Annotated in this window: 107 protein-coding genes, 1 tRNA gene, 1 pseudogene and 1 riboswitch (1 of these 110 only partly in view); of the genes and pseudogenes, 52 read left to right on the top strand and 57 right to left on the bottom strand. The window is 65.9% G+C overall.

Features of this window, described 5'->3' with window-relative positions; all coding sequences use genetic code 11:
* On the bottom strand, positions 1-864 hold the 5' portion of the coding sequence (locus tag QX124_RS18700; RefSeq protein WP_315797925.1) for a hypothetical protein. It extends 438 nt beyond the left edge of the window; only the first 864 of its 1,302 coding nucleotides appear in the window; the start codon lies at positions 862-864; its stop codon lies off the left edge, out of view.
* A 50-nt stretch (positions 865-914) separates the two neighbouring features.
* Entirely contained in the window at positions 915-1,643 is a 729-nt protein-coding gene (locus QX124_RS18695) for a uroporphyrinogen-III synthase (protein ID WP_315797924.1), read from the bottom strand.
* A gap of 140 nt (positions 1,644-1,783) precedes the next feature.
* Between QX124_RS18695 and tsaD the strand changes: the two genes are divergently transcribed.
* From tsaD to QX124_RS18675, 4 genes are all read left to right on the top strand, one after another.
* Positions 1,784-2,851, top strand: coding sequence for a tRNA (adenosine(37)-N6)-threonylcarbamoyltransferase complex transferase subunit TsaD (gene tsaD / locus QX124_RS18690; RefSeq protein ID WP_315777336.1), 1,068 nt, complete (start codon positions 1,784-1,786; stop codon positions 2,849-2,851).
* Between the two features lie 214 nt (positions 2,852-3,065).
* On the top strand, positions 3,066-4,046 hold the full coding sequence (locus QX124_RS18685; protein WP_315797923.1) for an NAD(P)H-dependent glycerol-3-phosphate dehydrogenase: 981 nt from the start codon (positions 3,066-3,068) through the stop codon (positions 4,044-4,046).
* Positions 4,047-4,358: 312 nt separating this feature from the next.
* On the top strand, positions 4,359-4,772 hold the full coding sequence (locus QX124_RS18680) for an EVE domain-containing protein (protein ID WP_315797922.1): 414 nt from the start codon (positions 4,359-4,361) through the stop codon (positions 4,770-4,772).
* Positions 4,773-4,939: 167 nt separating this feature from the next.
* On the top strand, positions 4,940-5,155 hold the full coding sequence (locus QX124_RS18675) for a dodecin family protein (protein WP_315777333.1): 216 nt from the start codon (positions 4,940-4,942) through the stop codon (positions 5,153-5,155).
* 226 nt (positions 5,156-5,381) lie between these two features.
* On the opposite strand, the gene QX124_RS18670 is transcribed toward QX124_RS18675, so the two are convergent.
* The 5 genes from QX124_RS18670 to QX124_RS18650 form a co-directional block, all read right to left on the bottom strand.
* A complete protein-coding gene (locus QX124_RS18670) occupies positions 5,382-5,885 on the bottom strand; it encodes a DUF2059 domain-containing protein (RefSeq protein ID WP_315797921.1) in 504 nt (167 codons plus the stop codon).
* 1,037 nt (positions 5,886-6,922) lie between these two features.
* Positions 6,923-8,425 carry an ammonium transporter gene (locus QX124_RS18665; protein ID WP_315777331.1) on the bottom strand — a complete coding sequence of 501 codons (1,503 nt, stop codon included), beginning with the start codon at positions 8,423-8,425 and terminating at the stop codon, positions 6,923-6,925.
* A gap of 39 nt (positions 8,426-8,464) precedes the next feature.
* Positions 8,465-8,803, bottom strand: a complete 339-nt coding sequence (locus QX124_RS18660) for a P-II family nitrogen regulator (protein ID WP_006611147.1) — start codon at positions 8,801-8,803, stop codon at positions 8,465-8,467.
* Between the two features lie 332 nt (positions 8,804-9,135).
* Entirely contained in the window at positions 9,136-10,446 is a 1,311-nt protein-coding gene (locus QX124_RS18655) for an ammonium transporter (RefSeq protein WP_315797920.1), read from the bottom strand.
* A gap of 90 nt (positions 10,447-10,536) precedes the next feature.
* On the bottom strand, positions 10,537-10,875 hold the full coding sequence (locus QX124_RS18650) for a P-II family nitrogen regulator (protein ID WP_172112996.1): 339 nt from the start codon (positions 10,873-10,875) through the stop codon (positions 10,537-10,539).
* Between the two features lie 247 nt (positions 10,876-11,122).
* Between QX124_RS18650 and QX124_RS18645 the strand changes: the two genes are divergently transcribed.
* Positions 11,123-11,728, top strand: coding sequence for a GYF domain-containing protein (locus tag QX124_RS18645; protein ID WP_315797919.1), 606 nt, complete (start codon positions 11,123-11,125; stop codon positions 11,726-11,728).
* The gene (locus QX124_RS18640; RefSeq protein WP_315781738.1) at positions 11,725-12,195 is read left to right on the top strand and encodes a zinc ribbon domain-containing protein; all 471 of its coding nucleotides are present in this window, start codon (positions 11,725-11,727) and stop codon (positions 12,193-12,195) included. Before QX124_RS18645 ends, QX124_RS18640 begins: the two co-directional genes overlap by 4 nt.
* Before the next feature lie 25 nt (positions 12,196-12,220).
* Here the strand turns inward: QX124_RS18640 and tesB are convergent, their stop codons facing one another.
* Positions 12,221-13,093 carry an acyl-CoA thioesterase II gene (tesB, locus tag QX124_RS18635; RefSeq protein ID WP_315770610.1) on the bottom strand — a complete coding sequence of 291 codons (873 nt, stop codon included), beginning with the start codon at positions 13,091-13,093 and terminating at the stop codon, positions 12,221-12,223.
* Positions 13,094-13,248: 155 nt separating this feature from the next.
* On the opposite strand from tesB, the gene QX124_RS18630 reads away from it, so the two are divergent.
* Positions 13,249-14,469 carry a ubiquinone biosynthesis hydroxylase gene (locus QX124_RS18630; RefSeq protein WP_315797918.1) on the top strand — a complete coding sequence of 407 codons (1,221 nt, stop codon included), beginning with the start codon at positions 13,249-13,251 and terminating at the stop codon, positions 14,467-14,469.
* A 3-nt stretch (positions 14,470-14,472) separates the two neighbouring features.
* Here QX124_RS18630 and QX124_RS18625 read toward each other — a convergent pair whose 3' ends face one another.
* Genes QX124_RS18625 through QX124_RS18615 form a run of 3 tightly spaced genes read right to left on the bottom strand, consistent with a single transcriptional unit; the run spans position 14,473 to position 16,202 of the window.
* Positions 14,473-15,402, bottom strand: a complete 930-nt coding sequence (locus QX124_RS18625; RefSeq protein WP_315797917.1) for an alpha/beta hydrolase — start codon at positions 15,400-15,402, stop codon at positions 14,473-14,475.
* A 3-nt stretch (positions 15,403-15,405) separates the two neighbouring features.
* Entirely contained in the window at positions 15,406-15,603 is a 198-nt protein-coding gene (locus tag QX124_RS18620) for a Trm112 family protein (RefSeq protein ID WP_006613415.1), read from the bottom strand.
* Between the two features lie 56 nt (positions 15,604-15,659).
* On the bottom strand, positions 15,660-16,202 hold the full coding sequence (locus QX124_RS18615; protein ID WP_315740638.1) for a TetR/AcrR family transcriptional regulator: 543 nt from the start codon (positions 16,200-16,202) through the stop codon (positions 15,660-15,662).
* Between the two features lie 93 nt (positions 16,203-16,295).
* Here QX124_RS18615 and QX124_RS18610 point away from each other — a divergent pair, with 93 nt between their 5' ends.
* From QX124_RS18610 to QX124_RS18600, 3 genes are all read left to right on the top strand, one after another.
* Entirely contained in the window at positions 16,296-16,646 is a 351-nt protein-coding gene (locus tag QX124_RS18610; protein ID WP_315797916.1) for a hypothetical protein, read from the top strand.
* A 346-nt stretch (positions 16,647-16,992) separates the two neighbouring features.
* Entirely contained in the window at positions 16,993-17,289 is a 297-nt protein-coding gene (locus tag QX124_RS18605; protein ID WP_315740640.1) for a cupredoxin domain-containing protein, read from the top strand.
* 11 nt (positions 17,290-17,300) lie between these two features.
* Entirely contained in the window at positions 17,301-18,131 is an 831-nt protein-coding gene (locus tag QX124_RS18600) for an FTR1 family protein (protein WP_315740641.1), read from the top strand.
* On the opposite strand, the gene QX124_RS18595 is transcribed toward QX124_RS18600, so the two are convergent.
* Positions 18,132-18,806 carry an LON peptidase substrate-binding domain-containing protein gene (locus QX124_RS18595; protein ID WP_315715855.1) on the bottom strand — a complete coding sequence of 225 codons (675 nt, stop codon included), beginning with the start codon at positions 18,804-18,806 and terminating at the stop codon, positions 18,132-18,134.
* Between the two features lie 46 nt (positions 18,807-18,852).
* On the bottom strand, positions 18,853-19,773 hold the full coding sequence (trxA, locus tag QX124_RS18590; RefSeq protein ID WP_315797915.1) for a thioredoxin: 921 nt from the start codon (positions 19,771-19,773) through the stop codon (positions 18,853-18,855).
* A 288-nt stretch (positions 19,774-20,061) separates the two neighbouring features.
* Here trxA and QX124_RS18585 point away from each other — a divergent pair.
* Positions 20,062-20,136 (top strand) — tRNA-Gly (locus QX124_RS18585).
* Between the two features lie 37 nt (positions 20,137-20,173).
* On the opposite strand, the gene QX124_RS18580 is transcribed toward QX124_RS18585, so the two are convergent.
* The 3 genes from QX124_RS18580 to QX124_RS18570 all read right to left on the bottom strand — a co-directional run bounded on the left by QX124_RS18580 (position 20,174) and on the right by QX124_RS18570 (position 24,472).
* Positions 20,174-21,607, bottom strand: coding sequence for a caspase domain-containing protein (locus QX124_RS18580; RefSeq protein WP_315797914.1), 1,434 nt, complete (start codon positions 21,605-21,607; stop codon positions 20,174-20,176).
* 117 nt (positions 21,608-21,724) lie between these two features.
* Entirely contained in the window at positions 21,725-23,029 is a 1,305-nt protein-coding gene (pncB, locus tag QX124_RS18575; protein WP_315758706.1) for a nicotinate phosphoribosyltransferase, read from the bottom strand.
* 96 nt (positions 23,030-23,125) lie between these two features.
* Positions 23,126-24,472, bottom strand: coding sequence for an amidase (locus QX124_RS18570; protein WP_315797913.1), 1,347 nt, complete (start codon positions 24,470-24,472; stop codon positions 23,126-23,128).
* Positions 24,473-24,856: 384 nt separating this feature from the next.
* On the opposite strand from QX124_RS18570, the gene QX124_RS18565 reads away from it, so the two are divergent.
* Positions 24,857-26,134 carry a PQQ-dependent sugar dehydrogenase gene (locus QX124_RS18565; RefSeq protein WP_315777324.1) on the top strand — a complete coding sequence of 426 codons (1,278 nt, stop codon included), beginning with the start codon at positions 24,857-24,859 and terminating at the stop codon, positions 26,132-26,134.
* Between the two features lie 179 nt (positions 26,135-26,313).
* Positions 26,314-26,889, top strand: a complete 576-nt coding sequence (locus QX124_RS18560; RefSeq protein WP_315797912.1) for a c-type cytochrome — start codon at positions 26,314-26,316, stop codon at positions 26,887-26,889.
* 206 nt (positions 26,890-27,095) lie between these two features.
* Here the strand turns inward: QX124_RS18560 and panE are convergent, their stop codons facing one another.
* The 5 genes from panE to QX124_RS18535 form a co-directional block, all read right to left on the bottom strand.
* Complete coding sequence (gene panE / locus QX124_RS18555) at positions 27,096-28,019, bottom strand: 2-dehydropantoate 2-reductase (protein ID WP_315797911.1); 924 nt, start codon at positions 28,017-28,019, stop codon at positions 27,096-27,098.
* 116 nt (positions 28,020-28,135) lie between these two features.
* Positions 28,136-28,873, bottom strand: coding sequence for an SDR family oxidoreductase (locus QX124_RS18550; RefSeq protein ID WP_315777321.1), 738 nt, complete (start codon positions 28,871-28,873; stop codon positions 28,136-28,138).
* Positions 28,874-28,981: 108 nt separating this feature from the next.
* On the bottom strand, positions 28,982-29,590 hold the full coding sequence (locus tag QX124_RS18545; RefSeq protein WP_315797910.1) for a 2-hydroxychromene-2-carboxylate isomerase: 609 nt from the start codon (positions 29,588-29,590) through the stop codon (positions 28,982-28,984).
* Between the two features lie 104 nt (positions 29,591-29,694).
* On the bottom strand, positions 29,695-31,008 hold the full coding sequence (locus tag QX124_RS18540; RefSeq protein ID WP_315797956.1) for an MATE family efflux transporter: 1,314 nt from the start codon (positions 31,006-31,008) through the stop codon (positions 29,695-29,697).
* 151 nt (positions 31,009-31,159) lie between these two features.
* Positions 31,160-31,732 (bottom strand): DUF2239 family protein, encoded by a 573-nt coding sequence (locus tag QX124_RS18535; protein WP_315797909.1) that lies wholly within the window; start codon positions 31,730-31,732, stop codon positions 31,160-31,162.
* A gap of 164 nt (positions 31,733-31,896) precedes the next feature.
* Here QX124_RS18535 and QX124_RS18530 point away from each other — a divergent pair, with 164 nt between their 5' ends.
* Positions 31,897-32,562, top strand: a complete 666-nt coding sequence (locus QX124_RS18530) for a glutathione S-transferase (RefSeq protein WP_315740652.1) — start codon at positions 31,897-31,899, stop codon at positions 32,560-32,562.
* Positions 32,563-32,565: 3 nt separating this feature from the next.
* On the opposite strand, the gene QX124_RS18525 is transcribed toward QX124_RS18530, so the two are convergent.
* The gene (locus QX124_RS18525) at positions 32,566-33,972 is read right to left on the bottom strand and encodes a serine hydrolase (RefSeq protein WP_315770597.1); all 1,407 of its coding nucleotides are present in this window, start codon (positions 33,970-33,972) and stop codon (positions 32,566-32,568) included.
* A 167-nt stretch (positions 33,973-34,139) separates the two neighbouring features.
* Positions 34,140-35,846 carry a gamma-glutamyltransferase gene (ggt, locus tag QX124_RS18520; protein WP_315740737.1) on the bottom strand — a complete coding sequence of 569 codons (1,707 nt, stop codon included), beginning with the start codon at positions 35,844-35,846 and terminating at the stop codon, positions 34,140-34,142.
* A gap of 169 nt (positions 35,847-36,015) precedes the next feature.
* Here ggt and QX124_RS18515 point away from each other — a divergent pair, with 169 nt between their 5' ends.
* Complete coding sequence (locus QX124_RS18515) at positions 36,016-37,425, top strand: MFS transporter (protein WP_315797908.1); 1,410 nt, start codon at positions 36,016-36,018, stop codon at positions 37,423-37,425.
* 130 nt (positions 37,426-37,555) lie between these two features.
* Here the strand turns inward: QX124_RS18515 and purH are convergent, their stop codons facing one another.
* The 3 genes from purH to QX124_RS18500 form a co-directional block, all read right to left on the bottom strand.
* A complete protein-coding gene (gene purH / locus QX124_RS18510; protein ID WP_315740655.1) occupies positions 37,556-39,148 on the bottom strand; it encodes a bifunctional phosphoribosylaminoimidazolecarboxamide formyltransferase/IMP cyclohydrolase in 1,593 nt (530 codons plus the stop codon).
* A gap of 23 nt (positions 39,149-39,171) precedes the next feature.
* A riboswitch (ZMP/ZTP riboswitch) is annotated at positions 39,172-39,252 on the bottom strand.
* A 172-nt stretch (positions 39,253-39,424) separates the two neighbouring features.
* The gene (locus QX124_RS18505) at positions 39,425-41,140 is read right to left on the bottom strand and encodes a heparinase II/III family protein (RefSeq protein ID WP_315758723.1); all 1,716 of its coding nucleotides are present in this window, start codon (positions 41,138-41,140) and stop codon (positions 39,425-39,427) included.
* A 244-nt stretch (positions 41,141-41,384) separates the two neighbouring features.
* Positions 41,385-42,737, bottom strand: coding sequence for an RsmB/NOP family class I SAM-dependent RNA methyltransferase (locus QX124_RS18500; RefSeq protein ID WP_315797907.1), 1,353 nt, complete (start codon positions 42,735-42,737; stop codon positions 41,385-41,387).
* A gap of 195 nt (positions 42,738-42,932) precedes the next feature.
* Here QX124_RS18500 and QX124_RS18495 point away from each other — a divergent pair, with 195 nt between their 5' ends.
* Entirely contained in the window at positions 42,933-43,187 is a 255-nt protein-coding gene (locus QX124_RS18495) for a DUF1674 domain-containing protein (RefSeq protein ID WP_315740657.1), read from the top strand.
* 84 nt (positions 43,188-43,271) lie between these two features.
* Here QX124_RS18495 and QX124_RS18490 read toward each other — a convergent pair whose 3' ends face one another.
* A complete protein-coding gene (locus QX124_RS18490) occupies positions 43,272-43,778 on the bottom strand; it encodes a L,D-transpeptidase (protein ID WP_409997711.1) in 507 nt (168 codons plus the stop codon).
* Positions 43,779-43,994: 216 nt separating this feature from the next.
* Positions 43,995-45,947 (bottom strand): acetate--CoA ligase, encoded by a 1,953-nt coding sequence (acs, locus tag QX124_RS18485; RefSeq protein ID WP_315797906.1) that lies wholly within the window; start codon positions 45,945-45,947, stop codon positions 43,995-43,997.
* 377 nt (positions 45,948-46,324) lie between these two features.
* On the opposite strand from acs, the gene QX124_RS18480 reads away from it, so the two are divergent.
* A complete protein-coding gene (locus QX124_RS18480; RefSeq protein ID WP_315797905.1) occupies positions 46,325-47,512 on the top strand; it encodes a DNA topoisomerase IB in 1,188 nt (395 codons plus the stop codon).
* Positions 47,513-47,524: 12 nt separating this feature from the next.
* Here QX124_RS18480 and QX124_RS18475 read toward each other — a convergent pair whose 3' ends face one another.
* Complete coding sequence (locus tag QX124_RS18475) at positions 47,525-47,893, bottom strand: hypothetical protein (protein WP_315758731.1); 369 nt, start codon at positions 47,891-47,893, stop codon at positions 47,525-47,527.
* A 481-nt stretch (positions 47,894-48,374) separates the two neighbouring features.
* On the opposite strand from QX124_RS18475, the gene QX124_RS18470 reads away from it, so the two are divergent.
* The 4 genes from QX124_RS18470 (at position 48,375) to QX124_RS18455 (ending at position 51,404) form a co-directional block, all read left to right on the top strand.
* Positions 48,375-48,929 (top strand): fasciclin domain-containing protein, encoded by a 555-nt coding sequence (locus QX124_RS18470; protein WP_315797904.1) that lies wholly within the window; start codon positions 48,375-48,377, stop codon positions 48,927-48,929.
* 215 nt (positions 48,930-49,144) lie between these two features.
* On the top strand, positions 49,145-49,798 hold the full coding sequence (locus tag QX124_RS18465) for a cytochrome b/b6 domain-containing protein (RefSeq protein ID WP_315781706.1): 654 nt from the start codon (positions 49,145-49,147) through the stop codon (positions 49,796-49,798).
* A 14-nt stretch (positions 49,799-49,812) separates the two neighbouring features.
* Complete coding sequence (locus QX124_RS18460; RefSeq protein ID WP_315797903.1) at positions 49,813-50,595, top strand: molybdopterin-dependent oxidoreductase; 783 nt, start codon at positions 49,813-49,815, stop codon at positions 50,593-50,595.
* A 302-nt stretch (positions 50,596-50,897) separates the two neighbouring features.
* Entirely contained in the window at positions 50,898-51,404 is a 507-nt protein-coding gene (locus QX124_RS18455; RefSeq protein ID WP_315797902.1) for an ImmA/IrrE family metallo-endopeptidase, read from the top strand.
* 372 nt (positions 51,405-51,776) lie between these two features.
* Here QX124_RS18455 and QX124_RS18450 read toward each other — a convergent pair.
* A pseudogene (locus QX124_RS18450) lies at positions 51,777-53,055 on the bottom strand (YbfB/YjiJ family MFS transporter).
* A gap of 214 nt (positions 53,056-53,269) precedes the next feature.
* Between QX124_RS18450 and leuB the strand changes: the two are divergent.
* The 4 genes from leuB (at position 53,270) to QX124_RS18430 (ending at position 58,616) form a co-directional block, all read left to right on the top strand.
* Positions 53,270-54,382, top strand: coding sequence for a 3-isopropylmalate dehydrogenase (gene leuB, locus QX124_RS18445; protein WP_315797901.1), 1,113 nt, complete (start codon positions 53,270-53,272; stop codon positions 54,380-54,382).
* A 597-nt stretch (positions 54,383-54,979) separates the two neighbouring features.
* Positions 54,980-56,491, top strand: a complete 1,512-nt coding sequence (locus tag QX124_RS18440) for a sugar ABC transporter ATP-binding protein (RefSeq protein ID WP_315797900.1) — start codon at positions 54,980-54,982, stop codon at positions 56,489-56,491.
* Positions 56,492-56,495: 4 nt separating this feature from the next.
* Positions 56,496-57,539, top strand: a complete 1,044-nt coding sequence (locus tag QX124_RS18435; RefSeq protein ID WP_315797899.1) for an ABC transporter permease — start codon at positions 56,496-56,498, stop codon at positions 57,537-57,539.
* Between the two features lie 135 nt (positions 57,540-57,674).
* Positions 57,675-58,616 (top strand): ABC transporter substrate-binding protein, encoded by a 942-nt coding sequence (locus tag QX124_RS18430; RefSeq protein WP_315797898.1) that lies wholly within the window; start codon positions 57,675-57,677, stop codon positions 58,614-58,616.
* 1,136 nt (positions 58,617-59,752) lie between these two features.
* Here the strand turns inward: QX124_RS18430 and QX124_RS18425 are convergent.
* Complete coding sequence (locus QX124_RS18425) at positions 59,753-60,136, bottom strand: hypothetical protein (RefSeq protein ID WP_315740669.1); 384 nt, start codon at positions 60,134-60,136, stop codon at positions 59,753-59,755.
* A gap of 228 nt (positions 60,137-60,364) precedes the next feature.
* Positions 60,365-61,168: a hypothetical protein gene (locus QX124_RS18420; protein WP_315797897.1), complete on the bottom strand. Its 804-nt coding sequence runs from the start codon at positions 61,166-61,168 to the stop codon at positions 60,365-60,367.
* 114 nt (positions 61,169-61,282) lie between these two features.
* Between QX124_RS18420 and QX124_RS18415 the strand changes: the two genes are divergently transcribed.
* Positions 61,283-62,317: an aspartate-semialdehyde dehydrogenase gene (locus QX124_RS18415; RefSeq protein WP_315740740.1), complete on the top strand. Its 1,035-nt coding sequence runs from the start codon at positions 61,283-61,285 to the stop codon at positions 62,315-62,317.
* Between the two features lie 34 nt (positions 62,318-62,351).
* Entirely contained in the window at positions 62,352-62,894 is a 543-nt protein-coding gene (locus QX124_RS18410) for a TIGR00645 family protein (RefSeq protein ID WP_315770572.1), read from the top strand.
* A gap of 66 nt (positions 62,895-62,960) precedes the next feature.
* On the opposite strand, the gene QX124_RS18405 is transcribed toward QX124_RS18410, so the two are convergent.
* The gene (locus QX124_RS18405; protein WP_315797896.1) at positions 62,961-63,605 is read right to left on the bottom strand and encodes a carbonic anhydrase; all 645 of its coding nucleotides are present in this window, start codon (positions 63,603-63,605) and stop codon (positions 62,961-62,963) included.
* A gap of 101 nt (positions 63,606-63,706) precedes the next feature.
* Between QX124_RS18405 and QX124_RS18400 the strand changes: the two genes are divergently transcribed.
* Positions 63,707-64,585, top strand: coding sequence for a CoA ester lyase (locus QX124_RS18400; RefSeq protein ID WP_315797895.1), 879 nt, complete (start codon positions 63,707-63,709; stop codon positions 64,583-64,585).
* A gap of 4 nt (positions 64,586-64,589) precedes the next feature.
* Here the strand turns inward: QX124_RS18400 and QX124_RS18395 are convergent, their stop codons facing one another.
* The 5 genes from QX124_RS18395 to QX124_RS18375 all read right to left on the bottom strand — a co-directional run bounded on the left by QX124_RS18395 (position 64,590) and on the right by QX124_RS18375 (position 67,497).
* Complete coding sequence (locus tag QX124_RS18395; protein WP_315781693.1) at positions 64,590-64,961, bottom strand: cytochrome c; 372 nt, start codon at positions 64,959-64,961, stop codon at positions 64,590-64,592.
* A 34-nt stretch (positions 64,962-64,995) separates the two neighbouring features.
* On the bottom strand, positions 64,996-65,412 hold the full coding sequence (locus QX124_RS18390; protein ID WP_315740675.1) for a DUF6455 family protein: 417 nt from the start codon (positions 65,410-65,412) through the stop codon (positions 64,996-64,998).
* 111 nt (positions 65,413-65,523) lie between these two features.
* A complete protein-coding gene (locus tag QX124_RS18385; protein WP_315740676.1) occupies positions 65,524-66,324 on the bottom strand; it encodes a hypothetical protein in 801 nt (266 codons plus the stop codon).
* Between the two features lie 81 nt (positions 66,325-66,405).
* Positions 66,406-67,008 carry a 3-isopropylmalate dehydratase small subunit gene (gene leuD / locus QX124_RS18380; RefSeq protein ID WP_315770564.1) on the bottom strand — a complete coding sequence of 201 codons (603 nt, stop codon included), beginning with the start codon at positions 67,006-67,008 and terminating at the stop codon, positions 66,406-66,408.
* A gap of 90 nt (positions 67,009-67,098) precedes the next feature.
* A complete protein-coding gene (locus tag QX124_RS18375) occupies positions 67,099-67,497 on the bottom strand; it encodes a metallopeptidase family protein (protein ID WP_315740677.1) in 399 nt (132 codons plus the stop codon).
* 143 nt (positions 67,498-67,640) lie between these two features.
* On the opposite strand from QX124_RS18375, the gene QX124_RS18370 reads away from it, so the two are divergent.
* From QX124_RS18370 to QX124_RS18355, 4 genes are all read left to right on the top strand, one after another.
* Positions 67,641-67,949 (top strand): hypothetical protein, encoded by a 309-nt coding sequence (locus QX124_RS18370; protein ID WP_409997714.1) that lies wholly within the window; start codon positions 67,641-67,643, stop codon positions 67,947-67,949.
* A 275-nt stretch (positions 67,950-68,224) separates the two neighbouring features.
* Complete coding sequence (locus QX124_RS18365; protein WP_315770562.1) at positions 68,225-68,494, top strand: hypothetical protein; 270 nt, start codon at positions 68,225-68,227, stop codon at positions 68,492-68,494.
* A gap of 94 nt (positions 68,495-68,588) precedes the next feature.
* Positions 68,589-68,864 (top strand): hypothetical protein, encoded by a 276-nt coding sequence (locus QX124_RS18360; protein WP_315740680.1) that lies wholly within the window; start codon positions 68,589-68,591, stop codon positions 68,862-68,864.
* Positions 68,865-69,186: 322 nt separating this feature from the next.
* Positions 69,187-69,831: a hypothetical protein gene (locus QX124_RS18355; RefSeq protein ID WP_315740681.1), complete on the top strand. Its 645-nt coding sequence runs from the start codon at positions 69,187-69,189 to the stop codon at positions 69,829-69,831.
* Between the two features lie 84 nt (positions 69,832-69,915).
* On the opposite strand, the gene QX124_RS18350 is transcribed toward QX124_RS18355, so the two are convergent.
* From QX124_RS18350 to ffh, 7 genes are all read right to left on the bottom strand, one after another.
* A complete protein-coding gene (locus tag QX124_RS18350) occupies positions 69,916-70,131 on the bottom strand; it encodes a hypothetical protein (protein ID WP_315715897.1) in 216 nt (71 codons plus the stop codon).
* Between the two features lie 191 nt (positions 70,132-70,322).
* The gene (gene leuC, locus QX124_RS18345; protein WP_315797894.1) at positions 70,323-71,729 is read right to left on the bottom strand and encodes a 3-isopropylmalate dehydratase large subunit; all 1,407 of its coding nucleotides are present in this window, start codon (positions 71,727-71,729) and stop codon (positions 70,323-70,325) included.
* A gap of 448 nt (positions 71,730-72,177) precedes the next feature.
* Entirely contained in the window at positions 72,178-72,561 is a 384-nt protein-coding gene (rplS, locus tag QX124_RS18340; protein WP_015663536.1) for a 50S ribosomal protein L19, read from the bottom strand.
* Between the two features lie 109 nt (positions 72,562-72,670).
* Complete coding sequence (trmD, locus tag QX124_RS18335; RefSeq protein WP_315797893.1) at positions 72,671-73,447, bottom strand: tRNA (guanosine(37)-N1)-methyltransferase TrmD; 777 nt, start codon at positions 73,445-73,447, stop codon at positions 72,671-72,673.
* Positions 73,448-73,649: 202 nt separating this feature from the next.
* Positions 73,650-74,243 (bottom strand): ribosome maturation factor RimM, encoded by a 594-nt coding sequence (gene rimM, locus QX124_RS18330; RefSeq protein WP_315797892.1) that lies wholly within the window; start codon positions 74,241-74,243, stop codon positions 73,650-73,652.
* Between the two features lie 127 nt (positions 74,244-74,370).
* Complete coding sequence (gene rpsP, locus QX124_RS18325; protein WP_008964221.1) at positions 74,371-74,703, bottom strand: 30S ribosomal protein S16; 333 nt, start codon at positions 74,701-74,703, stop codon at positions 74,371-74,373.
* Positions 74,704-74,843: 140 nt separating this feature from the next.
* Positions 74,844-76,394 carry a signal recognition particle protein gene (gene ffh, locus QX124_RS18320; RefSeq protein ID WP_315797891.1) on the bottom strand — a complete coding sequence of 517 codons (1,551 nt, stop codon included), beginning with the start codon at positions 76,392-76,394 and terminating at the stop codon, positions 74,844-74,846.
* 405 nt (positions 76,395-76,799) lie between these two features.
* Here ffh and QX124_RS18315 point away from each other — a divergent pair, with 405 nt between their 5' ends.
* On the top strand, positions 76,800-77,792 hold the full coding sequence (locus tag QX124_RS18315) for an MBL fold metallo-hydrolase (protein ID WP_315797890.1): 993 nt from the start codon (positions 76,800-76,802) through the stop codon (positions 77,790-77,792).
* A gap of 214 nt (positions 77,793-78,006) precedes the next feature.
* On the opposite strand, the gene QX124_RS18310 is transcribed toward QX124_RS18315, so the two are convergent.
* Positions 78,007-78,717 carry an SIMPL domain-containing protein gene (locus QX124_RS18310; RefSeq protein ID WP_315797889.1) on the bottom strand — a complete coding sequence of 237 codons (711 nt, stop codon included), beginning with the start codon at positions 78,715-78,717 and terminating at the stop codon, positions 78,007-78,009.
* Positions 78,718-78,722: 5 nt separating this feature from the next.
* Complete coding sequence (locus tag QX124_RS18305) at positions 78,723-79,481, bottom strand: GyrI-like domain-containing protein (RefSeq protein ID WP_315797888.1); 759 nt, start codon at positions 79,479-79,481, stop codon at positions 78,723-78,725.
* A 170-nt stretch (positions 79,482-79,651) separates the two neighbouring features.
* On the opposite strand from QX124_RS18305, the gene dapF reads away from it, so the two are divergent.
* Together dapF and mtaB are read left to right on the top strand one after the other, a co-directional pair.
* A complete protein-coding gene (gene dapF / locus QX124_RS18300; RefSeq protein WP_315757130.1) occupies positions 79,652-80,518 on the top strand; it encodes a diaminopimelate epimerase in 867 nt (288 codons plus the stop codon).
* The gene (mtaB, locus tag QX124_RS18295) at positions 80,515-81,807 is read left to right on the top strand and encodes a tRNA (N(6)-L-threonylcarbamoyladenosine(37)-C(2))-methylthiotransferase MtaB (protein WP_315797887.1); all 1,293 of its coding nucleotides are present in this window, start codon (positions 80,515-80,517) and stop codon (positions 81,805-81,807) included. Before dapF ends, mtaB begins: the two co-directional genes overlap by 4 nt.
* Before the next feature lie 64 nt (positions 81,808-81,871).
* Here mtaB and QX124_RS18290 read toward each other — a convergent pair whose 3' ends face one another.
* On the bottom strand, positions 81,872-82,768 hold the full coding sequence (locus QX124_RS18290) for an RNA pseudouridine synthase (protein ID WP_315797886.1): 897 nt from the start codon (positions 82,766-82,768) through the stop codon (positions 81,872-81,874).
* A 59-nt stretch (positions 82,769-82,827) separates the two neighbouring features.
* Here QX124_RS18290 and ftsY point away from each other — a divergent pair, with 59 nt between their 5' ends.
* Positions 82,828-83,775, top strand: a complete 948-nt coding sequence (ftsY, locus tag QX124_RS18285) for a signal recognition particle-docking protein FtsY (RefSeq protein WP_315757133.1) — start codon at positions 82,828-82,830, stop codon at positions 83,773-83,775.
* Between the two features lie 119 nt (positions 83,776-83,894).
* Positions 83,895-84,497: a septation protein A gene (locus QX124_RS18280; RefSeq protein WP_315740693.1), complete on the top strand. Its 603-nt coding sequence runs from the start codon at positions 83,895-83,897 to the stop codon at positions 84,495-84,497.
* Between the two features lie 105 nt (positions 84,498-84,602).
* Here the strand turns inward: QX124_RS18280 and QX124_RS18275 are convergent, their stop codons facing one another.
* The 5 genes from QX124_RS18275 to ccmA all read right to left on the bottom strand — a co-directional run bounded on the left by QX124_RS18275 (position 84,603) and on the right by ccmA (position 87,867).
* Positions 84,603-85,199, bottom strand: coding sequence for a DsbE family thiol:disulfide interchange protein (locus QX124_RS18275; RefSeq protein WP_315797885.1), 597 nt, complete (start codon positions 85,197-85,199; stop codon positions 84,603-84,605).
* Positions 85,196-85,375, bottom strand: a complete 180-nt coding sequence (gene ccmD / locus QX124_RS18270) for a heme exporter protein CcmD (protein WP_315740695.1) — start codon at positions 85,373-85,375, stop codon at positions 85,196-85,198. The genes QX124_RS18275 and ccmD overlap by 4 nt, the downstream gene beginning before the upstream one ends.
* Position 85,376: 1 nt before the next feature.
* Positions 85,377-86,153 (bottom strand): heme ABC transporter permease, encoded by a 777-nt coding sequence (locus tag QX124_RS18265; protein WP_315740696.1) that lies wholly within the window; start codon positions 86,151-86,153, stop codon positions 85,377-85,379.
* Between the two features lie 93 nt (positions 86,154-86,246).
* A complete protein-coding gene (gene ccmB / locus QX124_RS18260) occupies positions 86,247-86,915 on the bottom strand; it encodes a heme exporter protein CcmB (protein ID WP_315740697.1) in 669 nt (222 codons plus the stop codon).
* Between the two features lie 322 nt (positions 86,916-87,237).
* Positions 87,238-87,867, bottom strand: a complete 630-nt coding sequence (gene ccmA / locus QX124_RS18255; RefSeq protein WP_315797884.1) for a heme ABC exporter ATP-binding protein CcmA — start codon at positions 87,865-87,867, stop codon at positions 87,238-87,240.
* A gap of 223 nt (positions 87,868-88,090) precedes the next feature.
* Here ccmA and acnA point away from each other — a divergent pair, with 223 nt between their 5' ends.
* The 3 genes from acnA (at position 88,091) to QX124_RS18240 (ending at position 92,569) form a co-directional block, all read left to right on the top strand.
* Positions 88,091-90,808, top strand: a complete 2,718-nt coding sequence (acnA, locus tag QX124_RS18250) for an aconitate hydratase AcnA (RefSeq protein ID WP_315740699.1) — start codon at positions 88,091-88,093, stop codon at positions 90,806-90,808.
* 188 nt (positions 90,809-90,996) lie between these two features.
* Entirely contained in the window at positions 90,997-91,779 is a 783-nt protein-coding gene (locus QX124_RS18245) for a DUF1223 domain-containing protein (RefSeq protein WP_315777347.1), read from the top strand.
* Positions 91,780-92,203: 424 nt separating this feature from the next.
* Positions 92,204-92,569, top strand: coding sequence for a DUF2794 domain-containing protein (locus tag QX124_RS18240; RefSeq protein WP_315757137.1), 366 nt, complete (start codon positions 92,204-92,206; stop codon positions 92,567-92,569).
* 43 nt (positions 92,570-92,612) lie between these two features.
* On the opposite strand, the gene QX124_RS18235 is transcribed toward QX124_RS18240, so the two are convergent.
* From QX124_RS18235 to QX124_RS18220, 4 genes are all read right to left on the bottom strand, one after another.
* Positions 92,613-93,140 (bottom strand): GNAT family N-acetyltransferase, encoded by a 528-nt coding sequence (locus QX124_RS18235; RefSeq protein WP_315797883.1) that lies wholly within the window; start codon positions 93,138-93,140, stop codon positions 92,613-92,615.
* Between the two features lie 152 nt (positions 93,141-93,292).
* Positions 93,293-94,084: a Bax inhibitor-1/YccA family protein gene (locus tag QX124_RS18230; protein WP_315740702.1), complete on the bottom strand. Its 792-nt coding sequence runs from the start codon at positions 94,082-94,084 to the stop codon at positions 93,293-93,295.
* A gap of 264 nt (positions 94,085-94,348) precedes the next feature.
* A complete protein-coding gene (locus QX124_RS18225) occupies positions 94,349-96,919 on the bottom strand; it encodes an ABC transporter permease (RefSeq protein WP_315797882.1) in 2,571 nt (856 codons plus the stop codon).
* The gene (locus QX124_RS18220; protein WP_315757140.1) at positions 96,916-97,653 is read right to left on the bottom strand and encodes an ABC transporter ATP-binding protein; all 738 of its coding nucleotides are present in this window, start codon (positions 97,651-97,653) and stop codon (positions 96,916-96,918) included. Before QX124_RS18220 ends, QX124_RS18225 begins: the two co-directional genes overlap by 4 nt.
* Before the next feature lie 55 nt (positions 97,654-97,708).
* Between QX124_RS18220 and QX124_RS18215 the strand changes: the two genes are divergently transcribed.
* The 12 genes from QX124_RS18215 to QX124_RS18160 all read left to right on the top strand — a co-directional run bounded on the left by QX124_RS18215 (position 97,709) and on the right by QX124_RS18160 (position 111,541).
* A complete protein-coding gene (locus QX124_RS18215) occupies positions 97,709-98,341 on the top strand; it encodes an arylesterase (protein WP_315797955.1) in 633 nt (210 codons plus the stop codon).
* A 205-nt stretch (positions 98,342-98,546) separates the two neighbouring features.
* Positions 98,547-99,086, top strand: coding sequence for an RNA 2',3'-cyclic phosphodiesterase (gene thpR, locus QX124_RS18210; protein WP_315740705.1), 540 nt, complete (start codon positions 98,547-98,549; stop codon positions 99,084-99,086).
* Between the two features lie 191 nt (positions 99,087-99,277).
* Positions 99,278-100,459, top strand: coding sequence for a cell division protein ZapE (gene zapE / locus QX124_RS18205; protein WP_315740706.1), 1,182 nt, complete (start codon positions 99,278-99,280; stop codon positions 100,457-100,459).
* 226 nt (positions 100,460-100,685) lie between these two features.
* Positions 100,686-101,654 (top strand): malate dehydrogenase, encoded by a 969-nt coding sequence (mdh, locus tag QX124_RS18200; protein ID WP_009031546.1) that lies wholly within the window; start codon positions 100,686-100,688, stop codon positions 101,652-101,654.
* A 127-nt stretch (positions 101,655-101,781) separates the two neighbouring features.
* Positions 101,782-102,978, top strand: a complete 1,197-nt coding sequence (gene sucC / locus QX124_RS18195; RefSeq protein ID WP_315777283.1) for an ADP-forming succinate--CoA ligase subunit beta — start codon at positions 101,782-101,784, stop codon at positions 102,976-102,978.
* 55 nt (positions 102,979-103,033) lie between these two features.
* A complete protein-coding gene (sucD, locus tag QX124_RS18190) occupies positions 103,034-103,918 on the top strand; it encodes a succinate--CoA ligase subunit alpha (protein ID WP_172184319.1) in 885 nt (294 codons plus the stop codon).
* A gap of 139 nt (positions 103,919-104,057) precedes the next feature.
* Positions 104,058-107,015, top strand: coding sequence for a 2-oxoglutarate dehydrogenase E1 component (locus tag QX124_RS18185; RefSeq protein ID WP_315770551.1), 2,958 nt, complete (start codon positions 104,058-104,060; stop codon positions 107,013-107,015).
* A 138-nt stretch (positions 107,016-107,153) separates the two neighbouring features.
* Positions 107,154-108,392: a 2-oxoglutarate dehydrogenase complex dihydrolipoyllysine-residue succinyltransferase gene (odhB, locus tag QX124_RS18180; RefSeq protein WP_315740710.1), complete on the top strand. Its 1,239-nt coding sequence runs from the start codon at positions 107,154-107,156 to the stop codon at positions 108,390-108,392.
* A gap of 12 nt (positions 108,393-108,404) precedes the next feature.
* A complete protein-coding gene (locus QX124_RS18175; protein ID WP_315740711.1) occupies positions 108,405-108,629 on the top strand; it encodes a hypothetical protein in 225 nt (74 codons plus the stop codon).
* 57 nt (positions 108,630-108,686) lie between these two features.
* Positions 108,687-109,433, top strand: a complete 747-nt coding sequence (locus QX124_RS18170) for an SDR family oxidoreductase (RefSeq protein ID WP_315770549.1) — start codon at positions 108,687-108,689, stop codon at positions 109,431-109,433.
* Between the two features lie 44 nt (positions 109,434-109,477).
* Positions 109,478-110,881: a dihydrolipoyl dehydrogenase gene (gene lpdA, locus QX124_RS18165; RefSeq protein ID WP_315770548.1), complete on the top strand. Its 1,404-nt coding sequence runs from the start codon at positions 109,478-109,480 to the stop codon at positions 110,879-110,881.
* Between the two features lie 129 nt (positions 110,882-111,010).
* Positions 111,011-111,541 (top strand): hypothetical protein, encoded by a 531-nt coding sequence (locus QX124_RS18160; protein WP_315740714.1) that lies wholly within the window; start codon positions 111,011-111,013, stop codon positions 111,539-111,541.
* The last annotated feature ends 37 nt before the right edge of the window (positions 111,542-111,578 follow it).

The following is a 111,578-nucleotide window of genomic DNA, read 5'->3' as shown; positions in this document are numbered from 1 at the left end:
CAGCGCCGCTCCATAGGGATCGCCGTGACGGACGGCGACGTCGAGCAGGGTCGCGGCGACCACGCGGCGCAGCGGCGCGTCGTCGGCCGGCTTGGCCGCCTCTGCCGCCTCGGAGATCCTGGCGCGCTCCTGTGCCAGCGCCGCGCTCTGGCTCTTGCTCGCCCGCTCCAGCGCGTCGATGCGTGCGGTCAGGCCGGAGAGATCGACCGGCTCGGGTGCGGGCGCCGGCGCGGAGCCGTCGCGCGGCTGCGCCCGGACGTCGTTGAGGGCGGCCACGGTCTTGTCGGCCTGCGCGCGCAGGCCGGCGATGTCGTTACGCAGCGCTGCCATCGCCTTGTCGGCGGCATCGAGCCGGCCGGTCACGGCGCCATCCGGCTTGCCGATGCGCTGCTCCAGCCCGGCGACGCGGGAGGTGAGCTCGTCGACCGCCGTGGCTTGCGGCGAGATCGCCGAGGGCGGTGCGACCTGCGGCCAGCCCAGCATCCAGCCGACGCCGATGACCAGCGCGGCCGCGGCCGCGCCGGAGAACGGCGCGATGATCCAGGGCGAGATCGGGCGGGGTGGCGGCGTCATGCGCGGCGGCTCGGCCGCAGCAATGGTCTCCTCGGCCCTGTCATCGGCGGCAGCAGCCGCTTCGGCGTCCGGCGCCATATGCGGGTGCGATTCGGCGGCGGTCTCCGACGATCCTTCGGCCATCGCCGCCGCAGGAGCGGACCATGGCGAGGCGGTCGGCCGCTCGGCCGCGCTCTCGCTGGCCGACGGGCGCTCCTCGCGTGAGGTCGGCTCCAGGTCGATGGTCGGCGGTGGCCGTTTCGGCCGCCCGGTGTCGGAGGCCGGTGCAGCGGTGTCGGGTTCATCGACCATGGTGGAAGTTCCCTGGCTGAGGCAAGATTGAGCAGGCCCTCTTACGCCATTCACGACCGTAGCGCACGGGTCAGGCCCTCCAGCATGTCGTTTTCATCCGGATGCGCCGCGATTGTGACCTGGGTGGCGCCGGCCTCGCGCAGCACCTCGGCGACATTGGCCGACAGGCAGCCATGGGGCACCGCCAGCGCCGAGATTTCGACGCCATCGGCCCGGATGGCGGCCACGAATGCCGCGGCACTCCGCCGCGAATAATGCAGCACCGCCTCGATCCGGTTGGCTGCGAAGGCCGCGCAGACGTCGCGCGGCAGCGCCGCGACCGGCGCCATCCGATAGACGGTCTGGGTGACCACATCGAAGCCGCGCTCGGCGAGCTCGGAAGCGAGGTCGCGCGAGATGTCGGCGCCGGCGAGATAGAGCAGGGTGGCCTTGGCGTCGACGACGCCGCTGTCTGCGATCAGGTCGCGCAACGCCGCCGCATCGGCCGCGGCCGAGATCACCTGCGTGAAGCCGGCCTCGCGTGCGGCTGCGGCGGTCCGGTCGCCGACCGCGAACAGCGGCAGGCGCAGCAAGGCGGACGCCCTGAGCTGCGGCGCCGCCGCGCGCAGCGCGTTCGATGACGTTACGATGAGTCCGGCGGCATCGCCGCCGACGTCCGGCGGCATCGCGACCGGCTCGAAGCGCAGCATCGGCGCCAGCAGCACCTCGAAGCCGCGCGCGCGCAGGGCGCTCGCGGTGTGTTCATTGTCCGGGGCGGGACGGGTCACCAGCACGGCCATGTGCTATGCTCCCGTCGAACACGGATCGGCCGGGCTGCAACGGACGGACGATTGCACCTGGCGACCTCGTGGTGTTAGGCGGTTCTGCGCACTCATAATGACCAAAAGGGTTGAGATTGGGTAACGAATCGCAAACGCTCGTGCTGGGCATCGAAACCACCTGCGACGAGACCGCCGCGGCCGTGGTGGCGCGTGATTCGGACGGCAAGGGGCAGATCCTCTCCAACGTGGTGCGCTCGCAGACCGACGAGCACGCCATCTATGGCGGTGTGGTTCCAGAGATCGCGGCGCGCGCCCATGTCGACATGCTCGACCATCTCATCGACGCGGCGATGCGCGAGGCCGGCATCGACTATGCCGCGCTCGGCGGCGTCGCGGCGGCCGCCGGCCCCGGCCTGATCGGTGGCGTCATCGTCGGCCTCACCACCGCCAAGGCGATCGCGATGGTGCACGACACGCCGCTGATCGCGGTCAACCATCTCGAGGCGCATGCGCTGACGCCGCGCCTCACCGATGCAATCGACTTCCCCTATTGCCTGTTCCTGGCCTCCGGCGGCCACACCCAGATCGTCGCAGTCGCCGGCGTCGGCGACTACGTCCGGCTCGGCACCACCGTCGACGACGCGATGGGCGAGGCGTTCGACAAGGTCGCGAAGATGCTGGGCCTGCCCTATCCGGGCGGACCGCAGGTCGAGCAGGCCGCGCGCAATGGCGACGCCGCGCGCTTTGCCTTCCCGCGTCCGATGCTGGGCCGCAGCGATGCCAATTTCTCGCTGTCCGGGCTGAAGACGGCCGTGCGCAACGAGATCGGCCGGCTCGACAAGGTGAGCGAGCAGGACATCGCCGACCTCTGCGCCAGCTTCCAGGCGGCGGTGCTGGACTCGACGGCCGATCGCCTGCGCGTCGGCCTCGACCTGTTCAAGCAGCGCTTCGGCGCGCCGACTGCCTTGGTCGCCGCCGGCGGCGTCGCCGCCAACCAGGCCATTCGTGGCGCGCTCGACGACGTCGCGCAGCAGGCTGGCACGCGGCTGATCATGCCGCCGCCCGCGCTCTGCACCGACAATGGCGCCATGATCGCCTGGGCCGGACTGGAGCGCCTCGCGCTCGGCCTCGTCGATGGCATGGACGCCGCCCCGCGGGCGCGCTGGCTGCTGGATGCGAATGCCAGCGTGCCCGGCAAGTTCGCGAATACGCGCGCGGGGTTTTGAGGGTGATGGAATTGCTTTTTCATTCTGCACCAAGCGGCTGGATCGCCCTCGGCTGTGATGTGGCAAGCTCCTGCACCACACGCGGTGCGCTCCCCTCCCCCTTGCGGGGAGGGGTCGGGGGTGGGGGTGGCTCCATAAAGATTCTCGCTCGTGGCACCCCCCTCCCCAACCCTCCCCCGCAAGGGGGGAGGGAGCGCAGCCGAATCCGCGGCGAATGACTCGTTTCCAAACGATCTCCGTCATCGGCGCCGGTGCTTGGGGCACCGCGCTCGCCGCTGTCGCGGCGCGCGCCGGGCGTGACGTCACGCTCTATGCCCGCGATGCCGACCACGCCGCGCGCATCGGCGCTGCCCGTGAGAACCCGCGCCTTCCCGGCATTCCCCTCGCGTCGCGCATCGCCGTCACCGCCGATCTCGCCGAGGCCGCGCGTGCCGATGCCATCCTCATCGTCGTCCCCGCGCAGCATCTGCGCGGCGCCGTCATGCATCTCGCCCCGCTGCTTGCACCCGCCACGCCGCTCGTCGCCTGCGCCAAGGGCATCGAGCACGGCACCCATAAATTCATGACCGAGGTGATCGCGGAGGCCGCGCCGAACGCAGTCCCGGTGATCCTGTCCGGCCCGAGCTTCGCCGACGACGTCGCGCGCGGGCTCCCGACCGCGGTGACGCTCGCCGCGCCCGACGAGGCGCTCGCGGCTGATCTCGTCCATGCGCTGGGCTCGCCGACCTTCCGGCCCTATCACTCCACCGACGTGCGTGGCGTCGAAATCGGCGGCGCCGCCAAGAATGTGCTGGCGATCGCTGCCGGCATCGTTTCCGGCCGCAAGCTCGGCGCCTCGGCGCTGGCGGCGCTGACCACGCGCGGCTTCGCCGAGCTGGTGCGGCTCGGCCGCGCCTATGGCGCCCGCAGCGAAACGCTCACCGGCCTGTCCGGCCTCGGCGACCTCATCCTGACCTGCGCCGGCCCGCAATCGCGCAACTTCGCCGCCGGCCTCGCGCTCGGCCGCGGCGAGCCGCTCCCTGCTGGCAAGCTCGCCGAGGGACAATACACCGCGCCGGTGCTGGTCGAGCTCGCCGCGTCGCGCGGCGTCGAGATGCCGGTGGCGCAGGCGGTGGCCGCCATTCTCGCCGGCACCGTGACGATCGATGCCGCGATCGAGGCGCTGATGATGCGCCCGTTCAAGGCGGAGGAGTGAGCGTTCTGGCTGCGCACCACATTCACCCCTCACCCTGAGGAGCCCGCCGCAGGCGGGCGTCTCGAAGGGGGAGGCCCTGATCCGGCCTCATGGTTCTCGGGGCGATGCGAGAGCATCGCCTGAACGCGCCTGCGGCGCTCCTCACCATGAGGGTTGAGCGCAGAGACCGGCGCCGCGTCATCGCTGGGCAAAAGCGCAGCGCCCCGGCTCTAAGGTGTTGACCCGGCCGTTGTCGTCTTCTTTGATCCGGCCGCCGAGCGAGGCCGTATTCCGCTCGAGACTGGCGCGACGTGATCTGAGGATCTTGCACATATGAACTACTGGCTGGTGAAATCCGAACCCTCGGTATGGTCGTGGGACCAGCAGGTGGCGAAGGGGGCCAAGGGCGAAGCCTGGACCGGCGTGCGCAACTACACGGCGCGGCAGAACCTGGTGGCGATGAAGAAGGGCGACCTCGCCTTCTACTACCATTCCAACGAGGGCAAGGAGATCGTCGGCATCGCCGAGATCATCAAGGAAGCCTATCCCGACCCGACCGACAAGACGGGCAAGTTCGTCTGCGTCGACATCAAGGCGCACAAGCCCTTCAAGACCCCGGTGACGCTCGCCGCGATTAAAACTGACAAGAAGCTGTCGGAGATGGCGCTGGTGAAGCAGTCGCGGCTCTCGGTGCAGCCGGTGACGGCGGAGGAGTGGAAGCACATATGCAAGCTGGGCGGCGTGTAGGGCGCAAGGGCTTGTGAGACACGCAAGGCGTTAGCGCCATTCGTGGTAGCTCCGGACCTGCGGCTGCCATGGGCAGGCTGCGTCCTTTCAGGCGCCGCGCTATGATGCTACGTTCAGTTGTAGCAGGGAGCACCTGCTTCCTGCTCCATACCGAACAGGAGACCGACATGTCTGACAGCGTCTACAAAGTCATCGAGCTGATCGGTACCAGCAGCGAATCTTGGGAAAAGGCGGCCGCGAACGCGGTCGAACAAGCTGCGAAAACACTCCGGGACCTGCGCGTTGCAGAAGTCGTCAAGCTCGACATGCAACTCGATGCGAAGGGGAAAGTCGAAGCCTATCGGGCCAAGCTCAACGTGTCGTTCAAGTTCGAAGGCGCATGAGCTGACCATCGACCTGCGTTGTCGTTCGCCGGCGTATCGGCCGCGGCAAGGTTTGAGCCTGCAATCCGGTGTCGTGCCCGCCATCGGGGGCATGACCGTGGACGTCTCGGTTCGGCTTCCCGGGGGATGGCGAGGCGGGACGGACCACAAGCCTGTCATACGGAAATTGCCCGTCGCGCCGGTTATGTCGCAGGGCGCGCCGCTGCACGACGATCGGGAGTTCGGATCAGAGATCGAGACCTTTCTTCCTCAGTTCATCGACCATCTGCTTCCTGATCTCTTCGCCGAGAGCTTGACCAAATTTCTGCCCGGCAATGCTCGACTCCTGGGTGACGGACGGCAGCTTCTGCAGGACTCTTTGACCTGTCGGGGTCCTGTAGAACTCAGCCATGGTCCGGAGGTCGTCCGCCGAGAAGTTCCTGGCATAGACGACCGCGATCGCATCCGAGAATTCGGAAACCCTGCCCTGAAAGGCCTGGGTGAACTTCGGGATCAACGCATCATATTGCAGAGCGACCTCGGCGCGCCCCTGGACGATCGTCGGTCTCAGGTTCTTCAGAACGATCGGCAACAGGGCTGTCGCCTGGTCATTCAGATGCATCACGGAGACCAGCTCTTTCGCGGCCGCCAAGGACTCCTGTGATGTCGCTTGGGCTCTTGCCGATGGCGGGGTTGCGGCGGTGAGCCAAATGGCGGAGGCGACGACGACGTACCGACAGCGATGCTTCATCCTGATCCCCCATGTGCCGGCTGCAGCGGCGATCGCTGTTACGGCCGGGTTCCAATTCTTAAGATCAGCCGGAGCCAGCGAACAGTATTGCTAAGCTGTGTTTTCTGCCGCTGCAACCGGATTGGCATCCCCCGCGCTATTGTGCGGATCAAAGCCTGCTCGGTTGCCCGTCGGGCAGTTTCCGCATTCCCGGCATGCGCCAATTGCCCGTCGAGTTAGTTTGCCGCAGTCGCGCCGGCTTGTGTCGTCGGGCAAATCACCGTCACATTTCCGCGCATCCTGTTGCCGCATGAGGGGCGTTTCGCGACCGTCACGGACCGTTGGCAGTGGGAGGCGATGGGCGTGTGTTGCCGCAGCGTAGTTCAGTCTGCGCGGACGAACGGCGATGTACGCACGGTCAAGTCGCGCGGTCCTGATATCCCGATGCTGATATCAAGCGGGTGCTGATGCTAACGTGTCGCGCTCGTGATGGTGGCCAACAAGCCCGGCGCGCCAAGGAGAACGCGAAGCAGCCGTTAAAACCGTTGCGCAGGGAGGGCCGGGTGTGTTCGGCCAGACCTGTGGTACCTGCCGCCAGCATTTTCTTTCGCTGGCGGGCCACGGGCGCGGCCAGCGCCCGGCCTTCCCTGCGCCCTCATGATTCGAGGGCGGTGAGTTTCAGCACAGCTCGGGCGCATCGTGTCGCGAGAACGAGATTGTTCGCCTTCGAGCTGCTTCTCGGAGGCAACGCCGGGCGCGCCAACCACAGCTGTCGTCCCGGGCAAGCGCGAAGCGCGCCGACCCGGGATCCATAACCACAGGGTTCAGTTGTCTTGCACGGGACTCGCAGCCTGCCTCTTACAAACATCGCGCGGTATGGGTACCTGCGTTCGCAGGGACGACACCGGTTATTTGGCGCGCGCTCGGCCCTCACGATCCAAACAAAAAGAAAGGGGCCCCAGCTTGCGCTGGAGCCCCTCAACGGTCAGGGCATTGCCGGGTATTTGCCCGAACCGAAGTTGCGGACCTGGTCGCGTACGACCAAGTCCCGGGAGAACTCAGTAGTTGTAGGCGCGCTCGCCGTGGTCGGTGATGTCCAGACCCTCGCGCTCCTGCTCCACGGTCGGGCGCAGGCCGATGACCACGTCGACGACCTTGTAGAGGATCGCCGAGCCGACACCCGACCACACCAGCGTGGCGACGACAGCCTTGAGCTGCGCCAGCATCTGCGTGGCGAAGTCGTAGGTGCCGGCGTTGTTGCCGGTGATGTTGGTGTAGTCGGTGATGCCGACGCCGCCCAGCGCCGGGTTGACCAGGATGCCGGTGGCCAGAGCGCCGATGATGCCGCCGATGCAGTGCACGCCGAACACGTCGAGCGCGTCGTCATAGCCGAGCGCGTTCTTCACGGTGGAGACGAAGAACAGGCAGACCGGCGAGACGATCAGGCCGAGCACCAGCGCGCCGATCGGGCCGGCATAGCCGGAGGCCGGGGTGACGGCGACGAGGCCTGCGACCGCACCCGAGCAGATGCCGAGCAGCGAGGGCTTGCCCTTGACCGCCCATTCGCAGAGCAGCCAGGACAGCGCCGCACCGGCGGTGGCGACCATGGTGTTGACGAAGGCCAGCGCGGTGACGCCGTTCGACTCCAGGTTCGAGCCGGCATTGAAGCCGAACCAGCCGACCCACAGCAGCGCGGCGCCGATCATGGTCATGGTCAGCGAGTGCGGAGCCATCAGCTCCTTGCCGTAGCCGGTGCGCTTGCCGATCAGAACCGCGCCCACCAGACCGGCGATGCCGGCGTTGATGTGAACGACGGTGCCGCCCGCGAAGTCGAGGGCGCCAGCGCCGGCGAGCCAGCCGACAGCGCCGGTGACTTCGTCGAGCTTGGCCTGGGCAGCGGTCTTGGCGGCAGCGTCGCCAGCGGCAGCGAGAGCCTTGGCAGCAGCAGCGATGTCATCGGGAGCTGCGATGAACCAGACCCAGTGCGCGATCGGGAAGTAGATGAAGGTCACCCAGAGCAGGATGAACAGCATCACCGCCGAGAACTTGATGCGTTCGGCGAAGGCGCCGACGATCAGGGCCGGGGTGATCATCGCGAAGGTCATCTGGAACACGAAGTAGGCCAGCTCCGGGATCACCACGCCGTTCGAGAAGGTCGGAACGGTCGAGTTGGCGTCGACGCCGTGCAGGAAGGCCTTGGAGAAGCCGCCGACCCACGAGGTCATGCTGCCGCCGTCGGTGAAGGCGAGCGAGTAGCCGTAGAGCGTCCAGATCACGCCGACCATCGCAACGATGGCGAACACCTGCGTGAGGACCGAGGCCATGTTCTTGGTGCGGACGAGGCCGCCATAGAACAGCGCGAGGCCGGGGATGGACATCATCAGGACGAGCGCGCTGGACACGAGCATCCAGGCGACGTCGCCCTTGTTGGGAACGGGGGCGGCTGCGGCAGCGGCGGCAGGCGCGTCCTCGGCGAACGCCACATCGGCGAGGCCTGCGACGCAGAGCCCTGCAATTGCGAGCGTAACCCATCCCGCGCTGGTTGGACGCTTGAACGTCATTTTATTGTACTCCGTAAGTGTTCTGGTTTGAGCGCGAAATCAAAGGGCCGCAGCGTCCGCTTCGCCGGTGCGGATGCGCACGGCGTGGTCGAGGCTGATGACGAAGATCTTGCCGTCGCCGATCTGACCGGTCTTGGCGGCCGAGCTGATCGCATCGATGGTCTTGTCGACCTGGTCGGAGGGGATCGCGACCTCGATCTTGATCTTGGGCAGGAAGCTCACCGCATATTCGGCGCCGCGGTAGATTTCCGTATGACCTTTCTGACGGCCGTACCCCTTCACTTCCGTCACCGTGAGACCATGAACGCCGATGGCGGTCAGGGCGTCCCGGACTTCTTCGAGCTTGAATGGCTTAATGATCGCCATAACAATTTTCATGGGTCCTATCCCCGCTTGGGCCCGGCACGGACGTTACCGAGCGCTTCCTGTCGACTGAGGTTCACCACGCGGAGAAATCTTCACGACGCGGGCACAGCCGGGAGCGATAGAATCAAATGCCGTGCCAGACGGCTGGTCAGGGCTAACGAGCGGTGAATCCTGACCTTTTCACCCCTCACCGGGGGCATCAAAGGCTGCGCTATTCCGTCGCGCTCAAGGAATGGGCATGTATGCGCAAAAGTTGCGCATGTCAGGCTCAAGACACAATGCTGCTCACCGCGCGGGCAGAATCCCGCGACGCCGAACAGGTCAATTGGCGCCAATTGCTGCAGCTATTGCAGCGCCTCGCCATGCTGGGAGATGTCGAGTCCTTCCAGCTCGTGCTCGCGCGACACCCGCAGCGGCACGAAGGCGCTGACCAGCTTCAGGAGCCCCCAGGTGACGCCGCCCGACCACACCAGGGTGACGGCGACGCCGTAGAGCTGGGCCGCAAGCTGCTTCGGGTTGCCCTCGATCAGCCCGGCTGTGCCGCCGATCGCGGCGGTCGCGAACACGCCGGCCAGCAGCGTGCCGGTGAGGCCGCCGACGCCGTGGACGCCGAACACGTCGAGCGAATCGTCATAGTTGAAGCGGTGCTTCAGCGAGGTGCAGGCCCAGTAGCAGATGATACCGGCGAGCGCGCCGATCACCAGGCCATGCCAGGGGGCGACGAAGCCGGACGCGGGCGTGATGGTGCCGAGGCCGGCCACCGCGCCGGAGATCATGCCGAGCACCGACGGCTTGCGCCGCGTCGACCATTCCAGCGCGCCCCAGGTGACGGCGCCGGCGCAGGCGGCGAGATGCGTCGTGAGGATCGCCATCACGGCATGCGCATTCGCCCCGAGCGCCGAGCCGCCATTGAAGCCGAACCAGCCGACCCAGAGCAGGCCAGTGCCGACCACCGCGAGCGACAGATCGAACGGCGAAAGGTTCTCGCTGCCATAGCCCTGGCGGCGTCCCATCACCAGCGCCGCGACCAAGCCCGCGGTGCCCGCGGAGAGATGCACGACGAGACCGCCGGCGAAGTCGACCACGCCGGCCTGCGCGAGAAAGCCGCCGCCCCAGATCCAATGCGCCAGCGGCACATAGACGAAGATGAACCATGCGATGCTGAACAGGAGGTAGGCCGAGAAGCGCATGCGGTCGGCGACCGAGCCCGCCACCAGCGCCACCGTGATGATCGCGAACGTCATCTGGTACAGCATGAACAGCGACTCGGGGATCGTCTTGGCGCTGGGATGGACGCTGTCCATGCCCATGCCGGCGAGGAAGGCGCGGTCGAGCGAGCCGATCCAGGTGCCGTCGCCGACGAAGGCCAGCGAGTAGCCGAATGCGACCCACAGGATCGAGATCAGCATCACGGCTGCGAGGCTCTGCGCCATCGTCGCCAGCACGTTCTTCTTGCGCACCATGCCCGAGTAGAACAGCGCCAGACCGGGAATGGTCATCATCAGCACCAGAGCGGTGGCGACGATCATCCAGGCGGTGTCGGCCGGTTCGATCGTGGACGGCGCTGCGGCCGCTGCTGGCGTGGTGAAGGCAATCGCGCCCGCTGCAGCCAATGCTGCAGACGCGCGCAGGCAACGAGACGCGCAGGTCTCCATGACAGTCCCCCCGGCATGTCAGATGTTAGGATCTTGCAGTTCGCCGCGCCGTTGCGGCGGGCGTGCAGCCGTTGCGGCTGCTTGACGGGCTTAGAGTGCGTCGGTGTCGGTCTCGCCGGTGCGGATGCGGCGGGCATGATCGATTGGCGTCACGAAGATCTTGCCGTCGCCGATCTGGCCGGTGCGTGCGTGCGTCGTGATCACCTCGACCGCCTTCTCGGCGATGTCGGAGTTGACCGCGATCTCGATGCGCAGCTTGGGCAGGAAGTTCACGATATACTCGGCGCCGCGGTAGATCTCGGTATGGCCCTTCTGGCGGCCGTAGCCCTTGACCTCGGTGACGGTCATGCCGTGGACGCCGATCGCGGTGAGGGCCTGGCGCACCTCGTCGAGCTTGAAGGGTTTGATGATCGCGACGACGAGCTTCATGGGCGGGCCTTGGTTTCCTCGGGTCTGGGCAGCCTGCTTCTGAGGCAGGCGTCGAACGGCTGTTGTGGCCTGTTCCTAGGCAAATGGCACAAAAAGAGCGCAGCGTTAAGCGATATTTGATCGCCTATTGCTTGGATATCGTTCGGACAGCTAGTCTGAGCGCGACTCATTGCAGCGACCCCGCGCGCAGATTGAACGACGCTTTGCGGCTCATGTGCCACGAAAAACATTATTTTGGAGAGAAACCGTGGGCAATATTCCCGAGATCAATCCCCTTCCTTCCAGCACAAGTCCCGTTTCCGCAGTGCCACTGGATGCCCCGCCCCATCCGCTGGATGCGGAGTGGCACGTCCATATCAATGGACAGACCTACGGCCCTTACACCGGCCACCGCCTGGGTGAGTTCGTCAAGGAAGGCCGCATCGACAAGTCGACCCAAGTTCTCGCGGTCGGTAGCGAGGCTTGGTCCTTGGCTGGGCAAGACCTTCGTCTCGCCTCGCTGTTCAACCGGGCTCCGCCGCAAGCTCCGCCGATCTCCGCTGCAGCCGGCTCGACCGTTGTCCAGATAACCAACCAGATGGCGCCGACAGCCGTCCTTCTCGACGACACCGGAGTCTTCGGCGCGAAATCGCCGGGCGTCGCTCTGTTCCTTTCATTTCTCCTCTGCGGTGCGGGTCAAATGTACTGCGGCAGAGTCGGGAAAGGAATCCTGATGCTGATTGGGTGTATAGCTCTGTGGTTCATCTTTTTGGGATGGACAGTCTGGATTTGGTCGATGATCGATGCCTACGCGACGGCGAAGGACATGAACCTGCGATACCTGCGTCGCCTGCAGTCGGGCCAGCCAGTATGACGAAAGCTGCGCCCAATATTTCCTTTCAGAGCTGCCCGTCCTGCGGCTCCGCTTTGAGCGAAGGCGCGCTGACATGTGGCTATTGCGGCAGCGTCACTGCCGTCGAAAATATTTCGAGCCGCGTGAGATCTGAGTTCCGGTATTGGGTTGGACGGGCCGGGGCCTATCTGCAGGACCCCGCGGTTCTGATCTGGGTGCTTGCGACCGTTCCCGTACTGATCTTGCCACCATTACTGGCATTGATGATGTGTTTCAGAGGGAGCTGGAATAGCAGACGCGGCGATGCCGCTAGACAAGCTTACTTCTCTGTCTTCTCTGTTTCAGTCGTCGCCATCGTCAATATCGCGCTGAGCTTGATCTTTTGGCGCTGGCTGAGCGAGATATCGATGTCAGCAGGGCTGTCCTTTGGACTCTTTCTCAAGTCGCTGGGAATTGTTTCTCCAAGGGCGTCACTGCAGGCCATCTAACGTGTTCATTTACAACGGGCGCAGCTTACCGGCGCTCGCGGATCGAGCCCTCCTGCGCGACGGAGGCGACCAGCGTGCCGTCGGGCTTGAAGATCGAGCCGCGGGTCAGCCCGCGGCCGCCCTGCGCGCTCGGCGAATCCTGCGCATAAAGCAGCCATTCGTCGGCGCGGAACGGCCGGTGAAACCACATCGCGTGATCCAGCGAGGCCGGCATCATGCGCTTGTCGAACAAGGTGCGGCCATAGCGCGCCATGACCGCGTCGAGCAGCGAGAAGTCCGACGCATAGGCCAGCGCGCACATGTGCAGCGCCGGATCATCGGGCAGCTTCGCCGCCGTCTTGATCCAGACGTTGATGCGGCCATCCTCGATCTTCTGGCCGAAGTACCGGTTCAGTTCGACGGGGCGCAGCTCGATCGGCCGGTCGGATTCGTAGTAGCGGCGGATGAAGTCCGGCATCCTTTGGAAGACTTCCTGAAACATCGGCTGCTTGGAGATCTCCTCCGCCGTCAGCTTCTCCGGCGGCGGCACGTCCGGCATCTTGTCCTGGTGGTTGAATGCGCTGTCCTCGTCGCTGTGGAAGGACACCATGATCGAGAAAATCGCATTGCCGTGCTGGATCGCGGTGACGCGCCGGGTCGCATAGCTCTTGCCGTCGCGCAGGCGCTCGACCTGGTAGATGATCGGCACCTGCGGGTCACCGGGCAGGATGAAGTAGCAGTGCAGCGAATGCGGCAGCCGGCCCTCGACAGTGCGGCACGCCGCCATCATCGCCTGGCCGATCACTTGGCCGCCGAACACGCGCTGCCAGCTCGTCTTCGGGCTGTTGCCGCGGAACAGGTTCACCTCGATCGGCTCGAGATCGAGGATCGAGATCAGGTCGATCAGTCCCTTGGACATGGCGTGGTGCTTTCGCTGGCTCGGCCGTCAGCTCCGGCCCCGTTCCAGCGGGATCAGGCATCCGGAAATGACGGTCTCGGAGGGCAGACCTTGTTTCACGCCCCTGTTTCGCCCAGCTATACTCCACTCGCAAGAGTAACCGTGAGCAGGGCGGCATGACGACACAGCGAAGCATTGTCATTTGTGGCGGGGCGTTTGCCGGCCTGGCGCTGGCGTTGGCGCTCCGTCAGGGGCTTGGGCCCGAGGTGCCGGTGATCGTGGCCGATCCGGCGCTGGCGAACCGGCCGAGCCGTGATCCGCGCGCCAGCGCCATCGTCGCGGCCTGCCGCAAGCTGTTTGACGCGATCGGGGTCTGGGCCGATGTCGCGCCCGAGGCGCAGCCGATCCTCGACATGGTCATCACCGACTCCAAGCCCGAGGATGCGATCCGCCCGGCGTTCCTGACCTTTGCGGGCCAGGTCGAGGCCGGCGAGCCGTTCGCGCACATGGTCGAGAACCGGCTCTTGATCGACGCGCTGGTCCGGCATGCGGAGGCCGCAGGCGTCGAGCTCAAGGCGATGCCGGTGACCGGCTTTGCGACGCGGGCCGACGGTATTGCGGTGACTCTGGGCGACGGCAGCCAGCTCGAGGCGAGCCTGCTGGTTGCCGCTGACGGCGCGCGCTCGAAGCTGCGCGAGCGCGCGGGCATCCAGACCCATGGCTGGGACTATGACCAGTCCGGCATCGTCGTGACTATCGGTCACGAGCGCGACCATGGCGGCCGCGCCGAGGAGCATTTCCTTCCGCCCGGACCATTCGCGATCCTGCCGCTGACCGGCAAGCGCTCCTCGCTGGTGTGGACCGAGCGGCGCGCCGAGGCGAAGCGCCTCGTCGCGCTCAGCGCGGATGAATTCCAGGCCGAGCTGGAGAAGCGCGCCGGCCTGCATCTCGGCGAGTTGAAGGTGCTCGACCAGCCGCGCGCGTTTCCGCTGTCCTACTTCGTCGCCCGCTCGTTCATCGCGCCGCGGCTGGCGCTGGTCGGCGACGCCGCCCATGTGATCCACCCCATCGCGGGGCAGGGGCTCAACATGGGGCTGAAGGACGTCGCCGCACTGGCCGAGGTCGTGGTCGATGCGGCAAGAGTGGGAATCGACCCGGGGCAGGTCGATGTCCTCGAGCGCTATCAGCGCTGGCGCCGCTTCGACACGATGGCGATGGGCGTCGCCACCAACTCGCTGAACTTCCTGTTCTCCAATAAATCGACGCTGTTGCGGGCCGTGCGCGACATCGGCCTTGGGATCGTCGATCGCGCGCCGCCGTTGAAGGAGCTGTTCATCAAGCAGGCCGCGGGGCTCACCGGCGAGATGCCGCGGCTGCTGAAGGGCGAGGCGCTTTGAGGTTCAGCGCGGGCCTGCGGCGGCGATGAAACCGGCGACGGCGTCGATCATGTCGGGGTCGAGCGGGCGGTCTGGATCGTTGTAGGAGGCGAGGTTCTCGTCCTCGTTGGCGACGTCGACCAGAACGTGGTTCATCTCCGGCAGCCACAGCGACTTGGCGGCCGGTGCGGCGGCGGCGAGCGCGACCATGTCGAGGCGTGCGATCTGGTGGTCGCGAGCGCCGCCGACGATCAGGATCGGGATCGTGAGCTGCTTGAGCGGATCGATCGGATCCTCGGCGAAGGCGGAGCCGGTGCTGGGCTGCATGCTCGGGGCGATCGGCAGCTCGGGCGGTGACGGGTCCACGATCTGCCCGGCCATGATGGCATCGATCGCCTTGGCGACCGGCTCCATCTTCGCGGCCGGCAGCTTCTTCTCGAGTTGCGCCTTGAGCAGATCGCCCTGCCGCCGCGCCGACGACGCGAGCAGGACGAGACGGTCGACCGGGGTGCGACGGGCGGTGAGGATGGCGACCAGGCCGCCCTCGCTGTGGCCGACCAGGACGATCCGGGCGAACTTGCCGCGCAGGAAGTCGACCAGCGCGGCGGCGTCCCCGACATAATCCTTGAAGCGGAAGTCTTCCGGGCGGCCGAACTCCGCCTTCCAGCCGCGCGCGCCGCGCTTGTCGTAACGCAGGCTGGCGATGCCGCGGGCGGCGAGCTGCTCGGCGAGCTTCTTCAAGGTCGCCGGCTTGAGCTGCGGCCCATTGCCGTCCCGGTCCGTCGACCCGGAGCCGGCGATCAGCAGCGCCACCGGAGGGCGCTCGACGCCCGCTGGCGTGGTCAAGACGGCGTCGAGTGCGCCAATGCGGACGGCGCTCTCCTCGGCAGAGACCACCGAGGTGAGGGCCATCAGCGCCACGGCGAGTGCGCAGCGGATCACGACGGGCCGCATCGGTCAGTCGATCTTCCGCGCTTCCTCCGGCAGCATGATCGGGATGCCGTCGCGGATCGGGTAGGCGAGCTTCGCCGACCGCGAGACCAGCTCCTGCTTCGCCGCGTCGTATTCCAGCGGGCCCTTGGTCATCGGGCAGACCAGGATCTCGAGCAGTTTGGGATCGACGGAATTGGCGGGGCGTTCGAGCGGGGCGTTCATGGCAAGGGTCTCCGGCGGGCGCCTCTGTAGCATATCGTCCGCCTGGTTGTCGTCCTTCAAGGCTTGTGCAGGGCGATCCGGATCAGCTCGTCGATGACCGTGTCCAGTTGCTGGGCCGGCAACGGCCGATCCGACAGCGCGTGGCCGAGGAAGGCCCAGTACAGCACCTGGGCGCGTGCGTGCGCGATCGCCGGCATCAGTCCTTCGGCTGAAAGCAGGCTCTCGACATAGCCCAGCCGGCGTCTGTCGATGGCCTGGACGGCCTGGCGCGCGGCGGGGTCGGATCCGGCCCAGCTGCGCACGGCGCGCTCCAGGGTGAGTCTGACGGTGAACGCGCGCCGGAGGAGCACGGCAATCGCCGGCTGGTCGCCGGCGCTCGCCTCCACCCCGGTGATGATCTGCTCGGCCGCAATCTCCCGCCACTTTTTGAGGAGGGCGGCGTGAAACGCGGCCACATCGGCGAAATGCCAGTAGAAGCTGCCGCGCGACACGCCCATGGCTTTCGCCAGCGGCTCCGCCTTCAGCGCGGTGAAGCCCCGGGTGGCCAGCACCTTCAATCCCTGTGTCAGCCAATCGTCGGCGGAGAGCTGATCGGTCATGTCGTCACCATCAGGGCGACCATACATAACTGTATTGACGGCCGCCAGGGCTTCGTGCAACCTCTCCATACATAACTGTATGGAGGTTGTGCCATGCGCGATGCGCTGCTCGTAACCGCGGGGCTGATGGCGATCACCGTCGCCGTGATCCATGGCGTGCTCGGCGAGACGATGGTGTTCGCGCGTGCCACCATCTCGCCGGAGCGGTTGCGAACCCTGCTGCGGCTGGTCTGGCAAACGGGCACGGTGGCGTGGATCGGCTGTGGCGTGCTGCTCGCGGCCGCCCCGCGAATGGCGTCGGAATCGGCGCGGCATTGGACGGTGGTCACCGTCATCGTCGTGTTCACCTTCGCTGCAGGCGCCAATGCGCTGGCGACGCGCGCGCTGCATTTCGGCTGGATCATGCTCGCCGGCGTGGTCCTCCTCGCCATCGCCGGCTACTGATGCTGCGAATCCGGTCGACATAGCCGCGGCACAAACTCGGCGAGATGACGGCATTGCGACGCTTTGCAACCGCTGCATCGCCTTAACTGCCGTTCGGCCGCACTCCGTTCACCGCGAGGCCACTGCCACGACACATTCGCCAAGAATGGTTCTAACTTAGAAGGAGTCTCTTTGCAGACACGGCGGCGAGCCGCTTAGTTGTTCGTCGTCGCGAACGGGTGCCCGGCGTCGACATCGATCCGGGCGCGCAACCGTTCTCCGATTTGCTTGTCGGGATAGGAGAGGGGACGGATCGATGTTGGTCGACGTGGTGCGGAAGTTGGTCGTCGTAGGTGGAAGCGTCGGCATGCTGCTGATGGCAGCGCAGGCGCACGCCGGGGAATCGAACGAGATCTGCCTCACCTATGCCAATGGTCAATTCGAGCCCAAGGAGCCGACCGTTCCTGCCGACGCGCCGCTGACGATCCGCGTCAAGAACATGGAGAGCAAGGCCATCGAGTTCGAGAGCGAGACCCTGAAGGTCGAGAAGGTGATCGCGGCCAACAGCGAGGCGGTGCTCAACGTCCGCGCCATGAAGTCCGGGCGGTACGAGTTCTATAACGACTTCAATGAAAAGGCCCGCGGCTTCGTCAACGTCCAATAGGTCCAGATCCCATGCTCGCCGCCCTGATCATCGTCTTCCGCGAAGTGTTCGAAGCCGGCCTGATCGTCGGCATCGTGCTTGCCGTCACCAGCGCGGTCCCGCATCGCCTGCGCTGGATCGGCGCGGGGCTGTTTGCCGGCCTGGTCGGCGCATGCATCGTCGCGGCGTTCGCGGGCACGCTGACTCAGCTATTCGAAGGCATGGGACAGGAATTGTTCAATGCAGGGGTCCTGTCGGCTGCCGTGATCATGCTGACCTGGCACAATGTCTGGATGGCCCGGCACGGCCGCGAGATGAGCAACGAGTTGCGGACGATGGGCCAAGCGGTGGCCGAAGGCGCCAAGCCGCTGGTCGCGCTGGCGACCGTGATCGCCATCGCCGTGTTGCGCGAGGGCAGCGAGGTCGCGCTGTTTCTCTATGGCGTGGCGGCCTCCGGTGACGGCGGCGGGCGGGCGCTGCTCGGTGGCGGCGTCCTCGGCCTGCTGCTCGGCGTTGCCGTCTGTCTCGCGACCTATCTCGGCCTGATGCGCATCCCGCCGCGCGCCCTGTTCAAGACCACCACCGTGCTGATCACCCTGCTGTCGGCGGGAATGGCCGCGCAGGCGGTGTTCTTTCTCGCCCGCGCCAACTGGCTGACAACGTTCGACCAGGTGGTGTGGGATTCGAGCGCGGTTCTGCCCGAGCGTGGCGTCGCCGGACGGACCCTCAAGGCCCTGATCGGCTATACGGATCAGCCCACCGCGATGCAGCTCGCGGTTTACATCGGGGTGATCCTCGCCACCATCGCGCTGATGCGTCTCACGGCGGCGCCGCCAGCGCCGCGTGCGGCCGCCGCCGAATGATCATTGCAGCGGCGGATCACCCGAGGTCCGCTTCTTGGCGAGATCCATCTCGGTCACGGCGATGAGGATTTCGGCGCGGGTCTTGAGGTCCGGCGCCTCGAGCATCGCCTGCTTCTCCGCCGGGCCGTAGGGCGACATCATCGCCAGCGCGTTCACGAGCGCTTCGTTCGGCGCCGCTTCGATGCCGGCCCAATCGACCTTGAGATTGTTGGCCTTGAGGAAGTCGGTGAGCACCGCGAGCAGCGCCTCGCGGTCGACCGCGTCCTCACCCTTGCGTGCCGTGAAATCATCGACGAACGGGAAATAATCGACCTTGCACTGCCGATAGGGCGTAAGCACCGTCATTTCCTCGACCACCTTGAAGCGGGACACGCCGGTGAGCTCAAGGATGTAGCGGCCATCGCCGGACTCGGCGAGCTGCGTGATCCGGCCGACGCAGCCGACCTTGAACAGCACCGGCCGCTCCTCGCTGGAGGAATGCGTGACGTCGGGTTGGATCATGCCAATGAGCCGATGGCCATCGCGAAGCGCATCGTCGACCATCGCGAGATAGCGCGGCTCGAAAATGTTGAGCGGCATTTGGCCGCGCGGCAGCAGCAAGGCTCCCGCCAATGGAAACACCGGAACGATCTCCGGCAGCTCGGCGGGACCGCGATATTCGGCATTGATCGGCATGCGATACCTCGTGTCCGCTGGAACGAGCGCGTCCCGTCCAGCCGGGTTACGAAAACAGGATCGTCGACAGCCGCTTGCGGCCCTCGATGGTGGCCTCGTCTGCGCCGCCCCAGGCTTCGAAGAACTGCACGAGCTGCTTGCGCGCGCCGTCGTCGTTCCATTTGCGGTCGCGCTTCACGATCTCGAGCAGCTGGTCGGTGGCTTCCTTCCGCTTGCCCGCGGCGTTCAGCGCCGTCGCCAGGTCAAAACGCGCCTGGTGGTCGAGCGGATTGGCGGCGACCTTCTGTTCGAGCTCGCCGACTGGCCCGAGCGACTGGGCTTGCTCGGCCAGATCGATCGCGGCCTGCACGGCGGAGACCGCCGAATCGCTACGCTTGGCGTCCGGGACCATCGCAAGCGTCTGCTTGGCCTCGTCGATCGCGCCGAGCTCGACCTGGCACTTCGCAAGCCCGGCGATCGCCGGGATGTTGGCGGCATCGACCGCGAGCACCTCGGCATAGATCTCGGCCGCGCCGGCCGCATCGCCCTCGGCGAGTGCGGCTTCGGCTTCCTTGAGGATTTCGGCGATGTCGGGCTCGCCGACGCCCGGAACGCCCTTGGTGATCTTTTCGATGAAGGCGGCGACCTGGCTCTCGGGCACGGCACCCATGAAGCCATCGGCGGGCCGTCCGCCGACGAACGCGATCACGGCCGGGATCGACTGGATCCCCATCTGGCCGGGAATGGCCGGATGCTCGTCGATGTTCATCTTGACCAGCTTGACCTTGCCGTTGGCGGCCTTGACGGCCTTTTCCAGGATGGGCGTCAGCTGCTTGCACGGTCCGCACCACGGCGCCCAGAAGTCGATGAGGACCGGCTGCCGCTTCGATTCCTCGATGACGTCCTTCACGAAGCTCTGCGTCGTGGTGTCCTTGATCAGATCCGGCACCTGCGGCGCCGCTCTGCCGCCCTGCTCAACAATGGTCACGGGGTCCCTCGTCCGAAAAATTCCGATGGACGGCGACCGGGAACCGGCCGCCGCCGCGCCTCAATACACGTTTTCTCTCGCTTTAAGTGGCGGTCCAGCTGGAAATTTCAATCAGCGCCCATCGCGGCCCGGTGATGGGCAGGTTTGGGCCCGGTTCGGCCGGCCCCGACCGCAAAAATTTGAACGTCGTCGGCGTACGAAACCTGTCGCAGACCTGTTGCATTCGTCCGCGGCATTTGGCATAGGTCTGCCCGTCGCTGGCGGCCACGCCGCCAAGGCGTCACGGATGCGGGTGTAGCTCAGTGGTAGAGCACGACCTTGCCAAGGTCGGGGTCGAGGGTTCGAACCCCTTCGCCCGCTCCAAAAATTCCGCTCCGTTTCCCTCTCGCCTTATGCCTCATCATTTCGTCGGCGGGGATTTGTCCCAGGCCGCGAGTGCGTCGGCGAATACCCGATCTCCACTGGGACCTTTGCCGATGGCGAGGATGCCCCGGCGCTGGTTCGCATAGACGACCGGGATGTCGAACCATTCGCGCCGTGCGAGGAGTTCCTCGTTGCGCGCGCGATCGGCCTCGACGTTGGACAAGCCCACCAGGAATGAACCTTCGGTGATCTTGACGGAAAGCCCGGCAAGCGGCGTCCCGCGCGACTTCTCATCCGTCTTCATCAGCATTCCCGGGACGCTGCTGATGCCGCCACCGACGAAGTCGGCAGCGGGCCTGAATGTGAGCTCGGCGACATGGCTGGCCGGCAGGCTGGGATCGTCGTTGCGGCGCAGCTGCAGGCTGACCTTCAGCTTGCGCTCGGGAATGTCGATCTCGCCACGGATCACCGGCATGAGCCGTCCTGATTGTGCGTTCTTGACCGTCTCGGTCCGCCAGGTGATCGAGCCGGAATAGCGCCTACCCTTGGGGTCTGAGAGATCCTCATCATACAGCACGGCAAGTCCGGGCGTCCGCGCATCTGCCGCGTCGGACGAGGCGGTCGGGCTCGAAACGGGAGCGCTGCTCCGGGCGGCGTCAGGGCCGGCCGGCTGCGCCGGCTTCGCGGCGGCGCCGCTCAGTTGAGCGCCGCTGTCGATCGACGTGAACATCACGAGCGGCCGCTGCGCTCCGCTGGTGGCGCGCTCCACCGCGGCGTCGGTCTGGTTGAGGATCTCGATCAGACGTTGGCCAGGCTGCTGGAGCGCCTCTGCAAGGGCTGCGGCGAACACGCCGTGGCCGTCCGGGCCGCGCTGTCCTGCCGTCCCGGCCTGTGCGGCAAAGGAGATCACGGTCCGTGCGGAAACGTCGACCGGGACGAGGCCGGCGGCAAGACCGGCGATGCCGCGCCCGGCGAACGGATTGGAGCGGAAGGCGTCGAGAATGATCACGTTCTGCCGGGGGCTCGATCCGCCCAGCTCGCGCAGAATCGCAGTCAGGTCGCGCAGCTCGGTGTTGAGATCCGCAGCTGTCGCCGGTGCCGCGTCGACCGGGACGAGATAATCGGCGCCGCCCAGGTTGAGCCCATAGCCGGCATAATAGATCAGCGCGACGTCGGCGTCGGCGATCCGGCCCTTGAACTCGGCAAGCGCGCGATCAAAGCCTCGCCTGTCGAGGTCGATCTGCGCGGCATCGCCGCTCAGGGTGAAGCCGAGCCGCGACAGGCTGTCGGCGATCAGCCGGGCATCCGCCGCCGGCTCGTCCAGCAGTGGCGCGCGCTCGTGAATGGAGTTGCCGATCACCAGCGCCACGCGCTTGTCGGCGGCAGCGGGCTCGGTCGAGATCAGGATCGCGCCGACGACAAGGATGGTTGCAGATAGTAGCTGTCCAACTCGGCCGATCACCCGACGCATGCCAACGATCTCCTGTCACCCGATCTGCGCGCTTGTGCAACAATTTTACCGCATTTCGAACAAAACAGGAACAAGAAACGTGGCAGGAAAGAGAAGTTGCCGTGGGCTGTCGGCCGCCTAGACGACCACCGGCGTGCGCACCCGGCCGGCATCGCCGAACACGCGGAGATAACGGGCGATCTCGGCGGGATCGCCGGTCGCCTTCTCCGGGTTGTCGGACAGCTTCACGGCGGGATGCCCGTCTGCCGACGTCACCTTGCAGACCAGCGAGATCGGATCGAGGTCGACCGAGCCGTCCGGCGAGCAGCCGACGAAATCGTTGGTCAGGTTGGTGCCCCAGCCGAACGACAGCCGCACCTGATCGGAGAATCGATGATGGAGCTGCTCGATCGATTCGACGTCCATCGCGTCGGAGAACACGAGCAGCTTCTGCTTGGGATCGCGCCCCTTCGATTTCCACCAGGCGATGATCTCCTCGCCGGCCTGGATCGGCGGCGCGCTGTCGGGACGGAAGCCGGTCCAGTCGGCGACCCAGTCGGGTGCGTCGCGCAGGAAGGCCTTGGTCCCGAACGCGTCGGGCAGCGCGATCAGCAGGTTGCCTGCGTAGGTCTGCCGCCACTGGTCGAGAATGCGATACGGCGCGAAGCGCAGCTCGTCATCGTCCTTGGCGAGCGCCGCCGCGACCATCGGCAGCTCATGGGCGTTGGTGCCGATGGCTTCGAGATCGTTGTCCATCGCCAGCAGCACGTTGGAGGTGCCGGTGAACGACGAGCCGAGACCTTCCTTGACGGCCTCGACGCACCAGCGCTGCCACAGGAAGCCGTGGCGGCGGCGGGTGCCGAAATCCGACAGCCGCAGCCCCTCGAGCTTGCGCAGCCGCTCCACTTTGGCCCACAGCTTGGCCTTGGCGCGGGCGAACAGCACGTCGAGTGCGAACCGGCCCTGGCCCTTCATGGCCTGGCGCGAGCGCAGCTCGTTGACGATCGCGAGCGCCGGGATCTCCCACATCGTGGTGTGGGTCCAGGGTCCGTGGAAATGCAGCTCGTACTGGCCCTCCGACTTGCGCAGCTCGTATTCGGGCAGGCGGAAATTGGCGAGCCAGGCGATGAACTCCGGCGAGAACATGTGGGTCTTGCCGTAGAACGTGTTACCGGCAAGCCAGATCAACTCCTTCTTGGCGAAGCGGATGGTGCGGGCGTGATCGAGCTGGGCGCGCAATTCGCCTTCGTCGATGACGTCGCCGAGCCGCACCCGCCGGGTCCGGTTGATGACCGAGAAGGTCACCTGCTGACTCGGGTAGAACTCCCGAATCATCTGCAGCATCAACAACTTGTAAAAATCGGTGTCGAGCAGGCTGCGCACGATCGGATCGAGGCGCCAACCGTGATTATAGGTTCTGCTCGCGATGTCTGTGACTGTCATGTGATCGTTTTACAGCGCTGGCCGCAAACCCGCCACTGGGCTTGTCGCAGGAGGCCCTCGTGGCGCAGCGGTATCCTTGCTCGGGGTTCGTGGCGGCTATTTGCGCGCCAGGAGCGGCACGCCGGGGTCGAACGCCAGCACCGCTTCGGCCCATTTCGCGACGCGGAGCACATGGAGGTCGTTGCGATAGGGGCCGGCGATCTGTACGCCCAGCGGCAGGCCGTTGTTGCCGAACCCGGCCGGCAAGGAGACTGCCGGCGCTCCGACGAAGGTCCAGGGCGCGCAATATTCGGCGTCTCCGGTCCAATCCAAGCCGCGCGGCGCTTCGCCGAACGCCGGCAAGGTGAGCACTGCGTCGAAGCCGTCGAGCTCAGCGGCGAGCGCCTTCTGCCTTAGGGCCTGGGCCGCCTTCGCGGCGAGATATTCCATGGCCGTCTTGCTTCGCCCGCTCTCGACGTGGCCCTTCATGACCTCGCTGACCCGGTCGGGATGGCGCGCGATCAGATCGGAGAAGATCGTGGTCGCCTCGCTGAGCATGATCGTGGTGATCGCATGCCAGTTCACCGCGTCGAGCTCTCTCAGTTCGATCTCGGTGATCGTCGCGCCGGCGCTGCGCAGCTTGTCGATGACGGACTCGAATACGGTCTTCTGCTCCGCCTCGGCGCGCTCCCATTTGGCGAAGCGCACCGCCGCGAGCCGTGGCGTGCGGTGCGGCGTGAGGCCCTGGTCGATGCCGACGGTGAAGCCCGGCAGCGGCCGGCCGTGGCGATCATCTGCGCTGGTGCCGGCGAGCAACGAGAGGGCGAAGGCCACGTCGTCGACGCGGCGGGCGAAGAAGCCGACATGGTCGAGCGACGGGCTAAGCGGATGCACGCCGTCGCGTGGAATCGCGCCGAAGCTCGGCTTGAAGCCGACGACGCCGTTGAAGGCCGCCGGTCGGATCACCGAGCCGAGTGTCTGTGTTCCCAGTGCCAGCGGCACGAGGCCGGCCGCAACCGCGGCGGCTGATCCGGACGATGAGCCGCCCGGTGTGTGCTCGGGGTTCCATGGATTGACGGTGGGACCTGGATGGCGCCAGGCGAATTCGGTGGAGACCGTCTTGCCGAAGATGGTTGCGCCGAGATTGCGCAGCCGTTCGACCACCCAGGCGTCCGCATCCGGCACGTGATCGCGATAGATTTGCGAGCCGTTGGTGGTCGGCATGTCCGAGGTGGCGATGATGTCCTTGATGGCGACGGGAATTCCACCGAGCGGGCCGGTCTTTGGAGCGACATCCCGCGGCAGATATTCGAATGCTTTCAGCTGCGGTTCGATCGCCTGCGTCTTCTTCAGGCATTCTTCACCATAGGCGATGGCCGCTGCGGGGTCGGCTGCGAACCGCCGCAGCAAGTCGAGGACGCCGGCACCGGCCTTCGGTGTGGACACAGGGAAACGCTCGGACATTCATCGATCCTGTCGACTTGATCTCGTTGCCGGGCGGTGAACGGCCGCAGCGTGTTGTTCCGATCCTATCGGCTGTTCAAGCATACGCCAATCGTCCGGCCGATCGGCGCATATGAATACAGCGCATGGCGGCAGGCCCGTGCCGCGTGGCGGACAATCGCCGATGCGGCGCAGGCACGCGCACGGACATGCGCATCTGGCATGACATGAGTGGAGCGGCATCATTTGAGCCTCGCGCGAACCTGGCAGCAATCCGCTTCTCACCCGCTCAGGATGTGCTACCATTTTCGAGCAGGACCACTGATGTGGTCGGCCAAAGGACGTCTTCAGATACGTTCCGATAAGTAGACGCAGCCACATGAGCTGCCTCATGGGAGTGAAGCGATGACATCGGCTTTTCACCGAAGCATTCTTGCGCTTGCAACAATAGGTCTCCTCGCCGGCACCAGCATCGCCGGCGCGCAGCAGCAATCCGATCAGGGGAAGGGCCTGAAGAAATACGAATCCGGCACCAAGGAGTTCTGGACGCATCCGCCGGACGACTGGTTCCTCGGCGACGAGACCGAGGCGCAGAAGGGGCTGGCGCCGCCGTCGGGCCCGCCGACTGGCGCGTCCGATGCCGAGCTCGCGAAGATCGTCAAGCAGGTGAAGCTGCCGGACGGCTTCAAGATGGAGGTCTGGGCCTCGGGCGTGCTCGCCGCGCGGCAGATGGCCTGGGGCGACAAGGGCACGCTGTTCGTCGGCTCGTTCGGGCTCGGCAACGTCTATGCCATCACCGACAAGGGCGGCAAACGCGAGGTCAAGACGGTCCTCAAGGGCCTGAACATGCCGACCGGCCTCGCCTTCCAGGATGGCAATCTCTACGTGATCGCGGTCGACAAGCTGATCAAATACGAGAATGCCGAAGCCAGTCTCGACAATCTCGGCCAGGGCAAGGTCGTCTACGACGACATGCCGTCCTATGCGGCGCATGGCTGGAAATACATCGCGGTCGACAAGGAAGGCTGGTTCTATATCCCGTTTGGACCGCCCTTCAACATCGGCATCCCGCCGACGTCAGTCTCGCAGATCCGCCGAGTCGATCCGCGCACCGGCAATGCCGAGATCTATGCGCTCGGCGTCCGCAACAGCGTCGGCGGCGACGTCGACCCGCGCACCGGCAAATACTGGTTCACCGAGAATGCGCGCGACTGGGTCAGCGACGATCTGCCGAGCGACAAGCTCAACATGATCTCGAAGATCGGCGAGCATTTCGGCTATCCCTATTGCCACCAGGGTGACCTGCCGGATCCGAAATTCGCGATGGGTCACAAGTGCTCGGAGTTCACACCGCCAGTGCTGAACCTCGGTCCGCACGTGGCGCCGCTCGGCATGAAGTTCTACACCGGCGACCAGTTCCCGGCGGAGTACAAGAACAACATCCTGATCGCCGAGCACGGCTCCTGGAACCGGCACAAGTACCAGGGCGCACGGATCATGCGCGTTATCGTCGGCCCCGACGGCAAGGACCCCAAGCAGGAGGTGTTCGCCTCCGGCTGGCTCGAGGGCGACCAGGGCTATCTCGGCCGCCCCGACGACATCATCCTCGCCAAGGACGGCTCGATCCTGGTGGCGGACGACTGGGCCGGCGCGATCTATCGCATCAGCTACGAGAAGAAATGAGCTCGTCGTGAAAGCGGGGCTGCGCGCTGCCTTACGGCGGCCGCAGCCCCAACTATTTTGAATGTCGCGCGTTGATCAAGGACGACGTGCCGCACCCGGTCGCGGGTTTCGGGCATCGTCCGCGCGCCAAAGCAATGATGGGAGCGAGAACGCCTGCGATGAATCCAGGGACCTCCAGAATGCACCAGGTGATGGCCGCCGCGCTGATGCTCATGCTTGCGGCGCCTCCGGCCCATGCCGCCGATATCGAAGCGGGCAAGGCCAAGGCCGAGCTCTGCGCCGGCTGCCACGGCGAGAACGGCATCTCGCAGACCGAGAACATTCCTTCGCTCGCCGGCCAGCAGGATCAGTTCATCCAGTGGCAGCTCGTGTTCTTCCGCGCCGGCACGCGCAAGAACGAGGCGATGAAGCCGATCATCGATCAGCTCACCAACGAGGACATCCGCAACCTCGGCGCCTATTTCGCCTCGCTGCAGCCAGCCAAGGCGCCGCCGGACAACGATCCGGATCTGTCGGCCAAAGGCGCGCAAGCCGCCGCCGGCCGGCGCTGCGCCTCATGCCATCTCGACAGCTATGCCGGCACCAAGGGCGTGGCGCGGCTCGCCGGCCAGCGCGAGGAATATCTCGTCAAGGCGCTGCACGACTACAAGTCCGGCCAGCGCGTCGGCGGCAGCCAGGCCGCGATGACCGATGTTGCCTATCCGCTAAGCGACGAGGAGATCACGGCGCTGGCGCATTATCTGGCGCATCTGTAGTTGGGACGTCGCCCAGATCACAACTGTCGTCCCGGCCTTGCGCCGGGACCCATACCGCGGAAGCTATCGAGGGACGTCGGTGAGAGTGGCCTGCTTCACTACGGACGGTGGCTATGGGTCCCGGCGCAAGGCCGGGACGACATCGGAGTCTGTGGCGCGGTCGTGCCTGACCAACGGTTCGGCGAACACCGAGGCGACACCAAGAGCTACTTGCCCCGCTGAGCCTCGTACACCTTCAGCTGCGTGTAGGATATGCGCAGGCGCGGCACCGGGACCTTGGCGGCATCGGCGCGGGCGACGAGATCGCCGATGACGTGATCGGCCTCGACCGGCAGGCCGGCGCTGAGATCGCGGAACATCGAGGCGGTCATCGGTGATCCCTCCGCGGTGAGCATGCCGGAGACGCGCTGGAAGAACGCGCCGGCTGGGGGATAGCCTGCGGCCGCAGCGGTGGCGCTGCATTCGTCGAGCATGCCGAGCAGGAAGTCCTTGCCGCCCGGCGCGGTCAGGATCACGCCGACCGGCGCACGCATCAATGTGGTCGATGCAGCGAGCGAGGACAGGAACACCCACTTCTCCCACATGTCCTGCATGACGTGGTCGCTGGCCGACGCATTGAAATTCCCGCGCTGGAAAATCTCGAAGATCGCGCGGACGCGGTCCGACGATCCGCCGTCGCGCTCGCCGAAGCTCAGCGATTGCATCGGCTGCAACTGCACGACCTCGCGCTGCTCGTTCAGGGTCGCGGCGATGGCGCAGAGCCCGCCAAGCACGCGCGCGCGCCCGAACCTGGCGTCGAGCACGTCGAGATGCTTCATGCCGTTGAGCAGCGGGATGATCGCGGTGTTCGGACCCACGGCCGGCGCGAACGAGGTGATTGCATCGTCGAGGTCGTAGGCCTTGCAGCTCAGCAGCACGACGTCGAAGTGCTGCTTAAGAGTGTCCGCCTGTACGGTCGGCGGATTGGGGAGGGTGACGTCACCGGTCGGACTGCGGATCACGAGGCCGGCACTGGCGAGTTCAGCCGCGCGGCGCGGGCGGACCAGGAAGGTGACATCGGCGCCGGACTGCAGCAGCCGGCCGCCGAAATAGCCGCCGATGGCGCCGGCGCCGACGACGAGAATACGCATGGGTAGGTCCTCTCTCTCAGCGAGGTCTCATCATGCAGGAGCGAATAGCGAATGGCGAGTAGCGAATGGGGATGGCCACCATGCCCTACTCGCTACTCCCTGTTCGCCATCGCTTCTCACCATTTCTCGCCAGACGGACGGATCTCCATTTCGAAGGTCCAGGCGCTCTTCGGCTGCTGGTAGAGCTGCCAATAGGCACCCGCGACCGAGGCCGGCGGCATCAGCAGGTCGGGATTGTCCAGCGCCTCCTTGCCCCAGAGTTGGGCGCGGCGCTCGCGCACCCAGGCGGTATCGACGCCGGAATCGATGATCAGATGGGCGACATGGATGTTCTGCGGCATCAGCTCGCGCGCCATCGCCTGCGCCACCGCGCGCAGGCCGAACTTGGCCGAAGCGAAGGCGGCATAGCCGGAGCCGCCGCGCAGCGAGGCGGTCGCGCCGGTGAAGAAGATCTTGCCGCCGCCGCGGGGCAGCATCAGCCGGGCGGCCTCGCGCCCGGTGACGAAGCCGGCCCAGCACGCCATCTCCCAGACCTTGCGGAACACGCGGTCCGTCGTCTCGAGGATCGGGAAATTGACGTTGGCGCCGACATTGAAGATCACGACCTCGAGCGGCGCGTGCCTGTCGGCGTCGTTGAGGAAGGCGGTGGTCTCGTCCTCCTTGCGGGCATCGAGCGAGCGCGCCACGATCCGCCCGCCAGCGGCCTCGACCTCCGCGACCAGGGGCGCGAGCTTCTCGCCATTGCGCCGGCCGGCGAACACCGTGAATCCTTCAGACGCGAATTTCTTGACGATCTCGGCGCCGATGTAGTCGCCGGCCCCGACGACCGCGACGGTAGCGTTGCGCTGTTGCATGCTTGCTCTCCCGATCTCACTCCAGCCTCATTGCGAGGAGCGAAGCGACGAAGCAATCCAGCCTTGCTTTGCGGCGGGATCGCGTTGCTGCGCTCGCGATGACGGCGATCACTTGCCCAGGATGTATTCCTCGACGTCGCGCAGCTGCTCCTTGCCGAAGAACATCTCATTGCCGACGAAGAACGTCGGCGAGCCGAATGCGCCGCGCTCGACCGCGCGCTGGGTGTTCTCCACGAGCTTCGCCTTCACCTCGGGCTCCTGGGCGCGGGCGAACAGCTTGGCCCCGTCGAGCCCGGACGATGTGATCGCGGCGATCGCGATCTCGGGATCGTCCATCTTCTTCGGCTCGCGCCACATGTGGTGGAACGCCGCGTCGACATAGGCCTCGAACACGCCCTCGAGCTGGGCCGCGATCGCCGCGCGCATCAGGTTCAACGTATTCACCGGGAAGTACGGGTTCCAGACCCAGGGCTGCACCTGATAGCGCTTGAGGAAGCGCTGGGTTTCGACCTCGTGGAATTCACGCTTGTTCCTGATGCCGGCGAGCGACTCGGCCGGTGACCTGTTGTTGGTCGCCTTGAAGATGCCGCCGAGCAGCACCGGGACATAATAGAACTGGACGCCGATCCGCTTCACGATCGCCGGGATCGCCTCGTGGCTCAGATAGGCGTTGGGACTGCCGAAGTCGAACATGAATTCTGGCGCCGGACGGCTCATGGGCGGTCTCCTCGGTTTTTCGCATTGTGGTCCAGCGCAGCAGCCCCGTCCAGGGTTTTATGACGGTCATCATATTCCAGCGGCCGGAAGACGCCGGTGGTGCGTCAGATCATCCGGTGCACCGTCCGCTTGCGCCACACCAGGAGATAATAGCTCATCTGCAGCAGCATCATCGCGGCGAACGTGATGGGATAGGCGAGCCAGACGCCGTCGAGCCCGATGCTGCGGCTGAGCCAGGTGGCGGCGGGCACCTCGATCGCGGCGATCGCAAACGCCGAGATCGCCAGCGGCATCCACACCGTCCCGGAGGCGCGCATCGCCGACGAGAACGTGATGGACATGCCGAACAGCACGGAGCTCCACAGCACGATGTGCAGCGAATGCTGCGCCATCTCGATGACGGCAGGGTCGGTGATGAAGAGTCCCATCAGCACCCGTGAGAACAGATAGCCGATCGCGACCAGGCCGCCGGTCAGCACCACGTTCATCTCGATGCCCGTGCGCACGATGTCGCCGATCTGCTCGGCTTGTCCGCGGCCGATCGCCTGGGCGCCGAAGATCGAGACCGAGATCGCGATCGACAGCGCCGGAAACTGCACATAGCCGAGCACCTGATTGACCGCGCCATAGGCCGCCGTCGCGTCCGAGCCGAAGCCGTTGACGAGGCCGATCAGCACCATCTCGGCCAGCGACATCACGATCATGCCGATCGCGGCGGGGATGCCGAGCCGCAGTACGGCCCGCAACAGTTTCGGATCAGGCAGCATGCCCCGCAGGAATGCCGCATCGATCGCCAGCGGGTGCTTGCGACGGCGCAGATGGACATGGAGCCAGGCCAGCGTCGTCAACGTCGAGATCGCCGAGGCCCAGGCGGCGCTGGCGACGCCGAGCACGGGCGCGCCGAGCCAGCCGCGGATGAAGACCGGGGTGAGCACCAGCCCGAGCGTGGTCGATGCGGCGAGCGAGGCCAGCGGCGTCACGGTGTCGCCGACGCCGCGCATCTGCGACGACAGCAGGATGTAGGCGAAGGTCAGCGGCATCGTGATCATCATGATGCGGGCATAGCCCGCGGCTGCATCAAGGATGTTGGCGGGCGTGGCGAGCGCGGTCAGCAATTGGCGGCTGAACACGCCGCCCAATACCGCGATCAGGCCGCCGAGCAGCAGCGCAATGGTCAGCGTCGTGCCGGCGACCTGCTTCACCTTCGCGGGCTCACCGGCGCCCCAGGCCTGGCCGATCAGAACGCCGGCACCTGAGCCGAGGCCCATGACGAAGGAGACGAAGAAGAACATCGCCGGGAAGAACACCGAGACCGCGGCGAGCGCATCGACGCCGATCATCTGGCCGAGGTAGACGTTGTTGATGGTGCCGAACAGCGATTGCAGGATGTTGCTCAGCATCATCGGAACGACGAACATCAGGAACGGCTTGCGCAGCGAGGCGGTTGGCGGCGACACGGCATGTTTCTCCGTCGACCGCTCTTCATTCGGAGTACGGTCGCGTTGCGAGGAATTGGAATGAGAGCGGCCGCGAACGGCCGCTCTCATTGGCCGTTGAAATCAGCCGATCTCACTCGGCGCGGTGGCGGTGCGCGAGCGCGACGGCGTGGTCGCGGATGTCGGCCGGCCAGTCCGCGATCAAGGCGGCGAAGCGGCCGAGATCGCCGGCGAACAGCGCCCGCGACGCCTCCTCGAACTGCGGCAGGTTGCTGCCGATCCCGGACATGAAATGATAGGCCGCATCGCGTGCCTCACGGGCGCGGTCGGTGTCGCCGCTGGCACGGCGGGCGTCGTGGACCAGCTTGCGCAGTGCGACCGAGGCACCGCCCGGCTGCGCGTTCAGCCAGTCCCAGTGCTGCGGCAGCAAGGTCACCTCGCGGGCCACGACCCCGAGCTTCGGCCGGCCGCGGCCACGCGGCTCGGTCGGCCCTTGGTTCGCGGCCGCGCCGGCTTCGACCGGCAGGCGCGCCAGGATCTCCCGGTCGCTGCCGCGCAGATCGAGGTCGATCGGCTGTCCGGTGCGGTCGCTGAAAATCACGATCGGCTCGATGCCCGGCGCGGCGTGTTTCAGCACCAGTGCCACCTTGGGCAGCGGCCCGGCGGCGACCCGGGTTTGGCCGGCAAATGCGGTGAAGGTGTCCATATCGGCAGTCCCATGTGATCACCCCAATAAGACCCGGGTGAAATTAAAGTCAATATTACCCGGGTAATTATTTCATGCCGGGGTGAGGATCCCGGCGCCTCGCCGAACCCTTCCTGTCCTGCTACGGAACGGCGCCCGCCACCCGATCCGTCCCTGGAAACCCCATGCTGACCGTTCACCACCTCAACAATTCCCGCTCGCAACGCGTGCTCTGGTTGCTCGAGGAGCTCGGCGTGCCCTATGAGATCATCCGCTACGAGCGCCAGCCCGACATGCGGGCGCCGAAGGAGCTGCGCGCCATCCACCCGCTCGGCAAGTCGCCTGTCATCACCGACAACGGCAACACCGTCGCGGAGTCCGGTGCCATCGTCGAATATCTGATCGAGACCTACGGCAATGGCCGCCTGATCCCGCCGCCGAAGACACCGGAGCGGCTGCGCTATTCCTATTGGCTGCATTACGCCGAGGGCTCGGCGATGCCGCTGCTGCTGCTGAAGCTGCTGTTCAACATCATGCCGAAGCGCGCGCCGGCGCTGCTCCGTCCGATCGTGCGCAAGGTGTCGAACCAGGCCTTGAGCACGCTGGTCAATCCGCAGCTGAAGCAACACATGGCGTTCTGGGAAAGCGAGCTGCAGAAAAGCGAGTGGTTCGCCGGCGATTCGTTCACCGCGGCCGACATCCAGATGAGCTTCCCGCTGCAGGCGGCGGCATCGCGCGGCGGCCTGGAGCAGGGCCATCCGCGGGCGATGGATTTCCTCGCGCGCATCGAGGCGCGGCCTGCCTACAAGATCGCGCTGGAGAAGGGCGGGCCCTACGAGGTCGGCCGCTGAGCGCTATTTGGCGGCCGTCGCCGGCGCCGCGGTCGCCGCAATCACCTCGCGCACCAGCCGGGCGACGCCCTTGATGTCGCCGTTCGGATCCACGGAATCGCCGAGCCGGACCACGACCATGCGCTGGCTCGGCATGATCACCAACCGCTGGCCGAGCAGGCCGAAGGCGAAGAACGCGTCCGGTGGAATTCCCGCGCGGGCACGTCCCTGCGCGTGAAAATGCTGGCTGCGGTTGGTCCACAGCCCGGCGCCGTAGTCGGTGTCCAGCGTCGCAGTTGCCGACATCGCGACCCAGCCTTCCGGGAGAATGCGCCGGTCGCCGACGACGCCGTCGCCGAGATAGAGCAGTCCGAGCTTCGCCCAGTCGCGCGCGCTCGCCAGCATGTTGCCGTAGCCCTGAACGGTCCCGCTCCCATCGTATTGCAGCGTCGCGCTGCGCATGCCGAGCGGGTTGAACAGCTCGCGCCAGGCCAGCTCGATGGTCTGCTCCGGTCCCCCGGCGGCGTCGCGGATGATGCGCGCCAGGATCTGGGTGCTCGCGCTCGAATAGGCCCAGCGCTGGCCGGGCGGCGCGATCAACGGCGCATGCACCGCGAACGCCGCCATGTCGCGGTGGATGTCCATCTGGCTCGACGGATCGAAGCCGGAATTGGTCTCGTCCAGCGCCAGGCCTGATGTCATGCGCATCAACTGCTCGATCGTGATGTCGTGGCGCGGATCTCTGGCCTCGCGCCACTCCGCGACCGGCGCCGGGATCGACGGGCTCAGCTTGCCCTGCCGGGTGAGGATGCCCAGCAGCGCATTGGTGACCGTCTTGGTCATCGAGAAGCCCACAAGTGGCGTATCGACGCCGATGCTCGGCGCATAGCGCTCTGCGATCAGGTGACCATCCTTGACGACGACGACCGCCTTGGTGCGGCGGAACGGCGGGTTGGCCGGCTCCTCGAAGGCGTGATCCAGCGCCGCCTTCAGCGCGGGATCGCTGGGCTCCACCGCCGTGTTTTGCGCGAAGTCGGGCAGGGCGGGAGCAGGCCCCGCAGCACGCAGCGCAGCGACGTCGGTGTGCGGCAGGTAAGGCGGCTTCTGGCCCTGGAGCGTCACGCAACCGAGGCCGTCGTGAAACGAGGCGCGGGTGGCGTGCAGGCCGAGCAGCGACGCCTCGACCAGGCGCATGTCGGGCTCCACCCGGTAGCGCATCACGGCCCGCAACCGGCGCAGACCGGGCCGTTCCATGGTCTCCGCAAACACCGTTTGCGGATCGAGGCCGGAGACGTAGGTCTTGGCGCAGATCATCTCGGCGACCGCGCTGGTCGCGACGCGCAGCGCCCGGTCAGGCCGATAGGTGAGCCATCCCGCCACCAGCAGGGCCGCAAATACCAGCAGACCGACCACGAATCTTCGCAAATGCACCAGAACGTCCGACACCGTCTCGCGGGCGAGCCTCGCTGCGCCCTGGTATACTTCTAACGCGCCTCGGTCACCACGCCAACGGAGGGAAGCGGATGAAGGGCCCCGCCGGGCGGCGGCAAATCGTCATCCGGGGCCACGATGTCCGACATCGCCTGGGAACCGGCGCCTCAGCGCCCGGCTGCGGTGGCGCCCTTGCTGCGCGGATCCGGCGCGCCGACGAATCCATCGGACGTCACCAGGATGGAGTTGGCCGAGGTCCGTCCCATCGGCTCCTCGATCTTGTGACCTCGGGCGCGTAGACCGGCGAGCACGTCATCGGCAAAACCCTTCTCGATTCGGACCTCGTCGGGCATCCATTGGTGATGCAGGCGAGGCGCGGTGACGGCCTGTCGGACGTCCATCCGATAGTCGAGCACGTTGACGGTCACCTGCAGCACGGTCGAGATGATGCGGCTGCCGCCCGGGGAGCCCGTGACGAGCACGGGCTTGCCGTCCTTCAGCACGATGGTCGGCGACATCGACGACAGCGGCCGCTTGCCGGGGCCGGGCAGATTGGCTTCGAAGCCGACCAGGCCGAAGGCGTTGGAGGCGCCGGGCGCGGCGGTGAAATCGTCGAGCTCGTTGTTGAGCAGCACGCCGGTGCCCTCGGCGACGAGGCCGACGCCATAGGGGAAGTTCAGCGTGTAGGTGTTGCTGACGGCATTGCCGTCATTGTCGACGACCGAGAAATGCGTGGTGTTGCTGCCCTCCCGCAGCGGCGTGGTGTTGAGCACGTCGCCGGCGCTGGTGGCGTGCGCGGGATCGATCCCGGCGCGCTGGCGCGCGGCATAGTCCTTCGACAACATCGCGCGCACCGGCGCGTCGACGAAGGCGGGGTCGCCGAGATAGCGCGCACGATCGGCATAGGCACGCTTCATTGCCTCGATCAGCAGATGCAGCGACGCGGGCGAGCCCTGCTTCAGCTCAGCGAGCGGAAAGCCTTCGAGGATGTTCAGCATCTCGACCAGCACGGTGCCGCCCGACGACGGCAGCGGCATCGACACGATGTCATAGCCGCGATAGGTGCCGCGCACCGGCGTGCGCAGCACCGGCTGGTAGGATTTGAGATCGTCCGCTGTCATGATGCCGCCGGCATCCTGGATCGCCTTGGCGAGTTGGTCGGCGACCGGCCCTTCATAAAATCCGCGCGGGCCCTGCTCGGCAATGGCGGTGAGCGTCGCCGCCAGATCGCGCTGGATCAGCCGGTCTCCTTCCCTCAGCACCGTGCCGTCGGGACGAATGAAGATCGCGGCCGACGATTTCCATTTGGCCAGCCGCGGCGCCATCATCGGCAGGGTGACGGCAACGTCGTCGGTGACCGGGATGCCGTCGCGCGCCAGCACGATCGCCGGATGCAGCAACTGCGCCAGCGTGAATTTGCCCGAGCCGTATTTCTCCAGCGCCAGCGCGAGACCTGCGACCGATCCGGGCACGCCGATCGACAGTGCGGAGTCGCGCGACTTGGCATTGTCGGGCTTGCCATCGGCGCCGAGGAAGATGTCGCGCGTGATGGCAGCGGGGCCGGTCTCGCGATAGTCGATCGCCACGTCCTCGTTGGTCCTGGCGATGTGAATGACCATGAAGCCGCCGCCGCCGATGTTGCCGGCAACGGGATAGGTGACCGCCATCGCAAAGCCGGTGGCAACGGCGGCATCGACTGCGTTGCCGCCGAGCGCGAGGATGCGCTGGCCGACTTCGGCTGCGATCCTCTCCTGTGCCACCACCATGCCATGCGCGGGCGGCTGCGCCGGCGCGGCGACACCGGGTGGCTGCGGGATGTCGATGGCTTGCGAATCCAGCGCCCGCGCCGGCAGGCAGCCGGCCAGCAACAGCATGAAACCCGCAAGGAGCCGTCGTCGATCAATCGTGAACGTGGTCATCGCAATTCCGCCGTTGCTGACATCCGCCTGGGATCGTCAGATGTTATAGGGCCGCGTCGCCGGCGTAAAACGCGACACCGTGATCGTCGCAGGATGCGACGCCGTGATCGCAAAGGATCTTCGAATGGCCGTCACCACGATCGAGACCTCTGGCACTGCCGACGGCCGAATCTATCCCGGGCGCGCGGCCGTCGTCAGCTGGATCTTCTTCGATTGGGCGGCGCAGCCCTATTTCACGCTGATCACGACCTTCGTCTTCGCGCCCTATTTCGCGGCGCATGTCGCGCCGGACGCGGCGAGCGGCCAGGCGCTGTGGGGCTTTGCGACCGCCGCGGCCGGCATCGTCATCGCGCTGCTGTCACCGGTGTTCGGCGCCATCGCCGATGCCACCGGCCGCCGCAAGCCATGGATCGCGGCGTTCGGCGCGATGCTGGTGATCGGCGCCTCGCTGATGTGGATCGGGCGTCCCGGCGCGCCGGAGCTGATCCCGCCGCTGCTCGCGGTCTATGTGATCGCCACCATTGGCGTCGAGTTCGCCACGGTGTTCAACAACGCGATGATGCCGACCTTGGTGCCGCCGGAACGCATCGGCCGGCTGTCCGGCACCGGATGGGCCACCGGCTATGTCGGCGGCATTCTCTCGCTCGTCATCGTGCTCGGCTTTCTCGCCGCCAATCCCGATAGCGGCCGCACGCTGTTTGGATTCAAGCCGCTGTTCGGGCTCGATCCCGTGAGCCATGAAGGCGACCGCATCTCCGGTCCGCTCACCGGGCTCTGGTTCATCGTGTTCGTGCTGCCGATGTTCCTGTTCACGCCGGACTTTCCGGCGCGGCACCGGTTGGGCGCGGCCGTGCGCGAAGGCATCGGTCAGTTGAAGGAGACATTGCGCAGCCTGCCGCAGCAACGTGACGTTGCGTTCTTTCTCCTCGCCAACATGATCTACACCGATGGCCTCGTCTCGCTGTTCGCCTTCGGCGGCATCTATGCCGCCGGCACGTTCGGCTGGAACACGATCCAGATCGGCACCTTCGGCATCATCCTCGCCGCTGCCGGCACGTTCGGCGGCTGGCTCGGCGGCAAGCTGGATGATTTCCTGGGGCCAAAGCGCGTGATCGCCGGCAGCATGACCTTGCTGCTGCTCGCGATCATCGCGATTCTCATGGTGAGCCGTGATTCGGTTCTGTTGATTGCGGTCACGCCGGCGGTGCCCGGCGGCCCGCTGTTCGCCTCGCTGCCGGAGCGCGCCTACCTGCTGCTCGGCTGCATCATCGGCGCCTGCGGCGCGCCGCTGCAGGCGGCCTCGCGCTCGCTGCTGATCCGGATGGTGCCGAAGGAGCGCGTGGCGCAATATTTCGGTCTGTTCGCGCTCACCGGCAAGGTCACGTCGTTCATCGGCCCGCTGCTGATCGGCACCATCACCGCGGCCACCGCAAGCCAGAAGGCGGGCATGGCCGTGCTGGTGCCGTTCTTTGCGACGGGATTGCTGTTGCTGGCGCGGGTGAATTCAGGTGGTCGTGCGGGGCAGGGCGCCTGAAACTTGCTCCGCCGTCATTCCGGGGCGCCCGCAGGGCGAGCCCGGAATCCATACTCACGATCGTGGTTATGGATTCCGGGCCTGCGCCTTGCGGCGCATCCCGGAATGACGGCGGAGATTGTGGGCGCAATCAGTGCCGGAAGTGCCGGACGCCGGTCAGCACCATGGCGATGCCGTGCTCGTCAGCCGCCTTGATGACCTCGTCGTCCTTCACCGAGCCGCCGGGCTGAATGACCGCGGTGGCGCCGGCTTCGATGCAAGCGAGCATGCCGTCGGCGAACGGGAAGAACGCGTCGGAGGCGACCACCGATCCCTTGGTCAGCGGCTCGGCGAGCTTGAGCGCGCTCGCCGCATCCAGCGCCTTGCGGGCGGCGATGCGCGCCGAATCGACCCGGCTCATCTGCCCCGCGCCGATGCCGACGGTCGCCGAATCCTTGGCGTAGACGATCGTGTTCGACTTCACGTGCTTGGCGACACGGAAGGCGAAGCGCAGGTCGCGCAGCTCGGCCTCGGTCGGCGCGCGCTTGGTGACGACCTTCAGATCCATGTCGTCGACGACGGCATTGTCGCGGCTCTGCACCAGAAGTCCGCCGGACACCGTCTTCGCGGTCAGGCCGGCCTCGCGCGGATCGGGCAGGGCGCCGGCGAGCAGCAGCCGCAGGTTCTTGCGGCCGGCGATGATGGAGATCGCCTCCTCGGTCGCGTCGGGCGCGATGATCACCTCGGTGAAGATGCCGGTGATGGCACGCGCGGTGGCAGCGTCGAGCTTGCGGTTCATCGCGATGATGCCGCCGAACGCCGAGGTTGAATCGCACGCCAGGGCCTTCTGGTAGGCAGTGACGAGGTCGGGACCTTCGGCGACGCCGCAGGGATTGGCGTGCTTGACGATGACACACGCGGCGGTGCGCGCCGGGTCGAACTCGGCGATGCACTCATAGGCTGCGTCGGTGTCGTTGATGTTGTTGTAGGACAGCTCCTTGCCTTGGAGCTGGCGTGCGGTGGCGACGCCCGGACGGCGGCCGGGAAGCGCGTAGAATGCCGCATGCTGATGCGGGTTCTCGCCATAGCGCAGCGACTGGATCAGCTTGCCGCCGAAGGCGCGGTAATCGGGCGCGTCGTTCTGGATGGTGGCGGCGAACCAGTTGGAGATCGCGGCGTCATAGGCGGCAGTGCGCGCATAGGCCTTGGCGGCAAGCCGGCGGCGCAGCAGCAGCGTGGTCGAGCCGTCATGCCGCGTGAGGTCGTCGAGCACGGCGTGATAGTCGTTGACGTCGACGACGACGGCGACGTCCTCGTGGTTCTTCGACGCCGCGCGGATCATCGCCGGGCCGCCGATGTCGATGTTCTCGATGCAGTCGTTGAACGGGGCGCCGCGTTCGACCGTGGCCTCGAACGGGTAGAGGTTGACGACGAGCAGGTCGATCGGCGCGATGTCGTGGCTCTTCATCGCCGCCGCATGCTCATCATTGCCGCGGATCGCGAGCAGGCCGCCATGCACCTTGGGGTGCAGGGTCTTGACGCGGCCGTCCATCATCTCCGGAAAGCCGGTGAGGTCGGAGACGTCCTTGACCTTCAGGCCGGCCTCGGAAATCGCCCTGGCGGTGCCGCCGGTCGATACGAGCTCGACACCGCGCGCCGCAAGCGCGCGCGCGAACTCGACCAGACCGGTCTTGTCGGAAACGGATAACAGGGCACGGTGAACGCGACGAAGCTGATTGGTCATGGGCAGAGTCCTTGTGCAGGAGTTCAATTTGCCCAGGCGCACGGCGGTCAATCCCGCGCTCCCCGATGGTGCTCCATCCAAAGTCGCCAGTCGCACGAGAGCGGGCCTCATATCAGCTTTTGCCGCCCGCGACAACGGGTGGGCGATCAAACGATCATCCTGGCCTCACGGCTCACCATGAGGGTGCACGGTCTTGCCCGAACATCGGCCGCGTCCCGAGGGCCCGCCGAAGGCGGACGGCTCGACGAACGGTGATGTGAGATGATGTGAGAAGCGTTACAGCGGCAATTCCGGCTCTCTCCGAGCATTGCGGCGTCCGTTGGTCTCGGTCGGCGACGCCGACGAGCGCACGAAGCTCCAGCGGATCGATGGGGCTTGCTGCGCGTCCTGCCGGATCACCAGTTGCGTGGTGCGGCGCGGACCGTCATTGCCGGCGAGAAACACGCTGTCCTCGAGATCGACGCGATCGTCGAACGTCTCGAACGTCCAGACCTCGCGATTAGGCAGCACCAGCATGGCGCCGCGGCCGTCGCTGAGCCGGCTGGCCTTGACGGCCGGATGCAGGTGGAAGCGCAGCGCGTAGTCCGAGCCGCCGCCGCGAAGACGGGCGCCCTGCGCCGGCGTCACGGTATCCTCGCCGTCGAGCCGGGAGCCGTCCTCGGCCGCCACCAGCACGCGGCGGTGGACGAGGCCGAACTTCGCCGCGTAGCCATTGTGCGAGGTCGATAGCACGGTGCCGTCAGGCACGACCTCGCGGAAGTTCTCGACCCGCGTCGGACCCGACACGATCGGCGCGCCATGCAGCAGGCGCTTCATCGCCGACATCTCGACGAAGGTGCAGGACGAGGTGTTGTGATAGGTCAGCGTCGAATGCGCCACCGTGCTGCGCGCGAAGGCGCGCCAATTGTCGCGGCCGGTGGACGGCATGCCGCAATTGATCACGATGCGGCACGGTCCGGAGGACATCTCGAAGGCGAGACAGCCGGCATGGGCCTCATGGCTCAGATGCGGCGGCGGCGGCGCACCGGTGTCGACGATCACCGTCATCGGTCCGGCGTCGAGCCGCTGGAAACCGGAATGCGGCATGCTCGCCATCGGCGTGCCGTGGGTGTCGTCATAGGCGAGCAGGGTCGCCAGCAGGTCGGACGGGGTGCCGCCCATGCCATTGAACAGCGCCATGTTGCCGTCGCCGTGCCGGAAGAAGCGCAGCATCGGCATCATGCGGTCGATGGCGTTGAGCAGCGCCGGCGGCGGGGCGATGTTGCGGGCCGCAAACGTCTGCCGCAGCGGCAGCAGGTCGATCAGCAGCTCGATCAGCGCGCCCGGATTGCGCGACACGTGGCCGCCATCGGGCAGGATCTGCCGCTGCAATTCGTCGGAGAGTTTTCGGGTCGCGCTGCGGATGTGCTTGGCCTGGTTGGCGAGGCACAGCGCCGCGTAACACAGTGCGATCAGCACCTGCAGCCGCGGCGCGCCATCCGGGATGTCGATGGTCGAATAGCGCAGATAGCGGATCTCGCGGGTCAGCCCCCGAAGATAGCGGCGGTAGAACTTGCCGTCGGAATCGGCCAGCACCAGCGGCGCCTGCGACAGCAGCGAGATCACCCGCCGAGCCAGCACGTCGGCGCGCCGGCTCAGCGGATGGCGGCCGATCTGGTTGGTGATCCAGTCGTCGACCAGGGCACGGGCGTTGGCGCGGGTCAGCGCGGTGTCGGCTGCGCGCAGATGTCGCAGCCAGCCGAAGCCGAGCAGGGCGACCTCCCAATCCTCCGATGGCGGCTCCAGGTCGAAGATCGAGCGGCCATGGCAGGTCACGATCTTGCCGGCGAAGACGAAGCGGCCGGCATAGATCTCGGCGGCCCGCGTCGCGTCCGAAGTGCGCAGGTCATGCGGCGCAATGATGAGTCGGTCCGCCCGTCCGGGCCACAAGCCGGACACGGATACCGATACACCGCTGACGTTGGACATCAGGCTGCGCGCAAAGCGGCCCATCACCAGCGTCGATATGCGTCTGCGTTGAGCGGCGGACACGCCAAGCCTTGGATTCAGAGGGGGATTCGGTTGCGCATCCTTCATAGATCGCAACTGCCGCCGATACACCATTTTTGGCCCCGGTGCAGCACCATCGCGGGACCAGAATCTGGTGCAAAATCAGGATTTAACGGACTAACGCAACGCCGACGCCCTCAACCCGCGACCGACGCAGGGCCGGCGCACGGCGCGCACGATGACACGCTCACGGCCGCCGCTCCAGTCTCGCCGCATAAAATCCGTCGAGACCGCCAAGCCGGGGGTCCTGGTGCGGCAAATGGCAGGGCAGAGTGCGCAGGTCGCCGGCCGGCGTGACCAGCTCGGCCAGTCCTGCCACCTCGCCAGGGGTAACGGGGATGCGGCGCAGCTCGGTGGTTTCGGCCAGCACGCGCTCGACCACCTGCTCGCCCTCCTCGGGCTCCAGCGAACAGGTACAGTAGACCAGGGTTCCGCCCGGCTTGAGCAGGCCGCTCGCTCGGGTCAGCAGCCGCGCCTGGAGTGCGGACAGGGCGGTGATGTCAGCCTCGCTGCGCAACCAGCCCACATCGGGATGGCGCCGAATGGTGCCGGTCGAGGTGCAGGGGGCATCGAGCAGCAGGCCGTCGAAGCCGCCGCTTTCGGCAGGCTGCCATTCGGCGGCATCGGCCACGACCGTCTCGACCGTGAGCTGCAGCCGGGTCATGTTGTCCTTCAGCCGGTTCATCCGGGCCGGCGACCGGTCGACCGCGGTGACGCGGGCGCCGCCATGGGCGAGCTGGGCCGTCTTGCCGCCCGGCGCCGCGCACAGATCGGCGACGGTCTTGCCGCCGACGTCGCCGAGCAGCCGTGCCGGCAGGGCGGCGGCGGCGTCCTGCACCCACCATTGTCCCTCGGCGAAGCCCGGCAGGATTGTCACCGAACCATGCAGCACGGTGCGCACGGTGCCGGTCGGCAGCACCTCACCATGCAGCCGCGACGCCCATTGCGCCGGGTCCGACTTCACTGTCAGGTCGAGCGACGGCTCCTGGCCGAGCGCCGCGGCGATGTCCTTTGCGGTCGCTTCGCCGTAATGATCGATCCAGCGCTTGAGCAGCCAGGGCGCGATGTCGAGCGGCTGGCCGGTGGCATCGTCGAGCAGGCCCGCGCCCTCGCGCGCGCAGCGCCGCAGCACCGCGTTGACGAGCCCGGCATATTTCGCGGCGCGGCGGTCGGCCTGGACCAGGCGGACGGAGAGGTCGACGGCGGCGTGGTCGGGGACGTCCATCCACAGGATCTGGGCGGCGCCGATCAAGAGCGCGCTCTGCGCCCGCGGCGCGTCGGTCGGCACGCCGCGATCCAACAGCCGCGACAGCACGTGGCCGAGCGTTCCGAGCCGCCGCAGGGTGGTGGCGACCAGCCGGCGCATCAGCGCGCGGTCGCGGTCGGCGAGATGCTTCAGTCCGGGATGCGCGCCGGTTCCGTCGAGCTGATCGTCGAGGGTGCGATGCTTGTGCAGCACGCCGTCAACCACGTCGGCGGCGATGCGGCGTGCCGCCAGGCCTGGGACTTCGGAAGGGGTCGCAAAACGCGGCGGAGGCATGCCTGGGAATTACTCGCGAAAGAAGAAAGGCAGTTCCGCGACGATCGGGTGCATGCCATCAGCTTGCGGGTCCTCTGTCACCGGAATATGCCAAATGTAAGAATCGGCTCCGCATTTTTTAGACCTGTTTTATCGCGTGCGCTCACACGATCTGATGATATCGGGAACGATCCGGTTCAACGGTGGAATGGTACGATGAGTAACGAGCCCAAGAGTGAGTCCAAGAGCGGGCCTGAGACCAGGCCCGCATTGTCGGTGGTCGCCAGCAACGACAATCCGCGCAAGCCGCTGACGCCGGCCGCGCAGCGCGCGCTGGCCGAGGCTGAGGAACGCCGCCGACTGGCAGCAGAACAGACGAAGCCGATGCCGACGGAGTTGCAGGGGCCGAAAGGGCCGGAGCCGACCCGTTACGGCGACTGGGAGAAAAAGGGAATCATCTCGGACTTCTGACGGGATGTCCGCGCGCGGCTTTCGTTGTTCGGCGCCGGGCTTGCCGGTCCCGCGTTCTCCGCGCTCCCGGATCGCAGCGGTGACTCAGCGCGTCACCACCACCGTCGTGCCGATCGATACGCGCTCATAGAGATCGGTGATGTCGGTGTTGAGCATGCGGATGCAGCCGTAGGACACGTAGCCGCCGACCGAGTTCGGCACGTTGGTGCCATGGATCGCATATTCGCCGCCCGCGAGCGTCATGGCGGCGACGCCCATCGGGTTCTGCGGCGAGCCGCCGGGGATCACGTCGGGGATGTTGGGCTTGTCGCGCTTGACGTCGGCCGGAGGCGCCCAGGCCGGATATTTGTACTTGCCGTCGATCTTGGTGGTGCCGGCCCATTGCCGGCCGGCCTTGCCGACGCCGACCGTGTAGCGCATGGCGTGGCTGCCATCGAGCACGAGATAGAGCTTCCGCTCGCCGGTCCTCACCACGATCGTGCCCGGCGAATAGTCGCCGGCGATGGCGACCAGCTCGGGACGGGCCGACGCAGAGTCGGCCGTCGTGACCATGGCTCCGACCACCGACGCGGCCACCATCGCCGCCTTCATTGTCAGCCTGCCCGCCCCAGTCCGCATTGCCATCCCCTCAGGCCGTTCCGCGGCGCCTGCTCCCCGGCCGGGAGCACGCGGATGGCTTGAGGAAAGAAAAACTTCGTCTGCAAGTAAATGACCTGAAAACAACACTCCCGCGGAATCAGCCGCGGGAGTGCGATGAGCCTTGACGAATGCGGCGAGCGCCTCTCGCGCCCGCCGGGCACGGCGTGCCTACGCCTGCTTCTCCTTGCGGTTCTGACGGTGCTGCACGAGGTCGTCGACCACGCCGGGATCGGCGAGGGTCGAGGTGTCGCCCAGTGCGCCCGGCTCGTCCTCGGCAATCTTGCGCAGGATGCGGCGCATGATCTTGCCGGAGCGGGTCTTGGGCAGGCCAGGGGCGAACTGGATCTGGTCGGGCGAGGCGATCGGGCCGATCTCCTTGCGCACCCAGGCGACGAGCTCCTTGCGCAACTCCTCGCTCGGCTGCTCGCCGGCCATCAGGGTGACATAGGCGTAGATGCCCTGGCCCTTGATGTCGTGGGGATAGCCGACCACGGCTGCTTCCGAGACCTTGGCGTGGGCGACCAGCGCGCTCTCCACCTCGGCGGTGCCCATGCGGTGGCCGGAGACGTTGATGACGTCGTCGACGCGGCCGGTGATCCAATAGTAGCCGTCGGCGTCGCGGCGGCAGCCGTCGCCGGTGAAGTACTTGCCCTTGTAGGTCGAGAAGTAGGTCATCTCGAACCGGGCATGGTCGCCATAGACGGTGCGCATCTGGCCCGGCCAGGAGCGAGTGAGGCAGAGATTGCCTTCGGTCGCGCCCTCCAGCGGCTTGCCGTCGGCATCGACGATCTCCGGCACGACGCCGAAGAACGGCCGCGTCGCCGAACCCGGCTTCAATTTGGTCGCGCCCGGCAGCGGCGTGATCAGGATGCCGCCGGTCTCGGTCTGCCACCAGGTGTCGACGATCGGGCAGCGGTCGTCGCCGACGACGCGGTGATACCACTCCCAGGCTTCAGGATTGATCGGCTCGCCGACCGAGCCGAGCAGGCGCAGAGACGCGCGCGAGGTCTTCTTGACCGGCGCGTCGCCGCCCTGCATCAGGGCGCGGATCGCGGTCGGCGCGGTGTAGAAGATGTTGACCTTGTGCTTGTCGATGACGTTCCAGAACCGCGAATTGTCCGGATAGTTCGGCACGCCTTCGAACATCAGCGTGATCGCGCCATTGGCCAGCGGCCCATAGAGGATGTAGCTGTGGCCGGTGACCCAGCCGACGTCGGCGGTGCACCAGTAGACGTCGCCGTCGTGATAGTCGAACACGTATTGATGCGTCATCGCGGCGTAGACGAGATAGCCGCCGGTGGTGTGCAGCACGCCCTTGGGCTGGCCGGTCGAGCCCGAGGTGTAGAGGATGAACAGCGGATCCTCCGCATGCATCGGCTCGCACGGGCATTCGGTGGTCACCATCTCCGCGGCCTCGTGGTACCAGAGGTCGCGGCTCGGGTTCATCTCGACCTTGCCGCCGGTGCGCTTGACCACGACGACCCAGTCGACATTGTCGACCTTGTTCAGCGCGGCATCGACATTGGCCTTGAGCGGCACCTTGCGACCGCCGCGCAGGCCCTCGTCGGCGGTGATGATGATCTTGGAATCGCAGTCCTTGATGCGCTGGGCAAGCGAGTCCGGCGAGAACCCGGCGAACACCACCGAGTGGATGGCGCCGATGCGGGCGCAGGCCAGCATTGCATAGGCGGCTTCCGGAATCATCGGCAGATAGATGGTGACGCGATCGCCCTTCTTGACGTTGCGGTTGCGCAGGATGTTGGCCATCCTGCACACCTCGTCGTGCAGCTCGCGATAGGTGATGTGCTTGGATTGCGAGGGGTCGTCGCCCTCCCAGATGATTGCGGTCTGGTCGCCGCGGGTGGCGAGGTGACGGTCGACGCAGTTGTAGGCGGCGTTGAGGACGCCGTCCTCGAACCATTTGATCGAGATGTTGCCGGGGGCGAAGGAGACGTTCTCGATCTTCGTCGGCGCCTTGACCCAGTCGACGCGCCTGGCCTGCTCGGCCCAGAAGCCGTTGGGATCCTTGATCGAGCGCGCGTACATCTCCTGGTACTTCGCGTCGTCGACAAAGGCGCGTTTCGCCCATTCGGCCGGAACGTCGTAGATCTTCTCGGACATTTCACACCCTCCACATGCGGCCCGCCGTGGTCCAGCGCAGGCCGTCGTTGTTCCCACTATGCGTCCGCGTAACCGGCGGCGACAAGGCAAGACAAGTAGAACCTTCGGCGGGGACCCGGTCTGCGCAGGATCAAAGAATTGTGCGCGGAGGTTGCGGCAGCCGGCCGCGCGGCAGAGGTCGCGACAATCAGCAGCATCAAGGTTACCCAGAATCGGGTCGCTGCCCGGTATTTTGAAACCGCTTTGCCCAAAATTAGGGACTCGCTATCCGGCCCATCACGCCCTAAATCGCCTTGAAGCTGTGGATAACTGGGCCGGAACCAAACCGGACTCCGGGGCATTGAGCGGATCAACACGACGGCAGGGCGTCTAAAGCAATGATGGACCAGCAGAATTTCGAGAGCCCGCGGGTCGGCCCGGCCGACGCCGAGGTCGCGCTCGCGAAAGCGCTGGGCCAGTGGCCGTCCAAGCCGCCGCGCCGCAAGCTGACCTTGAAGGATCTGGCCCACGCCAAGACCGCCGACGCCCAGGGCAATGCCAAGACCTCGGTCGAGGAGCTCGCCAAGCGCATCGGGCTGAAGCTCGGTGACCAGGCCGAGCTGACCATCCGCCGCATCAAGCGCGGCAAGAGCTATACCTTCATCCGCGCCAATGGCACCCCGATCCGCCACGCCGGCACGATCCGCCGCCTGCACGCCATGGCGGTGCCGCCGGCCTATCGCGAGGTACGCTACGCCCCCGACCCGAGCCTGCACCTGCAGGCGGTCGGCGTCGACGCTGCCGGCCGGCTGCAATACCGCTATCACGCCGACTGGGAGAAGGTGCGCGAGCATCGCAAGGCGCATCGCCTCGCCAAGCTCGTCGGCGCGCTGCCGCGCATCCGTCGCGCGGTGTCGAAACATCTCGCCGGCGACGAGCCGACGCGCGAGTTCGCGCTCGCTGCTGTCATCGAGCTGATCGCGCGCACGGCAATCCGCCCCGGCAACGAATCCTATGCGCGGCTGAACGGCACCCGCGGCGCCACCACGCTCTTGAAGTCGAACGTCGCGCTCGAGGACGACAGCCTGGTGCTCACCTTCAAGGCCAAGGGCGGCAAGGCCGTGCGCAAGGAATGTGACGCCGCCAAGTTGGTGCGGGCCGTCGGCATCCTGCGCGGCGTGCCCGGCCGGCGCATGTTCCAGTATCGCGACGCGCAGGGCGTCGTGCGTGCGGTCTCGACCACGCAGGTCAATGCCTTCCTGCGCGAGATCGCCGGCATCAAGATCTCGCTGAAGGATTTCCGCACGCTGATGGCCTCCGCCGTCGCGCTGGAGACCTTGTCGCGGATCACGCCGGCGGCGAGCGCGCGCGGCCGCAAGAAGCAGATCCTGGAAGCGATCCGCGCCGCCGCCGACGAGCTCACCAACACGCCGGCGATCTGCCGCCGCAGCTATGTGCACGACACCATCGTCACGGCGTTCGAGGACGGCATTCTCGAACGCTTCGCCGCCACCATGAAGGGCCAGCGCTCGCAGACGCGGCGCGAGCAATTGCTGGCGCAAGTGGTGACGGCCGTCTCGGCCTGACGCAGCTAACGATCAAGCCTGGCAGCGCGTCCCGATCTTGGCCGATGCAAGGAAGCGGGCGATCGGATCGAGCTGCCGGCACGGCACCGCCGCACTCTTCACCGTCGTGGCCTCGCGCTTGGCCGGCCGCAGCACGGCCGACTTGCTGGCCGGCTTGGCGCGGCGGGCAGCCGACGCACCACGTCCCTCCGCGCGCACGGCCCTCGAGAGCAGCGGCAGGCGCGCGCCTTCGTTGAGATCGAGCGGCGGTGTTTCGAAACTGCGATCGGACTCGTTCAACGTATCAACGCCGGGAATCGGCTCGCGGATCAGCGACGACGTCGCTTCGCCCGCGATGTCGCCGGGCGATACCGCGGCAAGCACCATCTTCGTTGCAAGCAAGCAGCAGATTATCACGAGGCAGAACCCCGCAATCCAGATCGTTCTGTTCACTGTAGGAAACCCCCGCCGATCGCGCCGGACAGTGCGGGACATCCCCTTCCCGCAGCCGGCACCGTGCCGACCAATCAACCTTAAGAAAGTCTTACTCGCAATGTTTTCGGCAGGTTCGGCCGGCCTCGGCTCGCATCGTAGTTAATGGCGCTGGCGATCGCGCATCGACGTCGGCCAATGACCGATGTGGAGTGATCAGTTCGCAGCAGGCTGCGACATTGCGGCGCGGCTCTCGTTCAATGAGTCGGTGAGACGATCTCGATCGCCGCAGGTTTCACGGATCACGTTAAATTATGCGCCGAAACTCGCTTCCGAACGCGGCGTAGCTCGGCCTGACACGACGCAAGAGCGCATCCGCTCAAGATCAGCATCGGTGTCGCAGTCGAACTTATCACGCGGCTCTGCCGCCGCCTTTCATAGGGAGCTACCCATGTCCAAGCGCATTGCCTTTCTCGCTGCCGCCGCCTTCAGCGCGCTGTCGCTGACCTCGACCTTCGTCGCGCCCGCCAGCGCCGAGGAGAAGACCGTGATGGTCGGAGGCGCGGCGATGTATCCGTCGAAGAACATCGTGCAGAACGCGGTCAACTCGAAGGATCATACGACGCTGGTCGCCGCGGTGAAGGCCGCCGGCCTGGTGCCGACCCTGGAAGGCAAGGGACCGTTCACGGTGTTCGCGCCGACCAACACCGCCTTCGGCAAGCTGCCGGCCGGCACCGTCGACAGCCTCGTCAAGCCGGAGAACAAGGCGACGCTGACCAAGATCCTCACCTACCACGTCGTGCCCGGCAAGCTCGAGGCGTCCGACCTGAAGGACGGCCAGATGCTGAAGACGGTCGAGGGGGAGCAGCTCACCGTCAAGCGCGAGGGCAGGAACGTCATGATCGTCGACGCCAAGGGCGGCACTTCGATGGTGACGATCCCGAACGTCAACCAGTCGAACGGCGTCATCCACGTGGTCGACACCGTGCTGATGCCGGCGTCGTGAGGCCCGGCGCGACACCGGACACATCCGTTTCTTCCTCCTCCTCGCGGATGTGACCAGGAGCGAGCCGGGCCACCCCGGCTCGCTTTTTTGTGAACGCGATCGATTCTGCCTATCGTTTTGATCGGCGCCGCGGGTGTAACGGAGCCCGCCGAGCCGGCGTATACTTGGCGTGACGAATGCAAGCGACGTAAATGCAAGCGACGGAGCCGACCGCCATGACGAGCGCCACCACCAGCGCCCCCTCGACCCTCGCGGCGACCGAGGGGCCTGCAACCGCAGTCGCGACCAAAGTCATTCAGCCGGCCTGGGTGCGCGTCATGCATTGGATCAACGCCGTCGCGATGATCATGATGATTATGTCGGGCTGGCAAATCTACAACGCCTCGCCGCTGTTCGACTTCCGCTTCGACCGCAGCTTCACGCTCGGCGGTTGGCTCGGCGGCGCGCTGCTGTGGCACTTCGCGGCGATGTGGCTGCTGATGCTGAACGGCCTTGCCTATCTCGTCACCGGTCTCGCTACCGGCCGGTTCCGCCGCAAGCTGCTGCCGATCTCGCCGGCGTCCGTCATCGCCGACCTCAAGGCCGCGCTGACCTTCAAGCTCGCCCATGACGACCTCACCGTCTACAACGCGGTGCAGAAGCTGCTCTATCTCGGCATCATCTGCGTCGGCATCGTCGTCGTGCTCACGGGCCTGTCGATGTGGAAGCCGGTGCAGCTGCACTGGCTGGTGAGCCTGTTCGGCGACTATCCGGCGGCGCGCTACGTCCATTTCGTCTGCATGGCGCTGATCTGCGCCTTCCTGGTGATCCATATCCTGCTCGCGCTGCTGGTGCCGAAGAGCCTGCGCGCGATGATCATCGGCCGCTAAGAGGAGAGACAGCCATGGCGAAACGTCCGTTCCTCATTCCCGGCGTCGACAAGCGGCTCCTGATCAAGGACTCGCTGAAGGTGATGCCCGACCTCACGCGGCGCCGCTTCATCACCGGTGGCGCCAGCCTCGGCGCGCTGACCTTGCTCGCCGGCTGCGACGTCGTCGACGGCGACACCGCCGAGGAGCTGCTCAAGAAGGTCTCGAAGTTCAACGACGCGGTGCAGGCCTGGATGTTCAACCCGGATGCGCTGGCGCCGACCTTCCCGGAGAGCGCGATCACCAAGCCGTTCCCGTTCAATGCCTACTACACGCTCGACGAGGCGCCGGAGATCGACGCCGCCGACTGGAAGCTCGAGGTGCGCGGCCTCGTCGACAACAAGAAGTCGTGGACGCTGGATGAGCTGCATGCGCTGCCCCAGGTGACGCAGATCACGCGCCACATCTGCGTCGAGGGCTGGAGCGCGATCGGCTCCTGGACCGGCACGCCGCTGCGCGACTTCCTCAAGCTGATCGGCGCGGACACGCGTGCGAAATATGTCTGGTTCAACTGCGCCGACAAGGACGGCTACAACTCGCCTTTGGACATGCGTACCGCGCTGCATCCGCAGACCCAGATGACCTTCAAGTTCGCCGACCAGATCCTGCCGCGCGCCTACGGCTACCCGATGAAGATCCGCGTCCCCACCAAGCTCGGCTTCAAGAACCCGAAATACGTCGTCGCGATGGAAGTCACCAACGACTACAAGGGCGGCTATTGGGAAGACCATGGGTACAATTCGTTCAGCGGGAGTTGAGGCAGGGTGAACGTTGCGCGGCATGTGTTCGTACGGCCCGAGTGCTTTGGTGGTGAGTCTGAGGCCGCCGCTTCGCCGCGAGGGGCTCCATTTTCTTCTGGCAGCTGGCAAGCGCTATGCTCTTGCGAACATTGGATAATTGTCTCAATCGAGATGGAAGAACTTTAGGTATTTCAATGCGTTACCCTCTAAGGGGGTGGACTTTTCACCTTGGAATGATATCTTAAGGCTCGGGCGAGCCCCGTACGAATACGGAGTCGCAATCAAAAATGGTAAGTTCTTTTCACGATCATTTGGGGAGAATGGCTCCGGACTATCGCTTGGTAATGGCCAAGGCGAGAGAAGTTCTGCGCGCCAACTTTATCTCGGAACCTCCGGTCTCTCCAATCGAGATCGCGCAGAGCTATGGTCTCAAGGTTCTTTTCGCCGACTTTAGTGGAGGCGATATCTCGGATGTGTCGGGTTTTCTTGACCTCGGTGGCTCGACCATTTTCGTCAACAAGGACGAGCCAGCGCGCCGTCAAACCTTTACAATCGCTCACGAGCTAGGCCACGCGCTCTTGCATCGCGATCTTTTTCTGAAGCATCCTGAAGAATACAAGGTTCTCTTGAGGGCGCCAATCGGATTAGAGCGCGACCCTCTAGAGCAGGAGGCAAATGCATTTGCTGCACATCTGCTGGTGCCGGCGGCATTTCTCGAGAAGTATAGCAAGATTGCCAGCAACGCTGAGCTGGCTCGGCTTTTCAACGTTTCAGAAGACGTGATCCGGTTCCGGAAAGCTTATGAGTCAAAATACAAGGCCGCCTGACGTCGCGACGATAAAACGGCAAATCACGGGCGCTTCATCGGAGGCGCCCGTTTCGTATAACGACTCTGCTAATCAGGCTAGGTCGGAAAAAATTGACTTGGACGGCCGAGAGCAGTTCTTCAAATTACGTGGGCGGTGGTCTGCATGGTTGCTAGCATGGATATCGGCGCTATTGGTTCTTGAGGGTTTCATTACACTTGGAATTGGTTTTGGGTGGTTGAACTTTATGGAATACAAGTGGTTCCTTCCAATCGTCTTTGGTGAAAGCTTTCTTCAGATCGTCGCTATGGGCGTTGTAATAGTGAAGTTCTTGTATGCTCCAGCCAAATGATGGCTTGGAGGCTTGAGACAAGTGGAGAGTAGTGGCTGGCCCTACTTGATTGTGCTGCGATCAAACTCTCTCAACTTCCCCTGCATCGCCGCCATCACAGCGCCCAACAGCAACAGCGCCGCCGACACATTCAGCGCATAGGTCAGGCTGCCCATCGCATCGGTGATCGCCCCGACCACGAACGGACCCAACGTCTGGCCGATGCCGAACACGATGGTCAGGGCCGCGATCGCGCGCGACCACGCCGCCTGCGGCAGGTTGAAGCGCACGAACGCGGTGGTTGCCGTGGTGACGGTGGAGAAGGCGACGCCGAAGATCGCGGCCGACAGCGCCAGCATGGCTGGCGAATGGCTGAGCGCCGGCAGCGCGGCGCCGATGGCGTTGATGGTGAGGATGATCGCGGCCGGCATACCGCCGCGATCCAGCGCCAGCACGCGGCGCCACACCCACGGCGTGGTGAAGCCGGCCAGCCCGATCAGGCACCAGAACGCGGACTGGGCGGCGGCGCCGCCGCCGAGGTCGCGGACATAGGCGATCATGAAGGTGAGATAGGCGATGTAGCCGGCGCCATAGAGGAAGTAGCCGAACAGATAGATCGCCATCGGCCGCAGCGAGACCGGGGCTGCGCCGCCGCCGGGCACGGCCGCCATCGCCGGGATCGGCGTCAGCAGCAGCGGCAGGATCAGCACGCAGCCAAGCGCGGTCAGCGCCAGCCAGACGATCCACCACGAGCCAGGCCCGAACGCCTGCAGCACGAACGGCGCCACCAGGCCGGAGGCGACGATGCCGAGCGGCGGTCCGGCATAGAACAGGCTGAGGATGAAGCTCGCCTGGGCCGGCCGCGATTGCGCGATCCGCGCCGCCAGCGTGCCGCCCGCGACGAAGGCGACGCCCGCGCCGATGCCGGTGATCAGCCGCGCCAGGCTGAGCGCGACGAAGTCGCCGGTCAGGGCGCAGACCGCGAGCGAGGCCAGCGCCGCCAGGGTTCCGCCACGCACCGTCGCCGGTGCGCCGATTCGGCCGATCAGACGCGACGCGATCAGCGCGCCGATCAGATAGCCGGCGGCGTTCACGGTGTTCATGAAACCCGCGATAGCCGGCGGCGTTCACGGTGTTCATGAAACCCGCGGCCGAGTACGACCAGTGCAGCGAGTCGCGCATGTCCGGCAGCACCAGCGCATAGGCGAAGCGGCCGATGCCGAGGCCGACGATGGGGCCGAGCGAGAGCGTCAGGTTGAGCCGCGCCGGATGGGCCGGAGGCGGATCGGGCGTGGGATTCAGCAAGACATGCTCCGGCGCAGCGATCGTCCGGCAGTCCATGCTCTCTAGCGGCGATCCTGGAGAACATAGCAGCTCGGCGCGCCGGTCCAGAAGACGTGCGGCGGCAATGGTGGCTTGCCAACCGTGCAGGAGGGCTTTAGCACTCCGCGCGGATTTTCGTTCCCGTCATTGCCGGTTTGGCCGGCAATCCGGCCAAGAATGCTGGATGCCCGCGCAACGCCCGGGCATGACAAGCCCCGCGAGGACAACGACCATGGCGACCCACAAGCTCCTTTTGCTGCCCGGCGACGGCATCGGCCCCGAAGTGATGGCGGAGGTGAAGCGGCTGATCGGCTGGCTCAACGCCAAGGGCCTGGCCTCGTTCGAGACCGAGGACGGCCTGGTCGGCGGCGCCGCCTATGACGCCCATGGCGCGTCGATCTCCGAGGCCGACATGGCCAAGGCGAAGGCTGCGGACGCCATCATCTTCGGCGCCGTCGGCGGCCCGAAATGGGATGGCGTTCCCTACGAGCTCCGCCCCGAGGCGGGCCTCTTGCGCCTGCGCAAGGATCTCGGCCTGTTCGCCAATCTGCGCCCCGCCGTGTGCTACCCGGCGCTCGCCGATGCCTCCAGCCTGAAGCGCGAGATCGTCGAGGGGCTCGACATCATGATTGTGCGCGAGCTCACCGGCGGCGTGTATTTCGGCGAGCCCAAGACCATCACCGATCTCGGCAACGGCCAGAAGCGCGCCGTCGATACCCAGGTCTACGACACCTATGAGATCGAGCGCATCGCCCGCGTGGCCTTCGACCTCGCGCGCAAGCGCCGCAACAAGGTGACGTCGATGGAGAAGCGCAACGTCATGAAGTCGGGCGTGCTCTGGAACGAGGTCGTCACGGCGGTTCACAACCGCGAATACAAGGACGTCACGCTCGAGCATCAGCTCGCCGATTCCGGCGGCATGAACCTGGTGAAATATCCGAAGATGTTCGACGTCATCGTCACCGACAATCTGTTCGGCGACATGCTGTCGGACATCGCGGCGATGCTGACCGGCTCGCTCGGCATGCTGCCGTCGGCTTCGCTCGGCGAGGTCGACGCCAAGACCCACAAGCGCCGCGCGCTGTACGAGCCGGTGCACGGCTCGGCGCCGGACATTGCCGGCAAGGGTCTCGCCAACCCGATCGCGATGCTGACGTCGTTCGGCATGGCGCTGCGCTACTCCTTCGACATGGGCGCGCTCGCCGACAAGCTCGACGCCGCCATCGCCGCCGTGCTGGCGTCAGGCCTGCGCACCGCCGACATCAAGGCGGAAGGCTCGACGCCGGCGTCGACCACGCAGATGGGCGAGGCGATCATCAAGGAGCTGGAGAAGCTCACGGCGTAGGCGGAGCCGAGGTTCCGCCGCGCCGAAGGTGCACTCCCCTCCCCCTTGCGGGGAGGGGTTGGGGGTGGGGGTCCCCACCCAGCGACACGGCCGTGTGCACCATCTCACCTTGCCCAGACCGTCCTGTTCATTATCGACCTCGAGGCGTTTCATCCGAAGCACCTCTATCGCTCGTCTCAAAACGAACTCATCAGAGAGCATCGCCCGGGGATCCCCACCCCCGACCCCTCCCCGCAAGGGGGAGGGGGGCTCACCGTCGTTGTCGAGATCGCGCAAATCCAACGCACGACGTGTTCGATCTCGCCACCGGGCGCGTCGTCGCTATTCCGCGGTCGCGTCCTGCATGCGCATCGCAAGGCCTGTCGATTTTACCTATAGACTTTCATCCCCGGACGAATAGCCTGACCACAACGCCGCGCCATTGAATGGACGCGGTCTCGTACGCGTTCGACATGATGCGTGCGAAGGCCGGGGAGGATGAATGTGATCGCGCTTGCGATGCGATATGTCGCTCGCCGTGCATGGTGTCGCCGCCAATGTCGCGACCATCGCCCCGTGGCGATTGTACGCGACCTCCCTCACCACATGCGCTGACGCATGAGCGCGCCGCTCATCTCCGTTCATGGCCTGTGCAAGAGCTTCCCCGGCGTCCGGGCGCTGCACAATATCAGGTTCGAGCTGCGCGCAGGCGAGGTCCATGCCGTGATGGGCGAGAACGGCGCCGGCAAGTCGACCTTGATGAAGATCCTGGCCGGCGTCTACCGCAAGGACTCCGGCGAGATCATCTACGACGGCGCGAGCGTCGATTTTCCGAGCCCGCGCGAGGCGCAGGCCGCCGGCATCGGGATCATTCATCAGGAGCTGCAGCTGATGAACCACCTCACGGTGGCGCAGAACATCTTCATCGGGCGCGAGCCGATGAAGGCGTTCGGGCTGCTGCTGGACGAGGACAGGCTCAACCGGCAGGCGGCCGAGCTGCTTGCCCAGCTCAATCTGTCGATCGACCCGCGCACGACAGTCGGCGGGCTGACGGTGGCCAGGCAGCAGATGGTGGAGATCGCCAAGGCGCTGTCCTTCAACTCGCGCGTCCTGATCATGGACGAGCCGACCGCCGCGCTGAACAATCGCGAGATCGCCGAGCTGTTCAAGATGATCCGCGCCTTGAAGGCACGCGGCGTCGGCATCGTCTACATCTCCCACAAGATGGACGAGCTGAAGCAGATCGCCGATCGCGTCACCGTGCTGCGCGACGGCGAGTATGTCGCGACGGTGCCGGCCGAGAGCACCACGATCGAGACCATCATCGGCATGATGGTCGGGCGCAGCCTGAGCGATGCGCGCGTGGCGGGCACGGCGCCGGCCGGCGAGATCGCGCTCGAGGTGCGCAGGCTGAATTGCGGGCCGCTGGTCCGCGACGTCAGCTTCACCTTGCGCAAGGGCGAAATCCTCGGCTTTGCTGGACTGATGGGCGCCGGCCGCACCGAGGTCGCGCGCGCGATCTTCGGCGCCGACGCCGTTCCGTCCGGGGATATTCTCGTCGACAATCGCAAGGTGACGATCCGCTCGCCGGCGCATGCGGTCGCCCACGGCATCGGCTATCTCTCCGAGGACCGCAAGCGCTTCGGCCTCGCCACCGGCATGGACGTCGAATCCAACGTCGTGATGTCGAACCTCGCGAACTACCTTGCAATGAAGTTCGTGCTCAGGAAGCGCGCGATCCGCGACACCGCTGGCCGCTTCATCCGGATGCTGAACATCCGCACGCCTTCGGTGTCGCAGCAGGTTCGCCTGCTTTCCGGCGGCAACCAGCAGAAGATCGTGATCGCCAAATGGCTCGATCGTGATTGCGACATCCTGTTCTTCGACGAGCCGACCCGCGGCATCGACATCGGCGCCAAGAACGAGATCTACCGCCTGCTCCGCTCGCTGGCCGACCAGGGCAAGGCGATTGTGATGATCTCGTCGGAGCTTCCCGAGGTGATCAGGATGAGCGATCGCATCGTCGTGATGTGCGAGGGCCGCATCACCGGCGAGCTGTCGCCGGACGAGGCCACGCAGGAGCGGATCATGCAGCTGGCCACGCAGCGCGAAACCATGAAGGCAGGCTGACGGCATGAGCGACCCGGCATTGGTCAAGGACCACAAGGACAGTCTCGCGGCGCCCGGGTCCGGTGCGATGGCCGCGCTGCGGCGCCGGCTGCTCGGACCTGCGGCGCTGCAGAAGCTGCTGGCCTTCGCGAGCCTGGTGCTGCTGCTGGTCTATTTCAGCTTCGCCTCGCCGGCCTTCATGCAGACCGACAACATGATCAACATCCTGCAGGCGACCGCGGTCAACGGCGTGCTGGCGATCGCCTCGACCTTCGTGATCATCACCGCCGGCATCGACTTGTCGGTCGGCACGCTGATGACCTTCTGCGCCGTGATGGCGGGTGTGTTCCTCACCTATTGGGAGCTGCCGATGTGGACGGGCATCGTCGCGGCCATCGCCACCGGCGCGCTGTCAGGCGCCGTGTCGGGCACGGTCATCACCAAGATGAAGGTGCCGCCGTTCATCGCGACGCTCGGCATGATGCTGGTGCTGAAGGGGCTGGCGCTGGTCGTCTCCGGCAGCAAGCCGATCTATTTCAGCAACACCGAGAATTTCTCGATGATCTCGCAGGACTCGCTGCTCGGCACTGTCGTTCCTGCCCTGCCGATTCCCAACGCGGCCCTGATCCTGTTCGTGATGGCGGTGCTGGCGGCCGTCGTTCTCAACCGCACCGCGCTCGGCCGCTACACCTTCGCGATCGGCAGCAACGAGGAGGCGGTGCGGCTGTCCGGCGTCAATGTCGACCGCTGGAAGATCGTCATCTATGGCCTCGGCGGCGCCATCTGCGGCGTGGCCGGGCTACTGCTCGCCTCGCGCATCAACTCCGCGCAGCCGGCACTCGGCCAGGGCTATGAGCTCGATGCGATCGCCGCCGTCGTCATCGGCGGGACGTCGCTGAGCGGCGGTACCGGCACCATCCTCGGCACCATCATCGGCGCCTTCATCATGAGCGTGCTGACCAACGGGCTGCGAATCCTGTCGGTGGCCCAGGAATGGCAGTTCGTCGTCACCGGCATCATCATCATTCTCGCCGTCTACGCCGACATGCTGCGCCGAAACCGCGCCTGACCCTTCAAGGAGGACCAGCTACCAGCACCGCTACGACGTCGCGCTGAAGATTGCGCTGCCCGCCGACAGCGAGCGGCCACGACCACGATCATCAATGTAACGATAAGGTCACTGAAGAGAGCAGAGGAAACACCAATGTTGAGCAAGCATCTCCTCGGCGTCGCGCTCGGCGCCGTCATGGTCGCGGGAGTGTCCGCGAGCGCGCGCGCCGACGATGTCTACATCCCCCTTGTCTCCAAGGGCTTCCAGCACCAGTTCTGGCAGGCCGTGAAGCTCGGCGCCGAGCAGGCCGCGAAGGCCGCCAACGTCAAGATCACCTTCGAGGGGCCGGAGACCGAGGCCATGGTCGACAAGCAGATCGACATGCTCTCGGCGGCGCTCGCCAAGAAGCCGCAGGCGATCGGCTTCGCCGCGCTCGATTCCAAGGCAGCGATTCCGCTGCTGAAGAAGGCCGATGCGGGCAAGATCCCGGTGATCGCCTTCGACTCCGGCGTCGACAGCGACATTCCGTTGACGACCTGCACCACCGACAACCTCGCCGCGGCCGGCCTCGCCGCCGACAAGATGGCGGACATGATCGGGGATGCCGGCGACGTCGCTGTCGTCGTGCACGACCAGACCAGCCGCACCGGCATCGATCGTCGCGACGGCTTCCTGAAGCGCATCAAGGACAAGCATCCGAACATCAAGATCGTCAGCGTGCAGTATGGCGGCGGCGATCAGTTGAAGTCGACCGAGATCACCAAGTCGATCCTGCAGGCCAATCCGAACCTCAAGGGCATCTTCGGCGCCAACGAGGGCTCCGCGATCGGCGTGCTGAACGGCGTCAAGGAGATGAAGAAGAAGATCGTCGTGATCGGCTACGATTCCGGCAAGCAGCAGAAGGCGGCGATCACCTCGGGCGAGATGGCGGGCGCGATCACGCAAAATCCGATCGGCATCGGCAGCTGCACCGTGGAGTCAGCGGTCAAGGCGTTGAAGGGCGAGAAGCTGCCGAAGGTCACCGACACCGGCTTCTACTGGTACGACAAGTCCAACATCACCGATCCGAAGATCGCGGCGGTGCTGTACGATTGAGACGGGTGCGAGGTCGGGCCGGATGATCGCATATGATGATCTGAGTTTGTGGCGGTCCATCTCCGCGTCGTCATGGCCGGGCTCGTCCCGGCCATCCACGTCGCGAGGCATCCCGGGAAGGACGTGGATGCCCGGGACAAGTCCGGGCATGACGGAGTAGCCAACTCGCACGCTTGCTTGTCGCGACTGCTCGTCGGGCAAATCGGATCAGCTCTCGGGTGCGATCGATGGCGATTGACGGAGGTTGCCGGTCGTCCCGTGGCTCTATTCCCTTCGCGGCGAAGAACTTATTTCGCCCGCGATTTCAATCTCGTCCGCTCGATCAGTCGGACTCCGTCAAAAATTTCACTTTCGTTTTTCCAGAATCCATGGTCTTCTCCCTCCATCCCGCTTCGCTTGCGAGGGGCGTTTCGCGATCGTCACGAGGCGCGAGGCGGGAATGCGGTGGCCGCGAGGGCTCGCAGCATGTCCTAGGGGCATGCGGACGAACGAGGCTCTTGCGGACGTGAAGCTGCGTGGTCCTGGCGCCCCGATGCTGGCGCCAAGTCGTCGGGCGATGATCCCGAAGGCGACGGTGGCTAACAGGCCGGACACCGGGGAGAGCGCACATAAGCGTGAAGACCATCGCGCAGGGAAGGCCGGGTCATGCCGGCTGTACCTGTGGTTCCTGCCCCGTGCACTTTTTCCGCACGGGGGCCACGGGCCTCAGCCGAGGCCCGGCCTTCCCTGCGCCCTCTGCAAGGAGAGGGCGATCAGACGAGCAAAGACTCGGACGCGAAAGCGGGTGCGAGGATGGCCAGTCGTGCCGAAAATTCCGGTGTCGTCCCGGCGAACGCCGGGACCCAGACTCCCCGACATGGGTGTGAGGCACGCTGGAGCGATGAGAACGGGCGGTCATGCCGGCCGGTGGTTATGGATCCCGGCGTTCGCCGGGATGACACTGAGGGGTGGGTGCAGGCTGGCCTCCATCGGCGTGTAGCGATGTGTCAGCCATGTCTCCGAACGGTCGTCTCACACGTTCGAAATCGAGCAGTGACCAGCTCATGATCGATGACGACGCGATGGAACGTCAGCGCGGCAAAACAGCAAAAAGCCGGGCGGGGCCCGGCCTTGATGATCTGACGATGCGGCCGCCCTCAGTAGGGGATCGGAATCCGGGTCGGGTAGCCGCCGAGATCGGACGGCGCCATCAGCGGCTGGCGGTCGATCGGCCGGTTCAGATTCTCGCGCGCGAACGACGGGTAGCCGACAGCCGGCGGGAACGCATAGTCCGAGAACTTGCGGTCGCCCGGAAGCACCTCGGTGCCGCCGTCGAGGAACGAGCGGCGGGTGATGTAGATGCGGGTGCGCGGGCCGGACTGGTAGGAATAGTTCGGATTGCCGTTGTTGGTGACGGCAACGGCACGGCGCTTGGTGGTGGCGGCATCCGCCGAGGTGGCGGCAAGAGACGTGACGGCAAGGCCCGTCGCGGCGATCACCGCCAAGGCCATGACCCGGGTCGCAGCAGGAAATTCGATCATCACGTCCTCTTCCTCGCGCCAAAAGGGGCGGGCGCTCGCCATGCGCATGATTTGGCCCGCACAATATCTGGGTCGGCTGTGGCATCACAAGGTCATTCCCGCGGCCGCACCGAAGATAAATTCCCGCTGTGGCGGGAAAGTTGCATCAAAATCCGTCACTTGGCTGCCGATGTGGACGCCCGAATGGGGCGCGGTCACGCCCAGCAACATCCGGACGCAGGCGGACATTCACAGCGCGCCGCGCAGCCTCGGATTGGCGGTCGAAGTCACCCAATCGCCGCTGCCGCTGGCGATGGCGGGTTCGTCGCAGCCGCCGCGCCGCTGATCGGTCCCCATGAAAAGCTGGCTCAGGGCCCGGTTCTGGTCGGGCGCCAGCAGGGTCAGCCGGTTGAGCATGCAGCCGACCATGGCGCGGCGCGCCGGCATCGTCACGCCCTGGCACGACCAGCCGGAGATCCGCAAGCTCGGCTCGGCGATGGTCTTGAGAAAGCCGAGGCAGGCTCCGGCGCCCTCGGGAGCCCCAGCCCGCCGCACCAGGCTGACCGGTCCGAACCGGCTGTCGATCACGCCGGCGGTCTCGAGCTCGGTGGCGGTGCCCTGTCCCATCCGGAGGGCGAGATCGGCGCGCGGGTCGTGGCGCGCATCGCGCTCCACGCCGAGCCGGTAGACTTCCAGTTCGGCGGCCGGGCGATCGGCGGGTTCGCCCCAGCGCAACACGTCCTTGCGGCCGCCTTCGGGATGGATGAGCACGGTGTAGGTGGCGGTCCTGTCGGGCTGGTCGGCGAGACGGAGCGAGAACGCCGGCACGGCGCCGTCGGCCAAGGTCCAGCCGGCGCGGCCGGGCGACGTGTCATCGCCGCCGTCGAGATGGTTCCAGCCGGCCACGCCGAGCATGGCGATCAGCGCCAGAGCCCCCACATAGGCGAACAGGCGCGCAAATGTGCCGCAGACCTCGTCCGCGAAGCTCTGGAGCCCCTGCAGGACGGACGCGGATCGGGGCGCTGCGGCTGTTCTGGCCGAATCGGACTGCATCGAATGCGAGACATCGTGGTAACGTTGTGTCAGGGACGTTTCTCGCATAGAAGCGCTGCCGCTTCCGTTTCCGCCTGGTTGCGCGATCGGCCATATTTCTTCGGAGAGTGAATGATGGGTTACAAAGTCGCAGTGGTCGGCGCGACCGGCAATGTCGGACGGGAAATGCTCAATATTCTCGATGAGCGCCAGTTTCCGGCGGACGAGGTCGTGGCGCTGGCGTCACGCCGCAGCGTCGGCGTCGAGGTGTCCTATGGCGACCGCACCCTGAAGGTCAAAGCGCTCGAGCACTACGATTTTGCCGACGTCGACATCTGCCTGATGTCGGCCGGTGGTTCGGTGTCGAAGGAGTGGTCGCCCAAGATCGGCGCCGCCGGCGCGGTCGTGATCGACAACTCGTCGGCCTGGCGCATGGATCCCGACGTGCCGCTGATCGTGCCGGAGGTGAATGCCGACGCCGCCGCCGGCTTCAACAAGAAGAACATCATCGCCAACCCGAACTGCTCGACGGCGCAGCTCGTCGTCGCGCTGAAGCCGCTGCACGACAAGGCGAAGATCACGCGCGTCGTGGTGTCGACCTATCAGTCGGTGTCCGGCGCCGGCAAGGATGCGATGGACGAATTGTTCTCGCAGACCAAGGCCGTCTACACCAATGACGAGCTGGTCAATAAGAAGTTCCCCAAGCGCATCGCCTTCAACGTCATTCCGCAGATCGACGTCTTCATGGAAGACGGCTTCACCAAGGAAGAGTGGAAGATGATGATGGAGACCAAGAAGATCTTGGATCCGAAGATCAAGCTGACCGCGACCTGCGTGCGCGTGCCGGTGTTCGTCGGCCACTCCGAAGCCGTCAATGTCGAGTTCGAGAATCCGATCACGGCGGACGAGGCCCGCAACATCCTGCGCAACGCGCCGGGCTGCCTCGTCATCGACAAGCACGAGCCGGGCGGCTACGTGACGCCCTACGAGGCGGCCGGCGAGGACGCGACCTATATCAGCCGCATCCGCGAGGACGGCACGGTCGAGAACGGTCTCGCCTTCTGGTGCGTGTCCGACAACCTGCGCAAGGGCGCGGCGCTGAACGCGATCCAGATCGCGGAGGTCTTGATCAACCGCAAGCTGATCACGGCCAAGAAGAAGGCGGCCTGAGCGGAGACGTCGTCAGGGTGGGACGCGGGACACGATGAGCGAGAAGGTGCCGCCGGAAGCCGCCAAGCACGTCCCGGGTCCGGTCGAGCGCGGCCTCGAAGGCTTCCTGTTCAAGAGCCGCTGGCTGATGGCGCCGTTCTATGTCGGCCTCGTCATCAGCCTCGCGGTGCTCTTGTTCAAGTTCGTGTTGCTGCTGTGGGAGAGCGTCATTCATCTGCCCACCGCCAAGGAAAGCGACATCATCCTCGGCGTGCTCAGCCTGATCGACGTCTGCCTGACCGGCAATCTCGTGCTGATCGTGGTGTTCTCGGGCTACGAGAACTTCGTCTCGCGCATCGATCCCGGCGGCCATCCGGACTGGCCGGAATGGATGACCAAGGTCGACTTCGCCGGGCTGAAGCAGAAGCTGCTCGCCTCGATCGTCGCGATCTCGGCGATCCAGCTGTTGAAGGCGTTCATGAATCTCGACGCCGGCTACGACTCGACCAAGCTCGCCTGGCTGGTCGGCGTGCACATGACCTTCGTGGTGTCGACGGTGATGCTCGCGCTGTCGGACCGCTGGTCGGGTGATCATTGAACAGGGACGAATAGCGAGGAGCGAATGGCGAATAGGGCCGGTGAACTCCTCGCTACTTCCCATTCGCTATTCGCCAGCGCGCGCGCTCTTGAATTCCTTGGCCGCCTTGTCGAGCACGAACAGCGAGCCCTCGGCGACGCCGAAATAGGCCCCATGGAGCTGCAGGTCGCCGGCCTCGACCCGGCTGCGGACGAAGGGGAACGTCATCAGGTTCTCGAGGCTACGGAACACCGCGGCCTTCTCGATCCGGGTGACGAAGTCCTGGAAACTCTCATGCGTGCGCTGCTCGACGATCTCGCCGGGCTTGATGAACATCGACATCCAGCGGCCGATGAAATCGCCGGGCGACAACGGCGCCGCCTTGTCGACGAAGGCGCGGATGCCGCCGCATTGGGCATGGCCCAGGATGACGATGTGCTTCACCTTCAGCACGGTGACGGCGTATTCCAGCGCCGCCGACACGCCGTGCGCGTTGGCGTCGGGCTGATAGATCGGCACCAGATTGGCGATGTTGCGCAGCACGAACAATTCGCCGGGGCCGACGTCGAAGATCACCTCGGGCGAGACGCGCGAGTCGCAGCAGCCGATCACCATGACTTCGGGCGACTGGCCGCGCTCCGAGAGCTCGAGGTAACGGCTCTGTTCGGTCGGCAGGCGTTGGGTGGCGAAGGCGCGATAGCCTTCGAGCAGGCGTTGCGGAAACGAGATCATGGACCTTGCCTAAACACATGCGCCTTCCGGGAACAAGCCTTTCGGCCTGGCTCCCGAAATGGTATCGCGGGCCGCGTCGATAAACCAAGGGAAACGCCGAAATGATCCGCCCGCGCCGCAGTCTCCTGTTCATGCCCGGCTCCAATGCGCGTGCGTTGGAGAAGGGGCGGAACCTGCCGGCCGACGGGCTGATCCTCGATCTCGAGGATTCGGTGGCGCCGGATGCCAAGGCCGCCGCCCGCGACCAGATCGCCAAGGCGGTGGCGGCCGATGGCTACGGCAAGCGGGAACTGCTGATCCGTATCAACAGCCTGGATACGGCGTGGTGGAGCGACGACGTCGCCATGGCCGGACAAGCGGCGACCGACGGCATCCTCGTTCCCAAGGTGTCGACCGTCGAGGACCTTCGTCTGGTCACGGATCGTCTGGCCGAGGTCGGGGCAGATCCGGCGCTGAAGGTCTGGGCCATGATCGAGACGGCGCGCGCCGTGCTCGATGCCGATCTGCTCGCGGCCACGGTGCATGAGCCGGGCTCGCGGCTCGCCGGCTTCGTGTTCGGTCCCAATGACATCTCGCGCGAGACCCGCATCCGCATGCTGCCGGGCCGCTCCACGATGCTGCCGATGATCAGCCACTGCATCCTGGCGACGCGGGCCCATGGGCTGGAGATTCTGGACGGGCCTTACAGCGACTTCGCCAACACCGACGGCTTCGCGCAAGAATGCATCCAGGCCCGCGATCTCGGCTTCGATGGCAAGACGCTGATCCATCCCGGCCAGATCGATGCCTGCAACGCGATCTTCACGCCGCCGGCCGACGAGGTCGCCGCGGCACGCAAGATCATTGCCGCGTTCGAGCTGCCGGAGAATGCTTCGCGCGGCGCGATCCAGATCGACGGCCGCATGGTCGAGCGGCTGCATACCGAGATGGCGCGGCGCACGATCGCGATCGCCGATGCGATCGCGGCTGTGGCGAAGTGAGGCGTCAGATGCGGCGGAGACTGAGGATGTAGTTGACCAAGTCGCCGCGCTGCTCGGCGGTCAGGATGACGTTGGGCATCGTCGGGTGGCTGCTCTGCAGGAACACCTTGAGCGACAGCTCGGTGGTCGAGGGCATGTTGGCGACGGCCACAAAGTCGGGGGCGGTCGTGGTCTGGCTTCGCGCGCCGCTCGTGTCGATGGCGTGGCAGGTGCTGCACCAGGCCTCCGCCAGCTTGCGGCCGGCCTGCACGCTGTCGGCCGCGGGCGTCACGCCGCCGGCATTGTGCAGCCGGATCAGCAGCATCGCGCCGAGCGCGAGCAGGATCGCGACGCCGACATGGAGCCAGGTGTTGCGGTACAGTTTGGGCAGGCTCATCGCGTTGCTTCGCTCAGTGGGAGGGAGACGGCGATCAGTGCTTGACCGCGGCGGTGCCCAGGCGGTCGATGGTCGGGGCGTTGAGGCAGTACTCCTCATAGTGCTCGGCGCTCGTGCCGGCGGCAAGATCGCGATGGCAGCGCGGCTTGTCCTTGCACATGGCGCAGACGCGCTCCATGTCGCGCAGCACCAGCGGCTCGGCGCGCCCCAGCGAGGCTTCGTCGATGCCGAGCGCCTTCAGCATCCGGGGCAGCTCGTCGGCGGCGTGCTCGCCGTGACGGACCAGCTCGTCGAGATCCGCCGGTGTGACCTGCAGGTCCATCGCGATGCGCTCGAAATCGTCGCGGTCCAGCTGCCGGATCTCGCTCAGCTCACGCCGGTGTCGGAGCCATTGCGCGAACGTATCGATCAGGAACTGAACCCGCGGATAGGGCTTGGCGTCTACGGTCATGACACGTCTCCGATGATTGTTCGCAATCAATCACCGGGTGGACGCGCGGACGTTGCGGTAGATCAAGCAGCGAATCGGTCCTGCGCAGGCTGCAAAGCTGCGCGGCGAAGGTCAGCGCGGGGCAAATCGCTCGGCCGCCCACGCATAGAGGCTGCCAGGGATCGGCGCCTCGCCGCCGCGGCCCTTCGGCGAGATGTGCAGGCCGATGATCGCGGGATCGCCGATCAGGCCGGAGAAGTCAGAGGGATCGAAGAACGCCTTCGGCTCGGCATGGACAGCGTAGAAGCTGCGCTTCGGCAGCGCGTGGCGCAGCGAGCCGTGGCGGCGGGCCAGCGCCGTCAGCGCGGCAGGGCCGAAGATGGCGACGCGGATGTCCGAGAGGCGGTCGGAGCCGCCGCGCAGGCGGCGCATCGCATAGGTGAGGCGATGACGCAGCGACAGCCAGTTCGGCGTCAGCTCGTCCTGCGCCATCAGCGCAGCGAACTCGGCGACGATCGGATCGTCCGGCGGCAGGTAGAGCACGGAGTTGCCGAGCTGCCGCGGACGCTCCCAGGCGAAGTAGGGCAGAGCCGGATCGATCTCGACCGGCCTGAGCAGCAGCACGTCGGCATCGAGCCAGAGGCCGGCGCGCTGTGCCATCAGCCGCATCCGGAAGAAGTCGCTGAACTGCAAGGTGGTCCAATCGCGCCAGCTGCCGTCGGGCTGCGGCGGCCTGAGACGTTCGGAGAATGCGTAAGGAAGGACCGCCTCGGCCTCGGCATTGCCGACGCCGTCGGGCAGGCCGGGCAGCGGATCGAAGCTGTAGACGGTGACCTTGTGGCCGGCGGCGAGCTGCGAGCGCAGGCAGGTCTGGCGCAGCCGGTCGAGCGGCCCGCGCCAGAAGGTGACGACCTCGGGCAATACACGCGTCAACGGCGGACCTGCTGGGCTGCTCTCGAAACAAGGCCCCGGACGAGGTCCGGGGCCCGCGAACTCTCTGCCTTCAAGCGGGGCTCAGGCCCAGGCGCGCTCGGCCAGCTTGGCCTCGTAGCTGTCGATCGAGGCCTTCTTCTCCAGCGTCAGCCCGATGTCGTCGAGCCCATTGAGCAGGCAGTGCTTGCGGAACGGATCGATGTCGAACTTGACGGTGCCGCCGTCGGGGCCGCGGATCTCCTCGTTGGCGAGATCAACCGTCAAGGTCGCGTTGGCACCGCGCTCGGCGTCGTCGAACAGCTTGTCGAGATCGGCCTGCGACACGCGGATCGGCAGAATGCCGTTCTTGAAGCAGTTATTGTAGAAGATGTCGCCGAACGAGGTCGAGATCACGCAGCGGATGCCGAAATCGAGCAGCGCCCAGGGGGCGTGCTCGCGGCTCGAGCCGCAGCCGAAATTGTCGCCGGCGACCAGGATCTTGGAATTGCGGTAGGCCGGCTGGTTGAGGACGAAATCCGGGTTCTCGCTGCCGTCGTCCTTGTAGCGCTGCTCCGAGAACAGGCCCTTGCCGAGGCCGGTGCGCTTGATGGTCTTCAGGTACTGCTTGGGGATGATCATGTCGGTGTCGACATTGATGATCTTCAGCGGCGCGGCGACGCCTTCCAGCGTGGTGAACTTGTCCATCGGGGCACCTTCGAGAATACGGGCAGGCCGCTGTTTAGCCCGAACGGCAGGGCGGATAAAGTCAAAATCCCGGTGCTATCGGCCGGGTCGTCAGTCGACGGACGCCTCGATCGCCTCCATGTCGTCGTCGGACATTCCGAAATGGTGGCCGATTTCGTGGATCAGGACGTGGCGGACGATGTGCCCAAGACTCTCGTCGTGCTCGGCCCAGTAATCCAGGATCGGACGGCGGTAGAGCCAGATCATGTTGGGCAGCCGGGGCAGGTCGTCATTGCTGCGAAACGGCAGTCCCGTGCCCTGGAACAGGCCGAGCAGGTCGAACTCGCTTTCGGCCTGCATCTCGTCGAGCACCTCCTCGGTCGGAAAGTCGTCGACCCGGATGATGACGCCCTCGCAAAGCCTGCGAAAATGCTCGGGCAGACGCTCGAACATCTCGTGCGCCATGACTTCCATGTCGGCGAGCGATGGGGCTTTCAGATCCGTCCACATTGCCGCCTTCTAGCCCGGCTTTGATCATCTTGCATCTTGGTTCTATGACATGTGGGGCGGCGCCGGTTGACGCAGGGGATGAAAACGGCGACCGTCTTGGCGCGCGAATTGGGGGTTGGGGACAGATGAGACAGATGTCGATGGTGCTGGCCGGGACGGCGCTGGCCGCGGCGGTCGTGATCTCGATCTCGGCGGGAGCGCAAGCGGAGCAGGCCGCGGGCGTACGCGGCGCCGTCCAGAGCGAGATGAGCACGGATCTCTCCGCGCAGCGTCGGCAACGACGGATCCAGATCTATCCGCGCTACGAGGGCCATTGGCAGCCCGATGTGGTGCCGCGCTTCAATCCGGGTCCGAACGCGGTTCGTGTATGCGATGCCACCTATGTTCCAGAGCATCGGCCGAGCGGCACCGTGATCGTCCCGCATATGAGTTGCGTCTGGCGACGCGGCTGACTGCTGGTCCCGCGCACTGCGCTGCTTGGCGGCGCGGCGAGGCGCGGATCGAGCGCGGCGACGTCACCGTCCGGACACAGTGCCGATATGTCGCGCACTGCGGTGGAACCATGTGCGACATATCGGCATTCTGCTCCTGCGCAGGTCTTCATGTCCCATTCACGTCGCTCGTTCGAGACTGGTCTGCGTCGCGCTGCTGCGGCCGCCCTTCAGGCAACTGACAAGGCGGAATGTACGGTGCCGGACGTGATGTCAGGCGATCGAGGGAGAAGTTCATGACTGTGATGAAGCTGTTGGGCATCGCGGCGGTTGGCGCCGTTCTCGCGATGGCTGCCCCCGCCGAACGCGCGCAGGCGCTGTCGCTGATCAATCCGGGCACCGCGACCGCGGTGCAGCAGGGCACGGCGCAGGAGACCACGCAGGCGCATTGGCACGGCCGCCACCATTGGCATCCCCGGCGCCACTACTATCCTCGGCATTACTATCATCCGCGGCATCACTGGCGGCCGCATCACTACGGATATCGCCATCACGGCCGCTGGTAAGCCGCGCTTTCCGGCCGATCGAGACAATGACCGAAATCAAACAGGCCCGCTTTGCGGGCCTGTACGTTGATGGGGGCTGACAACGAGGTTCGCCATGAAACCATCAGTCAACAGAACCTGGCTCGGGATCGGCATCGTCACGGTGGCGATGCTGCTCGCGAGTTCCGCTGCCACCTCTCCTGTCGCCGCAGGCCCCGCCGTCACGCAGGCGCGTCAGACCGCAACGGATCCTGGCCCGCGCCGGGAGGGTCGCAGAGTGAAGCCCGTGGTGTCGACGGCGGAGGTGCCCCACTATCTTGACCGTCCCACGGACTACGCGCCGGCCTATCCGCCGGGCCCCTTGGTTCTATTCACGCCGTTCTACGATTGAGGCCATGTCAGCGCGTCGCGTTCGCGGAGCAAATGCCTGCGCGTGGTTAGTTGCGAAGTCCCCGCACGAGCAGCGCGTCAGCCCTTGCGTCGGCATCCGTGATCCTGAGTTGCACAACGACGTAGAGGCTCACGTGCATCTCCTCCGCCGCGACGCCACGCCGCAGATGCGCGTACACCGTGCATCACTGACGAGCATCATTCATGCCGCATTCACGTCGCTATCTCTACGTTCATGTTGGGGCGCGCCAATCCACCGATCGGACGACCAGCATCGGCGCTGCATGGGTCCATCGTTGCACGGCATTCAGGGAGAAGGGACCATGATGAGGATGAAGGACCAGCGCGCTGGTCTGGCTCGTCGCCTCAGTCTTGCGGCGGCGACATTGTTTCTCTTGGCCGGCGCGTCCGGCCGGCCGGCGCTTGCGATGTCGCCGGTGAGTCCCGGCGCCGGACCTGCGACGCAGGCGCCCTCCGACGTGTTGGCTGTTCAGGTCCGAGGCCCCGGCGGCCATGGCGGGGGTGGCGGCGGCGGACATCCCGGCGGTGGTGGATTTCATGGCGGACCGGCCTTCCACGGCGGCGGCGGTGGCCCAGCGTTCCATGGCGGCGGCGGCCACGCCTTCGGAGGCGGTGGTCCGCGTCCCGTCTTCCACGGCGGCGGCCCGGCCTTTCACGGCGGATTCGGCCCGCGGCCGGTGTTCCATGGCGGCGGCTATCATTATCGTCCACACTATGCCTACCGGCCGTACTTCCATCACCACCGTCGGCACTTCTACGGCTATCGCAGCTACTACACGCCGGTCTATACGTCGGGCTACTACTATCCTTATCGCCGTTGTCGCGTCGTCTGGACCTATTACGGGCCGCGCCGCATCTGCCACTATCGGCATTGGCGGGGTCATCACTGGCGTCCTTATCACCGGTGGCATCATCGCCACCACCGGCACCATTGGCGCTACTACTGACGGTGTCTGAAGTTCGAACGAGACAGAGAAGGACGCTCAACGGCGTCCTTCTCTCATTTCAAGGGGATGAGTGGGGCGCGGCGGTCAGAGCCAGTCCTTGAACTGCCAGTTCCTCACGCTCAGCTTCCAAGGCACCAGCGTTTCCAGGCGCCATTTGGCAAAGCGGCCGGGCGGCCAGTTCGACAGCCGCCGCTCCTCCTTCGGAGCCTCGGGCTGGGCAATGATCTTGGCGGGCGGTGTCTTGCGGCGTTGGCGCGTCGCATCACGGATGAGGTCGACGTATTCCGGCTTGTCGGCCATGTCAGGCTCCTCGGCACGTTCCTCTGCAGACGCAGCGCGTCCGGCGGTAGGATTGTGCGCGCTGAGACTTAAGAAGCCATTGCCGAACTGTGTCGATGTTGAGGTGAAATGAAAAACGCGACGGCTGGGTGAAGCCATCGCGCTCGTTTGTAGACCGGCCGCCGTGCCGGATGTGAAGCAGCGAGATGACGTCAGCGCCAGTCGCGCACGTCGACAAAGTGTCCTGCGATCGCGGCCGCCGCAGCCATCGCCGGCGACACCAGGTGGGTGCGGCCCTTGAAGCCCTGGCGTCCCTCGAAATTTCGGTTCGAGGTCGAGGCGCAGCGCTCTTCGGGCGCCAGCTTGTCCGGGTTCATGGCGAGGCACATCGAGCAGCCTGGCTCGCGCCATTCGAAGCCGGCCTTGATGAAGATCTTGTCGAGGCCCTCGGCTTCCGCCTGCTCCTTGACGATGCCCGAGCCCGGCACGACCATCGCATTGACGTGGCCGCTCACGGTCTTGCCCTCGGCGATCTTGGCGGCAGCGCGCAGATCCTCGATGCGGCCATTGGTGCAGGAGCCGATGAAGACGCGGTCGAGCTTGATGTCGGTGATCTTGGTGCCCGCGGTCAGGCCCATGTACTTCAGCGCGCGATGCTTGGAGATGCGCTTGGCCTCGTCGGCGATCTTGTCCGGATCGGGCACAACGCCGGTTACCGAGATCACGTCCTCGGGCGAGGTGCCCCAGGTCACGATCGGCGGCAGCTTGGCGGCGTCGAGCCGGAGCTCATGGTCGAAATGTGCGCCGTCGTCGGAGCGCAGCGTCTCCCAGTAGCGCATCGCCGCATCCCAGGCCGCGCCCTTCGGCGCCTTGGGACGGCCGCGCAGGAAGTCGAACGCCTTCTGGTCGGGCGCGACCAAGCCGGCTCGTGCGCCGCCCTCGATCGACATGTTGCAGACGGTCATGCGGCCTTCCATCGACAGCGCGCGGATGGCGTCCCCGGCATATTCCAGCACGTAGCCGGTGCCACCGGCGGTGCCGATCTCGCCGATGATCGCGAGGATGATGTCCTTGCCCGTGACGCCGTCCGGCAATTGGCCGTCGACCGTGACGCGCATGTTCTTGGCCTTCTTCTGGATCAGCGTCTGCGTCGCCAGCACGTGCTCGACCTCGGACGTGCCGATGCCGTGCGCCAACGCGCCGAACGCGCCGTGCGTCGAGGTGTGGCTATCCCCGCAGACGATCGTGGTGCCGGGCAGCGTGAAACCCTGCTCGGGGCCGATGACGTGAACGATGCCCTGGCGGCGGTCGAACTCGTTGTAATATTCGATGCCGAATTCCTTGGCGTTCTCGGCGAGCGCCTTGATCTGCTCGATGCTCTCCGGATCAGGGTTCGGCTTGGTGCGGTCGGTGGTCGGCACGTTGTGGTCGACGACGGCGAGCGTCTTCTCCGGTGCATGCACCTTGCGGCCGGTGGCGCGTAGGCCTTCGAACGCTTGCGGCGAGGTGACCTCGTGCACCAGGTGACGGTCGATGTAGAGCAGGCAGGTGCCGTCCTCGGCTTCGTGCACCAGATGGTCGTTCCAGATCTTGTCGTACAGCGTAGTGGGTTTCGACATGAGCGAATGCTCCCGGGAATTTAAGGTTTGAAACAGGACGCGTGAGGGGCACGCGTGAACAATCAGGAATGGCGCTGCGGCTTACAGCGCGCGCCTAAGCTCTGATGTCGCCGAGGTGGCGAAGCGTCCGAAGAACCGCCCGGGCAGCCGGCGGCGATCGTCGATGACGACGCGGCGACAGGCCATGCTGGTGCGATCTAGAACCATTTCAGAGGGATATATAGCACGCACGCCGGGGAGTGCGAGATGCGTTTGTCGCGGTGAGGACGCGCGATCTCTCCGCCGCCATTCCGGGCGCGTCGAAGACGCGAACCCGGAATCCCGAGGTGATCAGGCCATCTTGAGATTCCGGGCTCAGCCCCTTCGGGGCTGCCCCGGAATGACAGCAGCGTAAAAGAAAAAGCGCGGGACCAGCCCGCGCTCTCCGTCAACCCACTGAAAGCAACGATTACTCGTTGACGGCGGTCTGCTGCCGGTCCTGCTTCTCGACGATGCGGGCCGACTTGCCGCGCAGCTGACGCAGGTAATACAGCTTGGCGCGACGCACCTTGCCGCGGCGCACGACCTTGATCGAATCGATCATCGGGGAGAGGATCGGGAACACGCGCTCCACGCCCTCGCCATAGGAGATCTTGCGCACGGTGAAGCTCTCGTTGATGCCGCCGCCGGACCGGCCGATGCAGACGCCCTCATAGGCCTGCACGCGCGTGCGCTCGCCTTCGACCACCTTCACGTTGACGATCACGGTGTCGCCTGGGCCGAACTCCGGAATGGTCTTGTTGGCGGACAGCTTGTCGAACTGCTCTTTTTCGAGCTGCTGAATCAGGTTCACGGGTAAATCTCCATCGGCGGCGCGCCCAGCCGGGTCACGCGGGGGCTGCGCTTGTTCCTGCCGTCACTTGCGGAATTGGGCGCTCCTATAAGCCAAAGCGCGAGGCTTGTCACCCGTCTGTCGTGCTTTTTGGCTCTTTTTGGCCGGTCCCTCTTTGTTCTCGGCCGTCGCGCGCCTGCCATTCGGCCCACAAATCCGGCCTTCGCGCTTCAGTCAGCGCCTCGGCCTGGGCGCGGCGCCAAGCGGCGACCTTGGCGTGGTCACCCGAGGTGAGCACATCCGGAATGGTCCGGCCTTCGAATAGCTGGGGCCGGGTGTATTGCGGGTATTCAAGTAGGCCATCGGAAAAACTCTCGTCGGTGCCCGATTCGAGCTTGCCCATCACGCCTGGGAGCAGCCGGACGCAGGCGTCAATCAGCACCAGGGCGGCGATCTCGCCGCCCGACAGCACGTAGTCGCCGATCGAGACCTCGGTCAGCGAGCGGGCATCGATGACGCGCTGGTCGATGCCTTCGAAGCGACCGCAGACGATCAGCGGGCCTGGACCGGCCGCGAGCTCGCGGACGAAGGCCTGTGTCAGGGGCCGACCGCGCGGACTCATCAGCAGCCTCGGCCGCTCAGGCGCGATGGCAGCGGCGTCGATCGCGGCGGCCAGCACGTCGGCCCGCAGCACCATGCCGGGCCCGCCGCCGGCGGGGGTGTCATCGACGCTGCGGTGCTTGTCGGTGGCCGACGCCCGGATGTCGCGCGCCTCCAGCGCCCAGATGCCGGACGCCAGCGCCCGGCCGGCCAGGCTGACGCCAAGCGGCCCTGGGAACATCTCCGGGAACAGGGTAAGCACGGTGGCGTGCCAGGGCGTGGGAGGGGCGGAAGGCGAAGCGGTCATGATGCTCTGTTACGGCACCGGCGCGGTGAGATCGAGCCCCCGCAGCGGCGCTGGCCAACTGATGCAACTCTCCATTACCGGTGTCGTCCCGGACAAGCCGTGACGCGTACCCGCGCGTCGCGGCGCCGATCCGGGACCCATACTGCGTGATGTTTGAAACAGGCAGGCGGTCAATCCCGCGTGAACCAACCAGCTGCGGTGGTTATGGGTCCCCGCTTTCGCGGGGACGACGAGCGGAGTTTGAGGCGGCGTCGTCTTGATCCGAGGCCAACTCATCCGAGGCCGATTCATCATCGCCCTCGATCTCCGCTGGCAGCTCGATGATCACGCGGCCGCCGGCAAGATCGACCGTCGGCACCACCGCATTGGTGAACGGCAGCATCAATGTGTTGCCCGAGGGCGGGGCGATCTCGATGATGTCGCCGGCGCCGAAATTATGGATGGCGAGCACGCGGCCGAGCTGCGCGCCGTCAGCGGTCTCCGCGGCGAGGCCGATCAGGTCGGCGTGGTAGTATTCGTCGTCAGCCGTCTCGGGCAGGCGGTCTCTGGGCACGTAGAGCTCGAGCCCGTTGAGGCGTTCGGCCGCATTGCGGTCGGTGACGCCCTTGATGGTTGCGACCAGATGGTCCTTGGCCTCGCGCGCTTTCGCGACCTCGAACGAACGGCTGCCGTCCTTGGTCGTGAGCGGGCCGTAATGCAGCACGGCCAGCGGATCCTCGGTGAAAGCCCATAAGCGAACCTCGCCGCGCACGCCGTGCGCGGCGCCGATTCTGGCGACACAAATGAGCTTGGACATCAGCGTGCCTCGTCCTTCGAGACGCGCTCGAACGCGCGCTCCTCAGGAGGAGGAGCCAGTTCCTCATGCTGAGGAGCACGGCGCAAGCCGTGCGTCTCGAAGCATGAGTCCGCGCTCGTCAACGACCTTAGCCCTTGGCGGCGGCTTCGGCCTGCGCCTTGCGCTCCTTGCGCGGCACGGCCTTGATCGGGTTCTGGCGGGCTTCGCGCTTCTTGACGCCGGCGGCGTCGAGGAAGCGGGCGACGCGGTCGGACGGCTGCGCGCCCTTGGCGAGCCAGCCCTTCACCTTCTCCATGTCGAGCTTGAGGCGCGCCTCGTTGTCCTTCGGCATCAGCGGATTGAAGTAGCCGAGACGCTCGATGAACCGGCCGTCACGCGGGAAGCGCGAGTCGGCGACGACGACGTGATAGACCGGGCGCTTCTTGGTGCCGGCACGGGCGAGACGGATAACGACGGACATGAAAGTTCTCCTTTGAGGTCGATATATCGGTTTGAAAGTTGGAAGAGGTCGTCATTGGGAGCGAAGCGAAGCAATCCAGAGCGGCGTGCGCGACTCTGGATTGCTTCGCCGTTTCGCGCCTCGCAATGACGGGAGTGAGATCATTTCTTCTTCCCCGGAGGGAGGCCAAGACCAGGAAGCGTCGGCTTGCCGCTGAGACCGGTGAGGCCGGGGAGATTCGGCAGTCCGCCGCGCAGGCCGGCGGGCAGATCCTTCGGCAGGTTCGGCAGCCCGCCGCCGGGCATGCCACCCGGCATCTTTTCCGCAAGCGCCTTGAGCTGATCCGGTGACGGCATGCCGCCACCGCCGCCAAAACCCATCGCCTGGGCGATGCCAGCCAGCGGGCCGCGCTTGCCGGAACCCATGGCCTTCATCACGTCGGCCATGTTCCGGTGCATCTTGAGCAGCTTGTTGACGTGCTCGACGCTCTGGCCGGAGCCGGCGGCGATGCGCTTCTTGCGGCTCGCCTTGAGCAGGTCGGGATGCTTGCGCTCCTCGCGCGTCATCGAATCGATGATCGCGACCTGGCGCTTGAGGATCTTGTCGTCGATGCCAGCGGCGGCGATCTGGTTCTTCATCTTCGAGATGCCGGGCATCATGCCCATCAGCCCGCCGATGCCGCCCATCTGCGCCATCTGCTGCAGCTGCTCGCGCATGTCGTTGAGGTCGAACTGGCCCTTGCGCATCCGCTCGGCGGCGCGCGCGGCCTTCTCGGCGTCGATGTTCGCCGCGGCCTTCTCGACCAGCGAGACGATGTCGCCCATGCCGAGGATGCGGCCGGCGATACGCGAGGGATAGAAATCCTCTAGCGCGTCGGTCTTTTCGCCGGTGCCGAGCAGCTTGATCGGCTTGCCGGTGACGGCGCGCATCGACAACGCCGCACCGCCACGGCCGTCGCCGTCGATACGGGTCAGCGCGATGCCGGTGAGGCCGACGCGCTGGTCGAAGGCGCGGGCGAGATTGACGGCGTCCTGGCCGGTCAGCGAATCCGCGACCAGCAGCACCTCGTGCGGGTTGGCGACCGCCTTGATCTCGGCGGCCTCCTTCATCATGTCCTCGTCTAGCGTGGTGCGGCCGGCGGTGTCGAGCAGCACCACGTCGTAGCCGCCGAGCTTGGCGGCCTCGATGGCGCGGCGCGCGATCTGCGGCGGCATCTGGCCGGCGACGATCGGCAGCGTCGGGATGTCGAGGTCGCGGCCGAGCACCGCGAGCTGCTCCATGGCGGCCGGACGGTAGACGTCGAGCGAGGCCATCAGCACCTTGCGCTTGTCGCGCTGGACCATGCGGCGCGCGAGCTTGGCGGTGGTGGTGGTCTTGCCGGAGCCCTGCAGGCCGACCATCATGATCGGCACCGGCGGCACGGCGTTGAGGTCGATGGTCTGGCCGTCGTCGCCGAGCGTCTTGACCAGCTCGTCATGGACGATCTTGACGACCATCTGGCCGGGGGTGACCGACTTGACGACGGTGGCTCCGATCGCCTGCTCGCGCACGCGCTCGGTGAAGCTGCGGACGACCTCCAGCGCGACGTCGGCCTCGAGCAGCGCCCGGCGGACCTCGCGCATCGCGGCGTCGACATCGGCCTCCGAGAGCGAACCACGCCCCGTCAGCCGATCGAGAATGCCGCCAAGCCTTTCCGACAGATTGTCGAACAATGCCGTTTTCCTTTGCCCTTGTCAGGCGCTCGCTATGTCTCTCACCGTCATGCCCCGCGCAGGCGGGGCATCCAGGACGCCGTGGCGCCTCGGTCGGAACCGCGCCGTCCCGGAGCACTGGATCACCCGCCTTCGCGGGTGATGACAGCGTGTGCTTCAGCAGATGGTGCCGAAACGGAAATCCCAAACAATTTTGCGCCCGAGGGCGCATAGCGCTGTCGGGCGGTGACCTCCGGCCTCCAGGGCCGGGCGGTGGCTCGAAAAGTGATGCTTTTCGAAATTCGGCGGAGTTTAAGCCTCAGCGCGCGGAAAAGTCAAGGAAACTTGCTCCGCGCCCTGCCGTTGCCGGACTGCGCTGGGCCGCTTACCTCTTGCCGCAGTTCAGCTTTCCTCGCGAGGACGACCTTGCTGCGCCGTTCCAGGACCTATTCCGGCCCCGTCACCGACCATTTCGACGGCAAGCGCTTCTACGATCCCGACGGCGTTCCGCCCAAATCCCTGTCCCAGGTGCTGCGCTGGCAGTTCGACCGCAACCGCAAGCGTTCCCGCTGGCCGTCCTGGGCGGCGAGCCCGCACGCCGACACGCCGCCGCACCGGATCGACGGCGAGACCGTGCGGCTGTCCTTCATCGGCCACGCCAGCTGGCTGGTCCAGACCGGCGGGCTCAACATCCTGGTCGATCCTGTCTGGTCGGAGCGGGTGTCGCCATTCGCGTTCGCCGGTCCCCGGCGGCACAATGATCCCGGCATCGCCTTTGAGGGGCTGCCGCATATCGACGTCGTGCTGGTGTCGCACGGGCACTACGATCATCTCGACCTCCGGACCTTGTCGAAGCTGACCGCGCGCTTTTCGCCGCGGGTCGTCACGCCGCTCGGCAACGACCTTACGATGATCGACGCTGACTCCAAGATCCGCGCCGAGGCCTATGACTGGCACGATCGCGTGACGCTGAACGAGGAGGTCGCCGTGACCCTGGTGCCGACGCGGCACTGGACGGCGCGCGGGCTCTTCGACCGCAACAAGGCGCTGTGGGCGAGCTTCGTGCTGGAGACGCCGCGCGGCAGGGTCTACATCGTTTGCGATTCCGGTTACGGCACGGGCAAGCATTTTCGCCGCGTCGCGGAGCAGCACGCGCCGATCAGGCTCGCCATCCTGCCGATCGGCGCCTACGAGCCGCGCTGGTTCATGCGCGACCAGCACATGAACCCGGAGGACGCCGTCCAGGCGCTGCAGGATTGCGGCGCGGAGGCCGCGCTGGCGCATCACCACGGCACGTTCCAACTGACGGACGAGGCGATCGATGCGCCGGTCCACGCCTTGCACGCCGCGCTCGACCAGGCCGGCATCCCGCGCGAGCGGTTCGGCGTGCTGAAGCCGGGGCAGGTGGTGGAGATCTGACTCGCTGTCGCAACCACAAAAGGTGTCGTCCCGGCGAACGCCGGGACCCATCACCACCGGATCAAGTTTTGCGAAGATCAGCAGCTCCATCTCGCACGACAACATCCGCTGCGGATTATGGGTCCCGGCGCGTTGGCCGGGACGACACCGAGTTTGTCGTCGCGCTGTGGGTTCACGACCCCGCGTGAATGGGCCGCGCCGAAGGGAGTGCGCCTCACTGCCCCGGCTTGATCGCCCAGGTCACGTTGACCGTGATCGACAATGTCTCCTCGCCCTGCGCCACCGGGGTCGGCGTCGCGGCCATCGGTGCGGCGAAGGTCTTGGCGCGGAACACCGGAGCGGGCGTGCCGTCCTCGGAGATGCTGAGCGGCTGGCCCAGCGTCACGCCGGCGGCCTTGGCGTAGATCTCGGCCTTGCGGCGGGCGTCTGCGACGGCCTTCTCGCGCGCCTGGTCGAGCAGCTTGGACGGCTCGGCGACGCTGAAATAGATGTTGCCGACATCGTTGGCGCCGGCCGCGACCAGCGTGTCGATCACGCTGGCGACCTTGGCGACGTCGCGTACCTTGATGGTGACGCGATTGCTGGCGCGATAGCCGGTCACGGCCGGCTGGGCCGGCCGGTTCTGCGCATATTGCGGCTGCAGCGACAGCCGCGAGGTCTGATAGTCCTTGTCGGCGATCCCCGCCTGCTTGAGCGCCTGCAGCACCTTGGCCATAGCGGCGTTATTGGCCTCGGCCGCCTCGCGCGCGGTCTTGGCGTCGGACGCCACGCCGGCGTCGATCTGCGCCAGATCCGGCGGCGCCGACACGCTGGCTTCGCCGCTGACGGTGATCGCCGGCGTGTCCTGCCGGGCGATGTCATCCGCGAGGGCGGGCATTGCGAAGCTGGTCGCGAGCGCGACCGCGAGGATGGGTCTGATGATCATGGTGCTCACTTCAGCGGCACGTAGACGTTGATGACGAGCTTGTCTTCGGCCGTCTTCAAGGGGTCGGTCAGGTACTCCTCGATGAAGGTGTCCTTGGCCTCCAGCCGGCGCTCGTCGAGGTGGTTGGTGATCGCCTCGTAGGTGTTGTCCATGTTGTCGTAGGAGCCGCGATGGACGAACTTCAGCGCCTTGCCCTCGGGCGACTGGCCGATGCTCATGCCCTTGCCGAGCGTCTTCGGCTCCTGCTCGATCGGCATCTCGGCCAGGAAGGTGAAGCCGGTGTCGTCGGTCGAGGTGTAGACGATCATGCCGTTGCCGGCGGGCTTGATGCCCTGCTTGTCCAGCGTGGCCGACAGCGTTTTGAAGGAGTCGATCAGCGTTTCGAACGCATTGTCCCAATTGGCGGTGCCCTTGACGAGGACAACCTTCTTCGCCTCGAGCTTGATCTCGTCGCCGAAGGCGTCGGCCGCCTGGGCTGGCGGCGACGTGGCCGGGGACTGGGCCGCGGTCGGAGATGACGACGGCGAGGGGCTCGCGCTGGCGGCCGGCATCGGGCTGGTCGCGGGCGCCGGACTGGCCGACGCGGCAGGCGCAGGAGAGGCCGGCACCGCCGGGGCCGGTAGCGCGCTCGGGGCCGGTGCGGGCGTGGCTGAGGCCGCCGGAGCCGGCGAGGCCGACGGCGCCTGGGCCCGGGCGAACGTACCGCCGAGCAGAAGCGCGACCGAGCTCACGGCCAGAACGAGGCGGAAAGTGCTGAGATTCATTCGACTATTCTCCAGTGGCCGTGCTGCTTTGCCCGGTTCGTGCCGGCGAATGAACCGGTCCTAACATGCTCGGCGGCGCGGCGTCCCATGACAGATGCGTCATGTCGCTCTGCAGGCTGGTCAATGCCGCGCCATTCGCCATATAAGGCGGACACAATTTGGATATTTTCATGAGCGCGCTGGCCAACCACAGCTTCGTCAAGATGAACGGGATCGGCAACGAGATCGTCGTGGTCGATCTGCGCGACGTGAAGCATGTCGTCACGCCGGACGAGGCGCGGGCGGTGGCATCCCGGGTGCCTTACGACCAGCTGATGGTGCTGCAGCCGCCGCGGCTCGACGGCACCGAAGCGTTCATCCGCATCTACAACAACGATGGATCGGAGTCCGGCGCCTGCGGCAACGGCATGCGCTGCGTGGTGCGCCAGGTGTTCGGCAAGACCGGCCAGACCAGCGCGACGTTCGAGACCCGCGCCGGATTGTTGAACTGCTGGCAGGGGCCGGCGCCCGACCTCTACACCGTCGACATGGGCGTGCCGAAGTTCGGCTGGCAGGAGATTCCGCTCGCCGAGGAGTTCCGCGACACCCGCTACATCGAGCTGCAGATCGGGCCGATCAATGCCCCGATCCTGCATTCGCCCTCGGTCGTCAACATGGGCAACCCGCACGCGGTGTTCTGGGTCGACGACGTCAATGCCTATGATCTGGAGCGCTTCGGGCCGCTGCTGGAGAACCATCCGATTTTCCCGGAGCGTGCGAACATCACGCTCGCCCACATCGTCGATCGCGACCACATCACGATGCGCACCTGGGAGCGCGGCGCGGGGCTGACCAAGGCCTGCGGCTCGGCGGCCTGCGCGACCGCGGTCGCGGCTGCCAGGCTGAAGCGCGCCAACCGGATCGTGCAGATGACGCTGCCCGGCGGCGAGCTCACGATCGAGTGGCGCGAGCGCGACGATCACGTGCTGATGACGGGCACCGCCGCATTCGAGTTCGAGGGGCGGTTCGAGCCGTCGATGTTCGCCAGCGTCGCATGAGCGTCGACGTCGTCACCTTCGGCTGCCGCCTGAACGCGTTCGAATCCGAGCTGATCGCGAAACATGCCGAGGCGGCCGGCGCCGATGACACCATCGTTATCAATAGCTGCGCCGTCACCAACGAGGCCGTGGCGCAGGCGCGCCAATCCATCCGCAAGCTGAAGCGCGAGCGCCCGGCGGCGCGCATCGTCGTGACCGGCTGCGCCGCGCAGACGCAGGCCACCATGTTCGCTTCCATGCCCGAGGTCGACCGCGTCATCGGCAATGACGACAAGCTGCAGCCCGACGCGTGGCGTGCGACGACACAGGCGCTGGCCGTGCCACGCTTCGGCATCGATGCGTCGGAGAAGGTTGCCGTCTCCGACATCATGGCGGTGACGGAGATGGCGCCGCATCTGGTCGATGGCTTCCAGCGGGGCCTGCCGCGTGTCTTCGTCCAGGTTCAGAACGGCTGCGACCATCGCTGCACGTTCTGCATCATCCCGTTCGGCCGCGGCAATTCGCGCTCGGTGCCGATGGGCGCCGTGGTCGATCAGGTGAGCGCGCTGAGCGAGGGCGGCCATGCCGAGATCGTGCTGACCGGAGTCGACCTCACGAGCTATGGCGCGGATCTGCCGGGCGCACCCAAGCTCGGCCGGCTGGTGAAGCAGATCCTGCGCCACGTGCCCGAGCTGAAGCGCCTGCGCATCTCCTCGATCGATTCGATCGAGGCGGATGCCGACCTGCTCGATGCCCTCGTTGATGATGCGAGGCTGATGCCGCATCTGCATCTGTCGCTGCAGGCGGGTGACGATCTGATCCTGAAGCGTATGAAGCGGCGGCATGCGCGCGCCGATGCCATCGCATTCTGTGCTCAGGTGCGCCGGCTGCGGCCGGACATCGCGCTTGGCGCCGATCTGATCGCGGGCTTCCCGACCGAGACCGAGGAGATGTTTGCGCGCTCGCTCGATCTTGTCGAGGAATGCGGGCTGACCTTCCTGCACGTCTTTCCCTATTCGCCGCGGCCGGGCACGCCGGCCGCGCGCATGCCGCAGGTGGACGGCACCGTCATCCGCGAGCGGGCGCGGCGGCTGCGGATTGCGGGCGAAGCGGCGCTGCGGCGGCGGTTGGAGCAGGAGATCGGCTGCCTGCGCGAGGTGCTGATCGAGAGCGAGACGCAGGGCCGGACGGAGCATTATCTGCCGGTGGCCGTAGCGGGTCACACGATGGGCACCGTGCAGCGCCTCACGATGTCAGGTCGTGATGGGGGCAGGCTGTTAGTCCCGCCCCCGCCGTCATCGCCCGGTTGAACCGGGCGATGACGGCGGTAGGTGTGGTGCGAGCCCAGGTCTCGCTTGCGCCTGATGCGGCGGCTCACTCCCCGTTCCACCCGCACATCCTGAGTCGCTCATGCATGTGCACCGGCGCCGGCGCCACCACGTGTACCGGCGGCTTGTTTTTCGACAGCGGGATCGAAATCTCGCGCGCGTGCAGATGCAGCCGCGGCTCGCCGAAGCGCGGGCCGTTGCCGTAGATGTTGTCGCCGACGATCGGCCAGCCCGACGCAGCCGAATGCACGCGCAATTGATGGGTGCGGCCGGTCACTGGTTCCATGGCGAGCCAGGTGAGCCGCGGACCGCGAGTGGAGTGCACTGACTCTACACCTGGCAGCTGCGCTCCCTCCCCCCTTGTGGGGGAGGGCTGGGGAGGGGGGTGGCTCCAAGCGACACTGCCCGTGGGGACCCCCACCCCCGACCCCTCCCCGCCGGTAGGCGGAGGCGGGTCGTTGCCACGAGTGGGAGGGGAGTTCAGGGATTGCCTGGCAGGCGAATACGACCGCCCCAGCACCCGCCATTTCGTCACCGCCGGCTGCCCTTGCGGATCCGGCTTCTGCCACCAGCCGCGCTCGGCGTTGAGCTTGCCGAGCGGCAGCTCGATCACGCCCTCGTCAGCGTCAGGCCCGCCCTCGACCACCGCCCAATAGGTCTTCGAAATCTTGCCGTGCTTGAACAAAAGCCCGAGCGAGGCCGTTGCCTTGCGATGACGGCCGAGCACCAGACAGCCCGAGGTTTCCTTGTCGAGCCGATGCGCCAGCACCGGCGGGCGCGGCAGGCCGAAGCGCAGTGCGTCGAACGAGGCTTCGAGGTTCGGTCCGCCCTTTGGTCCCTTGTGCACGGGAATGCCGGCCGGCTTGTCGATCACCAGCATCAGCCCGTCGCGATGAAGCACGCGGGCGAGCATCTCCTCGTCGCTGGGTTGGTTAATGTCCATGGAAACCGTAACGCGGGTGTGAGCTTTCGTTTGCGAATGGAAAGGGCTAACACCACGCCATGAACGATACCACCTCCGAAACACCCAAGCTGTCGTGGTGGCGGCGGCTGTCCGCGGGCCTGAAGCGCACCTCCGGCGCGCTCGGCACGGCCGTGGCCGATCTCGTCACCAAGCGCAAGCTCGACCGCGCGATGCTGGACGACATCGAGGACGTGCTGCTGCGCGCCGATCTCGGTACCCAGGTCGCTGCGCGGATTGCGGAGGCCGTCGGGACGGGCCGCTACGACAAGGCGATCAGCGCCGACGAGGTGAAGGCGGTGGTCGCGACCGAGGTCGAGAAGGTGCTGTCGCCGGTGGCGAAGCCGCTCGAGATCGCGCCGGGCCACAAGCCGTTCGTCATTCTCGTCGTCGGCGTCAACGGCTCCGGCAAGACGACCACCATCGGCAAGCTGGCCGCGAAATTTGCGTCCGAGGGCAGGCAGGTGATGCTGGCGGCGGGCGACACGTTCCGCGCCGCCGCCATCGAGCAGCTCAAGGTCTGGGGCGAGCGCACCAAGGCGCCGGTCATCGCCGGCGCGCAGGGCTCGGACTCGGCCAGCCTTGCGTTCACCGCCATCACCGCGGCCAAGGAGCAGGGCCGCGACATTCTGCTGATCGACACCGCCGGTCGTTTGCAGAACAAGGCCGAGCTGATGAACGAGCTCGAAAAGGTGGTGCGTGTCATTCGCAAGGTCGACGCGTCGGCGCCGCATGCGGTGCTGCTCGTGCTCGACGCGACGGTGGGACAAAATGCGCTGTCGCAGGTCGAGGCGTTTCATCGTACGGCAGGCGTCACCGGTCTCGTGATGACCAAGCTGGATGGCACGGCGCGCGGCGGCATCCTGGTGGCGCTGTCGGAGAAGTTCAAGCTGCCGGTGCACTTCATCGGCGTCGGCGAGGGGGTCGACGATCTCTCCCCGTTCGCCGCCAAGGATTTCGCGCGGGCGATTGCGGGAATCGAGGATTGACGTCACGGTGCGGCGCGCCTGCGAGCCTTTCCGCCCGTTGCGCGCCTCCTCCGCCACGAGACATCAGAGGCTACTGGATCATCCGCAGCCGCGGATGATGACAGCCAACGGGACATGGAATGGACAAGACCCAGCCGCATCCGCTGTTCAAGCTCGCGACCGAACTCGGTCCGCTGATCGTGTTCTTCGTGGTCAACGCCAAGTTCAATCTGTTCGCTGCGACCGGCGCGTTCATGGTGGCGATCATCGCGGCGCTGATCGCGTCCTATGTGGTGACGCGGCACGTGCCCCTGATGGCGCTGGTGACCGCCGTCGTCGTCATCGTGTTCGGCACGCTGACCCTGGTGCTGCACGACGAGACCTTCATCAAGGTCAAGCCGACCATCATCTACTGCCTGTTCGCGGCTGTGCTCGGCGGCGGTCTGCTGTTCAACCGCTCCTTCATCGCGATCATGTTCGATCAGATGTTCAACCTGACGGCCGTGGGCTGGCGCATCCTCACCTTCCGCTGGGCGCTGTTCTTCGCGGCGATGGCGGTGCTGAACGAGATCATCTGGCGCACGCAGAGCACCGATTTCTGGGTCGGCTTCAAGGCTTTCGGGGTCGTGCCGCTGACCATGATCTTCGCCATCGCCCAGATGCCGCTGATCAAGCGCTATCATCAGGACCCCGCGTCGCTCGAAGCCAGCGATGCGGCCGAGGGGGATGTGAGCAAGGGGTAGCTCCGCCGTGCCCTCTTTGCGAGGAGCGTAGCGACGAAGCAATCCAGGGCTGCGCGAGGACTCTGGATTGCTTCCCCGACCCGTTGGCTAGCAACGACGCCTGAACTACGATCCCGCCTTCAACGCCTTCTCGATCTCCGGCTTCAACACCGCATCGATGTTCTGCGCCGTGATCGGGCCGACCAGCTTGTAGACGATGGTGCCCTCGCGTCCGACCACGAAGGTCTCGGGCACGCCGTAGACGCCCCATTCGATGCCGGCGCGGCCATTGCCGTCGACGCCGACGACGTCATAGGGATTGCCGTAGCGGCCGAGGAAGCGGCGGGCGTTGTCGGCGCCATCCTTGTAATTGATGCCGATGATCTGAAAGCGCTTGTCGCGGCCGAGCTCGACCAGCAGCGGCGCCTCGTCGTGGCAGGGCACGCACCACGATGCCCAGACGTTGACGATGCTGACCTTGCCCTTGAGCGCCGCCGGATCGAGTCCGGGCACTGGGGTGCCGTCTCTGGCCAGTTCCGGCAGCGGCGGCAGCAGTGTGGCCGGCGCTGGACGGCCGATCAGCGCCGACGGAATGCTTGACGGATCGCCGTTGCCGAGGCGCGACCAGAACAGCGCCGCCAGCCCGAGGAACACCACGAGCGGCAGCAGCATGAGGAATGAGCGGCGGCGCGGCGCCGGCTCTGTCGCAGCCTGTTCAGTCATTGGATGTCCGTTGCCGCGCGGCCGGAACGGCGGCTGATGCCGCTATCCTCGAGCGCGCGCAAGCGCGCCTTCTGGGTGCGGTAGTCGATGGCGATCCAGCCGATCAGCACCACCACGACCAGCGCCGCCGCAAGATAGGAGGTGGCGATGAAGGAGGTATAGGGGCCGAGGTCCATATCAAGCCGCTCCCGCGATCTGGCCGGCCGGATCGTCGGCTGGTGCGGTCGTCGTGTAGGCGCGCGCCTGCATCATCTGCAGACTGCGCACACGACGACGTAGGATCTCGTTGCGCATCGCCGCGACATGCAGCGTCACGAACAGGAACGTGAACCCGATTGCCATCACCAGCAGCGGGATCAGGAATGATTTGTCGAGCGCCGGACCGCCCATCCGCATCACCGACGCGGGTTGATGCAGCGTGTTCCACCAGTCGACTGAGAACTTGATGATCGGCAGGTTGATGGCGCCAACCAGCGTCAGCACGGCGGCGGCACGGGCGGCGCGGGTGGGATCCTCGACCGCGCGCCACAGCGCCATCAGGCCGAGATACATCAGGAACAGGATCAGCACCGAGGTCAGCCGGGCATCCCACTCCCAATAGGTGCCCCACATCGGCCGGCCCCACAGCGAGCCGGTGAGCAGCGCGAGGAACGTGAAGCTGGCGCCGATCGGGGCGGCGGCCTTGGCGGCGACGTCGGCGAGCGGATGCCGCCATACCAGGGTGCCGAGCGAGGCGATGCTCATGACGCCCCAGACGAACATCGACAGCCACGCATTGGGCACGTGGATGAACATGATCTTGACGGTCGCGCCCTGCTGATAGTCGTCGGGCGCCAGCGCCGAGAGGTACAGGCCGGCAGCCAGCAGCGCGGTCGTGACCAGCGCCAGCCACGGCAGCAACCGTGCGGCGAGGCCGAGGAACCGGGTGGGATTGGCAAGGTCGATCAGCGACATGAGACCCTTGTTAAAGGCGGAAGCGGTTGCAGGCAATCAGCACGGCGCCACTAGGTAAGAGTTGATCATGGTCAAACCTCGGCGGGCGGTGGGTCAATCCAGCCCGTTCCGCAAGCTTGTCGCAGCGGCGAACGGGCCGATCACGAAACTCACCAGCGACAATGCGCACAGGATCGAGAATGGCGCCCCGAACGGAAGCGGACCGACGATGGCCGCCTGCGACGCCGCGACGCCGAAGATCAGCACCGGGATCGATAGTGGCAGCACCAAGACCGCCAGCAGCAGCCCGCCGCGGTGCATGGTCACCGCCAGCGCCGCACCGATCATGCCGATGAAGGTCAGGGCAGGCGTGCCCGCCAATAGCGTCAGCGCGACGGCGCCGGTGGCGGTGGCGTCGAGATTGAGAAGCAGTCCGAGCACGGGCGTCGCGATCACCAGCGGCAGGCCGGCGGCGAGCCAGTGCGCCAGCGCCTTGGCGGCGCAGGCCAGCTCCAGCGGTGTCCGGCTCATCACGACCAGGTCGAGCGAGCCGTCCTCGTGGTCGGCGGTGAACAGCCGGTCCAGGGTGAGCAGGCTGGAGAGCAGGGCACCGAGCCAGAGGATGGCGGGGCCGAGCCGAGTCAGGAGCGCCAGATCCGGCCCGACCGCGAATGGCATCAGCACCACGACGGTGAGGAAGAACAGCACGCCGATCAGCGCGCCGCCGCCGATGCGCAGCGCGATCCGGATGTCGCGGCGGATGAGGGCACCGAGCGCGGTCATGCGGGGAGGGCCTTGGCTGATTGCTTGATGGCAGATGGTGAGCCACGCTCCCTCCACCCGCAAACTGCGCTCCCTCCCTCCTTGTGGGGGAGGGCTGGGGAGGGGGGTGGCTCCGGGTGACGCTGCCGTTGTGGACGCCCACCCCCGACCCCTCCCCGCAAGGGGGAGGGGTCGGCGCGCCGATGGGACGTTGGTTGGTGCGACCGAATCTCGTCAAACAAGTTAGAGCGCGTCGTGGGGCACCCCCCTCCCTGACCCTCCCCCACAAGGGGGGAGGGAACGGAGAGAGCGGTGGGTGGGACTGCGAAGAGGCGAGAGGGAATCATCGAGCCTCCCCGATCCGCAGCTCGCGCGTGGCGATGCCGAGCGGTCCATGTGTCGCGGCCACGATCAGCCCGCCGCCAGCGAGATGCTCGCGCATCAGGCCGGCGAACATCGCCTGTCCGGCGATGTCGAGCGCGGCGGTCGGCTCGTCCAGCAGCCACAGCAGGCGCGGCACGGCCAGCAGGCGCGCCAGCGACAGGCGGCGGCGCTGGCCGGCGGACAGATAGGCGGCGGGCAGGTCGATGGCGTGCGCGATGCCCACCGCCGCCAAACAGTCGGGGATCGGCCGCGTGACGCCGCCGCCGAGGAATTCGGCCCAGAAGGTCAGGTTTTCGCGCACGCTGAGCGCCGGCTTCAGCGCGTCGCGGTGGCCGAGATAGTGCGCCTGCTCGGGCACCGTCAACTCGCCTTCGCCGCCCTCGATGGCGATGGAGCCGCCCGCCGGCAGCAGTAGGCCGGCGATCAGCCGCAGCAGTGATGTCTTGCCCGCACCATTGTGTCCGGTCACCGCCAGCGCCTCGCCCGCGAGCGCTTCGAACGCAAGTCCTGCGAACACCTCGCGGCCGCCGCGCACGCATCTGACGTCGCGGCCGAACAGTTTCGGAGACAGTGTTGGAGAAAGCTGCATGGCCCGTCGTGACAGCCCTTACGAAATTGATGGCTAGCGCGTGAGAATTTGTGGGTGATGCCACGTCGCGGCTTGCTTGTGGCTGTGGCGGCGCAGTTAGAAAGCTTCTATAAGCCCGACCTTGATGCAGCACACAATCGCCCGCTGCAAGCCATCCGGCGCCTCGCGCTGACGGTTCTTAAATACCCCCTCCGGGTATACAGATCAATTGGGATTTCCACGCATGACCTCGCTCGACAGCTTCAAGTGTCGCAAGACCCTCAAGGTCGGAACGAAGAGCTACATTTACTACAGCTTGCCCACAGCCGAGAAGAACGGTCTCAAGGACATCTCCAAGCTGCCCTATTCGATGAAGGTGCTGCTCGAGAATCTGCTGCGCAACGAGGACGGCCGCACCGTCACCAAGGACGACATTGTCGCGGTGTCGAAATGGCTGCGCAAGAAGTCGCTGGAGCACGAGATCGCCTTCCGTCCGGCGCGCGTGCTGATGCAGGATTTCACCGGCGTGCCTGCGGTGGTCGATCTCGCAGCGATGCGCAACGCGATGCAGAAGCTCGGCGGCGATGCCGAGAAGATCAACCCGCTGGTGCCGGTCGATCTCGTCATCGACCACTCGGTGATCGTGAACTACTTCGGTGACAACAAGGCGTTCGGCAAGAACGTCGCCGAGGAGTACAAGCAGAACCAGGAGCGCTACGAATTCCTGAAGTGGGGCCAGAAGGCGTTCTCGAACTTCTCCGTCGTGCCGCCCGGCACCGGCATCTGCCACCAGGTCAACCTCGAATACCTCGCGCAGACCGTCTGGACCAAGAAGGAGAAGATGACCGTCGGCCGCACCAAGGGCACCTTCGAGGTCGCCTATCCGGATTCGCTGGTCGGCACCGATTCGCACACCACGATGGTCAATGGTCTGGCCGTGCTCGGCTGGGGCGTCGGCGGCATCGAGGCTGAGGCCTGCATGCTCGGCCAGCCGCTGTCGATGCTGCTGCCCGACGTCGTCGGCTTCAAGCTGACCGGCGCGTTGAAGGAAGGCGTGACCGCGACCGACCTGGTGCTGACCGTCACCCAGATGCTGCGCAAGCTCGGCGTGGTCGGCAAGTTCGTCGAGTTCTTCGGGCCCGGCCTCGACCATCTCTCGGTCGCCGACAAGTCGACCATCGCCAACATGGCCCCCGAATATGGCGCGACCTGCGGCTTCTTCCCGGTCGACGCCGCCACCATCGACTATCTCAAGACCTCGGGCCGCAAGGGCCCGCGCGTCGCGCTGGTCGAGGCCTATGCCAAGGCGCAGGGCCTGTTCCGCACCGCCAAGTCGGCGGACCCGGTGTTCACGCAGACGCTGACCCTCGATCTCGCCGACGTCGTGCCGTCGATGGCTGGTCCGAAGCGTCCCGAGGGCCGCATCGCCCTGCCGGCGGTGGCCGAGGGCTTCGCCACCGCGCTGGCCGGCGAGTACAAGAAGAGCGATGCCGCGCAGCGCTTCCCCGTTGAGGGCAAGGACTTCGACATCGGCCATGGCGATGTCGTCATCGCCGCCATCACCTCCTGCACCAACACCTCGAACCCGAGCGTGCTGATCGGCGCCGGCCTCTTGGCCCGCAACGCCGCCGCCAAGGGCCTCAAGGCCAAGCCGTGGGTGAAGACCTCGCTCGCCCCGGGCAGCCAGGTGGTCGCCGAGTATCTGGCTAACTCCGGCCTGCAGAAGGACCTCGACAAGGTCGGCTTCAACCTGGTCGGTTTTGGCTGCACTACCTGCATCGGCAATTCAGGTCCGCTGCCGGAGGAGATCTCGAAGTCGATCAACGACAACGGCGTCGTCGCGGCGGCCGTGCTGTCCGGCAACCGCAACTTCGAAGGCCGCGTCTCGCCGGACGTGCAGGCCAACTACCTGGCCTCGCCGCCGCTGGTCGTGGCCTACGCGCTGGCCGGCACCGTGACCAAGGATCTTTCGGTCGAGCCGATCGGCATCGGCAAGGACAAGAAGCCGGTCTACCTGAAAGACATCTGGCCGACGACCAAGGAGGTCAACGACTTCGTCAAGAAATTCGTCAAGGCGTCGATTTTCAAGAAGCGCTACGCCGACGTGTTCAAGGGCGACACCAACTGGCGCAAGATCAAGACGGTCGAGAGCGAGACCTATCGCTGGAACATGTCGTCGACCTACGTGCAGAACCCGCCGTATTTCGACGGCATGAAGAAGGAGCCCGAGCCGATCAAGGACATCGTCGAGGCCCGCGTGCTGGCGCTGTTCGGCGACAAGATCACGACCGACCACATCTCGCCGGCCGGTTCGATCAAGCTGACCTCGCCCGCCGGTAAATTCCTCAGCGAGCACCAGGTCCGCCCGGCCGACTTCAACCAGTACGGCACGCGCCGCGGCAACCACGAGATCATGATGCGCGGCACCTTCGCCAACATCCGCATCAAGAACTTCATGCTCAAAGGTGCCGACGGCAACATTCCGGAAGGCGGCCTGACCAAGCACTGGCCCGACGGCGAGCAGATGTCGATCTACGACGCCGCGATGAAGTACCAGGAAGAGGGCGTGCCGCTGGTGGTGTTCGCCGGCGCCGAATACGGCAACGGCTCGTCGCGCGATTGGGCTGCGAAAGGTACCCGGCTGCTCGGCGTCCGCGCCGTGATCTGCCAGAGCTTCGAGCGCATCCATCGTTCGAACCTGGTCGGCATGGGTGTGCTCCCGCTCACCTTCCAGGAAGGCACGTCCTGGTCCTCGCTCGGCCTGAAGGGCGACGAGAAGGTCACCATCAAGGGCCTGCAGGGCGACCTGAAGCCGCGTCAAACCCTGACCGCCGAGATCGTGTCGGCCGACGGGGCGGCGCAGCAGGTGCCGCTGCTCTGCCGGATCGATACGCTGGACGAGCTGGACTACTATCGCAACGGCGGCATCCTGCACTACGTGCTGCGCAAGCTTGCTGCTTAACCAAAGCGCGACGCGACAGTTTGGCTCACTCTGAAGTGAGTAGCGGGTGATGAAGGAGGCGGCCTATGACAAAGGCCGCCTCCTTTTCGTTTGCAATCTATTAACTACGAGGGCGGCTTCGCAGATCATTGACGCGGCAGGGCGCAGCGGACCATGTTCCAGACAGGACAGTGACGATGAGTGGACAGATGTCGTGGTGGTCGCGCGCGGCGCTGAGTGTCTGTGCGGTCATCGCTTTCGTCCGGCCGGCTGCGTCCGATCCGCGTGCGGTGATCGAACTCTTCACGTCCCAGGGCTGTTCATCCTGCCCGCCGGCCGACAAGATCCTCGGCGAGCTCGCCAGAGATCCCTCGGTCATCGCGCTGTCCCTGCCGATCGACTACTGGGACTACCTGGGCTGGAAGGACACGCTGGCCGACTCCCGCTTCACGGCCCGGCAGCGGGCCTATTCCAGGGCGCGTGGCGATCGCGAAGTCTATACGCCGCAGGCGGTGGTCAACGGCTCCGTGCATGTGATCGGCAGCGACCGCGAGGCGATCGAAGGCGCCATCGAGGAGACCGTCCAGGGTGGCAGCGTGATGTCGGTGCCGGTGAGGCTGTCGGTCGACGGCCAGGACCTCACTGTCTCCGTGGCCGCGGCCAACGACCAGATGCCGCGCAAGCACGGCGAGGTCTGGGTCTGCTCGATCTCGCGGGTGGTCCCGATCTCGGTCGGCCGCGGCGAGAACAGCGGCCGTGATCTGACCTATTACAACGTCGTTCGCGGTCTTCAGAAGCTGGGTGACTGGAATGGTTCGCCGGTCAGATGGAGCGTGCCGCTGGAGAAGATCGCCCGCGAGGGCGTCGATGGCACCGTCGTCTATGTGCAGGACGGCAGTCGCGACCGCCCCGGCGCGATGCTCGGGGCCGCCTTTTCCGAGTTGCCATTGGTCGGACGGGCTTCAGCAACGGCGCGTGCTCCCGAGCGCTGATCTTCGGTCGTCCTGATCTTCGTTTCCCTTGACCTGCGGTAAGGCGCGTCACGTCCATAGGACGGAGGCGCGCCATAACATGTTCCGTGCAGCTCACGCCAAAAAAGCAAAAGGACCAACTTGCGTTGGCCCTTTGCCTTACTTGTGAATGGACCCGATCCTGACGACCCCGGGGGGCTGGGGGCTGAGGAATCCGGAACCGAAAGGACCGGGCCAACGCACATGAATCTTATGCCTAAGGTCGGGGGCGGTCGGTGGGCGGAAAGACGGCGCGATTATGATTCTGCTAACGATCCCGTGACGCTTGCGTGTTCGCGGAGTTCGCGCGGTTGGCATGCACGGCCGAACTTCAACAATGAAAACGGCCCCTTGCGGCTTCCGGCGGTTGGCGCGATCATGTCACACAGATGACAGGAGGACGCTCATGAACCTCACTCCGGAGGATGCCGACCCCAGCGAGAACCGCGCGGCGGCGCGCAACGCGGCCGCAGCGCCCAACCGGGTGACGTTCGATCGTCTCGAGCTGAATCGTATCCTCAACCTCTACGGCCGCATGGTCGCCGACGGTGAGTGGCGCGACTATTCGATCGACTTCCTGCGTGACCGGGCCGTCTTCTCCGTGTTTCGCCGGGCGTCCGAGGTGCCGATCTACCGCATCGAGAAGGACCCGCGGCTGGCGCGCAAGCAGGGCATGTACAGCGTGATCTCGGCCACCGGCCTGATCCTGCGCCGCGGTCATGAGCTCGAGCGCGTGCTGCTGGTGATCGCGCCGAAGCCGGCGCTGGTCTGATCCCACGCGCTCCGGCTGATCATGACATTCCGACTGGCGTTGCTTACGCCGGGACGTCGCTGCTCCCGGCCCCGAGCGGGCGCTGCATCATCACAGTATCGAGCCAGCGGCCGAATTTCAGGCCGACGCTCGGGTGGGTGCCGATCATCTGGAAGCCGCAGGCGGTATGCAGCCGGACCGAGCCGGCATTGGCGGAGTCGCCGATGACGGCGATCATCTGGCGAAAGCCTCCCTCCTCACAGGCGTCGATCAGCCGCCGCATCAGTCGCATTCCGATGCCACGACGCTGGCTGGCGGGGGCGAGATAGATCGAGTTCTCCACCGTGAAGCGATAGGCCGGGCGAGGCCGGTAAGGCCCCGCATAGGCATAGCCAACCACCTCTCCGTCCAGCAGGGCGGCGAAATAGGGAAAGCCGTCGTCGGTGAGCGCCCGGAAGCGGCGCGTCATTTCCGTCAGATCCGGAGGGTCGAGCTCGAAGGTGGCCGTGCCCTCGCGGACGGCCTGGCCGTAGATGACGGTGATGGTGGGAAGGTCGGCCTCCCGGGTGGGCCGGATCTCAATGTCGGACATGGTGGAAACATACCAAAGCGGACGCGGCGATCAATCCGGCCTCGCGGCATGGCTGCCGTCGCGCCCGCGCCGCGGTCGCAATTGGCTTGCGCAAACGAAAAGCCCCGGCGGTGAGGCCGGGGCTTCGAAGGTCGCTCGTGTGAGCCGCTGGCTCAGTCGCGCTGTCCGAGCAGCTGCAGCAGCAGCGTGAACAGGTTGATGAAGTTCAGGTACAGCGACAGGGCGCCGGTGATCGCTGCGCGCTCGGCAATGTCGCCGCCCGCGGAAGCGTAGCCGTAGATGTACTCGTTCTTCAGACGCTGCGTGTCCCAGGCGGTCAGGCCGGCGAACACGAACACGCCGATCACCGAGACGATGAACTGCAGCATCGAGCTCGCCAGGAACAGGTTCACGAGGCTCGCCAGCACGATGCCGACCAGGCCCATGAACAGGAACGAGCCCATGCCGGTCATGTCGCGCTTGGTCGTATAGCCGTACAGGCTGAGCGCGCCGAACGTCGCCGCGGTGATGAAGAACACCCGCACGATCGAGGTGTGAGTGTACACCAGGAAGATCGACGACAGCGAGATGCCCATCAAGGCCGAGAACACCCAGAACAGGATCTGCGCGGTCGACGGCGCCAGGCGGTTGATGCCGGCCGAGATCGCGAACACCATGACCAGTGGGGCCAGGATGAACAGCCACTTCAGCGGGCTCACGAACATCGCGTAGCCGAACTGCGTCAGGTACGCGTTGCCGAACTTGAATACGCCGGCAGCCGGATCGCCGGTCACCGACGCCATGTAGACGCCCAGCGCCGCGAGGCCGGTGATGGCCAGGCCGATGCTCATGTAATTGTAGATGCGCAGCATGTAGGCGCGCAGACCGGCGTCGACGGTCGCGGCATCGGCGCGCCCGGCCACCCGGCCAAAGGGTGAAGCATAATTGCGGTCTAGGTCCGACATGGTCGATTCCCGTTGGTTGCCCGGCAGTCCGGTCCTGGCAGGACCTTTAGCCGGTTCTCGAAAAACCCTATCTCATACCCACTGCCACAGATATTAAATTTGCGTCATCGGCAAAATCGCCATCTTTTGGCAGGTCTCTGAGCCCATTCCCTAGATGGGAAACTAGCATATCCGCCGCAAGCGTCCACGCGCGGCTGAATGTCGCTCCGCGCGCGTCCCAGCCGTATAAATCGCGTTAACCGTGCGGCATGAGCGCGCAAGCCGCTAGAGATTCCGAAGGACCGTCGCCGGCTTCTGGTTGAGCGCAAGCAGGGTGCCGGCCAGACCGAGGCCGACCGTCACGATCAGCGCGGTCAGGACGACCAGCGCGGCGCTGCCCGCCTGCCAGGCGAAGCTCAAGGTCATCAGCCGGGTCACGATCAGCCACGCGGCGACCGACCCCGCGACGACGCCGAAGGCGGCGGTGGCGAAGCCGATCATCAGATATTCCAGTGCGTAGGCGCCGAGCAACCGCAGCCTGGTGGCGCCCAGCGTCTTCAGGATCACGGCATCGTAGACCCGGTGGCGGTGGCCGGCGGCCAGCGCGCCGCCCAGCACCAGGATGGCCGAGATCAGCGTCACCGCGCTGGCGCCGCGGATGGCGAGCGCAAGGTTGGAGACGACCGAGCCGACCGTCTCCATCACCTCGCGGACCCGCACGCTGGTCACCATCGGGAAGGCGTCGGCCACCTTGCGGATGACGCGCGCATCCTCGACGGCATCGGAGCGCGCCTCGGTCAGGGTGGCGACATGGGTGTGGGGCGCGCCCTTGAAGGCATTCGGGGAGAACACCAGCACGAAATTGATGCCGAGCCCCTGCCAGTCGATGGTGCGCATGTTGCCGATCCGCGCCGTGATGTCGCGTCCGAGCACGTTGACCACGATGTCGTCGCCGAGCTTGAGGCCGAGACCGTCGGCGATCCGCTTCTCGATCGAAACCAGCGGCGGGCCGCCGTAGTTCTCGCCCCACCACGCGCCCTCGACGACCTTGGATCCCTTGGGAATCTCGGCGGTATAGGTCAGGCCGCGGTCGCTCTGCAGCACCCATTCGGTGTCCGTCGTCGCCTTGAGGTCCTCGGCGCGCACGCCGCGGGCGGAGACGATGCGCCCGCGCAGCATCGGCACGTCTTCGACTGCCGATTGAGGGGCGAGGTCCCTGAGGAAGCCGCGGAAGCGGTCGGCCTCGCCCGAGGGGACGTCGATGAAGAAAAACGACGGCGCCTGCTCCGGCAGCTGTGCCAGGAACTGGCGTCGCAGATTGCCGTCGATCTGGGTGATGGTGACCAGCACGGCGAGCCCCAGCCCGAGCGACAGCACTACGGACGGTGTCAGCGCGCCTGGGCGATAGATATTGCTGACCGCCAGCCGCAGCATCGGGAAGCGGCTGCGCGGCAGGGCGCGCGCAATCGCCATCACCGCGGCGGCAATGCCGCGCAACAGCACGAACACCAGCGCGGCGGCGACGACGAACACGGCGGCGATGCGCTTGTCGTAGGACAGGCCGATCACCACCGCGATCAGCAGCGCGACCGTGCCCGCGATCAGCATCAGATAGCTCCAGCGCGGCCGGTGCCATTCGGCGATGACCGCCTCGCGGAACAACGCCGCCACCGGCACGTCACGCACGCGCCCGAGCGGCCACAGACCGAACGCGAGCGCGGTGAGCAGGCCATAGACGAAGGACAGCGCCAGCTCGTCCGGATGAATAGCCGGGATCACGGGCAGCGGCAGGATGTTGCCGAACAGCCCGACGATGGCAAACGGCAGGGCCGCGCCGGTGCAGAGTCCGATGATCGAACCAATCGTGGCGAGCACCATCACCTGCACGAGGTAGATGCCGAACACGTCGCGGCTGGTGGCGCCGAGCGCCTTGAACGCCGCGATCACCTCGGTGCGGCGGTCGACATGGCTCTTGACCGCATTGGCGACGCCGACGCCGCCGACCAGCAGGGCGGCGAGACCGACCAGGGTCAGGAACTGGGTGAAGCGGCCGATGGTCCGCTCCAGTTGCGGCGAGGCGTTGCTGCGGCTGCGGATCTCCCATCCGGCCGACGGCAGCGTCAGGCGGGTATCGGCGATGAAGGACGCCGCGGCGTGATCGTCCTTGGCATTGTCGGGCAGCCGGACCCGGTAGGTCCAGCGCACGAGACTGCCCGGCTGCAGCAGCGGCGTCGCCCGCAGACCCGCCTCGCTGATCAGGAAGCGCGGCCCGAGGCCGATGCCGCCGGACAATTTGTCGGGCTCGGCCTGCAGCGCGCTGCGAATCTGGAAGCGGACCGTGTCGATCGTGACGATGTCGCCGACCTTCAGGTCGAGCCGGGCCAGCAGCGCCGGATCGGCTGCGGCTCCGTAGACGCCGTCGCGCTCGGCCAGGATGTCGGCCATCGGCAGATCGGGCTGGAGCTCGGCCTTGCCGAGCAGCGGATAGGCGTTGTCGACGGCCTTCAGCTCGACCAGGGCCAGCTTGGCGTCGCTGGAGCGCACCATCGCGCGCAGGGTTGCCGCCAGCGACAGCTGTCCACGCGAGCGCAGGAAGTCGATCTCCTCCGGCTTGGCCTCGCGCTGAAACAGCGAAAAGGCAACGTCGCCGCCGAGCAACGTGCGGCCTTCGCGGACCAGCCCGTCATTGAGGCTCGCCGCCACCGAGCCGACGCCAGCGATGGCGAGGACGCCGAGCGCGATGCAGGCGATGAAGACATAGAAGCCGCGCAAGCCGCCGCGCAGCTCGCGCAACGCGTAACGAACGGGCAGGAGGGCGATCCGGCCGCTCGCGACCGGTTCTGACATGGCGCTCATGCGTCAGCCGGCTCGCGGGCGTCGCTCTCGCTTTCGATCCGCCCCGAGCGCAGCCGCACGACGCGGTCGCACCGGTGCGCGAGGCTGCTGTCGTGGGTCACCAGCACCAAGGTCATGCCGCGCTCGGCGTGCTTGGTGAACAACAGATCGACGATCTGCCGTCCGGTGGTCTCGTCGAGATTGCCGGTCGGCTCGTCGGCCACGAGAATTGCAGGATCGGGAGCGAGGGCGCGGGCCAGCGCCACGCGCTGCTGCTCGCCACCCGACAGCTGGGTCGGATAGTGATGCAGCCGGTGGCCCAGCCCGACCGAGTCGAGCTCGCGGGCCGCGCGCTCGGCGGCGCCGGCGTGGCCGGCCAGCTCGAGCGGCACCGCGACGTTCTCCAGCGCCGTCATGGTCGGGATCAAATGAAAGGACTGGAAGACAATGCCGACCTGGCGGCCGCGGAACCGGGCCAGGGCGTCCTCGTCCAAGACATTGAAAGCGGTCCCGTTGACCACCACCTCACCGCTGTCAGGACGTTCCAACCCCGCCATCACCATCAGCAATGTGGACTTGCCAGAGCCCGACGGTCCGATCAGACCGATCGTCTCGCCCTGTCCGACCCGCAGGCTGACGTCCTTGAGGATATGGACCCGCGCCGCGCCGGTGCCGAGCGAGAGGTTGACGTTCGAGATGGTAATGGTGTCCGGCGCGAGGCCGGCCAAACGCGAGGTTTCGATGAGACTGTCCATGGCTCGGTCATATGGCAACTCCGCAAGCCGGGTCGAGAGGCGCGGACACATCTTCGTGCACATACTCGCGTTGATGCTCGCCTTGATGACAGTCGGGTCCGCGTTCGCCGCTGCCGAGGCCGTCAAGCCGATCAAGCTGGTCGTTCTCGGCGATTCCTTGAGCGCGGGACTCGGCCTGTCCGCCTCAGATGCTTTTCCGGCCAAGCTGCAGAAGGCCTTGCAGGCCCAGGGGCTGCCGATCGACCTCACCAATGCCGGCGTATCCGGGGACACCTCGTCCGGCGGCCGCGACCGGCTCGACTGGTCGGTGCCGGAGGGGACCGAAGCGGTCGTCGTCGAGCTCGGCGCCAATGACGCGCTGCGCGGCATCGATCCCGCCGTGACGCGCAAGGCTTTGAGCGAGATCGTGACCCGGCTGAAAGCCAGGGGCATCGCCGTCATGCTCTGCGGCATGCTGGCGCCGCCGAACTACGGCAGCGACTATGCCGCGAAATTCAACGCGATCTATCCCGAGCTCGCCAAGGAATTCGGCGTGCCGCTGTATCCGTTCTTGCTCGACGGTGTCGCCGCCGACCCCAAGCTGAACCAGGCGGACGGCATTCACCCCACCGCAGCGGGCGTCGACATCATCGTGTCCAGGCTGTTGCCTACGGCGGAAGCATTCCTGCGTCCGCTTCGTGGGCAATGACGGAACGAAGCCCTGCGCCGATCATTTGCGATAGCCTTAAGGGCCGGGTTTTCCGCAGCTTTTACCGGCGTTAACTCACCTTCCGTCGCGGAGTCATATAAGTTCGGTAGGAATTATGCATTGGCGATTCGTCGTCGATCATTTCTCGAAGGCATGATCTCGTCAATTTTCGAGATCAGCCTCCAGCATCGGGAGTCCTGAAACGATGCCGCGTCTGTTTACTGGACTGGAAATCCCGGCCGAGGTTGGCCACACGCTTTCCGGTTTGCGGGGTGGCCTCCCCGGCGCCCGCTGGATCGATCCCGAAAATTACCATGTGACGTTGCGTTTCATCGGTGACATCGACGGCGCCTCCGCCAACGAGATCGCCTCGATGCTGTGGCGGGTGAACCGCAAGCCGTTCGAAGTGACGGTGCAAGGTCTCTCCAGCTTCGGCGGCCGCAAGCCGCGGGCGGTCGTCGCCAACATCGCGCCGAGCCGGCCGCTGATCGAGCTGCAGGCCGAGCTGGAGCGGCTTATGCAGCGGATCGGGCTCGATCCCGAGGGACGCAAATTCGTGCCGCACGTCACGCTGGCGCGACTGCACGATGCGTCGAGCCAGGACGTCGCCGACTATCTCTCCGTCCGCGGCTATTTCCCGAGCCGCGTGTTCATGGCCGAGCGCTTCGTGCTGTTTTCGTCGCGTGCCTCGACCGGCGGCGGGCCCTATGTGGTCGAGGACGCCTACGATCTCTCCCCGGGATGAGGTCCGCAGCGCGGTCGTTCAAGCCAGCCGTTCGCAGAGGCCAAGAGCGAAGACGAGCGTCGTTAGCCCCGGGCTAACGATCACGGCGGCGTTTGCGTGCCATATACCAAGACATCACGGCTCCGACGCATGGCGGCTTCCACCATTTGCGGATTGCATTTTACGTAAGTCTCGTGACCTAGAGTGGACTCATGCTGTCCACTCCCTCAGACGCGTTCCGCGCGCAATATCAGTCTTTGGTCGATACTGGTGCGATCGAGCCCGACCCCGCCCAGGCCGAGGTCGCCGACGCGCTGGCGGCGCTGGAGCGCCGGCTCTCCACCTACAAGCCCTCGCGCAAGCAAGGCTTGTTCGGTCGCCTTTTTGCCGACAAGAGCGAGCCGCCGAATGGCCTCTATGTCCATGGCGAGGTCGGCCGCGGCAAGACCATGCTGATGGACCTGTTCTTCCAGAACTGTCCGGTTGAGCTCAAGCGCCGCGCGCATTTCCACGAATTCATGGCCGAGGTGCATGAGCGCATCTACGGCTACCGCCAGAACATCGCGCGCGGCGAGCTCGCCGATGCCGATGTGATCGGGCTCACGGCGCAGGCGATCTTCGACCAGGCCTGGCTGCTCTGTTTCGACGAATTCCATGTCACCGACATCGCCGACGCGATGATCCTGGGCCGTCTGTTCGCCAGGCTGTTCGAGCTCGGCACGGTGGTGGTGGCGACCTCCAACGTCGCGCCTGAAGACCTCTACAAAGGCGGCCTCAACCGCGCGCTGTTCCTGCCCTTCATCAAGCAGATCGCCGACCACATGGACGTGATGCGGCTGGACGCGCGCACCGATTTCCGGCTGGAGAAGCTGGCCGGCGTGAAGATGTGGCTGGTGCCGGCCGATGTCGACGCGCGGGCGGCGCTCGACAAGGCATGGGCGCGGCTCACGGGTCATGCCAAGTGCAAGCCGCGCGACATGACGATCAAGGGGCGCATCCTGCATGTCCCGTGCTCCGCCAACGGCGTCGCCCGCTTCGGCTTTGCCGATCTGTGCGGAAAGCCGCTGGCAGCCTCGGACTATCTGCGGCTCGCGCACGACTATCATACGATCCTGATCGATCATGTTCCGGTCATGGATCTGGCCGAGCGCAATGCCGCCAAGCGCTTCATCACCCTGATCGATACGCTCTACGACAACGCCGTGAAGCTGATCGCCTCCGCCGAGGCTGACCCGGTTTCGCTCTACATCGCGACCGAGGGCGTGGAGGCCATGGAGTTCAAGCGGACCACCTCGCGCCTGATCGAGATGGGCTCGGACTCCTATCTGGCCCTGCCGCACGGGCGGAAGGACTCGGCGGCATCTGGGACTTCCACGGGGTTGGTCGAAACCTGACAACCACCGGAGCCTTGGCGAGCGCCTGCCGCCGGGCACACAGCCGCGAAAAGGCCACGTCAATCATGCTGAAAGGATCATCAGCGCCCGTCGCCCGGTCCTGATCGAAATCAAGGCACGCCCGCCAATTGGCCATAGCGTGACTTGAACGGCCCGGGCGAAAGGGATAACCACCACTCGACTTTTCAACCTCCCTCACTCCTTCGGGTTCAAAGGAAAATTTGCCATGGCGCGCGACAAGATTGCTTTGATTGGCTCCGGTCAGATCGGCGGAACGCTGGCTCACCTCGTTGGCCTCAAGGAGCTCGGCGACGTCGTGATGTTCGACATTGCCGAAGGCGTCCCGCAGGGCAAGGCGCTCGACATCGCCCAGTCGTCGCCGGTCGACGGCTTCGACGCGCACTACACCGGCGCCAACTCCTATGAGGCGCTCGACAACGCCAAGGTGTGTATCGTTACCGCCGGCGTGCCGCGCAAGCCCGGCATGAGCCGCGACGATCTGCTGTCGATCAACCTCAAGGTGATGGAGCAGGTCGGCGCCGGCATCAAGAAGTACGCCCCGGACGCCTTCGTCATCTGCATCACCAACCCGCTCGACGCGATGGTCTGGGCGCTGCAGAAGGCCTCCGGTCTCCCGGCCAAGAAGGTCGTCGGCATGGCCGGCGTGCTCGACTCGGCGCGTTTCCGCTACTTCCTGGCCGATGAGTTCAACGTCTCGGTCGAGGACGTCACCGCCTTCGTGCTCGGCGGTCATGGCGACACCATGGTGCCGCTGACCAAGTACTCGACCGTTGCCGGCATTCCGCTGCCCGACCTGGTCAAGATGGGCTGGACGTCGCAGGCCCGCATCGACGAGATCGTCGACCGCACCCGCAACGGCGGCGCCGAGATCGTCAACCTGCTGAAGACCGGCTCGGCCTATTACGCGCCGGCGGCGTCGGCGATCGCGATGGCCGAGAGCTATCTGCGCGACAAGAAGCGCGTGCTGCCCTGCGCGGCGCATCTCAACGGCGAGTTCGGCGTCAAGGACATGTATGTCGGCGTGCCCGTCGTGATCGGCTCCAAGGGTGTCGAGCGCATCGTCGAGATCGAGCTCGCGGGCAAGGACCGCGAGGCGTTCGACAAGTCGGTCGCCGCCGTGCAGGGCCTCGTCGACGCCTGCAAGAAGATCGCGCCCGACCTGCTCGGCCGCTGATCAGGGGTCATTCACGGGGCGTAATCTCGCCCACATCGAGTTGCAGGATGTTTGGTATATGGTATACCAGACATCCTAACAACAATTCTGGTCGTCACCCCATCGCGGGTTCGGGGAGCAAGCGCTTATGAACATTCACGAATATCAGGCCAAGGCACTGCTGCACGAGTTCGGCGTGCCGATTTCCAAGGGCGTGCCAGTTCTCCGTCCGGAGGACGCGGATGCGGCGGCGAAGACGCTCGGCGGCCCGGTCTGGGTCGTGAAGAGCCAGATCCACGCCGGTGGCCGTGGCAAGGGCAAGTTCAAGGAGGCCTCGGCCGGCGACAAGGGCGGCGTCCGCCTCGCCAAGTCGATCGACGAGGTCAACACTTTCGCCAAGCAGATGCTGGGCGCGACGCTGGTGACGGTGCAGACCGGCCCCGACGGCAAGCAGGTCAATCGCCTCTACATCGAGGACGGCTCGGATATCGACAAGGAGTTCTATCTGTCGCTGCTGGTCGACCGCGAGACCTCGAAGGTCGCCTTCGTCGTGTCGACCGAAGGCGGCGTGAACATCGAGGACGTGGCGCACAGCACGCCTGAGAAGATCATCACCTTCTCGGTCGACCCGGCCACCGGCGTCATGGGCCATCATGGCCGCGCTGTCGCCAAGGCGCTGAAGCTGACGGGCGATCTCGCCAAGCAGGCCGAGAAGCTCACCACCCAGCTCTACAATGCGTTCGTCGCCAAGGACATGGCGATGCTCGAGATCAACCCGCTGGTCGTCACCAAGCAGGGCCAGCTCCGCGTGCTCGATGCCAAGGTGTCGTTCGACTCCAACGCGCTGTTCAAGCATCCCGAGGTCGTCGCGCTGCGCGACGAGACCGAGGAGGACGCCAAGGAGATCGAGGCCTCGAAGTACGACCTCAACTACGTCGCGCTCGACGGCACCATCGGCTGCATGGTCAACGGCGCCGGCCTCGCCATGGCGACGATGGACATCATCAAGCTCTACGGCATGGAGCCCGCCAACTTCCTCGACGTCGGCGGCGGCGCCAGCAAGGAGAAGGTCGCGGCGGCGTTCAAGATCATCACCGCCGACCCGAACGTGAAGGGCATCCTGGTCAACATCTTCGGCGGCATCATGAAGTGCGATGTCATCGCCGAAGGCGTCGTGGCCGCGGTCAAGGAAGTGGGTCTGAAGGTGCCGCTGGTGGTGCGCCTCGAAGGCACCAATGTCGATCTCGGCAAGAAGATCATCAGCGAGTCCGGTCTGAACGTGCTGCCCGCCGACAATCTCGACGACGCCGCGCAGAAGATCGTCAAGGCCGTCAAGGGAGGCTGAGCGCCGGTCCAGGCGCTCGCTCATTCCTCACCGCAACGCTTTTAGAGAAAGCACGATGTCCATCCTCATCGACAAGAACACCAAGGTCATCTGCCAGGGCTTCACTGGCAAGAACGGCACCTTCCACTCCGAGGCGGCGATCGCCTATGGCACCAAGATGGTCGGCGGTACCTCGCCGGGCAAAGGCGGCTCGACCCATCTCGGCCTGCCGGTGTTCGACACCGTCAAGGAGGCCCGCGAGGCCACCGGCGCCGACGCCTCGGTGATCTACGTGCCTCCGCCGGGCGCCGCCGACGCGATCTGCGAAGCCATCGATGCCGAGGTCCCGCTGATCGTCTGCATCACCGAAGGCATCCCGGTGCTCGACATGGTCCGGGTGAAGCGCTCGCTGCAGGGTTCCAAGTCGCGCCTGATCGGGCCGAACTGCCCGGGTGTCATGACCGCCGGCGAGTGCAAGATCGGCATCATGCCGGCCAACATCTTCAAGCCGGGTTCGGTCGGCATCGTGTCGCGTTCGGGCACGCTGACCTACGAGGCGGTGTTCCAGACCACGTCGGAAGGTCTCGGCCAGACCACCGCGGTCGGCATCGGCGGCGACCCGGTCAAGGGCACCGAGTTCATCGACATGCTAGAGATGTTCCTGGCTGACCCGAAGACGACCTCGATCATCATGATCGGTGAGATCGGCGGCTCGGCCGAGGAGGACGCGGCGCAGTTCATCAAGGACGAAGCCAAGCGCGGCCGCAAGAAACCGATGGTGGGATTCATTGCCGGTGTCACCGCCCCTCCCGGCCGTCGCATGGGTCATGCCGGCGCGATCATCTCGGGCGGCAAGGGCGATGCCGGCTCGAAGACGGCCGCGATGGAAGCTGCTGGTATTACAGTGTCTCCGTCGCCCGCACGGCTCGGCAAGACGCTTGTCGAAAAGTTGAAATCCTGATTCAGGACTTAGTGCTTTTCGGCGCGAATATTTACAATAAATAAGGTAGACGGTCCTAACCGGAGCCTGATCCGCTTTGTCAGCGGGTCAGGCATTGCGCCGTTTTGATTGGGCGCATCGAAATTACCAGGACGCCACCATGTCTCGCCAAGACGCGAACGCCGCCTTCGCCCTGTCGTCTTTTCTGCAGGGCACCAATGCCACCTACATCGATGAGATCTACGCCCGCTACGAGAAGGATCCCGCCTCGGTCGATCCCGAGTGGCAGGAATTCTTCAAGAGCCTGAAGGATGCGCCGACCGACGTGCAGAAGAATGCGTCGGGTCCCTCCTGGGCGCGCAGCAACTGGCCGGTGGCCCCGCGCGACGAGCTGACCTCGGCGCTCGACGGCAACTGGGCGGTGGTCGAGAAGAAGGTCGGCGAGAAGATTGCGCAGAAGGCGCAGACTAAGGGCGTCGAACTGTCGCTGGCCGACGTCAACCAGGCCACCCGCGACTCCGTCCGTGCGTTGATGCTGATCCGCGCCTACCGCATGCGCGGCCACTTCCACGCCAAGCTCGATCCGCTCGGCATCGAGGCGCCGCGCAACCGCGAAGAGCTCGACCCGCGCTCCTACGGCTTCACCGAGGCCGATTTCGACCGCAAAATCTTCCTCGATCACGTGCTGGGCCTCGAATACGGCTCCCTGCGCGAGATCGTCGCGATCTGCGAGCGCACCTATTGCCAGACGCTCGGCGTCGAGTTCATGCACATCACGAATGCGGCGCAGAAGGCCTGGATCCAGGAGCGCATCGAGGGGCCGGACAAGGAGATCTCGTTCACCCGCGAGGGCCGTCGCGCCATCCTTCAGAAGCTGATCGAATCCGAAGGCTTCGAGAAGTTCTGCGACGTCAAGTTCACCGGCACCAAGCGCTTCGGTCTCGACGGCGGCGAGTCGCTGATCCCGGCGCTGGAGCAGATCATCAAGCGCGGCGGCAATCTCGGCGTGAAGGAGATCGTGCTCGGCATGCCGCATCGCGGCCGCCTGAACGTGCTGACCCAGGTCATGGGTAAGGCGCACCGGGCGTTGTTCCACGAATTCAAGGGCGGCTCGGCCAATCCCGACGCGGTCGAAGGCTCGGGCGACGTCAAGTATCACCTCGGCGCCTCCTCGGACCGCGAGTTCGACGGCAACCGGATCCATCTGTCGCTGACTGCCAACCCGTCGCATCTCGAGATCGTCGACCCCGTGGTGCTCGGCAAGGTCCGCGCCAAGCAGGATCAGCACGGCGATCCGCCGGACATGCGCATCTCGGTGCTGCCGCTGCTGATGCATGGCGACGCGGCGTTCGCCGGCCAGGGCGTGGTGGCGGAGTGCTTCGCGCTGTCGGATCTGAAGGGCTACCGGACCGGTGGCTCGATTCATTTCATCGTCAACAACCAGATCGGCTTCACGACCTATCCGCGCTATTCGCGCTCGTCGCCCTATCCGTCCGACGTCGCCAAGATGATCGACGCGCCGATCTTCCATGTGAACGGCGACGATCCGGAGGCGGTGGTGTTCGCGGCCAAGGTCGCCACCGAGTTCCGGCAGAAGTTCCACAAGCCGGTCGTCATCGACATGTTCTGCTACCGCAGGCATGGCCACAACGAGGGTGACGAGCCGGCTTTCACCCAGCCGGTGATGTACAAGAAGATCGCCGGTCATCCGTCGACCCTGGAGATCTACTCCAAGCGCCTGGTCGCCGAAGGCGTCATGACCGAGGGCGAGGTCGATAAGGCCAAGGCCGACTGGCGCGCCCGTCTCGACGCCGAGTTCGAGGCCGGCACCTCCTATCGTCCCAACAAGGCCGACTGGCTCGACGGCAAGTGGGCAGGGTTCAAGTCTGCCGACCAGGAAGAAGAAGCGCGCCGCGGCGTGACCGGCGTCGAGCTCGACCGTCTCAAGGAGATCGGCCGCAAGATCACCAAGGTGCCGGACGGCTTCCGCCTGCACCGCACGATCCAGCGCTTCCTCGAGAACCGCGCCAAGGCGATCGACAGCGGCATCGGGATCGACTGGGCGACCGGCGAGGCGCTGGCGTTCTGCTCGCTGCTCCTGGAAGGCCACAAGGTTCGTCTGTCCGGCCAGGACAGCGAACGCGGCACCTTCTCGCAACGTCACTCGGTCTTGATCGACCAGGAGGACGAGAGCCGCTACACGCCGTTCAACCATCTGGCGCCGGAGCAGGGCCATTTCGAGGTCATCAACTCGCTGCTCTCGGAAGAAGCCGTGCTCGGCTTCGAATACGGCTACTCGCTTGCCGAGCCCACTGCGCTGACGCTGTGGGAGGCGCAGTTCGGCGATTTCGCCAACGGCGCCCAGGTGCTGTTCGACCAGTTCATCTCGTCGGGTGAGCGCAAATGGCTGCGCATGTCCGGCCTCGTCTGCCTGCTGCCGCATGGCTATGAGGGCCAGGGCCCCGAACATTCGTCCGCCCGCCTTGAGCGCTATCTGCAGATGTGCGCTGAGGACAACATGCAGGTGGTCTATCCGACCACGCCGGCGAACTACTTCCATGTCATGCGTCGGCAGCTGCATCGCGAGATCCGCAAGCCGCTGATCGTGATGACGCCGAAGTCGCTGCTGCGCCACAAGCGCGCGGTGTCGCGGCTCGAGGAGCTGGCCAAGGGAACGACCTTCCACCGCATCCTGTACGATGACGCCCAGATGCAGGCGGACGACAAGACCAAGCTGGTGCCGGACGATCAGATCCGCCGCATCGTGCTGTGCTCGGGCAAGGTCTATTACGACCTGTACGACGAGCGCGAGAAGCGCGGGCTCAACGACGTCTATCTGATGCGCGTCGAGCAGCTTTACCCGGTGCCGCTCAAGGCGCTGGTCGCCGAGCTCAGCCGCTTCAAGAACGCCGAAGTCGTCTGGTGCCAGGAAGAGCCGCGCAACATGGGCGCCTGGCATTTCATCGAGCCGTATATCGAGTGGGTGCTGAACCAGACCGGCGGCAAGAGCAAGCGTCCGCGCTATGCCGGCCGCGCCGCGTCGGCGGCCACCGCCACGGGCCTGATGTCGAAGCATCTTGCGCAACTGAAGGCGCTGCTCGACGAAGCCCTGAACTGAACCTGCCTATAGAGGCGCCCCGCAAGCCATGCGGGGCGCAAGTACATCGCGTTGATCGTCCGTCCCGCATCGCTTGCTCGCCGCAAGGCGATGGCGGACGGACTTTATGGCCGCACGGGTTATTGAGGATAAAAGACCATGACTGAAATTCGCGTTCCGACGCTGGGTGAATCCGTCACCGAAGCCACCATCGGCCGCTGGTTCAAGAAGGCTGGCGACGCGGTTGCCGTCGACGAGCCCCTCGTCGAGCTCGAGACCGACAAGGTCACGATCGAGGTGCCCGCGCCGTCGGCCGGCACCTTGGGCGAGATCATCGCCAAGGATGGTGAGACGGTCGCCGTCGGCGCGCTGCTCGGCCAGATCACCGATGGCGCCGCGGCTGCCAAGCCGGCCGCTGCTGCTCCGGCTCCGGCAAAGCCCGCTGCCTCCGCGCCGCCGGCTGCGGCACCTGCGCCGGCCAAGGCGCTGCCCGCCGATACGCCGCAGGCCCCGTCGGTGCGCAAGCTCTCGGCCGAGAGCGGCGTCGATGCCACCACCGTGCCCGGCTCGGGCAAGGACGGCCGCGTCACCAAGGGCGACATGCTGGCCGCGATCGAGCGCGCCGCCTCGGCGCCGACTCCGGTCAATCAGCCGGCCGCCGCCGTGCAGGTGCGTGCGCCGTCGCCCGCTGACGATGCGGCGCGCGAGGAGCGCGTGAAGATGACCCGGCTGCGCCAGACCATCGCGCGCCGCCTCAAGGACGTCCAGAACACCGCGGCCATGCTCACGACCTTCAACGAGGTCGACATGACCAACGTGATGGCGCTTCGCAGCCAGTACAAGGACGTGTTCGAGAAGAAGCACGGCTCGAAGCTCGGCTTCATGGGCTTCTTCACCAAGGCGGTGGTGCAGGCGCTGAAGGACATTCCGGCGGTCAACGCCGAGATCGACGGCTCGGACCTGATCTACAAGAACTACTATCACATCGGCGTCGCCGTCGGCACCGACAAGGGCCTGGTCGTGCCGGTCGTGCGCGACTGTGACCACAAGTCGATCGCCGACATCGAGAAGGGCATCGCCGATTTCGGCCGCCGCGCCCGTGACGGCCAGCTCAAGATCGACGAGATGCAGGGCGGCACCTTCACGATCACCAATGGCGGCATCTACGGCTCGCTGATGTCGACCCCGATCCTGAACGCGCCGCAGTCCGGCATCCTCGGCATGCACAAGATCCAGGAGCGCCCCGTCGTGGTTGCCGGCAAGATCGAGGTCCGCCCGATGATGTATCTCGCGCTGTCCTACGATCACCGCGTCATCGACGGCAAGGAGGCGGTGACCTTCCTGGTGCGCGTCAAGGAGAGCCTGGAAGATCCGGCGCGGCTTGTGCTGGATCTCTGAGCGGAGGCGACGATGGAGGAGCCGTCACTGGTGCTGTCGTTGATGCCGTTTCTCCTTACGACGGTGATCTTCTTTGTTTTCACCATTCCGATCGCTCGGAGAAAGGGCAGGGGTCTCGGCTTCGCCGCTTTGAGCCTCATACCCTTCGTGACGCCCTTCATCCTGCTTTATCTAGTGAGTCTGACCGACAAGGCTGTTCTCGATCGCCTTGCAGAACTTGAAGCCAAGTCACAGTAGGAATCGGCCAAGTGGCCCGCGCAAGCAGTCCACTTGGCGCACTCAGCGGGGCTCCTCATGACCGACAGGGTTGCAGTAATCACCGGCGGTAGCCGCGGCATCGGCCGCGCCACCGCCATTGCGGCCGCATCGCGCGGCTTCAAGATCGTGGTCGGCTACGCCTCCAACGAGGCGGCGGCGCAGAGCACGGTGGCCGCGATCGAGGCCAAGAACGGCAAGGCCATCGCGGTCAAATGCGACGTCGGCCGCGAGCACGACATCCTCGCTCTGTTCAAGGCGGCCGACAAGTTCGGCACCCTCGGCGCTCTCATCAACAACGCCGGCATCGTCGGCCCCACCACGCGCGTCGACGAGATGAGCGCGGAGCGCATCGAGCGATTGATGGCGGTCAACGTCACCGGCAGCATCCTGTGCGCACGTGAGGCCGTGAAGCGGATGTCGACGCGGCATGGTGGTCAGGGCGGCGTCATCATCAATTTGTCGTCGGTCGCGGCCAGGCTCGGCTCGCCCAACACCTATGTCGACTACGCCGCCTCGAAAGGGGCGATCGATTCCTTCACCGTCGGCCTCGGTCACGAGGTCGCGAACGAAGGCATCCGCGTCGCCGCGATCCGCCCGGGCCTGATCGACACCGAGATCCATGCCGCCGGCGGCGAGCCCGATCGCGCCCACCGCCTTGCCCCCATGGTGCCGATGAAGCGCGTCGGCACCGCGGAGGAAGTCGCCAATGCCATCGTCTGGCTGCTGTCGGACGAGGCCTCCTATGTCACTTCGGCCATTCTCGACGTGTCGGGCGGACGCTGACGACCGTCGTCATCTTTGACTGCAAGCTTACGGAACATTCGATCATGGCATCTTACGATCTCGTCGTCATCGGCACCGGACCCGGTGGGTATGTCTGCGCCATCCGCGCGGCGCAGCTCGGCATGAAGGTGGCCGTGGTCGAGAAGAACGCGACCCTCGGCGGCACCTGCCTCAACGTCGGCTGCATGCCCTCGAAGGCGCTGCTGCATGCCTCCGAGCTGTTCGAGGAGGCCGGGCACTCCTTCGCCAAGATGGGCGTCAAGGTGTCGCAGCCCGAGCTCGATCTGCCGGCGATGATGAACTTCAAGCAGCAGGGCATCGACGGCAACGTCAAGGGCGTCGAGTTCCTGATGAAGAAGAACAAGATCGACGTGCTCGTGGGCAAGGGCAAGATCCTCGGCACCGGCAAGCTGCAGGTGACCGGCAATGACGGCGCGGTGCAGACCGTCGAGACCAAGAACATCGTGATCGCGACCGGCTCGGACATTGCGCGCCTGAAGGGCATCGAGATCGACGAAAAGCGCATCGTCTCGTCGACCGGCGCGCTGTCGCTGGAGAAAGTGCCTTCGAGGCTGCTGGTGGTCGGCGCCGGCGTGATCGGGCTCGAGCTCGGCTCGGTGTGGCGCCGCCTCGGCGCCAAGGTCACCGTGGTCGAATTCCTCGACCGCATCCTGCCCGGCATGGATGGCGAGATCGCAAAACAGTTTCAGCGCATTCTCGAGAAGCAGGGCTTTGCGTTCAAGCTCGGCGCCAAGGTCACCGGCGTCGATACGTCCGGGGCTACGCTCTCGGCGACCATCGAGCCCGCCGCGGGCGGAGCGGCTGAAAAGATCGAAGCCGATGTCGTGCTGGTTGCGATCGGCCGCGTGCCCTACACCGACGGTCTTGGCCTGCAGGAGGCCGGCGTGGTGCTCGACAATCGCGGCCGCGTCCAGATCGATCACCATTTCGCGACCAGCGTGCCGGGCGTCTATGCCATCGGCGACGTCGTCGCCGGGCCCATGCTCGCGCACAAGGCCGAGGACGAGGGTGTTGCGGCCGCCGAGATCATCGCCGGACAGGCCGGCCATGTGAACTACGACGTCATTCCCGGCGTGGTCTACACGACGCCGGAAGTCGCGTCCGTCGGCAAGACCGAGGACGAGCTGAAGCAGGCGGGCGTCGCCTATACCGTCGGCAAGTTTCCGTTTACCGCGAACGGTCGCTCCAAGGTCAATCAGACCACTGACGGCTTCGTGAAGATCCTTGCGGATGCGAAGACGGATCGCGTGCTCGGCGCCCATATCATCGGCCGCGAGGCCGGGGAAATCATTCACGAGGCCGCCGTATTGATGGAGTTCGGTGGCTCTGCTGAGGATCTCGCGCGCACCTGCCACGCGCATCCGACGCGGTCGGAGGCCGTGAAGGAAGCCGCGCTTGCGGTGGGCAAGCGGGCCATCCATATGTGATGGACGCCCGGAGACGCCTTCGGTGGGTGCGACAAAACGCCCGCTGGTGACGCTGAACCGAACGGCAAGGCGCGAGGTCGTATCGTCATAGCGGCCTCAACCCGCGGGGCCTGGCGGAGATGGAGTCCGATGCTGCGCCGCCTGCTTCAGCCGTTCTGGGTTCTGCTTGCGATCATCTTCCTGATCGAGGCCTGGCTGTGGGACCATCTCGAGCCGATCGTGGCGCGCATTGTCGCCGCGATACCGCTGCGTAGCTTCAAGCACTGGCTGGCCGGGCGCATTGAGACGCTGTCGCCGGCGCTGACCCTGATCGTCTTCGTCGTGCCGGTCGTGCTGCTGTTTCCGCTCAAGCTGATCGGCATGTGGCTGCTGATGCACCAGCAGTGGAAGTTTGCGCTGGCCACGATCGTGTTCGGCAAGATCGTCGGCGTCGGCGTCACCGCCTTCATCTTCGATGTGACGCGCAGCAAGCTGCTGCAGATGTCCTGGTTCGCGTGGCTCTACGAGGCCGTGCTCGCGCTGCGCAGGAAAGCCGCGGCGCTGGTCGATCCGATCAAGCAGCGCATCCGCGAGATCATCCGCGGCAATGCCGATGGCTGGTCATCGCGCGTGCTGCGCGTGATCATGCGCTTCCGCAGGAGCGTGCAGCAGGCGCGGTAGCGGTGGTCGCCACGTCGCAAAGCCAGTTGCTGTCGCT

It is taken from the genome of Bradyrhizobium sp. SZCCHNRI3043 (genome assembly GCF_032377735.1).
Classification (GTDB): Bacteria; Pseudomonadota; Alphaproteobacteria; order Rhizobiales; family Xanthobacteraceae; genus Bradyrhizobium.
The sequence above is the reverse complement of the archived record's forward strand: the minus strand, read 5'-3'. Positions and strand labels throughout refer to the sequence as shown.

What these genes read in the sequence shown, in the direction of transcription:
- leuD (WP_315770564.1), bottom strand. Translation starts at nt 67,008, where the DNA reads ATGGACAAGTTCACCACGCTGGAAGGCGTCGCCGCGCCGCTGAAGATC.
- leuC (WP_315797894.1), bottom strand. Translation starts at nt 71,729, where the DNA reads ATGTCGAAACCCACTACGCTGTACGACAAGATCTGGAACGACCATCTG.
- QX124_RS18160 (WP_315740714.1), top strand. Translation starts at nt 111,011, where the DNA reads ATGCTGCGCCGCCTGCTTCAGCCGTTCTGGGTTCTGCTTGCGATCATC.
- QX124_RS18500 (WP_315797907.1), bottom strand. Translation starts at nt 42,737, where the DNA reads ATGCCTCCGCCGCGTTTTGCGACCCCTTCCGAAGTCCCAGGCCTGGCG.
- QX124_RS18395 (WP_315781693.1), bottom strand. Translation starts at nt 64,961, where the DNA reads ATGAGCCTGCCCAAACTGTACCGCAACACCTGGCTCCATGTCGGCGTC.
- QX124_RS18390 (WP_315740675.1), bottom strand. Translation starts at nt 65,412, where the DNA reads ATGACCGTAGACGCCAAGCCCTATCCGCGGGTTCAGTTCCTGATCGAT.
- QX124_RS18430 (WP_315797898.1), top strand. Translation starts at nt 57,675, where the DNA reads ATGTTGAGCAAGCATCTCCTCGGCGTCGCGCTCGGCGCCGTCATGGTC.
- QX124_RS18620 (WP_006613415.1), bottom strand. Translation starts at nt 15,603, where the DNA reads ATGAACGCCCCGCTCGAACGCCCCGCCAATTCCGTCGATCCCAAACTG.
- QX124_RS18695 (WP_315797924.1), bottom strand. Translation starts at nt 1,643, where the DNA reads ATGGCCGTGCTGGTGACCCGTCCCGCCCCGGACAATGAACACACCGCG.
- QX124_RS18185 (WP_315770551.1), top strand. Translation starts at nt 104,058, where the DNA reads ATGTCTCGCCAAGACGCGAACGCCGCCTTCGCCCTGTCGTCTTTTCTG.
- QX124_RS18630 (WP_315797918.1), top strand. Translation starts at nt 13,249, where the DNA reads ATGACGACACAGCGAAGCATTGTCATTTGTGGCGGGGCGTTTGCCGGC.
- rimM (WP_315797892.1), bottom strand. Translation starts at nt 74,243, where the DNA reads ATGTCCAAGCTCATTTGTGTCGCCAGAATCGGCGCCGCGCACGGCGTG.
- acnA (WP_315740699.1), top strand. Translation starts at nt 88,091, where the DNA reads ATGACCTCGCTCGACAGCTTCAAGTGTCGCAAGACCCTCAAGGTCGGA.
- thpR (WP_315740705.1), top strand. Translation starts at nt 98,547, where the DNA reads ATGCCGCGTCTGTTTACTGGACTGGAAATCCCGGCCGAGGTTGGCCAC.
- odhB (WP_315740710.1), top strand. Translation starts at nt 107,154, where the DNA reads ATGACTGAAATTCGCGTTCCGACGCTGGGTGAATCCGTCACCGAAGCC.
- sucC (WP_315777283.1), top strand. Translation starts at nt 101,782, where the DNA reads ATGAACATTCACGAATATCAGGCCAAGGCACTGCTGCACGAGTTCGGC.
- QX124_RS18425 (WP_315740669.1), bottom strand. Translation starts at nt 60,136, where the DNA reads ATGATCGAATTTCCTGCTGCGACCCGGGTCATGGCCTTGGCGGTGATC.
- QX124_RS18360 (WP_315740680.1), top strand. Translation starts at nt 68,589, where the DNA reads ATGAAACCATCAGTCAACAGAACCTGGCTCGGGATCGGCATCGTCACG.
- QX124_RS18535 (WP_315797909.1), bottom strand. Translation starts at nt 31,732, where the DNA reads ATGGACACCTTCACCGCATTTGCCGGCCAAACCCGGGTCGCCGCCGGG.
- QX124_RS18440 (WP_315797900.1), top strand. Translation starts at nt 54,980, where the DNA reads ATGAGCGCGCCGCTCATCTCCGTTCATGGCCTGTGCAAGAGCTTCCCC.
- QX124_RS18650 (WP_172112996.1), bottom strand. Translation starts at nt 10,875, where the DNA reads ATGAAGCTCGTCGTCGCGATCATCAAACCCTTCAAGCTCGACGAGGTG.
- QX124_RS18290 (WP_315797886.1), bottom strand. Translation starts at nt 82,768, where the DNA reads ATGGACATTAACCAACCCAGCGACGAGGAGATGCTCGCCCGCGTGCTT.
- QX124_RS18410 (WP_315770572.1), top strand. Translation starts at nt 62,352, where the DNA reads ATGAGCGAGAAGGTGCCGCCGGAAGCCGCCAAGCACGTCCCGGGTCCG.
- QX124_RS18275 (WP_315797885.1), bottom strand. Translation starts at nt 85,199, where the DNA reads ATGACTGAACAGGCTGCGACAGAGCCGGCGCCGCGCCGCCGCTCATTC.
- QX124_RS18470 (WP_315797904.1), top strand. Translation starts at nt 48,375, where the DNA reads ATGTCCAAGCGCATTGCCTTTCTCGCTGCCGCCGCCTTCAGCGCGCTG.
- QX124_RS18595 (WP_315715855.1), bottom strand. Translation starts at nt 18,806, where the DNA reads ATGCCGATCAATGCCGAATATCGCGGTCCCGCCGAGCTGCCGGAGATC.
- QX124_RS18655 (WP_315797920.1), bottom strand. Translation starts at nt 10,446, where the DNA reads ATGGAGACCTGCGCGTCTCGTTGCCTGCGCGCGTCTGCAGCATTGGCT.
- QX124_RS18240 (WP_315757137.1), top strand. Translation starts at nt 92,204, where the DNA reads ATGAACCTCACTCCGGAGGATGCCGACCCCAGCGAGAACCGCGCGGCG.
- QX124_RS18495 (WP_315740657.1), top strand. Translation starts at nt 42,933, where the DNA reads ATGAGTAACGAGCCCAAGAGTGAGTCCAAGAGCGGGCCTGAGACCAGG.
- ggt (WP_315740737.1), bottom strand. Translation starts at nt 35,846, where the DNA reads ATGCTGTTGCTGGCCGGCTGCCTGCCGGCGCGGGCGCTGGATTCGCAA.
- mdh (WP_009031546.1), top strand. Translation starts at nt 100,686, where the DNA reads ATGGCGCGCGACAAGATTGCTTTGATTGGCTCCGGTCAGATCGGCGGA.
- QX124_RS18490 (WP_409997711.1), bottom strand. Translation starts at nt 43,778, where the DNA reads ATGAAGGCGGCGATGGTGGCCGCGTCGGTGGTCGGAGCCATGGTCACG.
- QX124_RS18405 (WP_315797896.1), bottom strand. Translation starts at nt 63,605, where the DNA reads ATGATCTCGTTTCCGCAACGCCTGCTCGAAGGCTATCGCGCCTTCGCC.
- dapF (WP_315757130.1), top strand. Translation starts at nt 79,652, where the DNA reads ATGAGCGCGCTGGCCAACCACAGCTTCGTCAAGATGAACGGGATCGGC.
- QX124_RS18670 (WP_315797921.1), bottom strand. Translation starts at nt 5,885, where the DNA reads ATGAAGCATCGCTGTCGGTACGTCGTCGTCGCCTCCGCCATTTGGCTC.
- QX124_RS18685 (WP_315797923.1), top strand. Translation starts at nt 3,066, where the DNA reads ATGACTCGTTTCCAAACGATCTCCGTCATCGGCGCCGGTGCTTGGGGC.
- QX124_RS18415 (WP_315740740.1), top strand. Translation starts at nt 61,283, where the DNA reads ATGGGTTACAAAGTCGCAGTGGTCGGCGCGACCGGCAATGTCGGACGG.
- QX124_RS18225 (WP_315797882.1), bottom strand. Translation starts at nt 96,919, where the DNA reads ATGAGCGCCATGTCAGAACCGGTCGCGAGCGGCCGGATCGCCCTCCTG.
- QX124_RS18355 (WP_315740681.1), top strand. Translation starts at nt 69,187, where the DNA reads ATGATGAGGATGAAGGACCAGCGCGCTGGTCTGGCTCGTCGCCTCAGT.
- QX124_RS18605 (WP_315740640.1), top strand. Translation starts at nt 16,993, where the DNA reads ATGCTGCTGATGGCAGCGCAGGCGCACGCCGGGGAATCGAACGAGATC.
- panE (WP_315797911.1), bottom strand. Translation starts at nt 28,019, where the DNA reads ATGCGTATTCTCGTCGTCGGCGCCGGCGCCATCGGCGGCTATTTCGGC.
- QX124_RS18675 (WP_315777333.1), top strand. Translation starts at nt 4,940, where the DNA reads ATGTCTGACAGCGTCTACAAAGTCATCGAGCTGATCGGTACCAGCAGC.
- QX124_RS18465 (WP_315781706.1), top strand. Translation starts at nt 49,145, where the DNA reads ATGACGAGCGCCACCACCAGCGCCCCCTCGACCCTCGCGGCGACCGAG.
- QX124_RS18515 (WP_315797908.1), top strand. Translation starts at nt 36,016, where the DNA reads ATGGCCGTCACCACGATCGAGACCTCTGGCACTGCCGACGGCCGAATC.
- QX124_RS18615 (WP_315740638.1), bottom strand. Translation starts at nt 16,202, where the DNA reads ATGACCGATCAGCTCTCCGCCGACGATTGGCTGACACAGGGATTGAAG.
- QX124_RS18530 (WP_315740652.1), top strand. Translation starts at nt 31,897, where the DNA reads ATGCTGACCGTTCACCACCTCAACAATTCCCGCTCGCAACGCGTGCTC.
- QX124_RS18460 (WP_315797903.1), top strand. Translation starts at nt 49,813, where the DNA reads ATGGCGAAACGTCCGTTCCTCATTCCCGGCGTCGACAAGCGGCTCCTG.
- tesB (WP_315770610.1), bottom strand. Translation starts at nt 13,093, where the DNA reads ATGTCCAAGGGACTGATCGACCTGATCTCGATCCTCGATCTCGAGCCG.
- QX124_RS18375 (WP_315740677.1), bottom strand. Translation starts at nt 67,497, where the DNA reads ATGTGGACGGATCTGAAAGCCCCATCGCTCGCCGACATGGAAGTCATG.
- QX124_RS18625 (WP_315797917.1), bottom strand. Translation starts at nt 15,402, where the DNA reads ATGCGGCCCGTCGTGATCCGCTGCGCACTCGCCGTGGCGCTGATGGCC.
- QX124_RS18170 (WP_315770549.1), top strand. Translation starts at nt 108,687, where the DNA reads ATGACCGACAGGGTTGCAGTAATCACCGGCGGTAGCCGCGGCATCGGC.
- trmD (WP_315797893.1), bottom strand. Translation starts at nt 73,447, where the DNA reads ATGACCGCTTCGCCTTCCGCCCCTCCCACGCCCTGGCACGCCACCGTG.
- QX124_RS18265 (WP_315740696.1), bottom strand. Translation starts at nt 86,153, where the DNA reads ATGTCGCTGATCGACCTTGCCAATCCCACCCGGTTCCTCGGCCTCGCC.
- ccmA (WP_315797884.1), bottom strand. Translation starts at nt 87,867, where the DNA reads ATGCAGCTTTCTCCAACACTGTCTCCGAAACTGTTCGGCCGCGACGTC.
- QX124_RS18505 (WP_315758723.1), bottom strand. Translation starts at nt 41,140, where the DNA reads ATGGGCCGCTTTGCGCGCAGCCTGATGTCCAACGTCAGCGGTGTATCG.
- QX124_RS18400 (WP_315797895.1), top strand. Translation starts at nt 63,707, where the DNA reads ATGATCCGCCCGCGCCGCAGTCTCCTGTTCATGCCCGGCTCCAATGCG.
- QX124_RS18660 (WP_006611147.1), bottom strand. Translation starts at nt 8,803, where the DNA reads ATGAAAATTGTTATGGCGATCATTAAGCCATTCAAGCTCGAAGAAGTC.
- ccmB (WP_315740697.1), bottom strand. Translation starts at nt 86,915, where the DNA reads ATGACCGCGCTCGGTGCCCTCATCCGCCGCGACATCCGGATCGCGCTG.
- QX124_RS18280 (WP_315740693.1), top strand. Translation starts at nt 83,895, where the DNA reads ATGGACAAGACCCAGCCGCATCCGCTGTTCAAGCTCGCGACCGAACTC.
- acs (WP_315797906.1), bottom strand. Translation starts at nt 45,947, where the DNA reads ATGTCCGAGAAGATCTACGACGTTCCGGCCGAATGGGCGAAACGCGCC.
- purH (WP_315740655.1), bottom strand. Translation starts at nt 39,148, where the DNA reads ATGACCAATCAGCTTCGTCGCGTTCACCGTGCCCTGTTATCCGTTTCC.
- QX124_RS18680 (WP_315797922.1), top strand. Translation starts at nt 4,359, where the DNA reads ATGAACTACTGGCTGGTGAAATCCGAACCCTCGGTATGGTCGTGGGAC.
- QX124_RS18435 (WP_315797899.1), top strand. Translation starts at nt 56,496, where the DNA reads ATGAGCGACCCGGCATTGGTCAAGGACCACAAGGACAGTCTCGCGGCG.
- QX124_RS18600 (WP_315740641.1), top strand. Translation starts at nt 17,301, where the DNA reads ATGCTCGCCGCCCTGATCATCGTCTTCCGCGAAGTGTTCGAAGCCGGC.
- QX124_RS18455 (WP_315797902.1), top strand. Translation starts at nt 50,898, where the DNA reads ATGGCTCCGGACTATCGCTTGGTAATGGCCAAGGCGAGAGAAGTTCTG.
- QX124_RS18350 (WP_315715897.1), bottom strand. Translation starts at nt 70,131, where the DNA reads ATGGCCGACAAGCCGGAATACGTCGACCTCATCCGTGATGCGACGCGC.
- sucD (WP_172184319.1), top strand. Translation starts at nt 103,034, where the DNA reads ATGTCCATCCTCATCGACAAGAACACCAAGGTCATCTGCCAGGGCTTC.
- lpdA (WP_315770548.1), top strand. Translation starts at nt 109,478, where the DNA reads ATGGCATCTTACGATCTCGTCGTCATCGGCACCGGACCCGGTGGGTAT.
- QX124_RS18570 (WP_315797913.1), bottom strand. Translation starts at nt 24,472, where the DNA reads ATGTCCGAGCGTTTCCCTGTGTCCACACCGAAGGCCGGTGCCGGCGTC.
- leuB (WP_315797901.1), top strand. Translation starts at nt 53,270, where the DNA reads ATGGCGACCCACAAGCTCCTTTTGCTGCCCGGCGACGGCATCGGCCCC.
- QX124_RS18230 (WP_315740702.1), bottom strand. Translation starts at nt 94,084, where the DNA reads ATGTCGGACCTAGACCGCAATTATGCTTCACCCTTTGGCCGGGTGGCC.
- QX124_RS18420 (WP_315797897.1), bottom strand. Translation starts at nt 61,168, where the DNA reads ATGCAGTCCGATTCGGCCAGAACAGCCGCAGCGCCCCGATCCGCGTCC.
- QX124_RS18550 (WP_315777321.1), bottom strand. Translation starts at nt 28,873, where the DNA reads ATGCAACAGCGCAACGCTACCGTCGCGGTCGTCGGGGCCGGCGACTAC.
- QX124_RS18175 (WP_315740711.1), top strand. Translation starts at nt 108,405, where the DNA reads ATGGAGGAGCCGTCACTGGTGCTGTCGTTGATGCCGTTTCTCCTTACG.
- ftsY (WP_315757133.1), top strand. Translation starts at nt 82,828, where the DNA reads ATGAACGATACCACCTCCGAAACACCCAAGCTGTCGTGGTGGCGGCGG.
- QX124_RS18245 (WP_315777347.1), top strand. Translation starts at nt 90,997, where the DNA reads ATGTCGTGGTGGTCGCGCGCGGCGCTGAGTGTCTGTGCGGTCATCGCT.
- mtaB (WP_315797887.1), top strand. Translation starts at nt 80,515, where the DNA reads ATGAGCGTCGACGTCGTCACCTTCGGCTGCCGCCTGAACGCGTTCGAA.
- QX124_RS18665 (WP_315777331.1), bottom strand. Translation starts at nt 8,425, where the DNA reads ATGACGTTCAAGCGTCCAACCAGCGCGGGATGGGTTACGCTCGCAATT.
- pncB (WP_315758706.1), bottom strand. Translation starts at nt 23,029, where the DNA reads ATGACAGTCACAGACATCGCGAGCAGAACCTATAATCACGGTTGGCGC.
- QX124_RS18610 (WP_315797916.1), top strand. Translation starts at nt 16,296, where the DNA reads ATGCGCGATGCGCTGCTCGTAACCGCGGGGCTGATGGCGATCACCGTC.
- QX124_RS18540 (WP_315797956.1), bottom strand. Translation starts at nt 31,008, where the DNA reads ATGTTCGTCGTTCCGATGATGCTGAGCAACATCCTGCAATCGCTGTTC.
- QX124_RS18305 (WP_315797888.1), bottom strand. Translation starts at nt 79,481, where the DNA reads ATGAATCTCAGCACTTTCCGCCTCGTTCTGGCCGTGAGCTCGGTCGCG.
- QX124_RS18235 (WP_315797883.1), bottom strand. Translation starts at nt 93,140, where the DNA reads ATGTCCGACATTGAGATCCGGCCCACCCGGGAGGCCGACCTTCCCACC.
- QX124_RS18480 (WP_315797905.1), top strand. Translation starts at nt 46,325, where the DNA reads ATGATGGACCAGCAGAATTTCGAGAGCCCGCGGGTCGGCCCGGCCGAC.
- QX124_RS18560 (WP_315797912.1), top strand. Translation starts at nt 26,314, where the DNA reads ATGCACCAGGTGATGGCCGCCGCGCTGATGCTCATGCTTGCGGCGCCT.
- zapE (WP_315740706.1), top strand. Translation starts at nt 99,278, where the DNA reads ATGCTGTCCACTCCCTCAGACGCGTTCCGCGCGCAATATCAGTCTTTG.
- ccmD (WP_315740695.1), bottom strand. Translation starts at nt 85,375, where the DNA reads ATGGACCTCGGCCCCTATACCTCCTTCATCGCCACCTCCTATCTTGCG.
- QX124_RS18545 (WP_315797910.1), bottom strand. Translation starts at nt 29,590, where the DNA reads ATGAGCCGTCCGGCGCCAGAATTCATGTTCGACTTCGGCAGTCCCAAC.
- QX124_RS18220 (WP_315757140.1), bottom strand. Translation starts at nt 97,653, where the DNA reads ATGGACAGTCTCATCGAAACCTCGCGTTTGGCCGGCCTCGCGCCGGAC.
- QX124_RS18580 (WP_315797914.1), bottom strand. Translation starts at nt 21,607, where the DNA reads ATGCGTCGGGTGATCGGCCGAGTTGGACAGCTACTATCTGCAACCATC.
- rpsP (WP_008964221.1), bottom strand. Translation starts at nt 74,703, where the DNA reads ATGTCCGTCGTTATCCGTCTCGCCCGTGCCGGCACCAAGAAGCGCCCG.
- QX124_RS18365 (WP_315770562.1), top strand. Translation starts at nt 68,225, where the DNA reads ATGACTGTGATGAAGCTGTTGGGCATCGCGGCGGTTGGCGCCGTTCTC.
- QX124_RS18640 (WP_315781738.1), top strand. Translation starts at nt 11,725, where the DNA reads ATGACGAAAGCTGCGCCCAATATTTCCTTTCAGAGCTGCCCGTCCTGC.
- QX124_RS18310 (WP_315797889.1), bottom strand. Translation starts at nt 78,717, where the DNA reads ATGATCATCAGACCCATCCTCGCGGTCGCGCTCGCGACCAGCTTCGCA.
- QX124_RS18565 (WP_315777324.1), top strand. Translation starts at nt 24,857, where the DNA reads ATGACATCGGCTTTTCACCGAAGCATTCTTGCGCTTGCAACAATAGGT.